Origin of the sequence: Bacillus sp. 005/A4HT-01/001 (genome assembly GCF_004634445.1) — a bacterium.
GTDB lineage: Bacteria > Bacillota > Bacilli > Bacillales > Bacillaceae > Bacillus > Bacillus altitudinis.
Map to the genome: position 1 here is coordinate 303786 of NZ_SEIZ01000004.1, position 97254 is coordinate 401039.

General features: G+C 42.4%; 97 protein-coding genes, 7 tRNA genes, 1 rRNA gene, 1 pseudogene and 1 riboswitch (1 of these 107 cut by a window edge). Of the genes and pseudogenes, 30 read left to right on the top strand and 76 right to left on the bottom strand.

What is annotated here, in order from left to right; genetic code table 11:
• The 4 genes from ES896_RS14145 to ES896_RS14160 form a co-directional block, all read right to left on the bottom strand.
• Nucleotides 1-155: the 5' portion of a zinc-dependent alcohol dehydrogenase gene (locus tag ES896_RS14145; RefSeq protein ID WP_048003134.1), read on the bottom strand. 979 nt of this gene lie to the left of the window's left edge; 155 of the gene's 1134 nt are visible here — the first part of the coding sequence; it begins with the start codon at nucleotides 153-155; the stop codon falls past the left edge of the window.
• 160 nt (nucleotides 156-315) lie between these two features.
• On the bottom strand, nucleotides 316-1338 hold the full coding sequence (locus ES896_RS14150) for a quercetin 2,3-dioxygenase (RefSeq protein WP_135226916.1): 1023 nt from the start codon (nucleotides 1336-1338) through the stop codon (nucleotides 316-318).
• Nucleotides 1339-1418: 80 nt separating this feature from the next.
• Nucleotides 1419-1982 carry a TetR/AcrR family transcriptional regulator gene (locus tag ES896_RS14155; protein ID WP_135226917.1) on the bottom strand — a complete coding sequence of 188 codons (564 nt, stop codon included), beginning with the start codon at nucleotides 1980-1982 and terminating at the stop codon, nucleotides 1419-1421.
• A 45-nt stretch (nucleotides 1983-2027) separates the two neighbouring features.
• Nucleotides 2028-3512 carry an amidase gene (locus ES896_RS14160; protein ID WP_135226918.1) on the bottom strand — a complete coding sequence of 495 codons (1485 nt, stop codon included), beginning with the start codon at nucleotides 3510-3512 and terminating at the stop codon, nucleotides 2028-2030.
• 170 nt (nucleotides 3513-3682) lie between these two features.
• On the opposite strand from ES896_RS14160, the gene ES896_RS14165 reads away from it, so the two are divergent.
• Nucleotides 3683-5314: a S8 family peptidase gene (locus ES896_RS14165; RefSeq protein ID WP_135226919.1), complete on the top strand. Its 1632-nt coding sequence runs from the start codon at nucleotides 3683-3685 to the stop codon at nucleotides 5312-5314.
• A 37-nt stretch (nucleotides 5315-5351) separates the two neighbouring features.
• Here the strand turns inward: ES896_RS14165 and ES896_RS14170 are convergent, their stop codons facing one another.
• The gene (locus ES896_RS14170) at nucleotides 5352-5888 is read right to left on the bottom strand and encodes a ribonuclease FAU-1 family protein (protein ID WP_135226920.1); all 537 of its coding nucleotides are present in this window, start codon (nucleotides 5886-5888) and stop codon (nucleotides 5352-5354) included.
• A 114-nt stretch (nucleotides 5889-6002) separates the two neighbouring features.
• Between ES896_RS14170 and ES896_RS14175 the strand changes: the two genes are divergently transcribed.
• Nucleotides 6003-6209, top strand: a complete 207-nt coding sequence (locus ES896_RS14175; RefSeq protein ID WP_008342164.1) for a hypothetical protein — start codon at nucleotides 6003-6005, stop codon at nucleotides 6207-6209.
• Between the two features lie 59 nt (nucleotides 6210-6268).
• On the opposite strand, the gene ES896_RS14180 is transcribed toward ES896_RS14175, so the two are convergent.
• A complete protein-coding gene (locus ES896_RS14180; RefSeq protein WP_008342165.1) occupies nucleotides 6269-6805 on the bottom strand; it encodes a GNAT family N-acetyltransferase in 537 nt (178 codons plus the stop codon).
• A 211-nt stretch (nucleotides 6806-7016) separates the two neighbouring features.
• Here ES896_RS14180 and ES896_RS14185 point away from each other — a divergent pair, with 211 nt between their 5' ends.
• Nucleotides 7017-8234, top strand: a complete 1218-nt coding sequence (locus ES896_RS14185) for a multidrug effflux MFS transporter (protein WP_135226921.1) — start codon at nucleotides 7017-7019, stop codon at nucleotides 8232-8234.
• 13 nt (nucleotides 8235-8247) lie between these two features.
• Here ES896_RS14185 and ES896_RS20155 read toward each other — a convergent pair whose 3' ends face one another.
• From ES896_RS20155 to ES896_RS14200, 4 genes are all read right to left on the bottom strand, one after another.
• Nucleotides 8248-8418 carry a hypothetical protein gene (locus ES896_RS20155; RefSeq protein WP_164071265.1) on the bottom strand — a complete coding sequence of 57 codons (171 nt, stop codon included), beginning with the start codon at nucleotides 8416-8418 and terminating at the stop codon, nucleotides 8248-8250.
• On the bottom strand, nucleotides 8415-9002 hold the full coding sequence (locus ES896_RS14190; RefSeq protein WP_135226922.1) for a DUF1700 domain-containing protein: 588 nt from the start codon (nucleotides 9000-9002) through the stop codon (nucleotides 8415-8417). The genes ES896_RS20155 and ES896_RS14190 overlap by 4 nt, the downstream gene beginning before the upstream one ends.
• The gene (locus tag ES896_RS14195) at nucleotides 8995-9312 is read right to left on the bottom strand and encodes a PadR family transcriptional regulator (protein WP_025206674.1); all 318 of its coding nucleotides are present in this window, start codon (nucleotides 9310-9312) and stop codon (nucleotides 8995-8997) included. Before ES896_RS14195 ends, ES896_RS14190 begins: the two co-directional genes overlap by 8 nt.
• Nucleotides 9313-9408: 96 nt before the next feature.
• Nucleotides 9409-10239 (bottom strand): YitT family protein, encoded by an 831-nt coding sequence (locus tag ES896_RS14200; protein ID WP_025206673.1) that lies wholly within the window; start codon nucleotides 10237-10239, stop codon nucleotides 9409-9411.
• A gap of 336 nt (nucleotides 10240-10575) precedes the next feature.
• On the opposite strand from ES896_RS14200, the gene mmuM reads away from it, so the two are divergent.
• The 3 genes from mmuM to ES896_RS14215 all read left to right on the top strand — a co-directional run bounded on the left by mmuM (nucleotide 10576) and on the right by ES896_RS14215 (nucleotide 13697).
• Nucleotides 10576-11514 (top strand): homocysteine S-methyltransferase, encoded by a 939-nt coding sequence (mmuM, locus tag ES896_RS14205; RefSeq protein WP_017366533.1) that lies wholly within the window; start codon nucleotides 10576-10578, stop codon nucleotides 11512-11514.
• Between the two features lie 46 nt (nucleotides 11515-11560).
• Nucleotides 11561-12964, top strand: coding sequence for an S-methylmethionine permease (gene mmuP, locus ES896_RS14210; RefSeq protein WP_073415794.1), 1404 nt, complete (start codon nucleotides 11561-11563; stop codon nucleotides 12962-12964).
• A 112-nt stretch (nucleotides 12965-13076) separates the two neighbouring features.
• Nucleotides 13077-13697, top strand: a complete 621-nt coding sequence (locus ES896_RS14215; RefSeq protein ID WP_017360397.1) for a hypothetical protein — start codon at nucleotides 13077-13079, stop codon at nucleotides 13695-13697.
• A 346-nt stretch (nucleotides 13698-14043) separates the two neighbouring features.
• Here the strand turns inward: ES896_RS14215 and ES896_RS14220 are convergent, their stop codons facing one another.
• On the bottom strand, nucleotides 14044-14526 hold the full coding sequence (locus ES896_RS14220; RefSeq protein ID WP_007498435.1) for a DUF2059 domain-containing protein: 483 nt from the start codon (nucleotides 14524-14526) through the stop codon (nucleotides 14044-14046).
• A gap of 107 nt (nucleotides 14527-14633) precedes the next feature.
• Entirely contained in the window at nucleotides 14634-17300 is a 2667-nt protein-coding gene (locus ES896_RS14225) for a S8 family peptidase (RefSeq protein ID WP_135226923.1), read from the bottom strand.
• 242 nt (nucleotides 17301-17542) lie between these two features.
• Between ES896_RS14225 and ES896_RS14230 the strand changes: the two genes are divergently transcribed.
• The 6 genes from ES896_RS14230 to ES896_RS14255 are packed head-to-tail and all read left to right on the top strand — an operon-like array spanning nucleotide 17543 to nucleotide 25032.
• On the top strand, nucleotides 17543-18001 hold the full coding sequence (locus ES896_RS14230) for a PTS sugar transporter subunit IIA (RefSeq protein ID WP_046526614.1): 459 nt from the start codon (nucleotides 17543-17545) through the stop codon (nucleotides 17999-18001).
• A complete protein-coding gene (locus ES896_RS14235) occupies nucleotides 17998-18327 on the top strand; it encodes a PTS fructose transporter subunit IIB (protein WP_007498438.1) in 330 nt (109 codons plus the stop codon). The genes ES896_RS14230 and ES896_RS14235 overlap by 4 nt, the downstream gene beginning before the upstream one ends.
• A gap of 36 nt (nucleotides 18328-18363) precedes the next feature.
• Nucleotides 18364-19482, top strand: coding sequence for a PTS fructose transporter subunit IIC (locus ES896_RS14240; protein ID WP_017358746.1), 1119 nt, complete (start codon nucleotides 18364-18366; stop codon nucleotides 19480-19482).
• A 28-nt stretch (nucleotides 19483-19510) separates the two neighbouring features.
• The gene (gene mngB / locus ES896_RS14245) at nucleotides 19511-22174 is read left to right on the top strand and encodes a mannosylglycerate hydrolase (protein WP_135226924.1); all 2664 of its coding nucleotides are present in this window, start codon (nucleotides 19511-19513) and stop codon (nucleotides 22172-22174) included.
• Between the two features lie 57 nt (nucleotides 22175-22231).
• Complete coding sequence (locus ES896_RS14250; protein ID WP_073415799.1) at nucleotides 22232-23116, top strand: ROK family protein; 885 nt, start codon at nucleotides 22232-22234, stop codon at nucleotides 23114-23116.
• Nucleotides 23113-25032 (top strand): BglG family transcription antiterminator, encoded by a 1920-nt coding sequence (locus ES896_RS14255; RefSeq protein ID WP_135226925.1) that lies wholly within the window; start codon nucleotides 23113-23115, stop codon nucleotides 25030-25032. The genes ES896_RS14250 and ES896_RS14255 overlap by 4 nt, the downstream gene beginning before the upstream one ends.
• A 61-nt stretch (nucleotides 25033-25093) precedes the next feature.
• Here ES896_RS14255 and arr read toward each other — a convergent pair whose 3' ends face one another.
• The 5 genes from arr to licT form a co-directional block, all read right to left on the bottom strand.
• Entirely contained in the window at nucleotides 25094-25510 is a 417-nt protein-coding gene (gene arr, locus ES896_RS14260) for an NAD(+)--rifampin ADP-ribosyltransferase (RefSeq protein ID WP_007498448.1), read from the bottom strand.
• 120 nt (nucleotides 25511-25630) lie between these two features.
• Nucleotides 25631-25816 carry a hypothetical protein gene (locus tag ES896_RS14265; RefSeq protein ID WP_008343855.1) on the bottom strand — a complete coding sequence of 62 codons (186 nt, stop codon included), beginning with the start codon at nucleotides 25814-25816 and terminating at the stop codon, nucleotides 25631-25633.
• 158 nt (nucleotides 25817-25974) lie between these two features.
• On the bottom strand, nucleotides 25975-27396 hold the full coding sequence (locus ES896_RS14270; RefSeq protein WP_008343856.1) for a glycoside hydrolase family 1 protein: 1422 nt from the start codon (nucleotides 27394-27396) through the stop codon (nucleotides 25975-25977).
• Between the two features lie 19 nt (nucleotides 27397-27415).
• A complete protein-coding gene (locus tag ES896_RS14275) occupies nucleotides 27416-29275 on the bottom strand; it encodes a beta-glucoside-specific PTS transporter subunit IIABC (RefSeq protein WP_008343857.1) in 1860 nt (619 codons plus the stop codon).
• A 236-nt stretch (nucleotides 29276-29511) separates the two neighbouring features.
• On the bottom strand, nucleotides 29512-30348 hold the full coding sequence (gene licT, locus ES896_RS14280; protein ID WP_017358738.1) for a BglG family transcription antiterminator LicT: 837 nt from the start codon (nucleotides 30346-30348) through the stop codon (nucleotides 29512-29514).
• A 185-nt stretch (nucleotides 30349-30533) separates the two neighbouring features.
• Here licT and ES896_RS14285 point away from each other — a divergent pair, with 185 nt between their 5' ends.
• The gene (locus ES896_RS14285) at nucleotides 30534-30734 is read left to right on the top strand and encodes a hypothetical protein (protein WP_008343859.1); all 201 of its coding nucleotides are present in this window, start codon (nucleotides 30534-30536) and stop codon (nucleotides 30732-30734) included.
• A gap of 34 nt (nucleotides 30735-30768) precedes the next feature.
• Here the strand turns inward: ES896_RS14285 and ES896_RS14290 are convergent, their stop codons facing one another.
• Together ES896_RS14290 and trhO are read right to left on the bottom strand one after the other, a co-directional pair.
• Nucleotides 30769-32388, bottom strand: coding sequence for an APC family permease (locus tag ES896_RS14290; RefSeq protein ID WP_008343861.1), 1620 nt, complete (start codon nucleotides 32386-32388; stop codon nucleotides 30769-30771).
• A 343-nt stretch (nucleotides 32389-32731) separates the two neighbouring features.
• Nucleotides 32732-33700, bottom strand: coding sequence for an oxygen-dependent tRNA uridine(34) hydroxylase TrhO (trhO, locus tag ES896_RS14295; protein ID WP_007498459.1), 969 nt, complete (start codon nucleotides 33698-33700; stop codon nucleotides 32732-32734).
• Between the two features lie 199 nt (nucleotides 33701-33899).
• Between trhO and ES896_RS14300 the strand changes: the two genes are divergently transcribed.
• Nucleotides 33900-34982 (top strand): iron-containing alcohol dehydrogenase family protein, encoded by a 1083-nt coding sequence (locus tag ES896_RS14300; RefSeq protein WP_007498461.1) that lies wholly within the window; start codon nucleotides 33900-33902, stop codon nucleotides 34980-34982.
• 48 nt (nucleotides 34983-35030) lie between these two features.
• Here ES896_RS14300 and ES896_RS14305 read toward each other — a convergent pair whose 3' ends face one another.
• The 4 genes from ES896_RS14305 to ES896_RS14330 form a co-directional block, all read right to left on the bottom strand.
• A complete protein-coding gene (locus ES896_RS14305; RefSeq protein WP_017358734.1) occupies nucleotides 35031-35858 on the bottom strand; it encodes an aldo/keto reductase in 828 nt (275 codons plus the stop codon).
• Between the two features lie 297 nt (nucleotides 35859-36155).
• Nucleotides 36156-36572 (bottom strand): DUF5301 domain-containing protein, encoded by a 417-nt coding sequence (locus tag ES896_RS14315; protein ID WP_007498466.1) that lies wholly within the window; start codon nucleotides 36570-36572, stop codon nucleotides 36156-36158.
• A gap of 29 nt (nucleotides 36573-36601) precedes the next feature.
• Complete coding sequence (locus tag ES896_RS14320) at nucleotides 36602-37063, bottom strand: 2-thiouracil desulfurase family protein (protein WP_076822575.1); 462 nt, start codon at nucleotides 37061-37063, stop codon at nucleotides 36602-36604.
• Nucleotides 37064-37411: 348 nt separating this feature from the next.
• On the bottom strand, nucleotides 37412-37870 hold the full coding sequence (locus ES896_RS14330; protein WP_125590869.1) for a MarR family transcriptional regulator: 459 nt from the start codon (nucleotides 37868-37870) through the stop codon (nucleotides 37412-37414).
• 207 nt (nucleotides 37871-38077) lie between these two features.
• Between ES896_RS14330 and ES896_RS14335 the strand changes: the two genes are divergently transcribed.
• Nucleotides 38078-38845 carry a GNAT family N-acetyltransferase gene (locus tag ES896_RS14335; protein WP_135226926.1) on the top strand — a complete coding sequence of 256 codons (768 nt, stop codon included), beginning with the start codon at nucleotides 38078-38080 and terminating at the stop codon, nucleotides 38843-38845.
• A 137-nt stretch (nucleotides 38846-38982) separates the two neighbouring features.
• Nucleotides 38983-39360, top strand: a complete 378-nt coding sequence (locus tag ES896_RS14340; RefSeq protein WP_017358728.1) for a hotdog domain-containing protein — start codon at nucleotides 38983-38985, stop codon at nucleotides 39358-39360.
• 53 nt (nucleotides 39361-39413) lie between these two features.
• Here the strand turns inward: ES896_RS14340 and ES896_RS14345 are convergent, their stop codons facing one another.
• On the bottom strand, nucleotides 39414-40586 hold the full coding sequence (locus ES896_RS14345) for an MFS transporter (RefSeq protein WP_072367560.1): 1173 nt from the start codon (nucleotides 40584-40586) through the stop codon (nucleotides 39414-39416).
• A gap of 77 nt (nucleotides 40587-40663) precedes the next feature.
• A riboswitch (purine riboswitch) is annotated at nucleotides 40664-40763 on the bottom strand.
• A gap of 399 nt (nucleotides 40764-41162) precedes the next feature.
• On the opposite strand from ES896_RS14345, the gene proS reads away from it, so the two are divergent.
• Nucleotides 41163-42596, top strand: a complete 1434-nt coding sequence (gene proS / locus ES896_RS14350; protein WP_035390611.1) for a proline--tRNA ligase — start codon at nucleotides 41163-41165, stop codon at nucleotides 42594-42596.
• A 175-nt stretch (nucleotides 42597-42771) separates the two neighbouring features.
• A complete protein-coding gene (locus tag ES896_RS20160; RefSeq protein WP_008343879.1) occupies nucleotides 42772-42948 on the top strand; it encodes a hypothetical protein in 177 nt (58 codons plus the stop codon).
• 52 nt (nucleotides 42949-43000) lie between these two features.
• Here ES896_RS20160 and ES896_RS14355 read toward each other — a convergent pair whose 3' ends face one another.
• From ES896_RS14355 to ES896_RS14400, 10 genes and pseudogenes are all read right to left on the bottom strand, one after another.
• Nucleotides 43001-43777 (bottom strand): sulfite exporter TauE/SafE family protein, encoded by a 777-nt coding sequence (locus ES896_RS14355; RefSeq protein WP_035390613.1) that lies wholly within the window; start codon nucleotides 43775-43777, stop codon nucleotides 43001-43003.
• A gap of 58 nt (nucleotides 43778-43835) precedes the next feature.
• Nucleotides 43836-44066 (bottom strand): sulfurtransferase TusA family protein, encoded by a 231-nt coding sequence (locus ES896_RS14360; protein WP_008343881.1) that lies wholly within the window; start codon nucleotides 44064-44066, stop codon nucleotides 43836-43838.
• A gap of 34 nt (nucleotides 44067-44100) precedes the next feature.
• The gene (locus tag ES896_RS14365) at nucleotides 44101-45228 is read right to left on the bottom strand and encodes an MBL fold metallo-hydrolase (RefSeq protein ID WP_035390615.1); all 1128 of its coding nucleotides are present in this window, start codon (nucleotides 45226-45228) and stop codon (nucleotides 44101-44103) included.
• A gap of 15 nt (nucleotides 45229-45243) precedes the next feature.
• On the bottom strand, nucleotides 45244-45804 hold the full coding sequence (locus ES896_RS14370) for a sulfurtransferase TusA family protein (protein ID WP_017358719.1): 561 nt from the start codon (nucleotides 45802-45804) through the stop codon (nucleotides 45244-45246).
• 53 nt (nucleotides 45805-45857) lie between these two features.
• Nucleotides 45858-46214 carry a rhodanese-like domain-containing protein gene (locus ES896_RS14375; protein WP_017358718.1) on the bottom strand — a complete coding sequence of 119 codons (357 nt, stop codon included), beginning with the start codon at nucleotides 46212-46214 and terminating at the stop codon, nucleotides 45858-45860.
• A 14-nt stretch (nucleotides 46215-46228) separates the two neighbouring features.
• Nucleotides 46229-46710 (bottom strand): annotated as a pseudogene (locus ES896_RS14380) (DsrE/DsrF/DrsH-like family protein).
• A gap of 125 nt (nucleotides 46711-46835) precedes the next feature.
• Nucleotides 46836-47096, bottom strand: coding sequence for a metal-sensitive transcriptional regulator (locus ES896_RS14385; RefSeq protein WP_003217059.1), 261 nt, complete (start codon nucleotides 47094-47096; stop codon nucleotides 46836-46838).
• 122 nt (nucleotides 47097-47218) lie between these two features.
• A complete protein-coding gene (locus ES896_RS14390) occupies nucleotides 47219-47683 on the bottom strand; it encodes a DMT family transporter (RefSeq protein ID WP_135226927.1) in 465 nt (154 codons plus the stop codon).
• 13 nt (nucleotides 47684-47696) lie between these two features.
• Nucleotides 47697-48125 (bottom strand): DMT family transporter, encoded by a 429-nt coding sequence (locus ES896_RS14395; protein ID WP_135226928.1) that lies wholly within the window; start codon nucleotides 48123-48125, stop codon nucleotides 47697-47699.
• Nucleotides 48126-48208: 83 nt separating this feature from the next.
• The gene (locus ES896_RS14400) at nucleotides 48209-48523 is read right to left on the bottom strand and encodes an ArsR/SmtB family transcription factor (RefSeq protein ID WP_008343888.1); all 315 of its coding nucleotides are present in this window, start codon (nucleotides 48521-48523) and stop codon (nucleotides 48209-48211) included.
• Nucleotides 48524-48641: 118 nt separating this feature from the next.
• Here ES896_RS14400 and ES896_RS14405 point away from each other — a divergent pair, with 118 nt between their 5' ends.
• Nucleotides 48642-49148, top strand: a complete 507-nt coding sequence (locus ES896_RS14405; RefSeq protein ID WP_135226929.1) for a hypothetical protein — start codon at nucleotides 48642-48644, stop codon at nucleotides 49146-49148.
• Between the two features lie 145 nt (nucleotides 49149-49293).
• On the opposite strand, the gene ES896_RS20305 is transcribed toward ES896_RS14405, so the two are convergent.
• Nucleotides 49294-49503, bottom strand: coding sequence for a hypothetical protein (locus tag ES896_RS20305; protein ID WP_116307348.1), 210 nt, complete (start codon nucleotides 49501-49503; stop codon nucleotides 49294-49296).
• Nucleotides 49504-49871: 368 nt separating this feature from the next.
• On the bottom strand, nucleotides 49872-50708 hold the full coding sequence (locus tag ES896_RS14415; RefSeq protein ID WP_008359338.1) for a helix-turn-helix transcriptional regulator: 837 nt from the start codon (nucleotides 50706-50708) through the stop codon (nucleotides 49872-49874).
• A 103-nt stretch (nucleotides 50709-50811) separates the two neighbouring features.
• Between ES896_RS14415 and fabF the strand changes: the two genes are divergently transcribed.
• From fabF to ES896_RS14440, 5 genes are all read left to right on the top strand, one after another.
• Complete coding sequence (fabF, locus tag ES896_RS14420) at nucleotides 50812-52044, top strand: beta-ketoacyl-ACP synthase II (protein WP_135226930.1); 1233 nt, start codon at nucleotides 50812-50814, stop codon at nucleotides 52042-52044.
• 161 nt (nucleotides 52045-52205) lie between these two features.
• The gene (locus ES896_RS20470) at nucleotides 52206-54269 is read left to right on the top strand and encodes a thioredoxin domain-containing protein (protein WP_135226931.1); all 2064 of its coding nucleotides are present in this window, start codon (nucleotides 52206-52208) and stop codon (nucleotides 54267-54269) included.
• A gap of 152 nt (nucleotides 54270-54421) precedes the next feature.
• Entirely contained in the window at nucleotides 54422-55192 is a 771-nt protein-coding gene (locus ES896_RS14430; RefSeq protein WP_135226932.1) for a SurA N-terminal domain-containing protein, read from the top strand.
• Between the two features lie 218 nt (nucleotides 55193-55410).
• The gene (glpT, locus tag ES896_RS14435; RefSeq protein WP_008343899.1) at nucleotides 55411-56745 is read left to right on the top strand and encodes a glycerol-3-phosphate transporter; all 1335 of its coding nucleotides are present in this window, start codon (nucleotides 55411-55413) and stop codon (nucleotides 56743-56745) included.
• Between the two features lie 92 nt (nucleotides 56746-56837).
• Nucleotides 56838-57719 (top strand): glycerophosphodiester phosphodiesterase, encoded by an 882-nt coding sequence (locus ES896_RS14440; protein WP_135226933.1) that lies wholly within the window; start codon nucleotides 56838-56840, stop codon nucleotides 57717-57719.
• Between the two features lie 38 nt (nucleotides 57720-57757).
• Here ES896_RS14440 and ES896_RS14445 read toward each other — a convergent pair whose 3' ends face one another.
• The 33 genes from ES896_RS14445 to ES896_RS14605 form a co-directional block, all read right to left on the bottom strand.
• A complete protein-coding gene (locus ES896_RS14445; protein WP_039169359.1) occupies nucleotides 57758-59146 on the bottom strand; it encodes an amino acid permease in 1389 nt (462 codons plus the stop codon).
• Nucleotides 59147-59365: 219 nt separating this feature from the next.
• Nucleotides 59366-60124 (bottom strand): DUF4097 family beta strand repeat-containing protein, encoded by a 759-nt coding sequence (locus ES896_RS14450; protein ID WP_048001359.1) that lies wholly within the window; start codon nucleotides 60122-60124, stop codon nucleotides 59366-59368.
• Between the two features lie 27 nt (nucleotides 60125-60151).
• A complete protein-coding gene (locus ES896_RS14455) occupies nucleotides 60152-60823 on the bottom strand; it encodes a hypothetical protein (protein ID WP_048001360.1) in 672 nt (223 codons plus the stop codon).
• Between the two features lie 28 nt (nucleotides 60824-60851).
• A complete protein-coding gene (locus ES896_RS14460; protein WP_008343904.1) occupies nucleotides 60852-61484 on the bottom strand; it encodes a TetR/AcrR family transcriptional regulator in 633 nt (210 codons plus the stop codon).
• Between the two features lie 129 nt (nucleotides 61485-61613).
• Nucleotides 61614-62504 carry a helix-turn-helix domain-containing protein gene (locus ES896_RS14465; RefSeq protein ID WP_057078675.1) on the bottom strand — a complete coding sequence of 297 codons (891 nt, stop codon included), beginning with the start codon at nucleotides 62502-62504 and terminating at the stop codon, nucleotides 61614-61616.
• Nucleotides 62505-62597: 93 nt separating this feature from the next.
• Nucleotides 62598-63542: an alpha/beta fold hydrolase gene (locus ES896_RS14470; protein ID WP_135226934.1), complete on the bottom strand. Its 945-nt coding sequence runs from the start codon at nucleotides 63540-63542 to the stop codon at nucleotides 62598-62600.
• Between the two features lie 55 nt (nucleotides 63543-63597).
• Entirely contained in the window at nucleotides 63598-63897 is a 300-nt protein-coding gene (locus ES896_RS14475) for a hypothetical protein (protein ID WP_048001363.1), read from the bottom strand.
• A complete protein-coding gene (locus tag ES896_RS14480) occupies nucleotides 63894-64112 on the bottom strand; it encodes a helix-turn-helix transcriptional regulator (RefSeq protein WP_048001364.1) in 219 nt (72 codons plus the stop codon). Before ES896_RS14480 ends, ES896_RS14475 begins: the two co-directional genes overlap by 4 nt.
• Nucleotides 64113-64296: 184 nt before the next feature.
• Nucleotides 64297-64902: an ABC-2 transporter permease gene (locus ES896_RS14485; RefSeq protein ID WP_035702971.1), complete on the bottom strand. Its 606-nt coding sequence runs from the start codon at nucleotides 64900-64902 to the stop codon at nucleotides 64297-64299.
• Nucleotides 64886-65761 (bottom strand): ABC transporter ATP-binding protein, encoded by an 876-nt coding sequence (locus ES896_RS14490; protein ID WP_048001365.1) that lies wholly within the window; start codon nucleotides 65759-65761, stop codon nucleotides 64886-64888. Before ES896_RS14490 ends, ES896_RS14485 begins: the two co-directional genes overlap by 17 nt.
• 5 nt (nucleotides 65762-65766) lie before the next feature.
• Entirely contained in the window at nucleotides 65767-66138 is a 372-nt protein-coding gene (locus ES896_RS14495; protein WP_008343911.1) for a GntR family transcriptional regulator, read from the bottom strand.
• A gap of 173 nt (nucleotides 66139-66311) precedes the next feature.
• Nucleotides 66312-67439, bottom strand: a complete 1128-nt coding sequence (locus ES896_RS14500) for a DUF418 domain-containing protein (RefSeq protein WP_135226935.1) — start codon at nucleotides 67437-67439, stop codon at nucleotides 66312-66314.
• A gap of 152 nt (nucleotides 67440-67591) precedes the next feature.
• On the bottom strand, nucleotides 67592-67783 hold the full coding sequence (locus ES896_RS14505) for a hypothetical protein (protein ID WP_135226936.1): 192 nt from the start codon (nucleotides 67781-67783) through the stop codon (nucleotides 67592-67594).
• Between the two features lie 71 nt (nucleotides 67784-67854).
• The gene (locus ES896_RS14510) at nucleotides 67855-68247 is read right to left on the bottom strand and encodes a RidA family protein (protein WP_017358886.1); all 393 of its coding nucleotides are present in this window, start codon (nucleotides 68245-68247) and stop codon (nucleotides 67855-67857) included.
• A 126-nt stretch (nucleotides 68248-68373) separates the two neighbouring features.
• Nucleotides 68374-68886, bottom strand: a complete 513-nt coding sequence (locus tag ES896_RS14515) for a PadR family transcriptional regulator (RefSeq protein WP_007498534.1) — start codon at nucleotides 68884-68886, stop codon at nucleotides 68374-68376.
• 5 nt (nucleotides 68887-68891) lie between these two features.
• Complete coding sequence (locus ES896_RS14520) at nucleotides 68892-71357, bottom strand: FtsX-like permease family protein (RefSeq protein ID WP_135226937.1); 2466 nt, start codon at nucleotides 71355-71357, stop codon at nucleotides 68892-68894.
• A complete protein-coding gene (locus ES896_RS14525) occupies nucleotides 71326-72045 on the bottom strand; it encodes an ABC transporter ATP-binding protein (RefSeq protein ID WP_046527279.1) in 720 nt (239 codons plus the stop codon). The genes ES896_RS14520 and ES896_RS14525 overlap by 32 nt, the downstream gene beginning before the upstream one ends.
• Nucleotides 72046-72199: 154 nt before the next feature.
• Nucleotides 72200-72964 (bottom strand): ABC transporter permease, encoded by a 765-nt coding sequence (locus tag ES896_RS14530; protein WP_135226938.1) that lies wholly within the window; start codon nucleotides 72962-72964, stop codon nucleotides 72200-72202.
• The gene (locus tag ES896_RS14535; protein WP_135226939.1) at nucleotides 72961-73878 is read right to left on the bottom strand and encodes an ABC transporter ATP-binding protein; all 918 of its coding nucleotides are present in this window, start codon (nucleotides 73876-73878) and stop codon (nucleotides 72961-72963) included. The genes ES896_RS14530 and ES896_RS14535 overlap by 4 nt, the downstream gene beginning before the upstream one ends.
• A 14-nt stretch (nucleotides 73879-73892) precedes the next feature.
• Nucleotides 73893-74084: a PLD nuclease N-terminal domain-containing protein gene (locus ES896_RS14540; protein ID WP_003217265.1), complete on the bottom strand. Its 192-nt coding sequence runs from the start codon at nucleotides 74082-74084 to the stop codon at nucleotides 73893-73895.
• A gap of 160 nt (nucleotides 74085-74244) precedes the next feature.
• Complete coding sequence (locus tag ES896_RS14545) at nucleotides 74245-74601, bottom strand: DUF2200 domain-containing protein (RefSeq protein ID WP_035390673.1); 357 nt, start codon at nucleotides 74599-74601, stop codon at nucleotides 74245-74247.
• A 482-nt stretch (nucleotides 74602-75083) separates the two neighbouring features.
• On the bottom strand, nucleotides 75084-76886 hold the full coding sequence (glmS, locus tag ES896_RS14550; protein ID WP_007498541.1) for a glutamine--fructose-6-phosphate transaminase (isomerizing): 1803 nt from the start codon (nucleotides 76884-76886) through the stop codon (nucleotides 75084-75086).
• A 578-nt stretch (nucleotides 76887-77464) separates the two neighbouring features.
• Entirely contained in the window at nucleotides 77465-78811 is a 1347-nt protein-coding gene (gene glmM / locus ES896_RS14555; protein ID WP_007498543.1) for a phosphoglucosamine mutase, read from the bottom strand.
• Nucleotides 78812-78836: 25 nt separating this feature from the next.
• Nucleotides 78837-80243, bottom strand: coding sequence for a CdaR family protein (locus ES896_RS14560; protein ID WP_058214086.1), 1407 nt, complete (start codon nucleotides 80241-80243; stop codon nucleotides 78837-78839).
• On the bottom strand, nucleotides 80236-81057 hold the full coding sequence (cdaA, locus tag ES896_RS14565; RefSeq protein ID WP_008344027.1) for a diadenylate cyclase CdaA: 822 nt from the start codon (nucleotides 81055-81057) through the stop codon (nucleotides 80236-80238). The genes ES896_RS14560 and cdaA overlap by 8 nt, the downstream gene beginning before the upstream one ends.
• A gap of 204 nt (nucleotides 81058-81261) precedes the next feature.
• A complete protein-coding gene (gene rsiW / locus ES896_RS14570; RefSeq protein WP_008344028.1) occupies nucleotides 81262-81888 on the bottom strand; it encodes an anti-sigma-W factor RsiW in 627 nt (208 codons plus the stop codon).
• Between the two features lie 14 nt (nucleotides 81889-81902).
• Nucleotides 81903-82466, bottom strand: coding sequence for an RNA polymerase sigma factor SigW (gene sigW / locus ES896_RS14575; RefSeq protein WP_007498553.1), 564 nt, complete (start codon nucleotides 82464-82466; stop codon nucleotides 81903-81905).
• 185 nt (nucleotides 82467-82651) lie between these two features.
• A complete protein-coding gene (gene rocF / locus ES896_RS14580) occupies nucleotides 82652-83563 on the bottom strand; it encodes an arginase (protein ID WP_039170230.1) in 912 nt (303 codons plus the stop codon).
• 137 nt (nucleotides 83564-83700) lie between these two features.
• Nucleotides 83701-83772: transfer RNA gene (locus tag ES896_RS14585), tRNA-Gln, on the bottom strand.
• A gap of 4 nt (nucleotides 83773-83776) precedes the next feature.
• A tRNA-Tyr gene (locus tag ES896_RS14590) sits at nucleotides 83777-83861 on the bottom strand.
• Between the two features lie 28 nt (nucleotides 83862-83889).
• Nucleotides 83890-83962, bottom strand: a tRNA-Thr gene (locus tag ES896_RS14595).
• A 3-nt stretch (nucleotides 83963-83965) separates the two neighbouring features.
• Nucleotides 83966-84041 (bottom strand) — tRNA-Val (locus tag ES896_RS14600).
• 6 nt (nucleotides 84042-84047) lie between these two features.
• Nucleotides 84048-84122 (bottom strand) — tRNA-Glu (locus ES896_RS14605).
• A 220-nt stretch (nucleotides 84123-84342) separates the two neighbouring features.
• Here ES896_RS14605 and murQ point away from each other — a divergent pair.
• The 6 genes from murQ to ES896_RS14635 are packed head-to-tail and all read left to right on the top strand — an operon-like array spanning nucleotide 84343 to nucleotide 92070.
• Nucleotides 84343-85254, top strand: coding sequence for an N-acetylmuramic acid 6-phosphate etherase (gene murQ / locus ES896_RS14610; protein WP_135226940.1), 912 nt, complete (start codon nucleotides 84343-84345; stop codon nucleotides 85252-85254).
• 11 nt (nucleotides 85255-85265) lie between these two features.
• Nucleotides 85266-86135: a MurR/RpiR family transcriptional regulator gene (locus ES896_RS14615; protein WP_007498558.1), complete on the top strand. Its 870-nt coding sequence runs from the start codon at nucleotides 85266-85268 to the stop codon at nucleotides 86133-86135.
• A complete protein-coding gene (locus ES896_RS14620) occupies nucleotides 86132-87526 on the top strand; it encodes a PTS transporter subunit EIIC (protein ID WP_135226941.1) in 1395 nt (464 codons plus the stop codon). The genes ES896_RS14615 and ES896_RS14620 overlap by 4 nt, the downstream gene beginning before the upstream one ends.
• Nucleotides 87523-88878: a penicillin binding protein PBP4B gene (gene pbp4b / locus ES896_RS14625; RefSeq protein WP_135226942.1), complete on the top strand. Its 1356-nt coding sequence runs from the start codon at nucleotides 87523-87525 to the stop codon at nucleotides 88876-88878. The genes ES896_RS14620 and pbp4b overlap by 4 nt, the downstream gene beginning before the upstream one ends.
• A gap of 13 nt (nucleotides 88879-88891) precedes the next feature.
• The gene (locus ES896_RS14630) at nucleotides 88892-90811 is read left to right on the top strand and encodes a glycoside hydrolase family 3 protein (protein ID WP_065459693.1); all 1920 of its coding nucleotides are present in this window, start codon (nucleotides 88892-88894) and stop codon (nucleotides 90809-90811) included.
• A 50-nt stretch (nucleotides 90812-90861) separates the two neighbouring features.
• Complete coding sequence (locus ES896_RS14635; RefSeq protein WP_427214959.1) at nucleotides 90862-92070, top strand: exo-beta-N-acetylmuramidase NamZ family protein; 1209 nt, start codon at nucleotides 90862-90864, stop codon at nucleotides 92068-92070.
• 38 nt (nucleotides 92071-92108) lie between these two features.
• Here ES896_RS14635 and ES896_RS14640 read toward each other — a convergent pair whose 3' ends face one another.
• The 7 genes from ES896_RS14640 to rrf all read right to left on the bottom strand — a co-directional run bounded on the left by ES896_RS14640 (nucleotide 92109) and on the right by rrf (nucleotide 97130).
• Complete coding sequence (locus ES896_RS14640; protein WP_056703690.1) at nucleotides 92109-93074, bottom strand: bile acid:sodium symporter family protein; 966 nt, start codon at nucleotides 93072-93074, stop codon at nucleotides 92109-92111.
• 61 nt (nucleotides 93075-93135) lie between these two features.
• Nucleotides 93136-94575, bottom strand: coding sequence for a SulP family inorganic anion transporter (locus ES896_RS14645; protein ID WP_056703684.1), 1440 nt, complete (start codon nucleotides 94573-94575; stop codon nucleotides 93136-93138).
• A 337-nt stretch (nucleotides 94576-94912) separates the two neighbouring features.
• A complete protein-coding gene (gene hag / locus ES896_RS14650) occupies nucleotides 94913-95878 on the bottom strand; it encodes a flagellin Hag (RefSeq protein ID WP_017358869.1) in 966 nt (321 codons plus the stop codon).
• Between the two features lie 49 nt (nucleotides 95879-95927).
• On the bottom strand, nucleotides 95928-96050 hold the full coding sequence (locus tag ES896_RS20425; RefSeq protein ID WP_017358868.1) for a hypothetical protein: 123 nt from the start codon (nucleotides 96048-96050) through the stop codon (nucleotides 95928-95930).
• 772 nt (nucleotides 96051-96822) lie between these two features.
• Nucleotides 96823-96895 (bottom strand) — tRNA-Thr (locus ES896_RS14655).
• Nucleotide 96896: 1 nt separating this feature from the next.
• Nucleotides 96897-96971: transfer RNA gene (locus ES896_RS14660), tRNA-Asn, on the bottom strand.
• Nucleotides 96972-97014: 43 nt separating this feature from the next.
• Nucleotides 97015-97130, bottom strand: a 5S ribosomal RNA gene (rrf, locus tag ES896_RS14665).
• Nucleotides 97131-97254 lie beyond the last annotated feature (124 nt).

Below are 97254 nucleotides of genomic sequence, written 5' to 3' on the forward strand. Positions count from 1 at the left end.
GGAAGCGGGAAATTCCCTTGATATAAATGTAAATCTGACCCACAAATTGCTGTAGATGTTATCCGAACGATGACATCTTCACGATCTTGTATAGATGGTGCAGCTATTTCCTTCACCGCAATGCGGCTTTTGCCTTGATAGGTGACAGCTCTCATGTGCATTTCCTCCTTTAGCTAAGGTCATCATGTCTATAGCTTCACCTTGAATGGATGGTTCATACATATGAATAGGGATGCTGTTCCATAAGGGAAATAAAATAACCCGCCGATTGATTCGGCAGGCTGTTTATTCAAATCTGTGTAACGCGTTACACAGCTATTTTTCTTCGACAAACACCAAATCATACTGAGCAGAGGTCTCCCCATCCTCCATCATGTCCCCTTCCTGTATAAAATAAGGGCACATACCTGGACTTTGTGCTTCTTCAAATTGTTCAAACACTTGCTCAATATAGCCAGGCAGCAGCAAAACCAACATTTTATTTGAATGAGACACGAATTCATACGAGTGAACGGTATTCGGAGGAATATAGGCAAAATCCCCTGGCATCAAGCAAATATTTTCTCCGCTTAACTGAAGATTGATTCTGCCTTCAACACAATAAAGTGCTTCTGTATGCATTTCATGATAATGCGAACGTAACCCTTTTCCCTTTGTCCCTTCAATCACAAAATAACTAAATCCGTCTCCTGTTGTTTCCGTTGTCGCAATCAGCTCATGAAGCTGACCTTCGACCATGTATTGCTTTCCTTCACCAGCCTCCAGCACATATGGCTGCACTGCGCGCGGGAGCTGACTATGAAACAAAACAGCTGGCTTGGTTGTATTTGATAGCTCCCTAATCCCGTGCATCAATATGATATCGCTTTCTTTTTCAGCCTGATGAAAGCTGTCTGCATCAAATGGGTGATCAGTCATCGGCCATTCATTCTGCAACAGCCTCTTTCCGATTTGCTGATAGACATCTGTCATTTGCCCGCCCAGTGTATAAGAAATAAACCTTGTTTTGTGACTATGCATTCTATAGCCATGAATTGTTTTGGGCGGAATATGAATATAATCGCAGGCCGTCACCATATACTTTTTACCGTCCAGTATCACTTCCAGCTTCCCTTCCAGCACAAAGATGGTTTCAAATAGCGTCTCATGACAATGCAGCGGAAAGTAAGCACCTTTCCCCCCTGTGATTAAGACAAGCTCAAACAGTTGATTTGTTTGATTTGCTTCTGCCAGCACATGTACAAGCTGATTTTCCAAACCATACAGCTCCCCCGAACCGGACACGGTATAAAAAGAGGTATCTTCGGATTGCTTGATCGATTGTGGTTGCTCCGACATCCCATCACTCCTCATGACTAATTGACTATCTTTATTATATAGACCAATTGATATAATAGATAGGCAATATGCGAGAGATTTTACTCTTCTCGCATAAATAAGTGTCTAAGGTAACATTTTACGTGCTCTAAAGGAGTCGTTTGCTTTAATGCAGTGGTCATTGATAATCCTCCGATGACCATTGAATGAAGGAGAGATGCCCGCTCATCCGCTTTTATTTCATCATATCCGCTATTCATCAGCTTTTCTTTGACAAGCTCTTGCCAGCGGATCATTTCTTGTTTGCATGCAGCATGAAGTTTTGTATGTTCAGGTTTTGACTCTGCCGCCAGTAAGACAATCGGTATCCCTCTTTCACTTTCTTGCTCCATAAAACCCCGAATGATATTTGTCATAAAATGATCGACGGCGACATATGGGTCATCAGAATCGGCAAAGCTTTCTTCAATTTGATCGATGACCCTTTGACTCATATATTCAACGGCTGCTATGGCTAGCTCTTCTTTTCCATTTGGAAAGTAATAATAAAGAGATCCTTTCGGCGTGCCGCTCTCTCTAATGATTTGATTCAACCCTGTCGCATGATACCCCTGTTTACGTAAAAGAAGTGCGGCCGTTTGAATGATTTTGTCCTTCGTACTCACGTGTGACACTCCTTTCCTCCATAGACCAACGTCGATGCCATTGTATTATTGATTCAGTAATGGATGCGTTCCTTTCCATAATGAGGATGATTCTATTTCTGACGCCAGTCTGAGCAGCCAGTCCTCTTTTCCTTTCGGTGCTGTCACCTGTACGCCTAAAGGCATGCCTGCTTCTGTGAGATGAACTGGCACACTCATAGATGGCTGGCCGGTTAGGTTAGCCATCTGTGTAAATGGTGTGTAGGTCAAACTCTTGAGGAACATTTCATAAATTAGATCCTGCTGTGCTTGCATTGAAAGGGATGACACACGTAACAATGCAGACATTTCTTGATCGTTATGCATCAGCTCGCCAACCTTTGGAGCCGAATAGGCAGTAGCTGGGGTCACATATAGATCGTAGGTTTGATGAAATGCGGCCATTTTTGCAGCGGCCATATCCCATGCATCAAGACTTTCTGTATAAGCAGCTGCCGTCACATTTTTTCCTGCTTCCGCCAGTACCCATGCCACAATATCTGTCTCCTCCGGCTTCACCGGACGCCCGAATGAACGAGCCAGAGAGGTAAATAAGGCAGACATTTCACCGCTGTTCATAACATAATATTGCTGCATCAGATGGACACCATCAATGTCCGGCTTCGCTTCCTCTATTTGATGCCCTTGTTCACTCAGCCATTTCACAGTGTTCAAGACTGCCTGCTTTGCTTCCTCACTCACCTTCGTGCCTACTGGAGAGTCTACACTGTAAGCAATTCGCATCGAAGAGGTTCGTTTCACCAAATCCTCCTGATAGCTGCCGTCATATAATGGCGTTTGGAACGCAGCCTCTGGCTGAATGACTTGAAGCAAATCAAGCAGGGCTGCACTGTCTCGAACTGTTTTTGTGAGCGTAAAGTCAATGGAAGCTCCTTGCCACTGCCTTCCTGCACCCGGGCCGACCGGTGTTCTCCCCCTTGTTGGCTTGAGTCCAAATAAACCAGTAAAGGATGCCGGAATCCGAATAGACCCTCCGCCATCACTCGCTCCACCCGCTGGTACGATGCCGCTTGCCACAGCTGCTGCCGTCCCGCCGCTTGAACCGCCCGGAGAATAGTCAGCATTCCAAGGGTTTCTCGTCGGACCATATAAAAAGGGTTCTGTCACATTTCTCAATCCGAATTCAGGTGTGTTCGTATGACCGATCATGAGGAGCCCAGCCTGCTTCAATCGACGGACAAAGTGGGAATCTGTTTGCGCCTTTACATCCTTTAACAGCAAAGCACCCGCCGTCAAAGGTTCATGCTCCAGCCCCTGCGATATATTTTTCAACACAAACGGAACACCAGCAAACGGCTGATCCGTATCTAGTGACTTCATGTCTTTGAACACTTGGTCTCGCCTTGTCTGAATCACCGCATTTAGTACTGGATTCACTTCTTCCAATCTAGTAAATGCAGCTTGTACAAGCTCTTCGGGCGTGACCTGCTTTTTCTGCACAAGTGACGCCAGTCCCGTCGCATCATACGTCATATACTCTTTTACATTCATCGGCATGTCCTTCTTTCTCATATTATGATCTCTCTATTGTCTACTAGAATTCTATGAAATTCAATTTCGGGATACGTGTGAAAAAAACTTTCTTTCCAGACTATGATTCTTCTAACCATCCATCTTATTTCTCCGATATAATAAAGAAAAAAAGACGGAGGTCACCTCATATGCAAGGAGCCATTGCCTTGAAAAAGAAAATCGTCGTGGTCATCGCGTTTCTTCTTGCTTTGACAACTGCTTTGCCCTTCCATTCGCAGGCAGCTGCACCACCAAAAGAAACAGATGTCATCATCGTCTATAAAAATCAAAAAGGAAAACAGACGGCTATTCAAGAAAGTGAAAAAGTGAACGCTCAATACATACATCTTCCAGCTGTAGCAGTGACAGCAGATGAGCAAGCTGTCACCTCACTTAAAAAAGACCCAAACATCGCTTATGTTTCAAAAAACGTTAGGGTCAAACTCGCTGCTGCTACCATGAAAAAAACGGCTGCTGCTACTGGCCAGGATGCTTTGGTACAAAAATCTTATAACTTGCAGAAGCTCAATGTAAAGCAAGCAATCAAAGAAGGTGTGACAGGGAAAAATGTGAAAGTAGCCGTTCTCGATACTGGTATTTTCCCACATGAAGATTTAAAGGTAGCCGGCGGTAAATCATTCGTCGATTACACGTCTTCTTACAAAGATGATGAAGGACATGGAACACATGTCGCCGGTACAATTGGGGCGCTCAATAATGATTACGGTACGGTCGGCGTCGCTTCTGGTGTGAAGCTGTATTCTGTAAAAGTATTAGATAAAAAAGGAGAGGGCGACTTATACAGTCTGCTCCGAGGCATTGATTGGGCGATTAGCAATAAGATGGACATCATCAACCTAAGTCTAGCTTTTGAAGATAACATTCCGATTTTACGTTCAGCAGTTGATGAAGCATACAAAAAAGGACTGCTGGTCGTTGCTGCAAGTGGAAATGATGGAAAGAAGAATGGGATTAGTTATCCTGCCGCATACAATAGCGTCATTGCTGTTTCCGCAACGACAGACAAAGACAAACTCGCCTCCATCTCTAATACGGGGAAAGGAATTGAATTTTCCGCTCCCGGCGAGAACGTCATCAGTACCTATTTGAAAAATGAATATTGGTATGCCACGGGTACATCACAAGCGGCACCGCATGTCACAGGGATGCTGGCGCTCTTAAAACAGCTACATCCTAAGAAAACAAATGTTCAGCTCCGCACTTTATTGCGCAGCTATACAGTGGATCTTGGCGCAAAAGGAAAAGATCCACAATTCGGCTATGGCCGCGTGCAATATGTGCCGCAGTCAACCTTTTTAAAGGCTGCGACAAGCGCAGTCAAGACAGCCGAAACATCTAAAAAACAGACAGATGTTGATCAAGCCAAAACGAAAATTGGCAGACTAACTGCCAGCAAGCAAAAAACCGCACTCACTGACCGAGTCAAAAAAGTCCAAACAGCCATTGATATTCGTGACGCACGAGCGAAGGTCAAATCAGCTGAAAAAAGTAAAACCCAAGGCTCGATTAAAAGTGCCCAAACGGCTATTAAAAAGCTATCCAAAGGCAAAGAAAAAACAAGCCTGCAAAACCGGCTCGACAAAGTCAAAAAACAAGTCGCCTATCAAAAGAAAGTGACAGATGCCAAACAAAAAGTAAAAAAAGCGGAAGCCAAACGAACAAAGAAAACAAAAGCAACCGCTCAAAGTGCGGTCAAACAACTAAAAGCATCTAAAACAAAAACTGATTTACAAAAACGAATCAACCGGATCAAGGTTTGATAAAAAAACGATTCCTTTCAGCAAGGAATCGTTTTTTCTATTTCAACATCTTCTGAAACAGGGTGTGATGATATTTCCCTTTCGCATCCAGCCTCACTTGATCGAGGATGTGCGCTAACGAATGGATGACATCACGGAGTGCTCGATGAACCGAGCCGTGTTCAAAGGAAGCTAAACTCTCCGGCAGTTCATCTTCATCCAAAACAAAGAAATCACCATTCGGAAGAACGAGTAGATCAATCAACAAATCTTCAAAAACAACCGCTCGTTCTTCAAACCATGTATGTCTGACGATATTCAAATAAGAGCCAAGTTCATTGCCTTGATCATCCCGCCAAAAATAGACATTGTAAGGTCGGTCCGTCCAATAATAGGCGGTCGTATAACTCCCTTTTGGAATCGTGACAGTGCCATCACCAGCAACCATTGTAAATGGTTCTTGAATTTTATGAAACAACACGACTTGCTGCTCCTGTGCGTCTAACAGCTGACACGTATGTTCCACAACCTGATCATCGTATTTGATTTTTCTCTCAATGACGTCATCCCAAGAATTTGCATATAGCGGAAACAATCGGTCACAACCCCTTCTGCATCTACTTCTTATTCTAGTATACACTGCTTTCTTTTGAAGAAATAAAGGTTCACTGCTGCTGCCTATGGAAGACATATGGTGAGGTGAAAACAAATGAACGGAATCACAATCATCGAAACCGTAGCAGAACTCGGACAAATCATCTTGGTTTTTTGTGGTTATGCCCTTTACTGGCGGCTTGTGAAAACGAAAAGAGATCGAAAGCTAACCCCTTATGAACATGTGTTGAAATTCTTTGTCATGTTCGGGTTAATCTCTTGGTGCTTTTCATATATGGCACTGAACGTATGGGTGTCATGAGAAAAAGGAAGAGTCCCGTCCATGCAGGACATACTCTTCCTCTTCTTATTCGATGTATATTATGAGCCAGCCGGCTGTTCTTTTTTGATCACATACTGATAGCTCTTCACATGCGTCCCATTTTGATTCACAAATTCTTTATCAAGTGCCCGTTCAAAGCCCATTCTTTCATATAAACGAATGGCGGCCTGCATTTTATCCGATGTATGAAGATACAGGACGTTCTCGCCCCACGATTGCGTCAGTTCTATACTTTTACGCAACAAGGACTCTGCAATACCTTTTCCTCTCACATCAGGATCTACCCCTAAAAACCGGACAATCGCTGAAGTAATGCCCATCTCCGGCTTGTCATATGCCTGTTCTGATGATCGGAACATTTGAAGGGTCCCCACGACCTTGCCCTCAAGCTCGGCCACAAGCATCAACTCCATGTTTGGGTTATCTACAGCCGCTCGCAGGGCTGCAGAATAATTTTGCCAGCCTTCCTCTGTAAATTGAGGCTCATACTGTGCGTATGATTTGATCAGCACATGTGTGATCGCCTCATGATCTTCACTCACCGCTTGACGAATGATCAACTCTTGCTGCTCCATGCCAGCACCTCCTGTTTGTCTATGAATGGATATACGTATCATGCAATCACTGCATGCCGATGATCTGATTCTTTTCTCTACTCATTCAATGTAAAGAGTCTCCTTTTAAAGATCAATTATTTTGCACGAAATTTTCTTTGAAAATTTTGATTGAAATGGAAAGCTTGATTCATTATGCTGATTTGAGGACATATACGAGGAGTGGCATCATATGAATTCTTTATCTTATCCCCAAGAATCGAAAAAAAATCGATTCCTCCTTGCCGCGCTTCTTGGCTCTTTAACAGCCCTTGCACCGCTGGCAATGGATATGTATTTACCTGCTTTACCTAATATCGCCCGTGACTTTGAAGCAAGCACGGCGCTGTCTCAGTTAAGTCTCATGGCTTGTTTAATTGGACTTGCGCTTGGACAGCTCATTGCAGGTCCAATCAGTGATACAGTTGGCAGAAGAAAGCCGCTGATGGTTGGATTAATCATTTTTATTGCGGCCTCTCTTTTATGTACAGTGGTCACATCAATTTTGACATTCATTCTTTTAAGGCTGATTCAAGGCCTTGCTGGATCAGCAGGCATTGTCATTGCACGAGCCATCGTGCGAGATCATTATGAAGGCTCAGAAATGACGAAATTCTTTGCTTTGCTCATGTTAGTCAACGGAGTGGCTCCAGCAGCGGCCCCGATCGTGGGCGGACAAATGTTACGGTTCACGACGTGGCAGGGTGTGTTTGTTCTGCTAGGAATCCTCGGGGCGCTCATGCTCCTAAGATCGATGTTTTCATTGAAAGAAAGCTTACCTGTGGAACGCAGACAGACTGGGGGCTTCAAACAAATCCTAGGTGCGATGAAAATTCTAGCGAGCGATCGACTCTTTGTCGGATATGCTCTCTCACAAGGACTTGTCTTCGCCGCCATGTTTGCGTATATCTCTGGATCACCGTTTGTATTGCAGGAGATTTTCAACCTTTCTCCGCAAGGCTTCAGTGCTGCCTTTGCGGTGAATAGTCTTGGCATCATCACAGCTGGACAAGTATTTGCCCGCGTTGCTGCGAAAATTGGTGAGGAGAAAGTCCTTCGCATTGGGCTGCTGACAGCTGCTTTAGGAGGCGTCACCTTGTGTGTGATGATCTCTATTGATGCAGGACTTTATGGCATCCTCATTCCGCTCTTTTTTGTGGTCTCAAGCGTTGGGATTGTCGGCACGTCTGCACCGTCTCTTGCGATGCAGCATCACGGCGCACATGCTGGAAGTGCCGCTGCCCTCATCGGTGTGGCACAGATGCTTCTTGGCGCATGCATGACACCCCTTGTCGGCTTAGCTGGAAGCCAGACTGCCTTTCCCATGGGGCTGATTATTATGCTCTGTGACCTTGGCGCACTTTGCTGTTATTTTTTCTTTGTTGCCAGAGCGAAAAAAAGACCCGCATAAGCGGGTCTTTCATTTATGGCTTGCTCCAATTGATCGTGCGGAACACATTGTACTGGTCAATATTTTGATATGCATCTAGGTCAAAGCCTGAAAGTCCAAAACCAATTGTCATGATAATTCCTCCGGCAACGGTGAAGATGATCCCCCATTTGATGCATTGCTTTTTTAAATCATTCACGTTCATACTCTCACGACCTTCTTTTTAAACATTCCCATGAATGCCTTAGTGGATTGAACAGTCCCTTGCACAAATAGCTTTGTCAAATACGCCGTGGCTATGCCGCTTAATAATCCGACACCTAATAGAAGAATCCCAACTCCGATCTGCGTCACCACCACATGCAAACCGTCTTGAAAAATAAACGGAGAACCAATGATGCTCCAAAAACCGCCGAGCAGACCAACTAGCGTCATTGTACCTGTCACGAGTGGAATGCACCAAATCACCATATACACAGAAAGAATCAACAGGAAGACTGTTGCTAGAATGCTGCCCCATAACGGAAAGCCTAAAATGAGGATGGAGAGTCTTGTGGCTTTTTCTCCAAACGTCGGCACCTGAATGGTTTTGATTCCTTGTTCCTTCAAAATCCCTTCAGCGATGATGGCTGGCTGACCGACTTGATGAACTGCTTCCTGTTCACTGTAGCCATCTTCCTGATAATCCTCGATCATTTCATCGTAATACTCGATGAACCGATCACTTTCTTTTTCGCCTAGACGATGCAGGTGCTTCTCCAAGCTGGCTAAAAATTCTTTTTTATTCATTGCTCTGTCCTCCAGAAATAAAGTCGTAAATCGCCATCACTTGATCCCATTCCGCTAAAAATTGCGCGATATGCTCCCGTCCGTTCTTTGTCATCCGGTAGTATTTTCTTAATCGACTGTTATGTTCCTGTGAATAGGTCTCCACATAATTGTTTTGCTCTAACCGCTTTAATATCGGATATAATGTCGATTCTGAAATCTCAATACAATGGGACATATCTTTAATCATTTGATAACCATAGGAATCGCCTTTCTTTAATACCGCCAATACACAGAATTCCAGTAATCCTTTTTTTAGTTGTGCATTCATGTTTACAACTCCTAACTTTTTATACTATACAATACATAGTATGATGTGACAAGAGGTATCAAATATAAAAAAAGACCCTTTTGGGTCTTTTCGTTTTTATATATTCACAAATCCTTCTCCAAACACATCACGCACGTCATGGACAACAACGAATGCGTCTCGATCAATTTTCTTAATGATTTTCTTTAAACGCATAAGCTCCTGTTTTTGAATGACCGCATAGAGAATTTCCTTCGATTCCTTTGAATAATGACCGCGACCGTTTAAAATGGTCACGCCTCGATCCAAGGTGTGATTGATTTCTTCTGCAATATCATCTTTGCATGAAGAAATGATCGTCACTGCTTTTTTCGTGTTAAGCCCTTCTATGACGAAGTCCATCACCTTAGTCGCCACATACAGCATCACAATCGTAAACATTAATTTTTCCGCACCAATAATAAAGTAAGAAGCAAAAACAACGATCAGATCAAAGAACAAGATGGCGTAGCTCACGTTCCAGTCTAGATACTTATTCGCAATTCGCCCAAGAATGGCAGATCCCGCTGTTGTACCGCCCGCTCTTAAAACAAGACCAATGCCAATCCCAATGATGATCCCAGCGAAAATAGAACCAATGATCAATTCATGGACATTCACCACCCATGTAGTGGTCAAATGTAAAAATAGAGAGTTACTTGCGACAGCTACTACTGTGTAGATCGTGGTCTTCTTGTCCAAGTATTTATACCCCACAAGTAATAAAATCGCATTCAACACAAGGTTTGTCAGCCACGGCGCAATCTCAAACATATAGTAGAAAATGATGGACAGCCCCGTTACGCCGCCTTCACCAAACTCAAGTGGAATGACAAACATGTTCACAGCTGCAGCAAATAAAAAAGAACCAACTAGAATCATTGCAATATCTTTTACACATTTTTTCAATTTCTTCTTTCCTCCTTTTTTAAGCATATAAAAAACCCTCTTTCTGCACGAAAGAAGACAGTCGTTGGACAAAATAAAAATCAAAAGACGGCGCCTTTTGATGAAGCTTTCTGAAATGAACCTTTCCATAATATATATCTCTTTTTAGAGGCTGTCAATGACTTGGTTTTCTATTATTTCAACTGTATGTTTATGCACTCAAACCCGCATGTTTTCAGGGTTTTTCCGTCATATGATGCTTATTCCTCTCCTTGACAAAAACACTTTAGTCATTTAAACTACTGCCTCATATCATATCCATTATTTCCGATCGACAAAGGAGGCTGTTTGATTTATATGAATCCTATTCAAAGCCGTTTACAGGCTCACACACCATTGATTTTAGATGGTGCACTTGCAACGGAGCTTGAACGAAAGGGCTGTGATTTAAACGACAGTTTATGGTCAGCCAAAATCCTCATTGAACAGCCAGAATTGATTCAGCAAGTACACTTGGACTACTTCCAAGCAGGTGCTGACTGTGCAACAACAGCCAGCTACCAAACGACAATTGATGGCTTTGCTGAAAAAGGCTATACAAAAGAAGAAGCCATCGAATTAATGAAACGATCTGTCATTTTAGCAAAAGAAGCATGTGAGCAGTTTTGGCAGGATGAGACACAACGTAAAGAGCGGACAAAACCATTTGTCGCTGGATCTGTGGGGCCTTTCGGCGCTTATTTGTCTGATGGTTCAGAATATAAGGGAAATTACGGTCTCACGGAGCAGGCACTCATTGATTTTCACAGACCAAGAATTCAAGCTTTAGTAGAGGCTGGTGCAGATATTCTCGCTTGTGAAACCATCCCTTGTCTCATTGAAGCAATCGCCATCGCTAAACTGCTGGAGGACGAATTCAGCGGTGTGTATGCGTGGATCACGTTTAGCGCAAAGGATGGCAAGCACATTAGTGAAGGGGATCTGCTGAGAGACTGTGTACAAGCGCTCGAGCCATATGAGCAGATCGCTGCTGTTGGCGTAAACTGTACACCGCCGCAATATATGTCTTCTCTTATTCAGGAGATGAAAAAAGGGACGAGCAAACCGATTGTCGTGTATCCGAACTCAGGGGAATTATATGATCCTGAAGAAAAAGTTTGGAGCGGAGATACGTCTCACCATACATTTGGTGAATGTGCGCAGCAATGGTATAAAGACGGTGCACAAATCATCGGCGGCTGCTGCCGGACGACACCAGAAGATATTACAGATATCTTAAAACAAGCAACATCGTAGCATCATGACTCAACACACATACTTATAAGCAAAAGGGCGGGAAGACATGGAACAAGAAAAAGATCAGTCACAACAATATCAACGAAAAATGACAAGCCGTCACCTGTTCATGCTTTCTTTAGGCGGTGTGATTGGCACAGGACTCTTTTTAAGCTCAGGATATACGATCAATCAGGCCGGACCTGCGGGAACGATTTTGGCTTATCTGGTTGGGGCATTAATTGTGTACCTCGTGATGCTCTGTTTAGGTGAACTGTCTGTCGCAATGCCGGTTACAGGCGCTTTTCACACATATGCAACAAAATACATTGGGCCCGGCACTGGCTATACAGTGGCTTGGCTTTATTGGCTGACATGGACCGTGGCACTTGGTTCAGAATTTACAGCGGCAGGTCTTTTAATGCAGCGCTGGTTCCCGGACACATCGGTTTGGATGTGGAGCGGTGTTTTTGCGCTTCTCATCTTTTTACTCAATGCTTTTACAGTTAAGTTTTTTGCAGAATCGGAATTTTGGTTTTCTAGCATTAAAGTCATGGCTATTATTCTCTTTATTATTCTTGGCGGAGCGGCGATGTTTGGATTGATTCCACTAAAAGGCGGTGAGGCCGCTCCGTTCTTCTCTAACTTCACTGGAGATGGGGGTCTCTTCCCAAACGGCTTTTTACCGATTTTAATGACCATGCTGGCTGTTAATTTTGCTTTTTCGGGTACTGAGCTGATCGGGATTGCTGCGGGCGAAAGCGTCAATCCAGATGAGACCATTCCCCGGGCGATTCGCACGACTGTGCTGCGCCTTGTCCTGTTTTTCGTCGGAACGATCGTGGTCTTAGCCGGCTTAATTCCAGTAGAAGAAGCCGGGGTGATCAAAAGTCCTTTCGTTGTGGTATTTGATCGCATCGGTATTCCGTATGCGGCAGATTTCATGAATTTTGTCATTCTGACAGCGATTTTATCTGCTGCAAACTCAGGGCTATACGCCTCATCTCGCATGCTATGGTCCCTTTCTGAAGAACGAACATTACCTAAAAAGCTGGCAAAATTGACGTCAAAGGGAATTCCTTTGAATGCACTCATTTTGAGTATGATTGGGGGCATTCTCTCTTTGCTGTCGAGTGTCATCGCACCTGAAACGGTGTATCTGGTTCTTGTTTCAATCTCTGGACTCGCCGTTGTTGTTGTATGGATGGGAATTGCAGCTTCACAGTTCATGTTTCGCAAAAAATTCTTACAGGATGGCGGACAGCTTCATGATTTATCTTTCCGAACCCCGCTCTATCCGGTGGTTCCGATTGCTGCCTTCCTCCTATGCCTTGCATCTGTGATCGGCATTGCTTTCGATCCAAATCAGCGTATTGCTCTTATCTGCGGTATCCCTTTTATCGCACTCTGCTATGCTGCCTATTACGTGACAACATGGATTCAGAAAAAACGAGAAAACCCTGGTGTATAGCACCAGGTTTTTTGTTTGTCCCAAAAAAGGATATCACTAGCAAAACAAAGACATTTTGGTATATGATAGGAATCTATGATTTTCAGGACGAATCAAGGGAGCTGTTTTTAATATGGAAATGACCATTACAAGAGCATTAAGTGAACTGAAAATGTTAGATAAAAGAATCAACCGAACGATTGATGAAGCTGTACTCGGTGGTTTGGTCATCGGGAAACATATACAGAACGGATTTCAAAATCAAGAAGAAGTAGAAAAAAAGGCAAAAGCAGATGACCAATCGATTCAAGCATTAATCAAACGCCGAAATGCCATTAAATCAGCCATCGTTGTGTCGAATGCTACGACAACGATTGAGGTGGCGGGTGTTAGCATGACCGTAGCAGAAGCCATTGAACGCAAGACATCCATAGATTACGATATTCGTTATTTACGAAAATTAAAAAAGGTCTACACAGAGCTGGTTGACCGGTCAGAACAAATCAATGAAGATGTGAAAAAGAGACTGGATCAGCATTTAGAAACACTATTTGGAAAAGACGGGAAAACACAAGCCGCTGCCAACCAAGAGATCGTCAAGTCATTCCTAGCTGAAAATGAGGCGGCGATCATTGACCCTCTTCGTCTCCGAGTGAAGATTGAACAGCTTTCGAAAGAGATTGAAGATTTCCAAATGGAAGTGGATTTCTCCTTGTCAGAAAGCAATACCTTGACAAAAATACAGATCGACTAGTCGATTTTGTTAGTGAGCCGAAAATCGATAGGACTAAACACCTCCGAGGGAAAGGTCATTCCCTCCTCATCTGATGATCATCTTAGGATGATCCATGATAAAAGCTCAAAGCTGAACGTTCAAAGCTGAAAGCTCAAGTATTCAAAGTTCTTATCCATCAAAGCTCAAGATGAAAAGCTCAATGCTCGATCGAATCTGGGAGAAACGGCTCATGAGTGTTTGTTTATCGACTCTTTCGGTTGCCGCCCAGCAGGTTTGCTAACAAAAAGAAAAGGATGTCACTAGCTGACATCCTTTTTTTCTATGAAAACGACAAGGCTTGCGCCAAGTCGCCTCTTCTAGCAGATTAGTAACGTGATGTATATGCCAAATGGTACACACTTGTCACATTTGAAGATAGCGTGATGTCGTTTGAAGTGAAAGTCACTGGAACGATATCGTAGTAATGTGTAGACCAGCCTGCATTATTGTATGTACGGTAGCCTGCACCTGCAGGAACTTGAATCGTTAGTGAAAATTGTCCATTCTCGTCTGTTGTGCCTGTCGCTGTTTGAGCATATGATTTGATTGCTGCTTCAAAATAAAGCTGAATTGGCTGATTCGCCATGAGTTGACCACTTGTGTCCTTTAATGTTCCTTTAAAAGTAGCTGGATAATATGAACCTACACGATATTTACTGCCAGAACCGTAATTGACCATACCACCGTCTGCTGCTGTGACGCCTGTTACTTGTACGGATGCTGGTACTGCTCCTGTTTCCTCTGCATGTGCAAAGCTTGGGAAAACGAGAAGCAATGATAGAAAGAAAGCAAACATGATTTTTTTCATCGATAAATCCTCCTTTTTTTTCCTACTATATTACTATCGACAGTTATTGTCATTTTTCCAGCAAAAAACATAAACTTCCCTTTTTATTCAAAAGGGAAGCTGCAAGACTATTTTTTCACAACAACTTTCACTGCTTTACTTTCTCTTTTTCTCACATCTGAAGCCGTCACATACAAGACGGTTTTGGCTTTTTGCGGCTTGATTTTAGCCGTAAATGCGCCTTTGCTATTGGTTTTGACCGTTTGAATGACTTTCTTTGATTTGTTCTTCACCTTGATTGTCAAGCCTGCACCCGCAGTTCCTTTGACCGTTTTACTTTTCACTGTTACTCGATTCACCTTTGGCTTAGCTGGTGCTTTGCCCTTTTTCACGACCGTTTTGAGCGAAGTCGCAGCCTTCCCTTTTGATATCTTGATGTGAAGCACTTTATTTTTGTTTTGATGCTTGATCTTCACACTAAAGGTTCCCTTTTTGCTTGCCGTGCCTTTTCCAAGCAGGGTTTTGCCTCTATACACAGAAATGGCAGCGCCGGCTTTCGCCTTTCCTGTCACCTTTTGATGCTGATCTTCTACTTTGTTAACTGATGCGTTTAATTCAACAGCACTTAACGCGGCAAAAGCATTGAGTCTGCCATGTCCTGTCATCCAATCGATACCCGGAATTTTCGGATCGACAACAGGCTCGTCATTTTCATCATAGAAAACGTCATCTGTTCCATCAACAGCTTTAAATGAAATATCATCCGCTGTATTTTGTAAAATATTTCTCACTTGATTTGGTTTCAGGGTTGGATTTTTGGAAAACAGTAATCCTGCTGCTGCTGCAACATACGGTGTAGCCATTGATGTCCCGCTTAGGTATGAAACATTCCCATCAGGCATTAAGCTTGGAATATCAGACCCTGGTGCAGACATGCTTAATCCTTTCCCATAGCTTGAGAATTCAGCGGCAATATCCATGCGATTGCTTGCACCAACTGCCATGGCGTACTTGGAAGTCGCAGGATAACCCATTTCTGGAATGCCATCGTTTCCGCTCGCCACTACCACTAATACATTTTTTTGTGCAGCATAGTTCATCGCATATTCAATGACCTTGCTGTAGTAGCCACCAAGGCTCATGTTGATGACCTTTGCACCTTTGTCCACTGCATGTTTAATGCCAAGAGCAATATGCTCTGTATCTCCATATCCATACGCATCCAGCACTTTGACTGGGATGATTCCTGTATGTTGATTCAGCCCTGCCATGGAGTAATGATTATCGGCTTTTGCTGCAATGATACCTGCCACATGGGTGCCGTGGCCATTGTCATCAATTGCATCTTTATTTCGGCCGATCAGATTGGCACCTAAGTCTGTGCGAACCGTTCCGCTTAAATCGGACAAACGGCTGTCGACACCTGTATCCACAACAGCGATTAACGTTTGCTTCATTTTGCTTGTGCCAATCAATGTATTCATTTGTTCAAACTTCACATCAGCGCCTTTTTTCCCACTGTTCTGCGCACTGTTTTTCAGCGGCCACTGGTAACCATACTGCGCGTCATTGCTGAGCGCACGATACGTTTGTACAGGCTCTGCAAATTCAACATTCGGCATACTAGAAAGCTTTCTCGCCGTGCTTTTGATCACAGCTTTGCCTGCTTTAAGCGTTTTGCCAGCTGATTCTTTCCCTGCCGGTACATCGTAAACATACATTCCTTTAAATAAAGGATTTACTGACTGAGATGTCACACGGTTTTCTTGAATTCCGTAGCCTTTCATCTTCTTTTTTGCGGATTGAAGCGTTTGTCCATCCTTTAATTTAAAGATGATTTTGTTTGTGTTGACCTTTTCTTCTGGAACAAGCTTTTGTTTCTCTAATACATAACCGATTGATTTTCCTTCAAGCTGATCGATTCCTACTTTTTGTCCCACTGTTTCTAATTCCTTTTTTAGATAGGCTGGACTTGCCTCTTTGAGCATATCAAAAAGGGAACGGATCGCCTGTTGCTCTTTATCTGTGACGATATGACCGCTGAATGCACCATTTTTCTCTACGTCATTCAGCAATGATTTTAATGTAAGCAAATGATTGTACACCGTTTGCTGCTTTTTTTGATTGTTGATGAGTTTAGATTTGAGAAACGGCTTTGTTTTTTGTAGCAGACGTGTAAGCTTCTGACCATCGGCTGTTTCATTGAATCGTTTGTCTTCGATCGTACGAATGGATTGAAGAATTTGACGTCCATGCTTTTTCTCAATAATGATGATCCCTGGCTCTTCTTCTTCAGGGAAAATCGGTTCAGATGGCGGAAGATTCGCGCCTTTATACCCGATTGTATATGCTGCATCCTCTTCCTCATCACGGCTGTCTTCCTCTGAACCTAAATACAGCACTTTGACATAGTAAGGACCTGACCATGCATGCGGGAAGTTGATTTCTGTCTCTCCACTTGCTGTGTCCACACGATATCTCGAATAAGTGTCATCCTTTATCGCTCTATCCTTACTTGGGTAGACCGATACAGATAACACTTGTTTGCTTTTGACAGCAATTTGCATATGTGTATGTTTTGCCACATCTTGTGCAGATGGCGTGATTTGGTACCATGACTCTTCTTTTTCATTCTGTAATGTACCTGAGATGACTTCACCATTTTTTAACCCAATGGCTTCATTGACACTTGTGCCCTTACTAACTGCTGATGCCTCGTACCCAGGTAATGCAGCCATACATAGAATGATAGCCATGAGTACAACCACAAAGGATTTGACCTGCTTTTTAAACATGAAAAGACCCCCTTATCTTTTACAATACCTTGGAAGAATATCACAGAATCCCTTTTAGTAGAATCTGTTTTTGACATAATTAAACTCGTTTTAAGCTAGGATTTGAGATATTCAGATGTCTAGTCTGATCGCTTCATAAACTTTTTGCCATTTCAAACGGAAAATGATGCTATTTAACCATGTCGAAAAGTACATTACAATCAAATTGTAAGCGCTTAACAAACAAGAGAGAAGGGATCAGCTTGTTCCAAAAAGATCATGTTTTTACACAAGTAAACGGTCGATCAAAGAATGAGATTTTACAATACATTTCCGAGAAAGCTGAAGACCTTCACATTACAAAAGATCAGTCAGGGTTATTAACAGATTTGTTGAAACGCGAAGACGAAGTCTCAACAGGACTTCAGCAAGGTTTTGCGATTCCTCATACAAAAAGCTCTGCTGTTCAAACGGCTTCACTTCTCTTTTTAGAACTTGAACAACCCATAGAATGGGGAAGCTTCGACGATTTGCCAACAAGCTATTTATTTACACTGCTCGTTCCACTAGAAGAGGCCAATGTCACACACCTCAAATTACTGTCTGGCATTGCCACAAGTTTAATGGAGCCTGCTTTCATCGAAAAGATTCAACCTGGTCAAACAGCAGACTATTATTACGAAGTCATTGAACAACAATTGAAAGAGGGGATTACACAATGAAAATTGTCGGTGTCACTTCATGCCCAGCAGGGTTAGCTCATACACCAATGGCAGCAAAAGCATTAGAGAATGCGGGTAAACAGCTTGGACACGAGATTAAAATCGAGCAACAAGGAATTATGGGACAGGTGAATGGCATTACAGCAGAGGAAGCCAAGCAGGCAGACCTTTGCATTATCGCCTCCAATCAGCATATTAACGACGCTGAACGCTTCTCAGGTATTCCTACTGTTCGTGTCGAAATCGGACGCGCCCTAAAAAATGCCGAGCAAATCATCACAAAAGCCGTTGCGCTGGTTGAAAAGAAAAAATCTGAATCCCAATAAACAAGAGCAATGCCATATAGAAAGGAGCAAAGCAGAATGAAAGCAAAATTAAAAGTCATTGAAGGCCACCTCATGACCGGTATTTCTTATATTCTTCCGGTGATCATCGGAGCTTCACTTATCGTTGGTTTAGCCAAACTAGTCGGGTTAGGTTTTGGTGTGTCAGATTTAAACGCCTATAAAGATGCAGGCGGCATTTTACATGGTGCCTATTTGATGGAACAGGTTGGCTGGACAGGCATTGGCTTAATGAACGTACTGCTCGCTGGCTTTATTGCCTATTCGATTGCGGATAAATCTGGTCTTGCGGCCGGCTTTATCGGCGGAGCTCTTGCCAGCTCAACAAATGCTGGTTTTATTGGCGCCGTCATTGCAGGTTTCTTTGCCGGATATGTCGCTCTCTTTGTGAAAAGAAAAATTCAAATTCAAGGCTCCGCAGCTGGACTCGTCCCTCTGCTCATCTTACCGCTCATTACTGTTGGCTTAACCGGACTTCTCATGTCCGTTCTGCTGGGCGGTCCATTAGGGGCTTTGAACACCGCATTAATTGAATGGATCAAAGGCATGGTCGCAGATGGAACAAGTACACTCGCACTTGCTCTCATTCTAGGCGCCATGATTGGCTTTGATCTTGGCGGCCCAGTGAATAAATCAGCTTGGATGGCTGGTAACGCGCTCTTCCTATCAGGTGTCTATCTTCCTGCCATTCTCGTCAATATCGCGATTGTCATTCCTCCGCTTGGATACGGGCTTGCGACATTGATTCGAAAACGCAACTTCTCTCCTACCTTTAGAGAAGCCGGACGAGGCGGTCTTGTGATGGGGATTATCGGGATTACAGAAGGAGCCATTCCCTTTACACTCGTCAATCCTTTGAAATTGATTCCGCTGAATGTCGTCGCTTGTGCTGCTGGAAGCGGAGTCGCTGCCTTATTAGGTGTCCATGATATCATGCCGCCAATTGGCGGACTATACGGATTCTTCTCAGTAGGAAACTGGTGGGCGTATTTAATCGGCGCGCTAACTGGCGCACTTGTTATTGGAATTGGCGCCAACTTGCTTGTGAACTTCTCTGAGAAAAAAGAACCCCAAAAGCCAGAACATGATCAGAAGCAGAAAGAAGAAGATGATTTTGACCTTGTGCTAGAAGGATAATTTGAACAAAGAAAGGTGTCGTTACACAATGACTGTCAATGTACATGTGATTCCACATACTCACTGGGACCGGGAATGGTATTTTACCACCTCCCGCTCCCGTATCTACTTAATGAAAAGCGTAATGGACATATTGGACACCCTCGAAACAGATGAACGATTCCATTACTTCATGCTCGATGCACAAGCATCCTTGCTAGATGATTACTTGAAATGGCGCCCAGAGGATGAGGATCGAATCAAACAGCTCGTCACAGCAAAACGCCTCATCATCGGTCCGTGGTATACACAAACGGATCAGCTCGTTATTTCTGGGGAATCGATTGTACGAAACCTGCAATATGGGATTGAGCGCTGTCAGCAGTTTGGACATGTCATGAAGGTCGGTTATGTCCCTGATTCCTTCGGTCAATCTGCACAAATGCCTCAAATTTATCAAGGCTTTGGTATTGTCGACACAGCCTTTTGGCGCGGCGTTTCTGATCATATGACGAATCACACAGAATTTAATTGGCGCGGGGCTGATGGCAGTGAAGTGTTTGCAGTGAATCTGCCATTTGGCTACTACTACGGAGGAAATATTCCTGAAAAGGATGAAGACCTGCAAGCCTTTCTTTCTGAAAAAATCGGGGCGCTTCAAGCAAAAGCCACGACAAAGAATGTCTATTTCCCAAATGGCTTTGACCAGGCACCTATTCGTAAAAACCTGCCTGACTTATTAGAAAAAGCCAATGAAATAGACGAGCACCACTATCAAATCAGCAGTTTAGAAGACTACATTGCAGCAGTGAAAAAAGAGCGGACTTCTTTTGAGACATTAGAAGGAGAGCTCATTCATGCCAAGCATATGCGAATTCATAAGTCCATTTTTTCAACAAGAGCAGATTTGAAAATCTTAAACAATCAAATTGAAAACTATCTTGTCAATGTGATGGAGCCGATCCTTACAATCAGCTATTCTCTCGGACACGATTATCCGCATGACACCGTACGTGATATTTGGTACCTCATGTTTGAAAATGCAGCGCATGATAGCATTGGCGGCTGTAATAGTGATACGACGAATCAAGATGTCTTCTTCCGCTATAAACAGGCAAAAGAAATTGCCGAAAATCTTGCGGACTTACACATGCGTCTGATCGCCATCCGGCTGCAAACCGAGCAAGAAATCACGTTCACTTTATTTAATACGTTGCCTTCAAAGCGCTCTGAAGTCATTGAAGTCGAAACCTTTATCACAGAACGTCCATTTACGCTAAAAGATGCTGATGGACGAACTCTTCACTACACAGTCAAAAGCAAAACCGATGTGACAGATTATGTCTTAGCACAGCAGATTTCACTTAACCCAAGCAAAAAGGTGTACATGCCAAAGCAAGTATGGAAAGCTGTTTTACTCATTGAAGCAGTCGACTTGCCATCCGTTGGTTATACACAAGTAAGCATGGTTTTCGATGAATCTAGTGAATCCATTTTTGAAAAAACAGAAGGTCGTGTCATTGAAAATACGTTTTACCGCATTGTAGCAAATGACAATGGGTCATTAGAAATTACGGATAAGCAGACCGGACGAACGTTCTCTGAGCAAATGATCTTTGAAGACAACGGAGATGATGGGGATTCTTATAACTATTCACCACCGCGTGAGGATCTTTATGTATCATCTAAAGATATCTCATCAGCCGACATCACCGTATCTAAAAGCAGTTTACAGGAAGAGCTCACCATCAAGCTTCAATTGACTGTCCCATATGATTTAGAGGAACGTTCGGAGCAAAAGGGGACGACTTCCCTCCCGATCACAGCGAAGGTGGCTTTAAATAAAGATGAAGCGGTCATCCGTTTTCATGTGAATGTGGACAACCATGCGCTAGACCACCGTCTACGGGTGCTCTTTGATACAGGTATTGCGTCAAACGTATCACTCAGCGATCAACAGTTTGGCACCATCGAACGTCCAACGGAGCTGACGCAAGAGCTAGAATGGTGGAACAATGAACATTGGGAAGAAAAACCGATTACCATTGAACCCATGCAATCATTTGTTGCACTTCGCGATGAAGCATATGGTGTCTCTCTTTTGACGGACTGCGTCAGAGAATACCAAATCACAGGCGAAGACTACACAACCATTGCTTACACACTCTTCCGCTGTTTCGGAAAAATGGGGAAAGAAAACCTTCTTTATCGTCCCGGCCGGGCTTCTGGAGAAAAAATCGTGGAAACACCTGATGCCCAGCTTCAAGGATCGCTATCATTCTCCTTTGGCATGCACTATAGCCAAGAAGCGGTGAGTGAAGGACACTTGGCTCAGCTTGCTAAACGTTACACCACCCCGGTTCAGTGCTACGAGCGGGCAGACTTTTTAAACGGTCGTTTAATTTTCTCTTTCCGAGATGAAAAAGAAGACTTACAATCTACTTATAGCCTGCTTGACATTGAGACAGACGGGGCCGTTCTAAGCGCTTTGAAAAAAGAAGAGCATGGGACAGGCATTGTCATTCGTCTCTTCAATCCATATTTAACACGTCAAACAGCCGCTTCAATCAATAGTTCATCTCTACAACATGGAGAAACAGCGAATTTAGGCGAAACACCTGAAGGACATATACTGAAAGCACAACATGGATCATTACACATTGAACCGCTCACACCTTGTCAGGTACAAACCTACATTGTAAAGAAAAAATGAACATGTAGGGGCGGGATCCATTTGGATTCCGCCTCTCTTTAATGGAGGGCATTGATCATGCGAATTGGAGGCATCGAAGCAGGCGGTACAAAATTTGTCTGCGGCTACGGAACAACAGACGGAACGATTGAACATATGACTTCCTTTGCAACAGGGAACCCAGAAGAAACATGCCGGCAAGTGATCGAATACTTTACAGAGCATCCAGTTGATGCGATTGGCATAGGCGCATTCGGACCTGTCGATGTAAAAGAACACAGCCCCAGCTATGGAACGATTCTCGAAACACCCAAAACAGCTTGGCGCCAATTTCCATTACTCTCAACCTTAAAACAAGCACTCGGTCTCCCTATGAAGCTTGATACGGATGTGAACTGTGCGGCGCTCGGTGAAGCTCGTTTTTCAACAGAAACAGACAGACCAAATTCCTTGATCTATATCACGGTTGGGACGGGAATCGGCGGCGGTGCCTATATTGAAAACCGCCTCATTCACGGACTGCTTCATCCAGAAATGGGACATATCACCGTTCAGCGCCACCCTCATGACACCTATGGGGGCTGCTGTCCGATCCACCATGATTGTTTAGAGGGACTAGCATCGGGACCTGCCATAGAAGGCCGCTATCATACATTGGCACAAATGCTGCCAGAGGAACACCCTGCCTGGTCACTTCAAGCTTATTATCTCGGGCAAATGACCGCAAATTTATTACTCACCCTGTCACCAGAACGCATTATTTTTGGTGGAGGTGTCATGAAACAGCCGGCCTTGCTGCCGCTCATCCTTGAAGAAACAGACGAGCGCCTTCATGGTTACTTACAATTACCAAAGCCATTAAATGAAATCGTCACAAAGCCTTCCTTTGACGGATTATCTGGTTTAATGGGAGCCATCGCCCTTGGAGCTGATGCCTTAAAAGAACAAGGAGCAGCGCAATGATGATGACGGCAGATACTCGAACCTACCAGCTCATTCAGCGGCTATTTGAAACGAAAGGGTTCGTGAAGTTGGAGGAGCTCACTGCCTCTTTTCGCTTATCTGACCGCTCCATCCGCAATTTAATCAAAGAAGCAAACGAACTGTTAACGCAAGCTGGAGCCATGATCAAGACCATCCGCGGGAAAGGGTATACACTCTTAACTAGTGACCAAGACGCTTTCCTGCTTTGGCTTCATCAGCAAAAGCTTCCTGCCCGTTCTCTCGTACCCGTCATGCCAGAAGAGCGCATACGATTTATGATGAGAAAATTATTGCTTCAATCAGACTACTTAAAAATTGATCAATTAGCAGAAGAATTGTTCATCAGCCGTATGACGGTCAGCAGTGATTTAAAAAAAGGACGGGAGCTGTTAGCCCGTTACGGTATGACCCTTGTCTCAAAGCCTGGATTTGGCTTAAAAGTAGACGGAGACGAATTGCAAAAAAGGACGTGCTACGCAGACTTACTGCTTGAAGAAGAACCCGCCCTATCTCATATAACTGAGCGGGAACAGCTTCATTTTCCTGACATTTCACTTGAAACCATTCGATCCATTGTGCTGACAAATCTATATCAAGAATCACTGCTCATTAAAGATATTGCCCTAAAGAATTTAGTGATTCACTTAGCGATTGCCATTCAGCAAACGCAAAAAAAACAGCGGATACCCGCCAGTACCACTCACACACAAAGACCGCCAGTGTTAACAAGAATCGCTCAAAAGATCACTCATCAAATAAGCGACACGTTTCACGTCACCTTATCAGAGGATGAAACAGATTACTTGGTGATGCATCTCTTAGCGAATCAAACGTGGAAAGAAATCGATGAGCACCAAACGACAGAAGAAGTGCGTCAGGCGGTGACACGATTTCTCCAGCACATTGAAAAAACAAGCGGTCATCGTTTTGTAGATGACGATATCCTGCGTCAAGATTTGATGCTGCATATGAAGCCATTATTAAATCGAATTCAATACGGCGTGTCTTTACAAAATCCGCTTTTGCATGAGATCAAAACTTCTTATCCTTATCCGTTTGATTTGGCCGTCAGCGGACTCAATGCCTTACAGCTGGTGCGGACGCCAAATGAAGATGAGGCGGCATATGTTGCCTTACATATTGCTGCTTCATTTGAAAGAAGTCATCTTGACACCTCGCAAAAAAAGAGGGCCATTATTGTATGCGGGTCTGGACTAGGAACGGCACGGCTGCTTGAAATTAAATTGAAGGCAGCCTTTCAGCATGAGCTTGAGATTGTTGAGCTTTATTCTTATCAGGATTACGCTTTTAGCACGACTTTGCCATGTGATGTGATTATTACAACCGTACCTCTCGCACCAAAGGGGAAACCAATCATTCAAGTGAATGCTTTTTTTGAACACCATGATGTCCAGCGTGTGAGTGAGGTCATTCACCTGTTAAACGGACATGGTTCCCCTTCGCAGGAGCTGATGGCTTTTTTCCAAGAACGATTGACCTTGTTGGATGTGAACCTTTCAAGCAAAGAAGAGGTATTAGATACGCTTTGCAGCCGGCTGGAGGCGCATCAGCTTGTTTCATCTTCTTTTCGTTCCTCCGTGCTGGAGCGGGAGCAAATGTCATCGACCTATCTTGGTAAGGGGATTGCAATGCCTCACCCGCTCATCACAAATGAAGGCACCTCCTGCGTGGCAATTGCACGATTGAAACAGCCGATTGATTGGCAGGGAGATCAAGTATCTCTGATTTTCTTATTAGCCATTCAGAAAGATGACGCTGCCTGCATGAATCAATTTTTTGAACAAGCTGTCGATTTGTTAGACAGTCCTGACCGCCTTCAATCCTTGACACATGCAAAGACATTTGATGAGCTGATGCATGTCCTGTTTCAATAGCACTAAAGGCCGCCCAATTGAGATCGGGCGGCCTTTTATTCATCTATTCCTCACATACGAATCAATCATATATGACATTTTTTCCTTCTTCCCTTAACTTTTTTAACGACGTCAGCATATGGTTGATTTCTTCATCGGAATGTCTTTCCCACGCACCTAGTTCTGCGACTATTTTCAAAGGAGATGTCGACCGATAAGAACGGGTCGGATTCCCTGGAAACTTTTGATCCGTCAAATTCGGATCATCTTCAAACTCGCCTGTCGGTTCTACAACATAAATTCTCTCTTTGGAATCAGACCGGGCTAATTCAGCTCCCCATTTGGCTGCATTTAATGTTCCGGTGAAATAGATGTGGTTCGATTGTTTATCCTGATAATTGGATAAATGCAACGGTTCAAGCAGGTCCCCAATCTTCAATTCTGCTTTCGTCCCATGAAAAAACGGCCCAGGATCTAAAACATCTTTCTTGTCATTCATACAGCCACATCCCTTATCGTTATTGACTTGCGTATAACAGTATACGGGCTGATGCGGGCGGAAAACAGTCTATAAATGAGATTAAATTCGGGGTATAATGATAGTAGAGAGTAAGATCGTTTAAAAAAAAGGAAATTTCTCATTGATTCCAACAAGAACAAAAACAAGAATACCTTCCACTGCTGACAGCGTCACAATCAATCCGTGGTTCATTGGGTGTTCCTTCGCAATTAATTTCTGACCAATATAGTTTAAAGCGTAAAAAAGAAAGAACAATAAGAAAAACAAATAAAGGATCGTCATCATCTACATAACCCTCTTTCTTATAATGGATAATCAACCAATTTTTACAATATATCATTAGACTAACATTTTAGAACAACTCGAACAATATGCTCTTGCCAATAAAGTGAACGAACAAAAAAGCCAGCCACCCGCTAATAAGGTGACTGGCTTTTTTCCTGTTACTTCCCGATGTTCTCTCCATTTTGCTCGATTAATGTTTCATACCAATAAGAGCTCTTTTTCCGAATTCTCTTCAGGTCTTTCAGGTCAAATTCATCACGATTGACGTAGATAAAACCGTAGCGTTTTGAGCAACCTTGGTGTGTACTGATTAAGTCGATGGCTGACCACGGGCAGTACCCGAATACCTCTACACCGTCAGTGATCGCCCATTTGATTTGTTCAATATGTTTTTCTAAATAATCAATTCGATAATCATCCTGAATCGATCCATCCGCTTCTAACTTGTCAAAAGCGCCTAACCCGTTTTCCGTAATAATAAGAGGCAACTGATAGCGATCGTAAATCTCACGCATCGTTGATCGGAAACCGGTAGGGTCAATCTCCCAGCCAAATGCATTTTTACTTAAAAACGGGTTGTTGCCGCCTTTGTAGACGCCATCTTCACCGGATTTTAAATGCTGATCTCCGCCACGGGCAAATTCATCATTGCCATCTCCTTTACTCGCTTCAACCGTTTGAGATGTGTAGTAGTTAAAGGCAATGAAGTCTGGTTTTGCACTTTTCAAAATATCCATATCTCCCTCTTCAATCACAGGAAGAATGTCTTTTTCCTTCATGTATGCCCATGCAAGGTTGTTATAACGACCGAATACCGCCATATCAAGATATAGCCAGTTGCGGATTGCATTGTAATTAGCCGCAGCAATGACATCCTCAGGTTTGGGAGATGCCGGGTAAATAAGGGCGATGTTTGGCGCTGGTCCGATTTTTGCCTCAGGCAGCAAACGATGACAAAGCGTCATGGCTTTCGCCTGTGCCACAAGCATATGGTGGTTCTGCTGATATAGTTCTTTTTTCGGATTTTCTAAATTTGGATCCAGTGTACCTAGAGCTGATCCATGTAAGATCATCATGTTTTGTTCATTAATCGTCAGCCAATATTTTACCTTCTCGCCATACTCCTGGAACAAAACCTCCGCATAACGTTCAAACGCATCGACTGTCGAACGATTTGACCAGCCGCCTTTCACTTGAAGCGCATGAGGTAAATCAAAGTGATACATCGTCACAATTGGTTCAATGTCATAGCGGCGTAATTCATCAATGAGAGAATGGTAGAAGTCAATTCCCTTTTGATTGATCTCCCCATCTCCATCTGGAATGATACGTGTCCATGCAATAGAGAAACGATAAGCCTTCAAGCCCATTTCTGCAAACATCTTCACGTCCTCTTTATATCGATGATAGTGATCGCTGGCTACCTTAAAATCAGTTGTTCCTTCAGGATAGCTTTCTCTCATATCAATGACTGAAGGTCCCTTGCCATCCTCGTTCCACGCACCTTCTACTTGATAGGCGGAAGTCGATCCGCCCCAGAAAAAGTCTTTTGGAAATGGTGCTAGTGTTGAATATCTCATGATTATGTCCTCCCTTTTCTTAAACTAAGTGTAAAAATGATTGTCCTGGTGTCACTTGTTTTTCTTCTGTCTCAATGATATCGCTAAATTCACCGGAATTGGTAATAATCACAGGTGTTGTGACAGAAAGACCTGCTGCTTGAATGGCCTCAATATCAAACTCCGCAAGCAGTTCACCTTCTGTAATCGTTTGGCCCTGCTCAACCTTCGGCGTAAAATGTCGGCCCCCAAGTTGTACAGTATCCAGTCCAATATGAATGAGTACTTCTGCTCCGCTTTCAGAGGTGAGACCGTATGCATGTCCTGTCGGGAATACCGTTGTTACGACCCCAGTTACTGGTGCAAACAGCTTGCCTTCTGATGGAATAATGGCTGCGCCCTTACCTAATGCGCCAGATGAGAAGGCTTTATCTTGCACCTCTTCTAGCTTGATGACTTCGCCAGATAAAGGACTTTTCACATGAGCTGCTTTGACACCATGTTCATTTTCAGATGCTGGTGCAGAACTAGCTGCAGGAGCATCTTCTTCATCCACAGGATCTTTGAATCCAATCAAATAGGTTAAGACGATTGAAAGGACAAATGAAACGGAAATTCCGATTAAGAATCCTGTAAATCCTTGACCATAGAAGATCGGAAGTGTCAGTAAACTCGGAAGACCTGACGCGATCGCAATACTTTGTGAATAACCGATAATGGCACCACCGACACCGGCAGAGATCACCGCTGCAATAAATGGTTTTTTCAAACGAAGTGTGACCCCGTATACAGCTGGCTCTGTGATCCCAAACACGGCAGAAACCGCTGTCGATCCAGCTAATGATTTCAGCTTTTTGTTCTTTGTTTTCAGCATAACACCGATTGAAGCACCGGCTTGTGAAAATACAGCTGGCGCAGTGGCCGGCTTAATATGATCTTTTCCATGAACCGCAATATTATTTAAAATGACTGGCACAAGCCCCCAATGGATACCGAAGATGACAAGAACCTGCCATGCCATCGCAATTAAAGCACCGGCAAGTGTAGGGCTAAAGGAGAATACTTTCAGCAGGACGGCTGCAATTCCGTTCCCTGCATACACACCAAATGGTCCAAATACGATCAGTGTCAGTGGAACGACCGTGACCAGTAAAATCAGTGGTGTAATAAAGTTTTTCACACTTTCATGAATGACTTTGTTAAAGAAACGTTCGATATATCCCATCACAAACACTGCCAAAATAATCGGGATAACCGTTGATGTATAAGACATTAAGACAACCGGAATGCCGAAGAACGACACATCTCCGCCGCCTTTTGTGAGCTCTTGAATAGTCGGATAGATCAGTGCACCTGCAATCGTCACAGCTACAAATGGATTCGCTTTAAACTTCCTAGCAGAAGTGAATGCGAGCAGCAGCGGCAGGAAGTAGAACAAGCTGTCTGATGCGGCAAATAAAATTTGATACGACGTATCTTCAGGAGATAACCATTTTGCATTGATACAGATGCCTAGAAGTCCTTTTAAAATACCGGCACCCGCCATGACACCTAGAAGCGGTGTGAAAATTCCAGAAACAATGTCGACGAATTTTCCAAAAAGACTTGTACTTTCTTCACTTGATCTTGCAGATGAAGAAGTGGAATCCTCTAATAGATTCGTAAACTCCCCAATCTCTCGATATACCTCTGGTACGGTGTTGCCAATGACCACCTGAAACTGGCCGCCGCTTTCCATGACAGTCACCACACCATTTAATTTTTCAATGGCCGCTTTATCTGCTTTTGATCTGTCATTTAATGTGAAGCGAAGTCTTGTGGCACAGTGAACCAACGAATGAACATTTTTCTCTGTCCCGATATGTTTGATAATGTCTTCTGCTAATTGACGATGACTCATACAAAAACCCCCTTTTTTTCAAAAAAATACGTTTTTAGGCAAAATAAAAACCTAAACGGGCACCAAAAATAGTCGCAACTTGCTATTGCGCTTTTTCAGTGAACGTTTAGGTTTTGCCTGCCGAACAGTCACAATCCTCTAAGACGATCATTGTGAAACCGTATTCTTTTATGTTTATGAGCAAATAGTACCACTCACTTTTTGTGATGTCAACGCTTTCTTTTAAAATTCTATCTTTATTTTTCTCGTTTGATGAGTCGATTCAAATGAATCGATAGATAGAGCATCTCCTCTGATGTCAGGTCGCGATGATACGTTTGATACACATATTCCGCGATTTTCTTTGCGCAATCGTACGCCTTCGGATATTTTACTTTAATCAGCTGATATAAATCTTGATCTTCACTGACGAGTAACGTTTCGTTGATGAGACGCTGTACGAAAAAGCGTAAATGTGTGAGAAAACGATAAAAGTTGAGCGAGTCTTCATCAAATTCCATGTTCAGATGATATTTCACAATGGTCAGTATGGCATTCACTTCTTTCGTGATATTGACCGTTGTATTCATGTCTTCATTGAGCTCTGCATTAATGATGTGCATGGCAATAAAGCCCGCTTCATCTTCAGGCAGTTCAATATGAAGACGATCTTCAATCATCTCAAGGCATTCCTTCGCCACGAGAAACTCATCTTTGTATAAACGTTTAATCTCCCAAATCAGCGAATTCTCAATCAAGTGGTTTTTCTTTAATCGTTCGATGGCGTAATGAATATGGTCTGCCAGCGATACATGCAGACTTTCGTTTAATCTTCGGTTCAGCTTTGTATGTGCGTATTGGATCATTTCCTCGGTCACCTTGACGACATCATACGGAACCTCTTGAAGCAGCATTTTCATCCGCTCATGTACGGAATGATCCTCTAAGCGGAACACTTTATCAATTAACGCCTCATCCACCGGATCGCCAGGACGTCTTTGAAAAGCGATGCCTCTGCCCATGACGACGATTTCTTTTCCTTGTTCATCTATCACACTAATGACATTATTGTTTAGAACCTTTTGAATCTGCATCTCCAAACACCTCCGTCTATAACCAGCCATCTACACTCAAAATATGCTCTCATCTTAACACAACTGTCAAATCACTTGGCGTTTTTATCTGACTTTTGAAATAGATTTCACGATATTTTTACTTCTTTCTTGCTGGTCTGATCCTCCCTCGGCCTGCATACAATACCTCGAGGAGGTGACCTTCGATGAAGGCTTTTTTCTGGTCAGCATCTTTTTTATTCATGTTCATTCTGACTCTCTTTATTCTAGGTATTGTTTTTTGGCTTAGTGGACAAGGCTTAGATCAGCTATGGAGATATGCGCTTATCTGTCTTGTGACAGCCACCGTTCTACACGGCGTTACCACTTGGCTAAAGCAGCATGTCATGGATCATCCATCCAAATAAAAAGGCTGCCCTCAGTATTCAGGCAGCCCTTCCGTTATTCCTTAGATGAGGCGGCTTCTTTCTGAGAAGCACGCAGTTCATCATTGATTTTTTTCGCATCTTCTAAAAACTCTGTTTCAAATCCACTTTTGAGTGCCCACATATAAAATAACAACGCCACAACTGCAATAAGTGCCATATCCCAACCATAATGAATGACGTTATACCCGCCAAATTTATCACTGCCGAGACAGGAAATCGTCATCATCACAAGCAAATACACAACCATCCAAGCACCTGCTTTAAAGTGACGGCCAAAGCCCTTCCACTTCGCTTTTGCTTGATAGTAAAAATAGATTGGCAGACCGATGAGAATAATAAACAGCACCTGACCCGTCAGCGGCCATCTCGCCCAGTACAGTGTCAATGATGCAAAGACAAAACCAAGCGGAGCAATGATGCTGAGTCCTTTAATTCGCAGTGGACGATATAAATCTGTGCCCGTCTTTCTCAGCGTCATCACTGTCACAGGTCCTGTCAAATAGGAAATCAGGGTCGCCACAGATATAATTTCAGCGAGAACCCCCCATCCTCTAAACAAAAACAGAAAGATAAACGATACGCCTAAGTTAAAAAACATCGCTGGACGAGGCACACCATAAATTGGGTGCAGACGACCAAGTACACTCGGCATGTACTTGTTTTTTTCCATCCCATAAATCATACGAGACGTCGTCGCCGTATACGTAATCCCTGTGCCAGAAGGAGAAACGAACGCATCTGCATATAAAATAAGGACAAGCCAGTTGATTCCTAGCGCAATGGCAAGGTCAGCAAATGGCGAGTTGAAATTCAAATGCCCCCAGCCATTCACAATCATTGATGGATCGACAGCGCCAATAAAAGCGATTTGCAGCAGCACATAAATGACCGTTGCAATCAAAATCGATCCAACAATGGCGATTGGAATCGAACGCCCTGGATTTTTCGCTTCTCCTGCCATGTTAATCGGGCTTTGGAAGCCATTAAAAGCAAACACAATCCCCGATGTTGCCACAGCTGTGAGCACACTCGCCCAGCCGTTCGGCGCAATACTTGTTCCAGAAGTAAAATTCTCACTATGAAAACCTACGAATAAGAGCGCACCAATTGTTAATCCTGGAATGACGATTTTAAAAATCGTAATGAATGTATTCGCCTTTGAAAACAACCCAACTGTCCAATAATTGAGCAGAAAATAAATCACCAGCAGCACACTTGCCACCATGAGCCCCTCGGTCGTCAAAACCCCTTTTGTGACCAAATGGCTTGTCCACTTTGCCCACTCCCAAGGCCATGAGCTCATGTATTGAACGGAGGCCACTGCCTCAACAGGAATCACTGAGACAATGGCGATCCAGTTTGCCCAAGCGGCGATAAATCCAATAAAAGAGCCGTGTGAATATTGCGTATATTTGACCATTCCGCCTGCCTCTGGAAACATCGATCCGAGTTCACTATAAGACAATGCGATAAATAAAATAACAACCATCCCGATCAACCATGACAAAATAGCAGCAGGGCCGGCGATTTGAGCAGCCCGCCACGCACCAAAGAGCCATCCTGAACCAATGATTGAGCCAAGACCTACCATCATTAAAGCGAAAGTTCCCATCCTACGATGCAAATGATTCATGTTCATAACACCTTTCGATTAAAATACAGAGCATGTGTCGAGCAAGCGCCTTTCTTTTATAGCAGCTCACCATTCATTCCATTGGCAAATACTTTCTGATCTGAACTTTTATCTTTGTTCATTTTTTTGCCTGTTATATTATCTCTCAATTCTCCATTTTCTGAAATAGTCGAACATGCTTATTTCAAAAGAAAGCGCTTTTTCAACTGTTCAATCTATTAGACTGATTAACTACCTTTACCCTTATTTTGAAAAAAACAAAACAAAAAAGAAAGAGGAAATGACTTCCTCTTCCCTCTGAACACGTATCATTCAAAGAAAAAAGGATAAAAGGGAAACCCTCTTATCCTTGTGAGATTGCTTGTTCTTTTTCAATGACAGCTAGTCTTTCTTGAACTTCTTCTTCAGACAAATTATGTTGTTTCACATAAAGGTTACGTTCGCTTGTGCGGCATTCATGGCTGCAGCTGCGCATATATTTATGCTCGCTTTCTTCTGTTGCAATCATTTTGCGGTTACACGCAGGGTTCGCGCAGTTCACATAACGCTCGCAAGGTTCGCCAGTGAAGAAATCTTTTCCTACCACAACGTGCTCTGTTTGATTGACTGGAACCGTTAGGCGGTTATCAAACACATAACATTGACCGTCCCATAGCTTTCCTTGAACTTCTGGGTCTTTTCCGTACGTGACAATTCCACCGTCAAGCTGGGATACATCTTCAAAGCCTTCACGCTTTAACCATCCTGAGAATTTCTCACAGCGTACGCCGCCTGTGCAATACGTCAGAATTTTTTTCCCTTCAAGAATCTCTTTATTGTCACGAATCCACTCAGGCAATTCACGGAATGTCTCAATGTCAGGGCGCACAGCACCTCTGAAGTGACCGACATCAAACTCATAATCATTACGTGCATCAATCACGACCGTATCAGGTGATTGCATTTGCTCATAAAATTCAACTGGACTGAGATGTTTCCCCGTTAATTCTAGCGGATTCACATCATCTTCAAGACTTAAATTCACCAATTCATTACGGTGGCGGACGTGCATTTTCTTAAACGCATGACCATCCGCTTCGTCAATTTTAATTGGCATTGACGCAAAGCGTGGATCTTCTTTCAATGCTTGCATGTACTTGTCCGTTTGCTCAATGGTACCAGAAACGGTTCCGTTTATGCCTTCAGATGAAACAAGAATACGACCTAACAAACCAAGTTCCTTACAGAATGCTAGATGCTCTGCTGTAAACGTTTCTGGATCCTCAATGGGGACATATTGATAGTAAAGTAATACACGATATTGTTTTTCCATATATATAAACACCTCTTAAATTTAATCAAAACATACCATTTTATATCATACAGGAAATACATACCTTAAGGCAACGTCAGCAGTTCAATTCCATAAAACGGAAGGGTCTATAGTCTCATATTGTTCGATTATTTGACAGAACTTTCTGTAAAATGAGATGATTTAAGAACTATATGATTTCGTAAAGGAGCATAAGTCCATGATCCAGCCAGAAGAGATCGTCAGAAGCGGTCCTAACCAGTTTATTTCTCAAAAGGGGATTTATCATGAAATCGAGTCACTTGTTACTCCCTTTCAGTCACCAGCTATAGTGACAGGATATGACTCATATCAAGCCTTTTCACAGTACACAAAGCTTCCATCCGAATGGCCTGTTGTTCAGCATAAAGGTTACAGTTCACCAAATGCGATTACACGAATTGCGGAAGAACTCAAGAGTTCAGACGTGATCATAGGGATCGGTGGCGGCACGATTTTAGATACAGCGAAGTCTGTTGCCGACGCTCTCCAAATTGAAGTGATTATGGTGCCGACGATTCCTGGGACATGTGCGGCTTCTACACCGCTCAGTGTCATTTATGATGACAAGGGAAATTTCATGAGGGTCGACTATCATCAGCGGTCCAGCTATCTCACGTTAATTGATCATACTTTTTTGCTTTCATCTCCTCTTTCCTATCTCCAAAGCGGAATTGGGGATACGCTGGCAAAATGGTATGAAGCGGAAGCCATTATTCGTAACACAAAAGGCACCTTGCCACTCATGGTACATGCTGCATTAAAGCAGGCAGTGTACGTTCGTGACATTCTTCTGACTCATAGTGAAGAAGCCGTTAGCAGCTTAAAAACAGGTCAGCTTTCTCAAGCCTTTGCAGATGTAACAGATACGATCATTACGTTAGCCGGAACAGTCGGCGGCTATGGAGGACGTTATGGAAGAATGGCAGGAGCCCATGCTGTTCATAATGGATTAACATTTATTGATGAAACACATCATGTGTTACATGGACAAAAAGTGGCCTATGGCATTCTCGTCCAGCTTGCCGCAGAAAACCGTATGACGGAAGTAGAAGAATTACTTGAGCTCTATCAAACACTCGGATTACCTAGAACGATGCGTGATCTTGGCATCACAGCTCAGCTAGAGGAAGCAGCACATACAGTGGCAAACCATGCTGCACGTAAAGATGAAACCTTTTGTTTGATTGGAGACTATACGAAAGAGCAAATTGTCGACGCCATTCAAATCATTGAGACCTATCAGCCTCAAAAAACGGTTTGAACATAGGTGCAAAAAAAGCACAGGCATCCCGCCCGTGCTTTCTTTCTATTAAAAATCGAAGTTATCTGGGTCTGGACCCGTGCGCTCATCTTCATTGAGCTGATCAATGACACTCATTTCATGGGCGGACAACTCGAAATCAAATACGTTTGTATTTTCGATGATTCGGCTCTTCGTCACAGATTTCGGAATGGTGATAATGCCATGCTGCAAGTCCCAGCGAAGAATGACTTGCGCCACTGACTTCTCATGTTTTTTCGCAATATCTTGAAGCACCGGATGGTTAAGAAGTTTTCCGCTGCCTAATGGCGACCATGCTTCTACATGAATGCCTTTTGCCTTGCAGTAGTCACGTAAAGGCTCCTGCGTCAGCTTCGGATGCAGCTCAATTTGATTGACCATTGGTACCACTTCTGCCTCTTCTAATAAATCTTCTAAATGGTGCTGATGGAAGTTACACACGCCAATGGCTTTCACACGGCCATCCTTATAAAGCTTTTCTAGCGCCTTCCACGTTTCTTTATATTTGCCTTCAACCGGCCAATGGATTAAATAAAGATCCAATACATCCAGACCTAGTTTGTTCATACTCGTTTCAAAGGCTTCAAGCGTTGACTCATATCCTTGATCACTATTCCACACTTTTGTCGTAATGAACAGCTCATCGCGAGAGATGCCTGATTGCTGAATGGCTTTGCCAACACCTTCTTCATTTTGATAGGCCGCTGCTGTATCTATACTGCGATAGCCAGCTTCAAGTGCGTCTTTGACTGCATTTACAGCCTCATCCCCATCTTTTACTTGCCATACACCAAAGCCAAGCTTCGGCATTTTCACTCCGTTTGCTAATGTGACTGTATCTGTTAATCCACTCATCAAACAAACCTCCGCTTCATTTTTGCTTACCATGCACTATACCCGAATGTGCGAAAGATCATGCATGAAGATAAACCATTCATAGACTGAATGATCTCAGATAGTTGACAAAGGGCTAAAATGAACTTTATTTTAGCCCTTTGTCTTCTTTTCAGCGTGATAGAAAACCTTTGCAGCCCTAGGAAGGACGAGTACTGGCGCGGAGCGAATTTCACATTCGTGAGCACCGGCACGCAGGACTGACAAAGAATGCGAGGGTTTGTCTACACGCTGAAACCATTCATAGACTGAATGATCTTATTTGATGTATTGTCCCATATCGACTTGATTTGCATCAACAATTTGGTATTCACTAATTCGATTTTTTGTTTTAGAACCATCATATGTCTCTAAAAAGCTTTGGTCATAAAAAGTCAGACCATACATTTGCTTTTCGTTCTCGTACACTCTGATCCAATACGATTCTTTTGAGGCTTTTTTAGCCTCGTTTATTTTCTTTAATTGAATACCCGAAAATTTCTTCAGCAACTTTTGAATATCCTCTTTCTTGTCCACCACAACGCGCTCATCATCATGCTCAATTTGAATGGAAGTCACTTTATCTTTATCAATCGAGACCACATCATCAAAAGCATATGTTTTGGCATTAATCATAAAATAAAGACCTATTCCGATGAAAATAACGACTACTAAACCAATGATCCACTTCTTCAACCTAACTCCTCCTTCAATTCACGCCTTCCCTATACAAACAGCGAGGTCCAATCATCCTCCTCAGAGAATACTTGAATCCCATGCTGTTTCAGCAAGGCAGACGTCACACCGTCCCCAGCCTTTGTCTTACCGTTAAATTCTCCCCGATAGATCATCCGGCTTCCGCAAGAAGGGCTGTACTCTTTTAACACGACGGATGTTGCGCCAAGAGTCTGAACCTGCTTAAGCGTGTCTTGTGCACCTTTTACATACATCTCTGTCACATCTGTTCCATCAACATCAACAACAGCAGCCTGCCCCCGTAAGACATCATGACCATCTCCACCAATAATTTCTGCGGGAGGTCTTGGTGTAGAGAAGCCGCCAAGCAGCTCAGGGCAAACTGTTACCGCCTTTCCTTCCTGCACAAGCTCCTCGATACGTTGATCTAATCGATGGCTGCCATTATAACGGACCTTTAATCCCGCAAGACAAGCGCTGACAACGATCATGTATGTTCCTCATTTCTATGTATTGAACGTTTTTTGCTGACTTTAAAATAAATCCATAAAGGCAAACAGAGTATCGTGTACATCAGAAAGGGCAGAGCACAATACAAAACAGCCGCCCAAATGGACCCTTCAACTCCTATGATCCCAAAAAAATAAACAAATAATAGCAAGCTGACAAACAATCCGACGAACGGCATGATAAATACATATTTTTTGAAATTTTCCATCATCTCTTCCACCAACACGGTTCCCTCCCTCAATCATCATCACGAATAACGTCAATATATGTTAATTTTACCATAAAAAAACCGAAAGCATCTAGTTTATAGAAAGCTTTCGGTTCGTTTTTTATATCTTTTCCTTCCAAGTCTTTAAGAAGCGCTCGATAACCTGTAGCTCGCCTTCATTAAATTCATGGAGGAATTCTAAATAGGAGGAGACTGCCTGTTCATGAAGCTCATCATGCAGTGCCGCCAGCTGTGTACCTTCCTCTGTCAGTGAATAATAGACGGATTTCTTGTCACCTTGCCGGTGGCAATAGTCGACCATGCCTTTTTCGATGAGCTTTTTTACAGCCTTTGTAATGGCGGGTTTTGATAGTTTTAGTTGTTGTGAAAGAAATGTATTATTGGATTCGTTAGGGTTTGCTTGAATCATAGATAAAATATGAAGCTGTGTAAGTGTCCAATCTTGCTTGAGTGTATCAGTCGTGGTAATCAGTGGATCTGTTGGATCGTTCCGTTTCTTTTCCCTATGCATAATCAAATCTTGAATCGCTTTTAAGACAATCTGCTCTTTTGTTTCCATCTGAACCTCCACTCTTAACTGGTTAATAAAATGGTACTAATAATCAATAAAGGAGTCAAAAGAAATGTGGAGATGAGGAAAAGAATGGGTCATCAGACCTGATAAATAAAAGAACTTTTTTACTAGATTACAAGAGACGGCACAATTTCCTTTTCTTTGCTATCATTTATGATAGGTAACCCTCAATCAAAAAAAGAAGGTGAGAGAATGAAAACAGAGCAGCAAATGGCCATTCGCCAGTTAGAAGAAAAAATAAATTTGTTTTCTTCTGTTGTAAACGGATCGTTCCTATCAACAGAAGATTTCGTTCTATCAAACACGCATATATCAACTGACACGTTCAATTTATTATTACCGATTTCAGCGCACATACAAGATCAACAAAAAGTGGAAGCTGCCATCGAACAAATGCAGCAACAGCAGCTAGCATTCAGCACATGGATCACTCAAAGCCTGCTCCATCCCGATTGGTCGAATATCATGCAGAAATATGGGCTTCAAGAAGTGGAACGCAATACAATCATGATGTTTGAACATACAAACGACATCGATCAAAGGACCTCTCAATCGCTTACGATCAAGGAAGTGACTGACGATCAAACTTTTCTCGATTATCAACATTTATTTATCGAACTTTTCGAAGGATCACCTGAGGCAATCTCTTTAAACAGCTATTTCCAGCGCTTTTCGATTGAACGATTACACCCGAGTACACGCATGTTCGTTGGATATGAACACAACAAACCGGTCACAACGGGCTTATTGATTGAAACAACAGACAGCTACGGTATTTATGATGTCATCACAAAGGCAGAACACCGCGGAAGAGGACTTGGCAGTGACATGTTTCATTACCTTCTGACCCAGACAGATAACAAACAAAAGTGTGTGATGTTACAAGCCTCAAATGACGGCAAACATATCTATCAGCGTGCCGGATTTCAACCAATTGGAGAAATGGTTATTTTTGAATAGAAGATGACATTTTTCCTGACGTATCAAGGGCAAAGAAAGGCATCCTGTCTCTTCTTTGCTTCCAACATCTCACCACAAAAATGAATGTACATTCATTTATTCCTTTGGTACATTTAAAAAAAGGAGCTGAAGAACAGATGGTTCGACCAGGCGATCAATTTCAAACAAGCAAAACCTATACGCATGAAGATGTGATCAAATTTGGCGAGATGACAGGTGATCTTGGCAAACATCATACCGAGCTAGATGATCAAGGCAGGCTCATGGTACACGGTTTTCTCACAGCAAGTCTAGCCACGAAGCTTGGCGGTCAGTTTCATTTTATCGGTCAAGAGATGACATGTACCTTCATACGCCCTGTTTATACAGGTGACACCATTACCTGTCAGATGGCCGTCACCAAGGTAGAACCCCTTGAAAAATACCATCGTGTCCACCTTTTTTCCCGTTATATCAATCAGCATGGAGAAGAAGTCATTACTGGTAAAAGCGAAGGTGTGGTTTTCAAAAAATAAAAAGCTGCCTATGATGAGGCAGCTAACTAACACGAAAACGTTCTTATTCTCTTCTATTCAGCGTGATGCTGACGATCCATATAAAGCGGCGGTCTCTTTAATGAAATCACTGCACAGCTAAAGGCAATCAGCACAAAAATAGCGCCGAATTTAGCCAAATCAACAGATGAACCGGTCATTGTAAACATGACACCGCCCACTGCTGATCCAATGGAAATCCCAATTTGCAAAGCGGATGTATTCAAACTCTGCTGAATATCAGACGTCACAGGGTCTGTTTGAATCAAATAGCTCTGCAAAGCAGGTGTCAGTGCCCAGCTAAGAGCACCCCATAGGACAACCATCACCATAAAGAGCATAAACACTCCCGCTGTATAAGGAAGGATAAACATCACAATGGCAAACGCCATGGTCACAAGTAAAATGGCTTTTCCTGATCCTAATTTGTCACTCAGCCAGCCGCCAAATCCATTCCCGCCAATCGACGCAAGCCCGAAGACCAAATAACAAATACTAATCCAAAACGGAGTCATATGCAGAACTTCCATCAGAAATGGCGTGAAATAAGAATACAGCATATAATGACCAGCAAGCATGAACAAACTAATCAAATGTGCACTGAAAATTTTCGGATGCCCTAAAGAACGAATTTGTTCTTTAAGCGGCGTAACTTTTTCAACAGGCATTTTCTCCAATAGAAAATAAATGAGTACCATGGATATGGCTGACAGAATACTGATTCCTAAAAACATCACTCTCCAGCCAAAGCTCTCTGTAATAAAAATACCGATCGGTACACCGAGAACAAGTGATGAGCTAATCCCAATAAAAATCAGACCTAATGCTTTCGCTCGATGCGCCGGTTCCACCAGCTTGGCGGTAATCGTCAATGATAACACCACAACAAGCGCTGTACTCATGGCAATCAAGACCCTAGAGATCATGACAAGGGCAAAGGTGGAACTAAAATATGTGAATACATTGCCTAATGTAAAGACCAATAATGCGATTAAATAAAGACGCTTTCGCTCGATTTTGGCTGTGACGGTCAGTAGCACCGGTGCTGAAATAGCATACACAATCGCAAATACCGTGATCAGCTGCCCAGCTGTCGCAAGAGACACATTGAGATCCTCTGCTAAACTTGGCAAAATGCCCCCGACCACAAGCTCAACTAATCCAACCGCAAAAGTAGAAACAGCTAATAAATAAACTCTCCAGTTCATGTCTAACATCCCTTCTCTATATCATGGCTTTCACTTTTGATACAGGGTGTAGACAAACAAAAAAACCCTGATTACAAAAAAGGAAAGCGCGCTTTTGTAATCAGGATTTATCGGATCCTGGTAGAAACCCTCAAACCATATTATTGAGGTTATACAAGTCTATTTTTTTCTTCAAATATATTAGCATAGCCTTCCATAACGTGCAAGCTGCAAAAATAGAAAATATCTGCCAATGGCTCAGCAACATAAACGACCTTAGAAAGGCATGAAATGAACTTGCGGACCAACTTGCTTTCTCCCCCATTTACAGGTAAACTGATGAAAAATCAACGAACAAGGATCAACGTAGATCTGGAATAGTAGCTTGAATCGATCTTTAACAGAGAGGGAACGGTGCTGAGAAGTTCCTACTGACATCTTCAAGTGAACCTGCCGATTTAGTTCTGTTTCATACAGCGGTTCATACCGTTATCATGATCGAGTGTAAAGCTGTGCTTTAAATTAGGGTGGTACCACCAGGAATGGTCCCTAACTTAAAGCACAGCTTTTTTGTTTTTTAAAAGGAGGAAAAAGACGATGTCAAAGAAACAATTTGTTGAGAAAATTACAAGCATGGAAGACGACTTTGCCCAGTGGTATACAGATGTTGTCACAAAGGCGCGTCTCGTCGATTATTCAAGCGTTAGAGGCAGTATGATCATTCAGCCATACGGTTTTAAAATTTGGGAGAATATTCGCGACGAACTTGATCGTCAAATCAAAGAAACGGGTCACGAGAATGTCTATATGCCGCTCTTTATCCCTGAAAGCCTTCTCCAGCAGGAAAAAGATCATATCGAAGGCTTTGCTCCTGAAGTGGCGTGGGTGACACATGGCGGTGATTCGGAATTACAAGAAAGACTCTGCGTCAGACCAACATCTGAGGTGCTGTTCGCTGAGCATTATAAAAACATCATTCACTCCTATCGTGATTTACCAAAGCTATATAACCAATGGGCCAATGTCGTCCGCTGGGAAAAGACAACACGTCCATTCCTTAGAACCCTTGAATTCCTCTGGCAGGAAGGGCACACTTGTCATGAGACAGAGCAAGAAGCGATTGAAGAAACAGAAAAAATGCTCCATGTCTATGCGTCTATTTGTGAAGAGCTTCTAGCGATCCCTGTCATTAAAGGAAGAAAAACAGAGAAAGAAAAATTCGCTGGCGCCCGCTTCACCTATACGGTTGAAAGCTTGATGCATGATGGAAAAGCCCTGCAAACCGCCACTTCTCACTTCTTCGGCAGCGGATTTGCCAAGGCGTTTGGCATTGAATTTTTAAATCGAGAAGGAAAATTAGAGCATGTCCAGCAAACATCATGGGGCTTCACCACAAGAATTATTGGCGCTATGATCATGGTGCATGGCGATGACAGAGGACTTGTCCTGCCGCCAAACATTGCGCCAACCCAAGTACGTGTTGTGCCAATTGCTTCCCATAAAGAAGGTGTCCTCGATCATGCCTATGAATTAAAGGATCGACTCGCCCGCATCGCACGCGCTGACATCGATGCAAGTGATAAACAGCCTGGCTGGAAATTCAACGAATGCGAAATGCAGGGCATCCCATTACGCGTAGAAGTAGGACCAAAGGATATGGAAAAAGGTCAGGTGATGCTCGCAAGACGAGACACTGGTGAAAAGCAAGCCGTCACATTAGATGCACTTGAACAAACCATCACGTCCACGCTTGAAGACATTCAGCAGACGATGTACGAAAAAGCAAAAGAACGATTACATGAAAAAACATCAAACGCCCACACAATCGAAGACATCGAGCAGCTTCTTGCCGAAGAAAACAGGTTGATCAAAGCCATGTGGTGCGGCGATGAAGACTGTGAAAACGACATCAAAGAGAGAACAGGGGCGACATCACGCTGTATCCCGTTTGAACAAGAATCCGTTTCTGACACATGTGTCTGCTGCGGGAAACCAGCTTCTGATATGGTGTTCTGGGCAAAAGCCTACTAATCATATTTCAAATTTTTTACAAATGATGCAGGGATTTGTCTACACGCTGAAGCATCTTATAAGATGCTTCTTTTTTGTTAAAAAGAGCCAAATATCCATTGACCTCCTTCACACAATCCCCTATAATTCATATTAATATAATCGGTTTTTAAGACTTTAACTGGAGTGGTGATCTATGAAGCGCTGGCTCTCAATTTTTAACGAACGCTGTCCAAAATGTAAAACAGCATTAGATGTCTCGAAGTCCAATGCCTTGCAAGGCAAAGTCGTGAAAACATGCCCAAATCTTCATTATCAAAAAGAGTACCACCCTGCACTTGAAACGTATATCGAGCACGATAACATGAAATAAAAAAGACCAACACATGGAAAAGAGCCCTTGCTCTCAGTTGTTGGTCTTTTTCTTATAATAAATCCACCCAGATTTTGATCGCTGTGGCTGTAATCATCACGGCAAGCGCCCATTGCAAATAAACGGCATTGATTTTCTGGCCAATTTTCGCCCCAATCGGCGCGGCCATCAAACTGGCTACCATTAAGACAAGCGCAGGCATGAACATGACTTGACCAGTCAGCACTTTCCCAGCCGATGCGCCGATCGCAGAGAGAAACGTAATCGCCAGAGACGAGGCAATCGTCATCCGCACAGGGATTTTGAGAATCGATAGCATCACCGGCACTAAAATAAAGGCACCGCCTGCACCTAATACACCGGATACACTTCCGATCACAAAGGCAATACCAGCCGCCAATCCTTTATGAAAGGTCACCTCTCCATCCGCTTCTGCCTGCTGACCTTTTTTCGGAACAAGCATTAAAATGACAGCGACAATGGCAAGCAGACCATAGACCACATTGATGCCTTTCTCTAGAAGGAAATGTGATAAATAGCTGCCTAATAAACTCCCTGCCAATATACTGCTCCCCATATATAAAATCAATGGTCGATGTAAAAATCCGCTTTTTCGATACGCCAGCACACCGCCGAGTGTCGAAAATAGTACTTGAATGGCACCAATCCCTGAAACCTCGTGTGCCGATAATGCCATCACTCCGACTAGAGGCGGGATATAAAGCAGCATAGGATAGTTGATCACCGATCCTCCTATTCCGACCATTCCTGATAAGAAGGAACCAATAAATCCGATGATAAATAAAGTAATGAAAAATGCAAAATCCACGCTGGTCTCCTCCTTTGCAAAAGGAAAAGGGGCTCCCTCATAGATACCCCTCTCCCCTTTAGGACCCTTTTCTCACCCAGAACTTCAGCACATGCCCTTCATCTGTCTGCGTGATCAATTCATGTCCGCTTGACTTAGCCCATGCAGCCAAATCAGCTTTGGCCCCTTTATCTGTTGCATGTATTTCTAATACTTGGCCTTCTGCCAAGTCGTTCATTTTTTTCTTCGTCCGAATAATCGGCATTGGGCATGCAAGCCCGGTTACGTCTAAAATGTGATCTGATGTCATCTGATCATCCCTCGCTTCTTTATTTTATTGAACATTATCGAATCGCACAACGGTTTGGACCAATTTCCATGTCTCGCTGCGCTTCCTCGTCTGGATGCAGCTTCCCCATATTGGTAGACCGAATGTCTTGATAAGCGTTTGGCTGTGCAGGTAGATGCTGCGTGACCATTTGTCTAAATACGTCTTCATCTTCAATGTTCAGCCCGTGATTTTCTTCAAACAAAGCGCCTAGTTCCTTCCAAACGCTCCCGTCTTCATTCAGCTCATCCACGATCATAAAATGTGCAGGCAGCACAATCAATTCTGCCGAAAGCGCCGTATATCGTGTATAAAGGGTTTCTCTCAAATCACCTACCCAGTCCTCCGCCATACCGGCTAGGTCAGGTCTTCCGATCGAATCAATGAACAAAATATCACCTGAAAGGAGATAACGGCCGTCTACGATAAAAGAGGTTGAACCAATCGTATGGCCCGGTGAATAAAGGGCATGAATATCAATCTCCGTCGCTCCAATCGTCACACGCTGTCCTTCTTCAAGGTGATTGTAATCAAATGTCACCTCTTCGGCGTCTTTTGGCGGTAGCCAATAGATAGCACCAGTCAGTTCAGACAGCTTTTTCCCGCCAGATATATGGTCCGCATGAAGGTGCGTATCAAACACATGCGTCACTGTGACTTGATGTTTTTTGGCAAATTGCGTATAGACCTCCGTCATTCTAGCCGCATCAATAATCGCAGCTTCCCTATTCGACATGATCATATAGGACAAGCACCCCTTGCCCATTCGCACAAATTGGTACAACTCTCCACCGCCAGTTAAATCACCGATCTTCACTGGCTCTAAATGCTCACTCCATGCCTTCATGCCGCCTTGCAAATAATGGACCGTTCTGCCTGCCTCTGACAGCATCTCTGCCACCATAATAGAAGAGCCCTCTTTCGCACAAACGACCAGTACATCTAGGTCATCCGGTATGTTCTCCACCATATCCTCTACGCCATCAAGAAGCTCAAAGTAAGGCACATTTAAATATTCAACGGCTTTCCCTTCAATTTTCCAGTCCTGCACATCTGTTTCGTTTCGTACATCCAACAAAAAGATCGGCTCTTTGTTGATGATCTTTTTTGTTAACTGTTCTGCTGTCATTGCTTTTACAGTCATTGGTTCATTCAGCTCCTATTTTTCAATCTCTCCTGTCCAGCTGTTCATGCCTGGCACTACATTGATCAATTGATGGAATCCTTTTTCTTTTAACTTTTGTGCGGCTAATTCACTTCTTCTGCCTGAATGACAGATGAGGTAAATGAGCGTCTCTCGGTTCAATTCTTCAGCACTTTGTTCCACCTCGCCAAGAGGGATGTGAACAGCTCCTGGAATATGACCCGCTTCATATTCATCCGGCTCTCGTACATCTAAAATAAACAATGACTGATCTTCTTTTACCTTCTGTTGAAACATGTTCAACGACATTTCCGAAATCATTGACTGCTCCTCCTCCTGTTTCGCTCCGCCTTTACGAATCAAATGATGAAGCACCTGTCCTTCTACTTTTGTTCCTAAAAATTCATGACCGGCGCTTTTTGACCAAGCTGCTAAATCCGCTGTAGACCCTTTATCGGTTGCTTGCACTTCAAGCACATCTCCTGGCAAGAGCTCATTCATTTGTTTTTTCGTTTTGACAATGGGCATTGGGCATGCCAATCCTTTTGCATCTAGAATTGCTGTTGGTTGCTGCATTGTTTTTCCTCCTTTTTATAGGGGTGGGGGTATATTTTAAAGCCTATTTATACCTATAATCGCCAAGCATTCATGCCACCCTTGATATTCGTAATGTGGGTAAATCCCTGTTTTTTTAACAATTTAGCCGCCTGCATACTTCTCATCCCGCTTTGGCAGATCACATAAATTTCTTTGTCTTTCTCAAGCTCATGCGCTCGATTCCTTAACTGTGGTAAGGGGATATTTTGAAATCCTTTTATATGATTTGTTTGAAACTCTAAAGGAGAACGTACGTCTATCAGCTGTTGATGCTGACTATGCAATTTAGGTTTCAGATGAGCTGCATCCATTTGTTTCACACCCCGTACAGGAAGAAAACGGCTCACAAGCAAAGCGATCACAATGATGAGCAAAAGCGTTTGAATCATGTATGAACACCTCCCTAGATAAATAAGTTCACATTCCCGATTTCTGCCTCTGCTAAATACGCTGCCACACCTGCATATTGAATGTCTGCTAGTAACTCGTTCTCCTGTAGCCCTAAAAGATCCATCGTCATCGTACATGCCACGAGGTTGATGTCTTGTTCCTTCGCCATATCAATGAGCTGCGGCAGGGTCATGGCATTGTGTTTGTTGATCACATGCTTAATCATCTTCGGTCCCATTCCTGCAAAATTCATCTTTGACAGCCCCATTCGATCAGCGCCACGCGGCATCATTTTGCCAAACATTTTTTCTAAAATCCCTTCTTCAGTGGCACCATCTCTTCCTTACGCAAGGCATTCAGCCCCCAAAAAGTATGAAAAATCGTCACCTCGTGATCATAAGCTGCTGCGCCATTTGCAATAATATAAGCGGCCATCGCTTTATCATAATCTCCACTAAATAAAACAATTGTTGTTCGTTTTTTCTGTTCCTCCATCATGATCCTCCTTATATAAATTACCCGTGGGGGTATATTGAAAACAAAAAATATATACACATACCGGTAAGGGTATATTATAACAAGTAAAAAAATTCGTCAACCTCCAAAGGCTGAGGAATTTCTTACCGGCTTTTCACCAAGAGCTCAACCGCTTCTTTGACAAGCCCCTCTGTATCCTTGCCTTGTTCAAGACTTTCACGGACACATTGTTCAAGGTTTGTACTCACAATCACACCCATTGCACGATCAATGGCATTGCGTGATGCAGATAGCTGTGTCACCACCTCGCGGCAATCCTTTCCCTGCTCCATCATCGCAAGAACCCCTTTAATCTGCCCTTCAATCCGGCGAAGACGATTCTTCATCTGCTGATTATACTCCACGTTTAACACTCCTTTCTCTTTTCCCTATGATCAGATAGTATACCCTGACAGGTATTTAGTCAAACATGATGAATCAGTATAAAAGAGCTGCTGAGAGCAAATGTCGCAGCAGCCCGTTCTCTTTAAGCATTCGCTTCCTCTCGAGAGCGCTTATTTCCTTTGTAAATAAAATAAAGAGCGATCAGCATAAAGAACAATGCCAATATGCGTTTGAGATCAAGTGAAATCATTAGGCTATGGAACCAGCCAAAATGATCAATGACCATTCCAATGACAAGCTGACCAGCAATCCCCGCAATATTCGCAGCAATGACACCGATTTTCGGAACAGCGATCACTGTCAGGATTAAATAAGCCGTTCCAAGAAAAGCCGCACTCAACTGCCACTTTGGTGCATGCAAGAGATTCAACAGATGGCCGCTCCCAAAGAATAAAATCAGAATGGTCAAAAACATCGTACCCGTTAAAAAGGTCAAAAAGGTCGTTTCAATCGTACCCGCTCTCCTGCTAAACGTACCGTTTATGGAAGATTGCGCACTTAACGTAATGCCTCCGATGAAAGTAAATAAAATTAACAATAATGCCATATCGACTTTCCTCCTAATGAATAAGAATAAGGGCAATGATCATCGAAATGACCGCAAATACCTTCTCTTTGTTTACTCTCGTTCTCTGACTCCCAAGCCAGCCAAAATGCTCAATCACCATACTCATCAGCAGCTGACCAATAATGACAGCAACCATCGTTACCCCCACACCAACGAATGGAACACTCACCACAATAGACGTTAAATACACAACCCCCATCGCTCCGCCAAATAGCGACCATTTTGGTGCCTTCAACGTATAGGAAAGGTCACCTTTGCCAACAAAGAGCCACAATAGCCCCATAATAATTGAACCGACAAAAAAGTTATAAAAACTCGTTTCTAACTGTCCGATCGACTTCCCAAGCTCCGCATAGATGGCTCCTTCAAAACTAAGTGCCGCACCGGCTAATAGTGCAAGCACATAAAAAATTAAACGCATCATCAAATCTCCTTTGATTCAAATATTTATATATCTAGATAAACAGATATATAGAATAGAAAAAAACAGAAATCACACATCCTTTAGATCTCTGTTTTCATATATTGTCCGATCTGTTGGATAAATTCTTCATTTCGTCTATAGTATGTCCATTGTCCATGCCGTACCGATTCAAGCAGACCAGCCTTTTGCATCAAATGTAAGTAGCTAGAGACCGTTGATTGAGAAATTTGCGCCTTTTCTTGAATATCCCCAACACAAACGCCCCCCTTATAACTAACCTCCTTCGGTAAATGAGCGCCTTGCTTAGGAAAATGCTTCTCAGGTTCCTTGAGCCACTTTAAAATATTCAACCTTGTTTCATTCGATAATGCCTTAAACACATCAATAGGTTCCATGGAAGACATTGTATATCTAGAAATACCGATATGTCAAGCCATTGCATATTCACCTCTAAATTGGTAAAAAGGAAATAATTAACGCTATAAGGAATATTTCAAGGAAAGAGGGCAACCCATGACTTTACAGCATTATATTGGATCAAACAAAGAACTGCCGCTTGGTACCATTGGTCAAAATCCTACCTATAAACCATTCTCTGAACTCAATATCAGCATGTTTGATAAAAAACAAAAAAAGCATAAAACCTATCAAAAGGAAGATCTTTTGATAGAAGTATTTGAAACAGAAGAGGATTTCGAAGGCATTCATATTGATTATCTAGATCCCGTCTATGAAGAGGTAAGAGACAAATTCACGCATCCTTTTGTTTATGAATTAGGCATCATTCATTCTCTTCGTGCACTTTTTAAATTCATTGAAAAAGAACTGTCAAAAGGAGAAACCATCGAAATCTATTCTTGTCTAGATGGACTCGAAATGAAAGAAAAGGACGATCAATTAGATGTAGAAATTGACCTAAGCAAAAAACGGTTTGGAAAACATATCGATTTTAAAGGGATCGATGAACTGATTGATATGTTTGAATTAGAAAACTTACAATATGTACTAGTGGAGAGGTAGAGGAGAATTGACAAGTTACATCAAAATGCTGTGTTATTAGAGATTGTAGAAGCGTAACCTTGGTTAAGCAAAGATCAATTGAAGTTATGAATAGAAAAGCGAATATAAATGTAACACGGAGGTAGTTGAAGGACCCAAAATCCCCTCAATTACCTCTTTGCAGATCGTCGTAAACTTTTTCAAAAATGTCTATTGGTATTGAATACTTCGTAGTCTTATCATTACGGTAATTAACCACTATATCAATATGATGTTGCTTTTTTTCAAATTCAATAATTGAGTTCTCCCATCTATCTCTAACGGAAATGACACAATTACCGTTTTTCTTTTCCTTTTTCTGATAAACATAATCCATTTTATCTCTGTCCGTTCTCATTATTTTGTATTAGATAAGCGAATAGACGGCATCGATACCCAAAGAAGCTAAATGTCATGATTAAGTTTTAAGAAGTAAAAAAATAATTTCTATCATAAATACCTAATTTATTTACTTTCTGAACATGGAAGGATACCTCTTTCTGATAAACATAATCCATTTTATCTCTGTCCGTTCTCATTATTTTGTATTAGATAAGCGAATAGACGGCATCGATACCCAAAGAAGCTAAATGTCATGATTAAGTTTTAAGAAGTAAAAAAATAATTTCTATCATAAATACCTAATTTATTTACTTTCTGAACATGGAAGGATACCTCAAATCTATTCTTCTCTCCAAACAATAGCTACCCTTCAATTAAACGTTTTAACTTAAGCTCCGTTTCAGTATCCTCAACTGGAGTATAGACACTGCATCTTAAATCAGTATCCCCATACACTTGTAATGAAGTGAGATTAAACAACATTTTCCCTACCTTAGCATGACGAAATTCAATTAATACTTCAGGTGCATAGCTGATCTCATTTTCATTCCATATTTTACGAAACTCAGGATATGCCTGCTCCATTTCTTCTATAAATTGCTCATACCAGTCATCCGCCACATACTGTCCATAATACGTTCTAAATATGGCGATATAGCCTCTTACAAAATGCTCCCAATTCACGGCTAAACTTTTAAATTCCTTTCTTGCGAATAGTAAGCGGATGATATTTCTTTCTGCCGGGATGATTTGTTCAAAGTCCAAAAATACATTAGCTGCTGCTTGATTCCACCCAACAATCTGACTTCTTCTATCAGATATAATCGTTGGACAATAACGAAGCTCCTGCAAAATTTTCACTAAAGCCGGACTGATTTCCTTCTCATTCTCAATGATATAGGATTGTTTCACACCTTCCTCTAACGCTAAAGCGTACAAATATCTCCTTTCATCGTTATTTAATTGTAACGCACTAGAAATCGCATCTAATACCGAAGTAGATACTTTTATATCTCTGCCTTGCTCTAACCATGTATACCAAGTAAGACTCACACCGGCTAGTTGAGCTACTTCTTCTCTTCTGAGCCCTGGTGTTCTTCGGCGGGTTCCTACAGGTAAACCAACCATTTGAGGCGTAATTTTTGAACGTTGGTTTTTTAGAAATTCTGATAATGCTTGAAGTCTTGTTTCAGGTTTCATTCAGATCTCCCTTTAAAATATTATTCATTATACTAGGATAAACAACAACTTGTAATAGGATAACACAATGGCTAAAGTTAATAAAAACAAGGAGGGAATGATCATGAAAAGAGTTGTTATTACTGGAATGGGAGTTATTTCTCCACTTGGAAATGATATAGATAGCTTTTGGAATCAACTCATTAAAGGACAATCGGGAATATCTCACATTGATTCTTTTGATACGACTGATTATAAAACAAAAATAGCTGGAATCGTTCGTGATTTCGATGCAGATGAAATATTAGGGAGAAAAGAAGCAAAACGATTAGATCGTTTTAGTCAGTTTGCCTTAGCAGCAGCCGAACAAGCATTAGAACAATCACAATTACAGTTAGATCAAGTAGATCTTGAACGTTTAGGCGTATATGTTGGTTCAGGAATCGGGGGCATACAATCGCTTGTTGATCAGGTGAATGTATTAGATAAACGAGGTCCCTCGAGAGTAAGCCCTAGCCTTGTCCCAATGATGATTTCAAATGCAGCTGCGGCCCAAATCAGCATCAAATTAGGCGCACAAGGGCCATCATTGTCACCAGTCACAGCTTGTTCTATCGGTAACACTTCTATTGGTGAAGCTTTCAATGCGATCCGAAACGATGAAGCAGATATTATATTTGCCGGTGGAGCAGAAGCTGCCGTCAATCAGATATCTTTGGCTAGCTTTGGAAACGCACATGCACTATCTACTAGAAACCAAGACCCAAGTCGAGCCAGCCGCCCATTCGATACAGATAGAGATGGCTTTGTGATGAGTGAAGGCGCAGGTATCTTAGTATTAGAATCATTAGAAAACGCAATTATTAGAGATGCGCCGATATTATGTGAAGTAGTGGGATACGGAGCTAGTTCAGATGCTCATCATATGGTCGCTTCACACCCAGAAGGTAGGGGTGCCTACTTAGCCATGAAGAAAGCATTGAGAAGTGCAAATATATCAACAAGTGAAATCGATGTTATTAGTGCTCATGCAACAAGTACACAAGTAGGTGATCGTTCAGAAGTTCTAGCGATTAAGAAATTATTTGGTGATCGTTCAGGTGAAATTCCAACAACGGCGAACAAGTCAATGACTGGGCACATGTTTGGTGCTGCTGGCGGAGTAGAAGCGATTGCTTTAGTGGAAAGTTTGAGACGAGGATTGATTCCGCCAACTATTAATGTAGAGAAGCAAGATCCAGATTGTAACTTAGATGTTGTATTGGAAGTGAGACAGCTTTCATTGAAATATGGACTATCCAATTCTTTTGGTTTTGGAGGACATAATTCAGCCATCTTGTTAAAACATTACGATTGATGTAGTTAAAAAGTGAAATAATGAATCGATCAAGGGTTTATAACCCTTGTTTTTTTCATTTTGGGAATACCTCACAGACAAATGATGACGGGCATCAACAATCTGATATATTAAATAGAGAAAAGAAAATACTAAAAACATTTAGAAAGGACGGTGATTCCATGCCAAACAACCAAACACCCAACCCACTCATCACGGAAAAATCACCCTACCTCCTTCAACACGCCCACAACCCAGTTCACTGGTACCCGTGGGGACAAGAAGCATTCGACAAAGCGAAACGTGAAAATAAACCGGTGCTTGTCAGCATCGGCTACGCCACTTGCCACTGGTGCCACGTCATGGCACACGAAAGCTTTGAAGATCAACAAGTCGCTGACATCCTAAACGAGCATTTCATTTCAATCAAAGTTGATCGTGAGGAGCGTCCAGATATTGACTCGATGTATATGTCCGTTTGTCAGATGATGACCGGGCAAGGCGGCTGGCCGCTCAACGTGTTTGTCACGCCTGATCAAAAGCCGTTTTATGCGGGGACATACTTTCCAAAAAGAAGTGCTTACGGCCATCCCGGCTTCATTGAAGCACTGACGCAATTGCTGGATGCGTATCACAACGATCGTGATCATATTGAATCATTGGCAGAAAAGGCAACAAATAATTTACGGATCAAGGCAGCAGGGCAGACAGAAAATACGCTCACTCAGGAGTCGATTCACAAAGCCTATTATCAGCTCATGAGCAGCTTTGATACGCTGTATGGCGGCTTCGGTTCTGCGCCTAAATTTCCCGCACCTCATATGCTCACGTTTCTCATGCGTTATTTTGAATGGACAGGGCAAGAAAATGCGTTATATGCCGTCACAAAAACATTAAATGGCATGGCAAACGGCGGTATTTATGATCATATTGGTTCTGGATTTACTCGATATTCAACGGATGAAAAATGGCTTGTGCCGCATTTTGAAAAGATGCTGTATGATAACGCCTTGCTGATAGATGCCTACACCGAAGCCTATCAAATCACTCAACACCTTGAGTACGAAAAGCTTGTCCAAGACCTCATTCAATTTATCAAACGAGACATGATGAATCGTGATGGCTCTTTTTATTCGGCAATCGATGCCGATTCGGAAGGAAAGGAAGGGCAATATTACGTTTGGACAAAAGAGGAGATCATGACTCATTTAGGTGATGACCTCGGCACTTTATTTTGTGCGGTCTACCACATCACAGAGGAAGGAAATTTTGAAGGACAGAACATCCCTCATACCATTTCCACCTCATTTGATGACATCAAGGCAGCATATTCAATCGACGACCCAACCCTTTATTCTAAACTGCAATTCGCTCGAAACATCTTACTCACTGTAAGACAGCAGCGACCTGCACCGCTGATCGATGACAAGGTACTCACATCGTGGAATGCGCTGATGATCTCCGCACTTGCCAAAGCAGGGAGTGTCTTTCATGAAAAAGAGGCTATCCGCATAGCAAAACAGGCAATGTCTTTTCTAGAAACACACCTCGTCCAGCAGGAACGGCTCATGGTCCGCTACAGGGAAGGGGACGTAAAGCATCTAGGCTTTATCGAGGATTATGCGCACATGCTCACAGCGTATATGTCTTTATACGAAGCGACCTTTGACCTAGATTGGCTGACAAAAGCCAGAGCCGTTGGTGAAAATATGTTTGAACTATTTTGGGATGAGCAAATCGGGGGCTTTTTCTTCTCAGGCTCAGATGCAGAAGCGCTTATCGTTCGTGAAAAAGAAGTATACGACGGGGCCATGCCGTCTGGTAACAGTACTGCACTCCAACACCTTCTGAAACTAAGCAGAATGATCGGACGTCAAGACTGGATCGAAACACTAGAGAAGATGTTCAGCGCCTTTTACGTCGATGTCTCTTCCTATCCAAGCGGACATACCGCCTTTTTACAAGGACTATTAAGCCAATATGCCGTAAAACGAGAAATCATTATTCTCGGGAAAAAGGGCGATCCGCAAAAAGAACAGCTTCTACAAGCATTGCAAAAACGATTCATGCCATTTGATCTCATTTTAACTGCCGAAACAGGGCAAGAACTAGCAAGGCTCGCACCTTTTGCAAAAGATTACAAAACGATCAACGACAGCACGACGGTCTATATTTGTGAAAACTACAGCTGCCGCCAGCCGATCACCAATCTCGACGAAGCGATGGAACAATTATTTCAAATTTAAGCTGTCATATGATGACTATGAGAAGACAAAATGAGGACAAACAGATAAAAAACATGTCAATCCGCTAACAATTCATCTGTACGGTTTTATTTTTCCTCTAAAACGGTTAGAATGCGCACTAGATGTTCTCATACCGAAGGGAGAGAAAATAATTGAAAAAAGTATCATATACACTCATTGCTTGTCTGTTATCAGTGGGGCTTGCAGCCTGCTCATCAAACGATGCGAAACAGGATAAGCAAAACGATTCAGCAAAAAGCAAGGAAACAACACAGGCTGACCAAAAAGAGCAGCAAAAGCAAATGGAAGAGATGCAAAAGAAATTAGACGCACAAAAAATTGATGATCAAAAGGTCGTTGCGACCGTCAACAAAGATAAAATCACAGGAAATGAATACAATAGCGCCCTATCAACCATTCAAGGTCAACTTCAGCAGTCAGGACAAGACCCAACATCTAAAGAAGGCGCAAAAGCAGTCAAGAAGCAAACCATTGATGCGCTAGTAGGTCAAGAGCTCATCCTGCAAGATGCTGAGAAGAAGGGCTATAAAGCCTCTAACAAGCAAGTCGATAAGCAGCTAAAAGAAGAAAAGAAACAATTTAAAGACAATGCTCAATTTGAAGAAGCACTCAAAAAGAGCGGACTGACAATGGATCAGCTGAAAAGTGATATTGCCGACAGCATCAAATACAGCCAATATGTCGACAAAGAAATTAAATCAGCCTCTGTGTCTGAAAAAGACGTCAAAGCGTACTATGACCAATACGCCGAACAAATGAAAAAGCAAAAACAAAAAGCACCTGATTTCAAAGACGTCAAATCACAAATCAAGAAGCAGTTAGAATCTCAAGAAAAGCAAAAAGAAGTACAAAAAGAAATTGATCAACTAAAGAAATCTGCAAAAATTGATGTATCAATTTAACCACTATTAAAAATCCGCCATTGTGCGGATTTTTTTCATCACTTCATGAACTGTTTTTCCAAAATAATGACAAAAGCCTCATCATAAACATCTTCTCCATCCGATATGATGGGAGTACAAAAGAAAGCGTTATCAATTCTTTTGTCTCTGAAAAAGTACAAGATCAAAGACAGACCTCGTACTTTTGTTTCAGTCATATCTACAAGAGGAGGATGTTTATGTTCAAATGGTTTAAACCAGCTCCGCATATCGACAGGCTCGATGATGCCAAAACAGACGAAACCTATAAACGGCTGCGGCTGCAAGTCTTTTTGGGGATCTTTATCGGATATGCGGGCTACTATTTGCTGCGCAAAAATTTCGCATTTGCCATCCCTTATTTACAGGAAGAGGGGTTCACAAAAAGTGAATTAGGCTTTGTACTAGCGGCCGTTTCAATCGCTTATGGCTTTAGTAAATTCATTATGGGGATGATCTCAGACCGGTGTAACCCAAGATACTTTTTAGCCGCTGGACTCTTTCTATCAGCTCTTATCAATATTCTATTTGTCTCATTTCCATGGGTGACATCCAGTGTATGGATCATGTTTTTATTCATGTTCTTAAACGGCTGGTTTCAAGGAATGGGGTGGCCGCCATGCGGACGAACGATGGCGCATTGGTTTTCAGTGAGTGAACGTGGAACGAAAATGTCGATTTGGAACGTCGCTCACAATATCGGCGGGGGGATTCTTGCACCGCTTATTACATTAGGAATTGTTTTGTTTGCGACGTGGAAAAGTATCTTTTTCTTCCCTGCCATCATCGCCATTATCGTCTCCTTCGTCATCATTCTTCTCGTACGGGACACCCCGCAATCCGCTGGTCTTCCGCCAATTGAAGAATACCGAAATGACTATCCGGCACAACAATATGAAGATCAAGAAAAAGAATTAACCGTAAAAGAGATTTTGTTTAAATATGTACTCAACAACAAATTCCTTTGGTATATCGCCATTGCCAACGTCTTTGTGTACTTTGTCCGTTACGGGGTCGTAGACTGGGCACCTACCTATTTAACAGAAGCAAAAGGATTCTCACCAGAGCATTCACGCTGGTCTTATTTCCTTTATGAATATGCAGGCATCCCTGGTACATTATTGTGCGGGTGGATTAGTGACCGCTTCTTTAGAAGCCGCCGCGCACCTGCTGGCGTCCTCTTTATGATTGGCGTGTTAATTGCGGTTCTTGTGTACTGGTTAAACCCTGCTGGCAATCCAATGGTTGATAATATTGCCCTCATCAGCATCGGGTTTTTAATTTACGGACCCGTCATGCTCATTGGACTGCAAGCCATTGATCTCGCTCCGAAAAAAGCCGCTGGCACTGCTGCCGGGCTGACAGGATTCTTTGGATATATTGGTGGCTCTGCTTTCGCTAATGCCATGATGGGTGTCGTCGTCGATCACTATGACTGGACAGGAGGTTTCATTTTACTAGTTGGTTCTTGTATCCTTGCGATTGTGTTCCTCGCCATGACATGGAATACAGGAAAGCGCGTAGAGCAAGCTTAATGAAAATCACATAAAAGATTCATCTCCGCCCAACATGCCCTTTACATCTATTTCTTATGATGGAGGCAGTTACCGTAAAAGGAGGATAAAATATGAAGAAAAGTAGATTACTTGCTTTCGTGTTACTCTCTTTTGCTTTACTGTCTTTTGGTTGGGTGCCGACCACCATATCGGCACATGAACATCTTTTATCTCCAGATCGCATTTTAACCGTTGCACACCGCGGAGCATCAGGGTATGCCCCAGAGCATACCCTGGCTTCCTACAAGCTCGCCACAAAGATGAATGCAGATTACCTCGAACTCGACCTTCAAATGACAAAGGATGGACACCTCATCGTCATGCACGATGAAACGGTTGACCGGACGACAAACGGAACAGGCTGGGTCAAAGACCTCACACTTGCCGAAATCAAACAGCTTGATGCCGGTACATGGTTCAACGAAGCCAACCCCGACAAACAAAATGCCCACTATATTGGACAGCAAGTCCTCACATTAGATGAGGTATTACGCTACTTCGGTAAACGAGAAAATTATTATATTGAAACCAAAAAACCAGACATCTATCCACAAATGGAAGAAAAGCTATTGGCCGTCTTAAAGAAACATCACCTTCTTGGAAAACATACGAGAAAAGGGCAGGTCATCATCCAATCTTTCAGCCAAGAAAGTCTATTAAAATTGCAGAAACTCGCCCCTCGGCTTCCAAAAGTACAGCTATTAGATAGAGCGCAAATGACGTCTATTACAGATGATCAGCTCGACTTCATCAAATCGTATGCAGTGGGGATCGGACCGAATTTTAGAGCTTTGACACTTGAAAATGTACAGCAGGTCAGAAGCCATGGACTCCTCCTTCACCCATATACAGTCAATAGCGAGGCAGATATGACACGGCTTTTGCAGTACGGCGTCACCGGTCTTTTCACCAACTTTCCAGATGTCTTTCAGCGTGTCAAAGCTTCTCTGTAAACGACAAAAGCCTCGCGGTTGTTCCGCAAGGCTTTTGATTATTCCACCGTTTGATCAGAAGAAGCTGTTTCAATCGGTTTTCGTTTACCAATTCCAAATACAAAAAAGCTAAGCGCCACTAAAATCAAGAACCCAATTGCTACAATAAGAGAAATTCGTGTATCCTGATTAATCAGCATAAACACAAGCACCATCAGCAAGAATCCGATTGTCAAATAGTTAGAAAATGGCGCAAGCGGCAGCTTAAACGGATGCTGATCAAGCGCTGCCCCCTTCGCCTTTCTGAAGCCAATGTGACTAATTAAAATCACAAACCAAGGCACCATACCAGGAAGGACACTCGCACTATACACATAAACGAAAATGTTTGGCGGAGAAACGTAATTTAAGACCACCCCAACCGCTAAACCAATCAGCACAGCAAATGTCCCGAAATACGGTACACCATTCTTCGAAATTTTTGTAAAGAAAGCAGGTGCCTGTCCATTCACACCTAATGTATAAAGCATACGTCCTGCACTGAAGATTCCACTATTACAGCCGGACATCGCTGCTGTAATGACAACAAAGTTAATAATACCTGCTGCTGCCGTAATTCCAATTTTCGCAAACGTCGCCACAAATGGACTGCCGAGCGTATTCAGCTGATCCCACGGATACACCGTTACGATGACAAAGATCGCACCGATATAGAAAATCAAAATACGCCAGATGATGCTTTTGATGGCATTTGTCAGCGTCTTTTGCGGATTTTGCGCCTCACCTGCAGTAATCCCAATGAGCTCTACCCCTTGATAGGCAGCAATCACTAGGGACAATGCAAACAAGAAACCGCTAAATCCACCTGTAAAGAATCCGCCGTGCGCCCAAAGGTTAGACAAACCAATCGCTGTTCCACCATTGCCAAACCCAAAGAAAATAATGCCTAAACCTGCAATGATCATTAAAATAATCGTCACAATCTTGATCATCGCAAACCAGAATTCAAACTCACCGAATGACTTAACCGAAATCAAGTTGGCCGCACCTAAAATGATCATGGCGATTAATCCCGGAATCCACGCTGGTAAATCAGGGAACCAATATTTCATATAAGCACCTACGGCGATAATTTCAGACATCCCAACAATGACCCACTGGAACCAGTTACTCCAAGCTGTCATATACCCCGCAAGCGGATGAATATATTGATGCCCAAATGTAGCAAACGATCCCGTACTCGGTTCAAGATACAACATTTCTCCCATCGCACGCATAATAAAAAAGATAAAAATACCACACACTGCGTACGCTAGAAGAACCGATGGACCTGTCCATTGAATGGCTTTAGCTGACCCCATGAATAAGCCAACACCAATTGTGCCGCCAAGCGCAATCATTTGAATATGACGAGCACTTAACCCTCTCTTTAATTCCTTTTGAGCCACTTCTATTCCCCCTCATCAACAAACAACATAAAAAATAAAAAATCAGAATTTTCATTCTGATTCAAAATCTTCAATCTTTCGATGTATATTATCATAATAAATCTACCCTTAAAAAACAATTGTTTTTTTGAGGAAAACAATATTAACAAAATATTCTGACATAAAAAGATATTCAAATTATTTTATATTGATATATCGAATCAGAGGATCATCATCGCTTCAATGACCATCACTTAATAGAAAAGAACCTCCCCTTATATCGACCTCAAAGCTTTTCCCTCCATTTTTATAAACCATTCTATCCTGATCATCAACACAAGGAAAGTCATTGTGAAAAGTACCTGATCTTTTCTTCACATAACAAATAAATCCATCATTTTCCGGAATTGCCACTTTGACAGATGATCCAGTTGACGTCGATTTGAGCGAATGCAACATGGCCTTTGAATGTATCTGTACCCTTCTGCCTATTAAATTCAGATCAATATCTGAAAAAGCACCTACCATCTCCACTTTTGACGAAGTAGTACGCAGGCTCAATGTCTGCGTGTTGAGCTGTTGACTAGAGATAAGTCCACCCACTGTCTGCAAGCGCAGATGCTTGATTTCTCCCGTAAACATGGACTTTCCAGAAATCAATTGGCAGTCAGCCTCCTTCACCTTCAGTCCATCCAAAAGTAGATTTGCTCCTTTACAATGAATAGACAAGGACTGTAACTGTGCCTGAGGGAGGTAAATCTCCAAATTCGTTTGATGAAGATGAAGCCCCAAGCTGATCGCTCGTTTTCTTTTATCTTGAATCACCAGCCTGTCTCCCCGCACCTGATGATGCAGTAAATACCGATGGGGGAATACATGATTGGTGGTCTGCTTTATCAATACATAAGGATGATCATGGTGATGAAGGCGAACATCTCCCACCAGCCAGTTTAAAGAAAGTTGCGCTATGACTTCTTCAATTCGAACCGTATGCTTCACATGTCTCCCTCCTTTTCCCATCATGAATTACCTCGTTTGCATCCGGCCGATGCGGCTCCACAATTCCAAGATCACAATGAGGACTGCTGCAATCATCACTCCTGACAGGATGAGGCTCATTTGATCATTGCCATAAATGGCGAGCGATACATTTCCTAAAACAGCACATAAAACAATTGCAGTCAGGACGGTCATCAAAACAGATTTCTTCCTCAACCCTATTCTCATCGCAATCATCCCAATCGCATGGACACACCCAATAAACACAAAGTACGTTTTCATCAATTGCAATAGAGCACCTGCCGTCAACGTATCGTGAACTATAGGGAAAAACATTTCAGTCACACTAAACACAACAAACGAAGGAATGATACTGCACATCATCGCAAACGTTGAAAGGCACACCATCCATATCATATGAGAAAGGAATCTCACTGAATTGGATGTGCGTTCCTGATAAACAGTCTTGCCTACACGCCAATACAGCATAGCTGTGATGATAGAAAAAAAGATCATCCATACTGTACTCGTTAACAAATAAATATTCGTATATTGCTGAAAACCCGGTTCGCGTTCAATTTTTGCAGCAAACGCAATAAAATAGATGAATACTAGCAGCACAATACTCGCGATGAAACTAGCTTGAATATACTGCTTCATGTGACCTTTTCTTAGCTCAACCTTCATAAAATGAATCATACGTCATCCTCCTATCAGTTGGCATTCTTTATCTTTCGGGCAGATCATACCCGCCAATTTCAGCATAGTGCGCTGTCACCTTTTGAATAAATAGATCACTCACAATATCCACGCCAAGCCCCTTCATCATCTGCTTTAAAAAACACAAACGCTGGACCGTTTCTTCATGATTGCGTACAAACAATGTGGGATTCAACCATATATTCACAAGAAGCAGAAATACTTCTGCCACTTCACCAGGAAACGCAGTTTCCATCGAACCATCTTCAATCCCTTCAATGATTAACTGTTTGATTCTCAAAGCATCCTGATTGACACCTGTCTTCATGCCTTCAATCACAAATTGCGGATTTTTCATCTGATCAACCAAGATCCCATCAATCGAATGAGACTGCGGGTCTGCCACAAGCTGCTCCAGGATAAGCTGCAGCTTCTCTTTCGCATGAGCTGCCTCCGTATGCTCAATTAACTCCTCAAGCTTCTCGGTTGCATAACGAAACTGCCGATCCATCACGCCGCGTAATATTTCATCCTTCGATTTAAAATGATGATAAATAGCCCCTTTAGACATATTCAATTCATGGATAATATCTTGCAAACTTGTCTTTTCAAATCCCTTTTCCTGAAACAACTTTGTCGACACGTCCAAAATTTGCTGCACCGTCTTTTCTGGATACTTATTTCGCGCCAGTTCAAACGCCTCCTTTTACATACCGACCGTCGGTATGTTTATTTATATTTTTCATTATAAACGGTTCATGCAGATTTGTATACAACAAAAAAAGACCGCTCACACGGTCTCCTCAAGCTCAAAATGCAAATTCATCGGCACATCTGGCAGAGCCGAGGCCTCCTCCATATTCGTCGTAGGTGTTTTCTCATCCACTTCCTCAAATCGAAAACCGTCAGCCCAGACTGTTCCATGACCGCTGAGTAACACTCCAAAATGAATGGATTCACTGCGCGTAGGAACATCTAATACGATGGCATATTGATTCCATTCCGTAGAATCTGTCACAGGTCGATTCTGCATATTATCAAACTGCACCGTATCACCCTTTCCGTCATCTACCCGCATCCAAATTCCTGCTGAAGATACATTCTCTGTTTTCAAGAAAGCAGAGAGCTTCAACCGCTTACCTGCATACTCTTTTGCTTGAAACCCCTGCATCATCGTCGCAAACTGTCCTTCTTGTACGCCTTCTTTAGATGATAAAACACCTGATTGCTTTCCCGTATGAAATTCTGCTGTATCAACACCCATCTCATACATATGCGGATGTGAACCACTCAAACCCCAGCCAGGTACTGCTTCATGTAATGTCATCGAATCTTCCTCCTTTTTCATTTGCATGTCTCTCATCATGGACCTGTACATTCCGGGAGGTAAGGAATACAGATGCTTAAAAGCACGCGTAAAGGCTTCCTGCGATTGGAATTGTAACGAAAAAGCGATGTCTAAAATCCCCTGATCCGTATACAAAAGAAGCTGTGCAGCCGTAGCTAATCTTCGTTTCCGCACATATTCCCCCATCGACAGCCCGGTTTCTCGTTTAAACACACGCAGCAAATGAAAATGTGAATATCCTACTTTCTCAGGCACCTGTCTCAGCGACAGTTCATCCATCAAATGCGACTCCAAATAAGAAATCACCTCTTGCGTCACCCGACTATACATCATCTCCCTCACCTCTTCTTGATCATAAAACAAATCAGTTCACTCGTTTTGATCAAAATTGCGATGTTTCATCTGTCCAGCTGAGGAGGAAAAACGCTAACGTGAGCGCTCGTTGTTCGATAGAAACTCCCTCACACCATCTGCGATTTCTTTTGATTTCGTATGATGCAAATAATGGCCGCCTTTGAAAGTAACGATTTTTCCGTGGTCTACATTTTTCAGCAGCTCTTCATGCATTGGTTTCCAGTTTGGTGTTTCTTTCTCCGTTTGATCCGCTAGATAGAAAGCAACAGGAAGCTTCTTAGGGAAATGTAGACGTTGAGCGTTTTTAAAATTGTTTCTAAAGTTTTCTGCCTCACTAGCTTGGCTTTCATCCAAAAAATTTCGGAAAGTCAGCATTTTAATCTGAGCTTTCGTTTGATCATCTACTTTAGGCATCACCAGTTGTTCTGGATTCATTTTCACTATCAATCTGTAAAAGCCGGATTGATGAAGCAACTGTAAGCTGGAGACTGGCAATTCATCCGTTTCCTGTTTAGGAACACTCGTATCAATGCCAACAAAGGCTTGGACTTCTTTTTCATATTGATTCACATATTCTAATCCATAGATGCCAGAAATCGAATGACCCATGAGCGTATATTTTTTAATGTTGAGTTTCTGCAAACATTCATGAATCTCATCCACAATGTTTTGACTTGTCCTTACTTTATCTGTGTCGTCACTTAAACCATAACCAAACGGTTCAATCACAACGACTCTATAATATGGCGATAACTCCTTGACTAACGGTTTAAAATCAAGCACGGGTGAAGCAGTTCCATACCCTGGTAGAAGGACAATCGTTTCTTTCCCATCGCCTTGAATGAGCACATTCATCTGCTTCCCATCCACCAAGACCTTTTGCCCATAAGCTTCTATTTTCCCCTGTTCTCTTTCATTACTAATTAGATTCACAACATAAACACTGGCTACAAATACAACCAAGACAGTCAGAATGGTACATAGAGCAATCAGCATTATTTTCAGTAATTTTTTCATTATTTTTTCTTCCCTTCATGATGAAGTACCCTAGCTTGCATCCGCAGATAAAAGATTAGTATTTTCTTTCACAATAGATAATGCCAATTGTATTTGCGCAAACACTTGATACATACATAAACGTAATCGCTATATAAAACCATTCCGTTGGAGATGATAATTCATGAACAAAAACTTGAATGACAGCCACCAATATATAGGCTAATGCCACACCTACAATTGAAAAACTTCCAGCTTTCGCTAAAATAAATTGACCCCGTTCATCCTGTTTATATTCACGGCTTTTCTTAAATTGAAAGACCGTACTTAAGATAGAAAGGATAATCAGAGAATAAAGTATGATCGTTGTCATCATCGCTGTTGTTCCTCCTTGTCGACCTCTTGAAAAACGTCATATAAATCTACTTCAAATGTTCTCGCAATTTGAAATGCTAGTTTTAAAGACAAAGAATATTTACCATTTTCAATCGCTGCCACAGTTTGACGAGTCACACCTAACTTCTCTGCCAAATCCTTTTGTGTCCAGTCTCTTTCTGCCCGTAATACTTTCATTCTATTTTTAATTTCCATTTCAGATTCCTTTCTTAAAGGATGTTTTATTTAACATAATGTTAAAAATAATTAACATTATGTTAAATAACAATAACCTGTTTTCTGCAGGATGTCAATTTCACCGGATGCAAAAAAGAATCATCCATTTTGAAAGGCCTACCTCAAAATGAATGATTCTCTATAAATGATGTGATCATCTGATTTAAAACACTTTCCTCTGGTAAATCGCAGTAGAAAATCCCCAAGATAGCAAGTAGATGAGCATAATCAGTACAGTTGACCCCGTATATACAATAGGGATCGATAAATTCATGATAAAATCAGTGATCCCACTGAATTGCTCTGCTAAATAGAGAACAACAGGCGGTCCCATAGCAGATAATACGATAAAGCCAATGATCACTGCCGTTGTGATATAACCAGGCTTTAAGATATAAAACAATGGAAACGTACATGCTGCGAACAATAAAAACAACCCGCTGCCAATCGCAATATCTGACAGCGAAAACAGCTTCCCAAACACAAATAATGCAGCACTTGTCAGCACGATCGCAATACTCATATAGAAAATGGCGCCAAGATAACGTGATGCGATAATTTCTTTACGTGTATAGGGCAAGGAATTTAATAGAATATTCGTTTCTGCCTTCTCATCATAAGCATATGTGTTAAATGGAATGAAGACACTAGCGACTAGAAACGTTAATACTGGATGGACATCCATGAAAATGAAAAATAAGATAAACGGAATAAAAATAAGTAACTGCTTCTTTTGCAAAATCACATCACGCTTAATTAAATGAAACATGCGCAACCCCGCCTTTCAAATAAAACATGATATCCTCAAGCGACGCCGGTTCAATCACAACAGCATCCCCAAAAATAAGTTTCACCTCATCAATCCGATCTGTTAATGCTTCAAATCCGGCTGCCGTACGCTGAATATGGATAAACGCCTTTTCTGTGTCTCGATCCAGCAAATCCAGGCTCCCCTTCACCAGCACATAATTCTCCGCCACCTCATGAATCGACTGTTGAAAGACCAATCTTCCATTTTGTATAAACGCAATATAATCCGCAATGCGATCTAAATCAGTCGTCATATGCGTTGAGAAAAAAATCGTTCGATTTCCATCAATCATCAATTCTTGTAACGTGCCGAGCAGCTCTCTTCTAAAGACCGGATCTAAACCAGCAGTTGGTTCATCCATGATAATCAGCTCTGCATGGTGCGACAGCGCAATCGCAAGCGATGCCTTCATCTGCATCCCTTTTGAAAATGTTTTAATCGCTTTATGAAGCGGCAAGCCAAACTGTTCAATATATTGATAAAATAGCCTATCATCCCAGCGTTTATAGGCAGGTGCCACAATACGTTTGATGTCTTTTAAACTCAATCCTGGGAAAAAAACGTTAGCATCGTAAACAAAGCCAATTCGTTCCTTAATCTCTTTTTCATGCGTACGATAATCTAATCCAAAAATTTTAATCTCACCAGAATCTGGTTTTAACAAATTCATGATCATTTTAATCGTGGTCGACTTACCGGCTCCATTTTCTCCAATAAACCCAGTAACAAAGCCCTTTTTGACCTGTAAATCAAGATTCTGCACAGAAAAGTCTTTGAACCGTTTTGATACTCCTTTGAATTCAATCACGTGCTCCACTCATCTCACTCCTCATACAAGAACTTTAATAACTGCTGCAATTCATCAAAAGATAAGCCTAATTCCTTGCCGTTTGTAACAACCGCTCCAAGCTGTTCCTCAATCACCTTCAATTTTTTCTCTCTCATGACCTCTAGGTTTTGCTCGGCAACAAATGATCCCTTACCGACAATCGAATAAATAAATCCTGCCTTCTCTAACTCTTCATATGCACGTTTTGTTGTGATGACGCTGATTTGTAAATCCTTCGCCAGCTTTCGGATAGACGGCAGTCCCGCACCTTCTGCAAGCTCACCCGTTAAGATCAACGATTTGATTTGCGTCGTAATTTGCTCATAGATAGGCTCCTTAGAATGGTTAGAAATCGTAATTTGCATATAAAAACCTCTTTTTTCTGTACTGGTATTCGCAATGAAATATTGTATATACACTATATATACATTATATACACACTGAAAAAATATTCAACTCCTTTTATGAACTTTTTTGAATGCGATCCAACTAAAAAACCGCACAGCTCTTCAGCCATGCGGTTCCTCAACAAATCAATTTATCTCCAATATACCCATTTTCCCATAAGCCATTCCACAGGCCCTCTTCTCCACTTTTTCAAATAGAGATAGCTGATGAACAGCTGTGCTGTGTAAAGTCCAACAGCAAGTAGCAGTCCAAACATTGAGCCCATTTGTCCGAATAACCCAAGTCCGTAAGAATAGAAAATCGTTGTACAAATAATAGATTGTGCTAAATAGTTTGATAAAGACAATCGGCCAAGTCCTGCAAGCAGACGTTTCAACCCTTGTGCAGCCTTTGAATAGTAAAAGACAATAAAAGCTTGAATATAACCGATCGTCAGGACATAGGCTCCTAACGTCAGCACCATTTCACTCCAAGGAGCATCACTGAACGTCGCACATTTTAAAGCGAGCCCGATGATAATCATCCAAACCCAGCCTTTACGATAAGCCATGCCTCGATCTTCTTCTGTCAGATGACCTTTTTTCCCGATCGCCATGCCAAGCAGTGCAAATGGACCGATCATGATAGGAGCATAGAGAAGACTTAAAATTGGTGTCAGAGTAAGTGTTACAATTGCCATAATGATGGAGACGATGACCATATCATCTTCAATTGTAATCCGGCTCAACACAATATCGCCATATGTACCAGTCCCATATACATTTGTTAATAATTCAGAATTTCCATAAATAAAATTCATTAGAGTTGGATAAATCACTAAAGATACGGCACCTAAAATACCCGACCATATAAACACTGTTTTGATTCGGCTGTGTATAAACATCATTAGGAAAAACGTACAAGCTCCATAATAGAGAAGAATGTCACCATTCCAAATAAAGATTAAATGCAGCATCCCAAGCACAATAAGACCAAAGCCGCGGCGAACGACGATGGCATTCGTATTCAGCCCCTTGGCCTTTGTAGATTCAATCAGTTTGATAAAAGAATACCCAAACAAAAAGGAGAAAATCGGATAAAATGACCCATGGAACAAGATTTCCGTCACATATACCCCAAACTCCTGTCCCCATATGCTCGGATCAAACATCTTCTCAAAATCATAATCATATTGAAAATTAAGCATATTCACTATCAAAATACCTAATAAACTAAAACCACGTAAACTATCAATAAACTCAACCCTAGATCCCTTCAACACGACAGCTCCTTCGGAAAATATAAAAATAAAGCATATTTATCCTACCACACTTTTAAAAAATTGGATCTCATACCCATGTGAAAAACCGTGTTTTAAGGTAAATTTAATAAAAAAACCTAGAATTTATATTCTAGGTAACCTACTTATGATTAATGACTCTTTTCATCCTTCCAAAGCACACGCTTCACATAAAACAAAATCCCCAATCCAAACAAAATCAACGGCAACTCCCAGTCTGCAGAAATCGGTAGCCATGTCAACAGCATGAGAATAAGCAAAACAGCTCCCACACCTGCATAAAAGACCACCGTTTTTTTCAATTCTTGGTTTGATTGAAACAAAAAACCACCTCTTTATTAACACTCTTTTATACCATTTTTAGCATATTCAACTGATATAAACAATCATTTCATTAATCCATATCACGACAAGCCCAAGCATCCACCTCGACCTTTAAAGCAGGTGAAGCCAAAGCCACCACATAAATCATCGTCATACAAGGCAGGTGATCCCCTAAAAACTGACCCATGATTCGTTTTCTACTCTCGGCATCAAACTCCCCTACTAAATAAAACACAAGCTTCGTTATATCTTCCACTTTCATATCTGCCGCTTCTACATTGCGTTTTACATTCTCTAACGCTAGCTCGAGCTGTTCCATCGGGCTCGCTGGGATGGTTCCATCGACTTCCATCCCCACTTGCCCTGATAAGGTTAACCACCGCTGCGGCCCTGTTGTCTCTATTTGATGGATGTACGGTGCAACTGGTGCGTGAATGGTCTCAGGATTACGTGATGTTTTCATTGATCAAACCCCTTTTCTGAAAATACAATCAATTTCCACCTATCATACCAAACTTTCTTCCCATCCTATCTGCATATGCTCCAAACGAAGCCAAAAAAAAGACCTTTCTTCAAAAGAAAGACCTCTCTAAAATGATGACCCGCTCCGATGCTCAATTTGATGAATCCAATTCAAATCCGCCTCTAAATGAAGCAGTGTGCCAGAAATCAATAAGTACCGACTCTCATCACCTTGCACAAGACATTCCGTTTTTAGCTTCGTGAGTTCCATCACATCTTTCATGATGACGGCTTTCTGCTGCTGAAGCATTTCTTTTTCTTGATGAAATCTGATTTTCCGTGCACAGCCCCATTTAAAGTGAAAATCATCCTTTGCAGCATGATATGGAACAGGTGCCAACAGCCATGATTCCAGCTCTTGTCTGCCTTCTTCCGTCACGTCGTACAGCTTTCGATCTTGGTCATCTATTCCCACTGCTGTCACCAATTGATCACGAATTAACCGATCAAGCGTCGTGTAGATTTGACCCGGGTTGATTTTCCCTTTTATTCCGAGCAATGACTCTAGCTCTAGCTTTAATTCATATCCATGATGTTGCTGCTGACAGAGCGATGTTAAAATTCCGTATTTCACTGACATATGATTTAACCTTCTTTGAGAGATGATATCATCTCTATTTTACTCGCTGTCGCACTAGAAATCCATGAAGCCGCTAAACTGAGTGCAATTCCTGCGATCACTGCCAGCATTAGATGCACAAACGGCAATTGGAATGAAACAAATCCACCGAGCCAATCAGATTGGCTTGAAATATATAGAAGAATCACACCAAATAAAATGCCGCCAATCACACCTGTTAACCCAATGAGCACACCTTCTCCGACGATCATTTTTCTCACCTGCTGCTTTGTCAGCCCCAGCGCCCGCATGGTGCCAATCTCAGATGTACGTTCAAGCGTATTCATCAGCAGTGTATTGGCTGTTCCAATGCTCGCGAGCCCCATAATGAAAATGAGCATCATAGAAATTAACTCGTTCATACCAGTGAAAGCCGATGTCGTTGATTTAATCTCATCCTCTACTGTTTTCACCTTTGAAAGCCGATGTCCAAAGTCTTCCCATAGCTGATCTCGTAAAGACTCACCGGCACCTTTGTCTTTTAACGTAAGCAGGATATCAAGGGGCTGCGCCCACCCTAAATCCTCTTGTAAAAATGTCTGATCGACAAATGCCACATAACCAGAATGATGAGAAGTTTTGACCACATCAATGACTTGTAACTGTTGCCGGCCAGAAGGTGCATTGAGATACACACTCTCTCCAATACGCCCACCCCATTCATCAAACGCACGCTCTCCTAACACGATAGAAGGCGTTTCTGATAATCGTTGATACAAATCGCCTTTATTGTCACCTTCTATAAAAGACGGTCCCTTTTCCTCTACGCCGATCAGAGAAAATTGTCTTTTCTCTCCATCAGCCGTTTCCCATGTCAAAGGAGCCGCTTCCATCATCGGTTCCACCCGTTCAACAGCCTCATAGGATGACAGCTTTTCTTGATCCGCTTTCGTCCATGACGCTTCAGAAGTAACCCTGAGATCACCGCCGTACGTTTGACGAATCTCTCTTTCGTAGCCGTCTGGAGCCGATTCAATGACCGCACTTAAAAGCAAGATCACAGCAATCCCAACAGCTAGAATCGCCGCCGTATTAGCGTTTCGATTCAGTTGCTGCGTGACATGCTGCGCTGATAGATGACCTGGATAGCCAAAAACCAGCTTCAAAAGAGGTGCCAACAACCGGTTCAAAAAGAGCAGGAAAAATGGGAATAACAGAACCATGCTGGCTAAAATGGCAAGATAAGCAGCCGGATGATCCACCCATATGAATGAAAGCAAGCCTATCCCTATCACCGCCCTAATGACCGATCGTTTTTTCGGTGCAGAAGTTTGGGTAGTGGATTTTAAAGTCAGCAGCACAGACGTTTTCCCTGCATGATAGATCGGAAATAACGAAAACAGCACAGGGAACACAATACCAATGATCACTGAAATTACAACAGGCACTTGCCAATTTAACGAATACACCATATCAAAAGCGAACACACCAAGCAGTGTTTGCATGAACACATCTCCAAGCCAAACGCCAATCGGCACCCCAATGGCTGTTCCAATACATGCCAAGATCAAAACCTCAATCAACATTAGTTTTGAAACAGAGCCCTGCGTGTAACCGAAGCTCTTCATAATCGCAAATTCCTTTTTCCGTTCCATCACACTCGTATAAATCATGTTAAACACGATAAAACCGCTCATAAACATCGACAGCCCTGCGATGAGATAAAAGAACGTGTACAACCCGCCAATGTCATTACTTTGTCGGTCATCCGCCACCACAGGCTGGACAAAAACATCGGCATCCTTGAACTCTTTCTGTAAAGATTGAAAGAGCTGCTCTCCGCCATCATTCGTCTGAAATCTCATATAAGAAAGCTGATGATCGAGTCCCGTCCAGTCTCTCAATAAATCAAGTGGCGCCATCACACGAAAACTCGATGATTCTGCACTCTTCCAGTCACTCGGACTTGAAAGCAGCTGTGTATATTCCACAATGGCAGATACCTTCGCTTCGCCCAAATCAGAAAAACGAATGGTATCTCCCACTTTTTTATTCAGCAGCTTCGCCACAACATCTGGTATGACCAACCCCTGATTATCCAAACGCCCTTCAATCACAGGCAGCTTCAGTAAAGAGCTCGTTTGATCTTGTACTCCGGTAATGCGCACTGCCCGTTGGTTAAGAGAGTGATCACCTTCTACCTCAAAAAACGTCTGTTTATCCAGCGCTAATAATGATCCTGTCACATCAGGATGGTTTAAAATGGAGGAGATCTGTTCCTCATCATACGTATGATCATCACTCAACACCCAATAATCTGCATCAGCGACATACATTTGCTCATAGTAATGAAACACATCATTTGTCGTTCGATCGGCAATGAGCATCGACGTGACAAAAGCAATTCCCACCATGATGCCTAATACAGAAATGGCGAACCGCTTTTTATGCTGAATCATGTTACGCCATGAAATTCGCCACATACTGAGCATAATCATCATCCTTTCTAGATATCACTTGATCAATAACACCGTCTTTAAAAAGGATGATTCGATCCGCAAATCCTGCTGCGAAAATATCATGCGTCACCATGATAATCGTCTGCTTGCTTTCTCGATTGAACTTGCACATTAACGCCAAAATATCCTCCGCTCTATGCCGGTCCAAGTTCCCCGTCGGCTCATCTGCTAACAGCACTGACGGCTGATTGACTAGAGCTCTTGCAATCGCTACACGCTGCTGCTGACCGCCGCTCAGCAAACTAGCCCGTTTCCGCCCAAGTCCATTCAAGCCAACAGCCTCTAACAGCTCTACAACCGTCTGTTGATTCTCCTTTGTTAAACGTCCATCTGCATGCAGCGGAAACGCCACATTCTCTTCGACAGTTAGCGTAGGCAGCAGCTGATAATTTTGAAACACAAACCCAATCTGTTTTCTGCGGAAAATCGTTCTCTCTTTCTCATTCATCTCACTTAACTGATGTTCATTTATCAAAATCTCTCCATCTGAAGGCAGATCAAGCCCGCCTAACAGCTGAAGTAATGTACTTTTTCCAGAACCACTCGGTCCCATCACCGCTACAAACTCCCCTTCTTCTACCGTCAAATCAACGCCCCTCAACACTTCAGTCCGCTCCTGGCCTTGAAAGAATTCCTTCTTCACATGCTTGATCTGAATCATCTGCAAACTCCTCCCATTCCTTTACGGAGTAATTATATACTAAGTATATATTATTTCAACATTTAAATCATGATAACATGTATTTATATCTTATTTATTACTTACTAAATACATAAAAACCCTTTAGATTTTCATATCCAAAGGGTACATCATGCTATAATTCTTGTTTTCTAAAAAGAAACCATCCGATGAGAAAAAAGAAACCAATCAATACCGATACACCTAGAAAGCTAGTAAGTGCCTGATCTGAATAAGTCCCTCTATGAATCATCTCCTCAGCCGCACTTGTGACGCCTTTAGGTGCAAACTTCCCTAATGTATCCTCATAAAACGAAGGAACGGTAAACAGGATGAGGTTGATCAAAAGGGAAACGCCGCCCGCAGTCACTGAACGCTTAAAGAACGCCGATGCACAAATGGTCGATACTACAATGAGCAGTAGGTTCGGATAATACAAAAGCGTTCCTTTTAACACATCGCCCCAATCCACATGCCCAAATTGGATGTCCACATAATAAACGGAAGCAAGCACCGCCACTATCAAACTAAACAACGTTAAACAGGCATAGGCACATATTTTTGAGGCATAATAACTCATTCGACTGATCGGTTTCACCATAATCATCGCCGTCACCCCAGAGCCACGCTCTCCAGCAATCGTCCCCATCACGATCATAATGAGGATAAACACGCCGAGTGAATCAAATTTACTCAATGCACTGGCTAAAGCCTCTCCAGCACTAGGCTCTGGTATATAAAATGTAGACCCTTCAGGTAAATTCGCTGATTTCGACAAAAGATCCGGCAGCATTTTGAGCGTAATAGGCTGTGTAATCATTAAAATCGTAAAAATGATCGGCACAAATAAGATTTTATAACTAGTGAATAACTCCCTAAATTCCTTTTTCAACATCATCATGGCGTCACAACCTTCATGAAAATATCTTCAAGCGTCAGCTTAGATAGTTGATATTGGAGAAGAACACCACCAGTTGCAGTGATGAGACCCGGCAGCTCCTTCAATGCCGTTTGTTGATTGTTGACTCGCACCTGATAAGCGCCTCCTGTCTCTATGCATTCCTCCACCCAATCCCGTTCTTTTAACAAAGCCATTAGTTTCGTATTCTGTTGTGCTAATTGAAATTCAATCACGGGCTGGATATAGTCTTCTTTGAGCTGTTTCATAGAAGAGGACATCTCAATTTTGCCGCTGTTGATCATGATAATATGATCGGCCACACGTTCAATGTCATCTAAAATATGGGTCGACATAAAGATCAGCATCTCATGCTTTAGACGCTCAATCAAAGTCAGGACGTCTTTTCTCCCCATGGGATCAAGTGCCGACACAGGCTCATCTAGGATCAGAACCTGTGGGCTATTGATCAGCGCCTGTGCAATGGCAAGCCTCTGCTTCATGCCTCCACTATAGCTACCAATAACGCGATCCTTCGCCTCATACACACGGCAAAGCTTCAACAGCTCCTCTGTTTTGGAACGAATGATGTTTTTCTCTAAATGAAATAACCCGCCAACCCAATGCATCCACTCCTGCCCCGTCATATCCTGATAAAATGCAGGATGCTGCGGACAGTACCCAATCACCTGACTGATTTGATCCATGTCCCTTGTGACATCCAAACCCGCCACCTTCACAACGCCAGACGTAGGACGAGCAAGCCCCGTCAAAATTCGGATCGTCGTTGTCTTCCCCGCTCCATTGGCTCCTAAAAAGCCAACACATCCAACCTCCCCAACAGAAAAAGAGACATCTTTTAACACTTCATGCCGTCCATACGATTTCGTCAGCCCGTAACACTCCAACATATTCAAGCGAATCCCCCCTACTAAGATTGTTTACGACCAAAAATGAAATACGCAATAGGACCGGCACTCGCCACAAACACAATCACCAAAGCCCAAACCCACTTCACCTCTCCCCTAATCCTCGATGGATCTCTTTTCAACAAATCAAACAAACCAATCACCATTAAAATCGCTTGTAGCAAAATAAGAGGTAAAATCATCTTCATATCCATACACGCCACTCCCTTTTCAAACGTCAATTTGTTTTGATATTACTTCTTTTGACGACATGAAGAGAGAATTCGTTCAAATGGATTTTATTTTTATTGGTCGAATGGTCTATAAATATAAAAAAGCCCAGTGAAGTTTATTCACTGGGCTCGCTTGTGATGTTCATGACGAATCTCGCAAAATCTTTTCCATTTTCTTTCCCTTCGCTAACTCATCAATCAGCTTATCTAGATAACGAATGTTCTGCATGGTCTCTTCCTCAATGTCCTCTACTCTAACACCACAGATGACTCCTTTAATTAAGCTGCGGGAAGGATGAAGCTCAGGAGCCTCGGCAAAAAAAGTTTCAATGTCTATCTGCTTGTCCAACTGTTCCTCAAGCTCTTCTGGACTGTAGCCTGTTAACCAACAAATAATCGTATCGACTTCAGCTTTCGTTTTTCCCTTTCTCTCTGCCTTTGCGATGTAGAGAGGATAGACTTTTGCAAAGCTCATTGTGTAAATTTTAGGTTTGGTCATGTATCTGCTCTCTTTCTTCGTTAAATATTTAAACTGTCACGCTTTCTCAAGGGGACGCTCTCTCATTATGCACTTAGTATAATGTGTTAAAAATATAACTTATAAACGATGATATATGCCTTTATTATTTCTTTCATCTTTTTTGAAAGCTCTATATTTAAGAAATTGAACAATACAAAATCCAAGGAATACACCTATTGGTCCTCCACTTGAGACAGGACCACCAATTAAACAATAAGAAATGATAAACAATGCAATATAACCAATGAAGAAAAAAACAATTCCCCATTTTTCTTTTTTTACGTATCGAATAAAAATAATATTTCCCCCTAAGAATATTTATCATAATAGCAACATGGAAATAGTATCTATCAATCAAAGTTCAGCTTAAATCTTTCAACTGCTAGTTCTATTGACACAAAAATACCCCTTTAGACAATTATATCTAAAAGGGGTATCAAAAAACCGATTTTATTTAAAACCTACTCCACCGTCACACTCTTCGCAAGGTTACGTGGTTTATCCACATCACACCCGCGGTGAAGGGCTGCGTAGTAAGCGATCAGCTGTAATGGCACAACAGATGCAAGTGGTGCAAGTGCTGGGTGTACAGCTGGAAGGACGAAACGGTCGCCTTCGTCTTCTAGGCCTTTTAGTGAGATGACACATGGGTTTGCGCCGCGTGCAACAACTTCTTTGACGTTACCACGAATGCTGAGGTTCACGTGCTCTTGCGTGGCAAGGGCAATGACCGGTGTGCCTTCTTCAATTAAAGCAATGGTGCCGTGTTTGAGTTCTCCGCCAGCAAATCCTTCTGCTTGGATGTAAGAGATCTCTTTTAGTTTGAGTGAACCTTCAAGGCACACATAATAGTCAAGTCCTCTTCCGATAAAGAATGCGTTACGTGTCACTGTGAAGAAGTCACGAGCGATTTGTTCCATTTCATCCTTTTGATCGACTAGGGCTTCCATTGCGTTTGCTACAATCCCAAGCTCTTTCACAAGATCAAAGTCAAGTGATTGACCATTTAATTCAGCTGCAACAGATGCAAGGATCGCAAGAACAGCGATTTGTGCTGTGTAGGCTTTTGTTGAAGCCACTGCGATTTCTGGTCCTGCATGAAGAAGCAATGTGAAGTCCGCTTCACGAGAAAGCGTAGATCCTGGTACGTTTGTGATCGTTAATGCTTTATGACCAAGCTCTTTGACTTGAACAAGTACAGCACGGCTGTCCGCAGTTTCCCCAGATTGAGAAAGGAAGATGAACAACGGCTTTTTCGATAGAAGCGGCATGTTGTAAGAGAATTCACTTGCTACATGAACTTCTACAGGTACTTTCGCCCAGTCTTCAATGTATTGTTTACCAACAAGTCCAGCATGGTAGCTCGTTCCGCAAGCCACAATATAAATGCGGTCTGCTTCTGCTACTGCGCTTGCGATATCGCCAGCGACTGACAGCTTGCCGTTTTCGTCTTGATATTCTTGGATGATTTTGCGCATCACTAGCGGCTGTTCATCCGTTTCTTTTAACATGTAGTGAGGATATGTGCCTTTCTCAATGTCGCTTGCATCTAGCTCAGCGATATAAGAAGGACGTGTCATGATATCACCGTCAAGGTTTTTAATAATAACCTCGTCTTTAGTAACAATGACCATTTCTTTATCCATTAATTCCGCATATTCGTTTGTTACTTGAAGCATCGCCATTGCGTCAGAAGCCACAACGTTGAAATCTTCGCCGAAACCAACCAATAATGGACTTTTGTTTTTCGCCACATAGATTGTTTCTTTGTTTTCGTTATCGAAAAGGGCAATTGCGTAAGAGCCTTTTAGTTGAAGAAGCGTTTGACGGAAAGCTTCCTCTGTATCAAGACCTCTATTCACAAATTGTTCGATGACTTGAACAACAACCTCTGTATCTGTGTCGCTTTTTAGTGTGACGTCTTGTAAATATTCGCGTGTCAATTGTACATAGTTCTCGATGACACCGTTATGAACAAGCGTAAAACGGCCAGAAGCACTTTGATGCGGATGCGCATTTAGATGGCTTGGTACACCGTGTGTTGCCCAACGTGTATGTCCAATTCCTGCTGAAGATGCCACGTTTGCATCAACGACTTCACGAAGCTCAGCGATACGTCCTTTTTCTTTGAACACATGCACGCCATCTTCGTTTGCCACAGCGATACCTGCTGAGTCATACCCACGGTACTCAAGCTTCTCTAAACCTTTTAATAAGATTTCCTTCGCATCATTCTGACCAATATAACCTACGATTCCACACATAAATATTCTTCCTCCCGATCATGTGAAAGGGACAAAGAAAGCCTACTAAAATAGAAGGGACATTTCTTCGTCCCTCTCTACATGTTTATTTTGGGAGATCATGTGTATTCCCTTTGTACAAAGAGTCACCTCTTTGCTTTAAAGAAACACTTACGGCTGTGATCTCTATATTTGATCAGCCGGGAGGCATCCGCCGAAAAATTCGATAACCTCCATCCTCGTCAACTAAGCATCTGTCTCGTTCGATCGCTTAGTTCGGGCGCTATAATTATAAGAGTGGCTGAACATCTACCCTGCCTTTCCTGCTAGAATAAAAATCCAGTAACACAAGGATGATTGTACTATAAGGTCTGACCTCCGTCAATCACAATTTAGCGGGTGATCCCTTTCATGTGAGAAAGTGAGACCTCCCTACACTATATGCGATGAGGCTTGTCACGTTCTACCTTTGATGTGCTCTCTTATGTATGAAAGCAAGCAGCAAATTGCCCTCGCTTATATCATTCGTATAGAACTTTCCTCTTATGACGTTTATTCGAAAAAAAGCAAACCGCTACTTTGCGATTTGCTTTAATCAATTACTCAATACCCATTTCTTCTTTGACAACAGCCGTAATGCGAGCCACGTATTCATCACACAGCTCTTTTGTTTTCGCCTCTGCCATGACACGTACAAGCGGTTCTGTTCCTGATGGACGAACCAGGATGCGTCCGTCACCGTTCATCTCTTTTTCAACCTCTTGGATCACAGCTTTTACTTTTTCATTTTCTTCCACTTTATACTTATCAGATACCTTCACATTCACTAGAAGTTGCGGGAATTTCTCCATTTCAGCTGCAAGCTCTGACAATGTTTTTCCTGTTGCTTTTAGTGTATTCACCAGCATGATTGCTGAAAGCATGCCATCACCTGTCGTATTATAATCAAGGAAGATCAAGTGGCCTGACTGCTCGCCTCCGACATTATAGCCATCCTTTTTCATCGCTTCGACCACATAGCGGTCACCAACAGCGGTTTGAATACTCTTAATGCCTTGCTTCTCAAGCGCTTTATAGAAACCAAGGTTACTCATGACCGTTGACACAACCGTGTCATCCTTCAATCGGCCCTCACCCTTTAGATAACGTGCACATATGTACATAATTTGATCGCCGTCTACAATATCACCTTTTTCATCGACTGCAATTAAGCGGTCGCCGTCGCCATCAAACGCAAGACCAATATCCGCTCCTTTTTCTTTCACAAAAGCAGAAAGTGCCTCTGGATGAGTAGAACCTACGCCATCGTTGATATTCAATCCGTTTGGTGATGTTCCCATTGTTGACACATCTGCATCTAAATCTGCAAATAAATGTGTTGCAAGAGAAGATGTTGCACCATGTGCACAATCAAGCGCTACGTGAATGCCTGTGAAATCCTCGTCCGCTGTCTGCTTCAAGAATTGCAAGTACTTCTGACCGCCTTCAAAGTAGTCATTCACGGTTCCAAGATCGGCTCCCACTGGACGTGGCAATTCATCAACTGGCTGATCCATTAGCTGCTCAATTTCATTTTCCTGTTCATCTGACAGTTTAAAACCATCACCGCCGAAAAATTTAATTCCGTTGTCTTGAACTGGGTTATGCGAAGCTGAAATCATGACACCTGCTTCTGCATCCATTGCCTTCGTTAAATAAGACACACCAGGTGTTGAGATCACACCTAAACGCATGACTTCAGCCCCAATTGAAAGTAAGCCTGCTACGAGTGCTCCTTCTAACATATGACCAGATACACGCGTGTCTCGTCCAACGAGTACCTTTGGACGTTCTTTATCCTTCGTGAGCACATAGCCGCCAAATCTCCCAATTTTAAATGCGAGCTCTGGCGTTAATTCGCTATTAGCCACACCCCTTACACCATCAGTTCCAAAGTACTTGCCCATGTTTCAATCGCTCCTTTTTTACCATTCAAGAGGACGCTGCGTCCTCTTTGTTATCTTCTTTGACCCGCTGTCTTTGATTTGATTCTTTTTTTGCTTTATCTTGTGTAGATTCCTTTTGACTCTTCTCTTCCTGATCATCATCGGATGATTGATCTTTCCGATCATTCGTAGAAGCCGGCTGATCTTCTGTATCAGTAGAAGTCAGTTTCACTTTGACCTTCGATCTAGATAAAGTCCATGTCACATTTTGAGGGCCATTCACTTGTACTTTGACCTCATGTGTTCCTTCGTTTAAGTCCCCGACATTGATATAGGCTTCAATATCTGAAGCCTTTATTTTATCGATTGCACTCTTTGAACCTTTTGCTGTTAGTGTGAGACGCCCTGAAGACGGACTCACAAATGCAGAGCTAAGATCCTTGCTCAGACCCACGACAGAAATTGGGACATTATCGATCTTTTTTTCTTCAGCTGTTGCAACCTTCACTTTGATCTTAACAGTTTCAGGCGATACCTTTTTCACACCATCTGGCAGTGGAATGTCGGCATCAATCTCTGTATCATCTTTAATCTTGCTTAGGTCGAGCTTAACGCCGTCAATAAAATCAAGTGCATCCAGCACCTTTTGAGAACCGAAGACTGTCACCTCACTTGGGCTTGTCTCGATGCTTGAGATACTGATCCCATCTGGCAAGCTGCCCGTCCGCTCAATCTTAAACGGAACTTTCTTGCTTGGACTCGTAATCGGGACCGTAATATCTACCACAGACGGACTCACTTCAACCGGCAGCTCATTCCCACTGCTATCATACACAGTGAGCTTCGCTTCTTTCTCAATTTGCTGATCGACATCCTCTAAGTTCACAAATGCTTTAATGACAGAAATTTTGTCGATCACGTCTTTTGAGCCAGTAACCGTGACATTTTTCGGATTCACAATAGGCTGCTCTGGTGAATAGCCGTCTTTGATTTTATTTTGATTATAAAATTCCGTTTCAACAGGGAATTCAGCTGTCGTTTTTTCTTGTATCGTCACAGTCGTCACAGACGGATTAATCGTTAACGTGATTCCTTTCGATACATCTCTTGCCTTCAATTCGACTTTATGTGTACCTGTCGTCAGGTTTTGCATATCTGCGTAAATTTCAAAATTTTTCGTTTGTCTTGCTGTTTTCACAGCACTAGTTGATCCTTTAATCGTGACATTGACTGTCTGCGGCACACCAGTGACTACATACTTTTCGTCGTCATAATATGCTTTAACAGGAATGTCCGTTAAGGTTGCTTCGTCTGTTGTCGATGTTGGGAAAAAGGATTCACCGATTTTTTTCGGCGTGGGCGCTTGCGCTGAATTGACTGCACCATACAGCAATAAAGCGAAGACCAATGCAAGAAACTTAACGGCCCAGCGATTATTCAAAATCTTATCCATTTTTCTTGCCCCTCCAATACCATTTGGTCGAGGAAGCATCTTTGCTGTTCTTACTAAACTCAGCAATCAGCATTTCTTCAAGCGCTTCTTCTGTCAATTCTCGATGGAGATCACCATTTCTTGCGACACTAATGCCGCCTGTCTCCTCGGAGACGATGACGGTTAAACTGTCCGTTACTTCACTAATACCAACTGCCGCGCGGTGACGTGTACCGAGCTCCTTAGAGATAAAAGGACTTTCAGACAGCGGTAAATAACACGCTGCAGCTGCAATCTCATCACGCTTCATAATCACAGCGCCGTCATGAAGCGGTGTATTCGGAATGAAGATATTAATCAGCAGCTCAGAACTCACCTTTGCATTTAAAGGAATTCCGGTCTCTATGTAATCATTCATCCCAGTATCGCGCTCAATCGTTAACAGCGCGCCTATTCTTCGTTTTGCCATATAGTTAATTGCTTTTGTAATTGCCTCGATCGTTTTCTGCTGCTGTTCCTCTACAGGTGTTCCGCTTCTAGAGAAGAAACGGCCGCGCCCAAGCTGTTCAAGCGCTCTCCTTAGCTCTGGCTGAAAAATAATAATGATCGCAAGGAACCCCCACGTAATCGCTTGATCCATCAGCCATTGAAGTGTGTTAAGACCGAGATACGCACTCCCCATCCTGACGAGAACAATGACGACAATTCCCTTTAAAAGCTGAACCGCTTTTGTTCCGCGGATGACCATCATTAATTTATATATCACATACCAAACAACGAGAATATCAACAGCATTACCGAGGTACTGCAAAAAAGGAATATCCCCTAAAGCCATTTCCTCGTCCTCCAGAATTTTCAGTTATTCTTCGTTCGATTCATTTTTTATAAAAAAAGAGCCTATGTGTAAGTACATAGCGTGGCTATTATACCACATTTTGTTTCAGCAAGGAAAATAGTTGCCATATCTGGCTGGCATTCAAGTCTGTCCATCAATAGAAAAAGAGCAGTCCCCTTAGAGACTGCTCTCAAACTGTTTGATTTACTTTTGCTCCTCTGGACCAATGACCCGCATCACATCTTGTGCTGTAGATTTCATTTTGTACCAAACCCAATCAAACACTTCATTAATTTCATTGATTTGACCAGTGACTTGTCCGGCAGAAGCAGTCAGCTGTTCTCCATTGACGACTGTTACGTTTCCATCAACCTTGCCTTCTACAATCAGCTTGCCATTTTTCACAGTGACATCACCTTTGACGGTTTCCCCTTTAGGTACCGTCACTGTATCATTTTCAACCACGAGATTCGGCTGCTTTGACACACTGAAATTATGATCCGTATTCCAGCTTGTAAACAGACTGCCTCCCATCAATATGACAAAGAGGGCAGCGGCGACCATTAGCGGATGAGCTTTGATCCATCTTTGAATCGACACACGCTTTTTCTCCTTTGGAAGACCTGCCATCACCTTTGCAGTGAAATCAGATGGTGCTTCTATATGAGATGTACTCTGCACGAGCGCGATGGATTTCTCAATTTGTTGAAAATGAGTACGGCATTCCTCACACGATTGCAGATGGCTCTTTAATTCTTTTTCATCTTCGGGCTCTATGTCCCCGTCTAAATACTGATGCATAAGCAGGACGATTTTTTCCTGACAGCTCATCAAAATCACCTCACTCAAAGGTCTCTCAACTGTTTCCGGAGAGCCTCTCTACCCCTGTGTATTCTCGTTTTCACCGTACCAACTGGTATATTCAGAATCTCACTAATTTCTTTTAACGAGAGTTCATCAATATACTTTAATACGATGACCGAGCGATATTTATCGGGTAATCTTAAAATTTTTTGCTGAATGGTGCTCGATAATTCAAGCGACACCACCTCGTCCTCTGGCAAAATGCCGTCAGCCGCAATTTGAGAATACATATTCAGTCCTTCTGTCCCTGCCACCTCTGCATCTAAATAATAATCCGGCTTTTTTTTACGAATACGGTCGATGGTCAGGTTGGTTGCAATGCGGTACAGCCACGTGGAAAACTTACGATTCACATCAAAGCTCTCAATATTCACATAGGCACGAATAAACGCCTCCTGCGCAATATCTTCTGCTTCATGTGCATTCCCAAGCATACGATAGCACAGCTGATAAATTTTGTCTTTATACAGGTCTACGATGTCTGCAAATGCGTTCTGGTCGCCTTTTTTCACTTGCTTAATTCTCTTTTTAATCATTGTTTCCATAGTATATTCAACCTCTGCCTTCACCGGTCTTTATGTATACGAACCTCGTTCCAAAAGGTTTCATTCTCCTCTAAAAAATAGTGTAACAAATTTTTGACAGCATGTTACGCTTATCAGCCGGTAAAAACCTTAACATATCCTTAAATTTCCCCAAAATTAAAAAAAGAACGGGAACAAGTCCCGCTCTATAATAGCTTTTCACCCATTAAAGAACCAATTAATGCAACTGCCGCTTCTGCTGTTTTATTTTTCTCATCTAATACCGGATTCACCTCAACAAACTCAGCAGAAGTCAAAATACCTGCTTCCTCTAAAAGCTCCATTGCTAGATGACTCTCCCTATAACTGATGCCGCCAGCAACCGGCGTTCCCACGCCAGGGCACTCCGCAGGATCTAGCCCATCTAAATCAAGCGACAAATGAACACCATCTGTTCTTTCTTTTAAATACGCAATGGCTTCCTCCATTACTCTCGTCATCCCTAATCGATCTATTTCATGCATCGTATACACTTTAATGCCTTTTTCTCTAATTAATGCCCGCTCTCCTTCATCTAAAGAACGAGCACCAATCAAGATCACATTCTCAGGCTTTACTTTAGGTGTATAACCGCCAATATTGATTAGATCAGCATGCCCAAATCCGAGACTGACAGCAAGCGGCATCCCATGAATATTTCCAGAAGGAGAGGTTTCCTCTGTATTTAAATCACCGTGTGCATCATACCAAATGACACCCAAATTTTCATAATGCTTGGCTACACCGGCTAGTGTACCAATTGCAATGCTATGATCCCCGCCTAAAATCAGCGGAAACGAACCTGACTGCACAATACTGCTAACCTTTTCAGCAAGAAGCTGGTTTGCGCCAGCATTCTCCGTTAAGTTTTTCAGTTTTTCACTTGTATAGAGACCTTTCTCATCATCCCTTTGCTCAACGGGAATGTCCCCTAGATCTTCGACATCAAATGAAAGCGATTCCAATTTTTCTTTTACACCAGCACAGCGAATGGCACTCGGCCCCATATCAACGCCCCTTCTCATTTGACCGAGATCCATCGGCACCCCAACAATCGTGACCTTCTTTTGATCTCCCATATGTACATCCCCTTTCCGTTCATGCTTATATTTTACTTTCTCGGTGCCTTCTGACTCAACTCAACAATATTTTGAATAGTTATACATTCCAATCGTCAAAATAAAAAAAAGACACCTTTTTAAAAAAGGTGTCTTAACTGGGCTAGCTGGATTCGAACCAACGCATGACGGAGTCAAAGTCCGTTGCCTTACCGCTTGGCTATAGCCCAAAAATGGTGGAGGGGGGCGGATTCGAACCGCCGAACCCGGAGGGAGCGGATTTACAGTCCGCCGCGTTTAGCCACTTCGCTACCCCTCCACATATGGAATTGATAAAAGAAAAACAGTGCCGGCAAGAGGACTTGAACCCCCAACCTACTGATTACAAGTCAGTTGCTCTACCAGTTGAGCTACACCGGCATATGGTGGAGGATGACGGGCTCGAACCGCCGACCCTCTGCTTGTAAGGCAGATGCTCTCCCAGCTGAGCTAATCCTCCACATCATGGTGACCCGTACGGGATTCGAACCCGTGTTACCGCCGTGAAAGGGCGGTGTCTTAACCGCTTGACCAACGGGCCAGTTTGTCAAGTTTACTGTTTCCGTGAAGCTGACAAAAGTTATTATATACAGGTTGTCCCCCTTTTGTAAAGGGGATTTTTATTTTTTTTATTTTCTAACTATTCAACCCTCATCAGCACAACATTTTGACTGAAATATAATTTCAGTATTTAAATATAATATTGAAATTTCATGTCATACTCAATATACTGAAAATGAAGAAATAAGGAGGTATGTCACATGCAGCCATCTCAACTGCGTTCTTTGACAACAGAATCAAGAAACCCTAACACCATGGGAATTTCACAAGCAAGCCCGCTAGAAATGCTCCAAATGATCAATGCGGAAGATATGAAGGTCGCTCAAGCCGTCAACCGTGTCCTTCCAGACGTAAAGACAGCAAGTGACTTTGCCTTTGCATCCATCTCGAATGGGGGCAGACTCATTTATCTAGGCGCTGGAACAAGCGGCAGAATTGGGGTAATGGATGCGGTCGAATGTCCACCTACCTATAGCATTTCACCTGATGTCATCGTAGGCATCATGGCCGGTGGAGACTCTGCCTTTTCACATGCAGCAGAAGATGTGGAAGACAGTGAAGAAGCTGGTCAAAAAGATTTAGAACACATTCACCTAACATCAAAAGATACGGTTGTCGGAATCGCGGCGAGCGGTAGAACACCCTATATCATTGGCGCTTTAAACTATGCTAGAACCATTGGAGCAAAAACAGTAGCCCTCAGCTGCAATGAACAAGCAGAGATTAGCGAACTAGCAGACTGCGCCATTGAAGTCGTCGTAGGACCAGAAGCCATCACTGGGTCAACACGAATGAAAGCCGCATCCGCTCATAAAATGATTTTAAATATGCTTTCCACATCTGTCATGATCAGACAAGGCAAAGTATATGAAAACCTGATGGTAGATGTAAAAGTAAGCAATCATAAACTAAAAGAACGCGCCATCACCATCATTCAGCATGTGACCAATGCTTCCTACGAACAAGCCGTAAAAGCCCTTGAAGCAGCCGATTTAGAAGTTAAAACAGCCATCGTCATGCTCCAAACCAAAACAGATAAAAAGACAGCCAAAGACCTGCTCAACAAAGCAGATGGTCACATCGACAAAGCCATCTTACGTCATCAATCTTAAAGGAGAAACTCATGTCAGCAGGCGGACTCACCCTACTACACACAATGAAATCCAAGCTTCCCCAATCTGAAAAAATCATTGCAGACTATATCCTTGCCCATCCTGACAAAGTCATTAAAAGCACAGTGCATGAAATCAGTCAGGCTGCCGGTGCAAGCAGCTCTGCCGTCATCCGTCTCTGTAAGTCTCTCGGGCTGGATGGCTATCACGATTTGAAAATGCGGATCGCTGGAGACTTAATGCACACTGATAAACAAGGCTACCGGGATATCGAACAAGATGAACCACTTCAATCCATTATTCAAAAGACAGCAGGAAACACCATTCAATCGATCAAAGATACAGCCTCTATATTAAATGTAGAAGCTTTAGAAAAGGCTGTTCAACTGCTGCTGAATGCAAACCAAATCCATTTTATCGGTGTGGGTGCATCTGGCATCGTCGCAGCTGATGCCCAGCAGAAATTTCTCAGAATCAATTATGCAGCCACAGCCTTCACTGACATGCACATCGCATCTACGGTCATCGCAAATGCTGGAAAGAATGACATTGTGTTCGGTATATCCTTTTCTGGAGAAACGTTAGACATCATCCAAGCCCTTCAGCTCGCCAAAGAAAATGAAGTAAAAACCATTGCTTTAACGCATCCAGGGCATACAAGCGTTTCTGCATTGTGTGATGTCCATCTATCAACGTCCGGTTCCAATGAAGCACCTTTTCGCAGTGCTGCCACTTCCTCTAGAATGGCACAGCTCTATTTAATCGATGTCTTGTTCCTCAGTTTAGCCTCCCGTCAATATGAACAGACAGCACAATATATTGACAAAACAAGGCATGCCATCCGCTCCATGAAACGAAAAACAAAGGGGGATTCAACATGAGTCATCAAAAAAAATATCAGCAGTTGGCGAAAGAAATCCTTTCACTCTGTGGTGGTTCTGAAAACATCTCTTCCCACACACATTGTATGACACGTCTCCGAATTACACCCATTGATCGTGAAAAAGTGCAAACCACCGCGATCAAAGAACTCGATGGCGTCATTGGCGTCGTCGAAGCGGAAACACTGCAAATCATTTTAGGCACAGGTGTTGTCAACCAAGTATCAAGTGCGTTTGAACAGCTGCTCAATGCCTCAGGTTCATATGACTTAAACAACGAAGCACAGAAAAACAAACAAGCCATTTCACAAAAGAACCGCACACCATTCAAGCTGTTCTTACGGCGGATCGCCAGCATTTTCATTCCCATTATTCCAGCACTCGTTGCATCGGGTCTTATTACGGGTATTACAAAAGCGATCGTGCAAGCAGGCTGGCTCGATGAAAAATCTCAAGCTGCGATTATCCTAACCGTTATAGGCTCAGGCTTGTTTGCTTATCTCGGTATATTAGTCGGAACAAACGCCGCAAAAGAATTTGGTGGCTCTCCTGCATTAGGCGCATTAGCAGGTATTCTCATCATTAACCCAGCTGCCGCTGATATTATGTTATTTGGCACTAATATTCTACCAGGCAGAGGCGGACTTATCGGTGTTCTTCTTGCAGCTATTTTTATGGCACTTGTTGAAACCCGGATCAGACGCTTCGTCCCGCAATCACTCGATATCATCGTCACACCAACCATCACACTACTCATTACAGGCATTTTCACGTACGTTATCTTCATGCCAGTCGGCGGATTTATATCTGATGCCATCACCTCTGGACTTACTTATCTATTAAACATTGGCGGTATTTTTGCCGGATTTGTTCTTGGTGCGACCTTCCTTCCTCTTGTTGTCACTGGACTTCACCAAGGCCTAACACCTATTCATATGGAACTGATTAATTCAATTGGAGATGACCCGCTTCTGCCAATCCTCGCTATGGGAGGCGCAGGACAGGTCGGTGCTGCCTTTGCCATTTATATGAAAACAAAAAAGAAAAAGCTGAAAAGAGCCATTGCAGGCGGACTTCCTTCAGGAATGCTTGGAATTGGAGAACCGCTCATTTTCGGTGTCACACTCCCGCTCGGAAGACCCTTCCTCACTGCTTGTCTCGGCGCTGGAATCGGCGGAGCATTTCAAGCCTATTTCCAAATCGCCACTAAAGCAATCGGGGTATCAGGTCTCCCATTAACCTTTATCGTTCACACACATCAAATGCTACTTTACTTAATAGGACTCTTTATTGCATATGTCGCTGGATTTATCTTCACATACTTATTTGGATTTCATGATGATATGGCTGTTGAATTCAAGAAAATTAGCAATAGGAGGTCTAGCTCTTGAAGAAATATTTTCTCATCATCACAAGTCTGTTCATGCTCCTTGGGTTACCAGTACAAACATTTGCAACTAGCTCCCATCCTGTATCGTCTTTGTCTAAAACAGCACCTGAAGAATATCCCGTCTTAAAAAAAGCAAAACGACCGGAACAAGTAGGTTTTTCTTCTAGGCAGCTTAGGAAGGTTGGTCACATGATTCAAAACGATATCAAAGCAGGATTTCCAGGGGCAGCACTCATCATTATCAAGGATGGTCAGATCGTCCATCAAAAAGCCTATGGCTACAGACAAAAATATAAAGGGACAACCGAACTCAAATTCTATAAGAAAATGAAAAAGAACACACTGTTCGATTTGGCATCCAATACAAAAATGTATGCCACCAACTATGCCCTGCAAAAGCTAGTATATGAACAAAAACTAGATGTAAATGAAAAAATACAAACCATCCTGCCTGACTTTCAAGATGAACCAGATGCAAAGGTAACCGGCAAAGATCAGCTTCGAGTCAAGGATCTTCTCACCCATTCTGCCGGACTGCCTTCAAGTGTTTTATTTTATAGCAAAGAGCAAGCGGGCTCTTTTTTCTCTCAAGATAGACAAACAACCATGAAATGGCTGCCAAAGGTGCCTCTGCAATACAAGCCAGGCACTCAGCATATTTATAGTGATATTGATTACATGCTGTTAGGCATGATCATTGAGAAAAAAACCGGTATGCCACTTGATCAATATGTAGAGTCGACGATTTATCGACCGCTTGGTCTAAAACATACCATGTTCAATCCGCTGAAAAAGGGATTCAAGCCAAAGCATTTTGCAGCAACCGAGCGTCTAGGCAATACACGCGACGGCGTCATTGATTTTGAAAACATTCGCAGGTATACCTTGCTAGGTGAAGTCCACGATGAGAAAGCCTATTACTCAATGGCAGGTGTCTCCGGACATGCTGGACTTTTCTCTAATACATCAGATATGGCCGTACTGCTTCAGCTGATGCTCAATAAAGGAGGCTATGGGAAAACAACCATCTTTGACCAAGCTTCTATCGATCTCTTTACGGAATCATCAGACACGAACCCAACTTACGGGCTAGGCTGGCGGAAAAACGGCAATACTGACATGGAATGGATGTTTGGAAAATACGCAAGTAAAGAAGCCTATGGACACACAGGCTGGACCGGAACGATGACATTGATTGATCCAAAACACAATCTAGGCGTCGTCTTGCTGACAAATAAAAAGCATTCACCCGTCGTTTCACCTGAAGTCAACCCAAATCAATTTGAAGGTGACCTTTTCCCAACTGGTACTTATGGAAGCATCATGACTGCAATCTACGAATCTTTTAAGTAAAAGGAGGAATTCGATGTTAAAAGCTCTGTTCCCCGCTGCACTCGTTTTGGCCCTGCTCACCTCTTCCATTCCAACGGAAAAGGTGAGCTCCGCCCCTCTCCCAACTGCCAAACAAATGGTTCAGGACATGTCCTTGGATGAAAAAATTGGCCAAATGCTCATGCCAGACTTTCGCAATTGGCAAGCAGAAGGTGAATCCGCTCCTACAGGCTTCACAAAAATGAATAAAGAAGTTTCTCACCTTGTAGAGAAATATCATTTAGGCGGTGTCATCTTATTTGCAGAAAATGTCGTTGATACGAAACAAACCGTCAAACTCACACATGAATTTCAACAAGCATCACCCAACATTCCTTTACTCATTTCCATTGATCAAGAAGGCGGAATCGTCACAAGACTACAAAAGGGAACACATTTCCCAGGAAATATGTCGATTGGTGCCTCTCGAAGTAAGAAAAATGCTTATGACACTGGAAAAATCATCGGCAAAGAATTAAACGCTCTAGGTATCAATACAAATTTCTCTCCTGTTCTTGATGTAAATAATAACCCGAATAACCCCGTCATCGGTGTCCGTTCCTTTAGCTCTGACCCTGAACTTGTCACGAGACTTGGTCTGCAAACCATGAAAGGACTTCAAAAGGAAAAGACCATTTCCACATTAAAGCATTTCCCGGGACATGGTGATACAGCTGTTGATAGTCACTACGGTCTTCCGCTTGTCGAACATGATCTAGATCGTCTTAAAAAGGTGGAGCTGTATCCATTTCAACAAGCAATCAACGCAGGGGCAGATATGGTCATGACTGCTCATGTTCAATTCCCAGCCATTGATGACACAACGTATAAAAGCAAAAAAGATGGCGAGGACATTATGGTTCCAGCGACCTTATCAAAAAAAGTCATCACAAATTTATTAAAAGAAGACATGGGCTTTCAAGGAGTGGTTGTAACAGACGCCCTCAATATGAAAGCGATTGCAGATAACTTCGGACAGGAAGAAGCTGTGGTAATGGCTATTAAAGCAGGCGTCGACATTGCCCTCATGCCAGCACCTGTCACGTCCTTAAAGACAGAAAAAAACCTAGAGAATGTGTTCAATGCTTTAAAAAGAGCAGTTCTCACAAAAGAAATCCCGATATCTCAGATCAATCAATCTGTCGAAAAAATCCTTCAATTAAAGATCAAACGCGGCATCATTTCCGCCAATAAATCAGTAAGCCTTGAGAAGAAAATCAAAAAAGCCACACAGCTCGTTGGTCAAAAGTCGCACCGAAAAGCAGAACAAAAAATGGCACGTGAAGGAATCACTCTCCTTAAAAACAACGACAAAACCTTGCCTTTTAAGTCTAAAAAGAATGACAAAATCGTACTCATGGCACCGTACGAAGATCAAACAAAAGCAATGTCCGTCACAATTGAATCACTAATCAAACAAAAAAAGATCAAACCTGTGCGTATCCAATCATACGCATTTGCAGATAAGAGCTTCTCCAAAGAAACAGCCAAACTCATTCAAGATGCTGACTATGTCATTACCGGCTCTTACGTTGTCCAAAATGACCCGGCTGTGAATGATGGCGTCATTGATGACGGTGTACAGGATCCGAAAAAATGGGCAACGGCCTTCCCTCGTGCTGTCATGAAAGAAGCAGCAGCACAAAACAAAAAATTGGTCATCATGAGTCTCCGAAACCCTTATGATGCGGCAAATTTTGAAGAAGCCGATGCCTTACTAGCTGTGTACGGTTTTAAAGGGTACTCAAACGGACAATTCAATCAACCGAATATTCCTGCGGGACTAGAAGTGATTTTTGGAGCGGCCTCACCTAAAGGGAAATTACCCGTCGCTATCCCATCAGTCACTCATCCTAATCAAACCCTTTACCCATTTGGCTATGGACTCAATTTAAAAGGAAAACAGATCAAATAGGAGGGATTCTCTTGAAAAAGACAGCAAGCTTGATACTCGCTAGCATTCTCATGATCAGCACATTGACCGCCGCCTCCCCCGCAGATTCAGAACGAACAGATACAAAAGGAAAAAAAGCAACAGTCAAAACAGGTATCGAAACATTACTCTCAAGTAACCTCTCTTGGCTTAAAGGGAAAAAAGTAGGGCTTATTACGAATCCTACAGGCATTGATGCAAACATGAAAAGCAGTGTCGATCTGCTATTTGAACACCCCAATATTAAACTGACTGCCTTGTATGGGCCTGAACATGGCGTGCGCGGTGATGCACAAGCAGGAGAAGGCGTCGAATCGTATACTGACGAAAAAACAGGCCTGCCTGTTTACTCTCTTTATGGAAAAACAAGAAAGCCAACTCCTGAAATGCTCAAAAATGTAGATGTCCTGCTATTTGATATTCAAGACGTTGGTGCTCGTTATTACACCTATATTTACACGATGGCGTATGCAATGGAAGCAGCTAAGGAAAACAACATTCCATTTGTTGTCTTAGATCGTCCAAACCCAATAGGCGGGCTAAAAGTAGAAGGACCCGTATTAGAGCCAGAACACGCCTCTTTTGTAGGTCTCTATCCCATCCCATTAAGACATGGGATGACAACTGGAGAACTTGCATACATGTTTAACAAAGAGTTTCATATCAACGCTGATGTAAAAGTGATCAAAATGAAACATTGGAAACGATCCATGACGTTCGATGACACGAAGCTGCCGTTCGTCCTCCCTTCACCTAACATGCCGACCGTTGACAGTACCTTTGTTTACCCAGCAACAGGATTAATCGAAGGCACAAACGTTTCTGAAGGCAGAGGAACGACAAAACCGTTCGAACTCATTGGCGCTCCATATATCAATAGCAATGAGCTAGCAGATCATTTAAATGGGTTAAAACTAAAAGGCGTTCAATTTAGACCTGTCTCATTTACCCCTACCTTTTCAAAACATGCCGGGACTTTGTCTCACGGGGTACAGCTTTATGTCACAGACCGAAAATCATTCGAAGCAGTCAAAACAGGTCTATCCATCATCAAAGCAATACATGACTTGTATCCTAATGACTTTCAATTCCTACAAACAGGCAGCTTTGATAAACTCATCGGGAATAGCTGGATCAAAGAAGAAATCAATAAAGGCACTTCCATCAAACACATCATGAAACAATACCACCATGATCTAAAGACATTCGAAAAGAAACGGAAGAAATACCTCATCTATTAATCGCAAAAAAGCCTCCACCTTAAAGGTTGGAGGTTTTTTCATGATAAAGACTTAGTCACAGCAGGTACTTTCAGCTCGAAACGATGAAGTAAAAAGCCAAACAAGGCTGCAAGCACTTGCTGAAACAGCATGCCAATCACGACAGGAACAGCAACAGCAGGCGGGAAAAAGCTAATGGCAAGCACAGCACCCGCGCTAATGTTCCGCATACCGCCCGTATACACAATCGCCACAATTTCTCCTTGGGTACATTTCATCGCCTTTCCAATCAACCACGCAAAAGCATACCCACTCATTGCAATGAAAAAGACAGTCGCTGCTTTGCTAAAAAATGCAGCATCCAGTTCACGCAAATATGGGGCGACAACAGAACTGTTAATCGATACGACAACAAACAAGCCTAATTTTGAAAAAGGAGCCAAGGTCTGACTCATTGCTTTTGTCACCGATGGCTTTGCATACTGACGAACGAGCATCCCTAAAATAGAGGGCAACACCACCATACCGAATAGTCCTTTCATGATCGCCACCATGTCCATATGGACCTGTGTACCAACGAAGATTGACAAGCTTACTGGCACAATCAATGGCGAAAGCAATGTATCAATTAATATGATAGATAACGTTAACCCCACATTCCCTTTATACATTGCCGCCCATATTAAACTAGACACACCTGTCGGAATCACCATCGCAAGCGTCAAACCGGTGATCGTCATAGCATCACCTGCAAATATCAAATGCCCCGCCGACCATGCATAAAGGGGCATCAGCACATGCAAAATCATAAACGATAAAATCAAAGGCAATGGATGCATCACCGTATGTTTTAAAGCTGAAAAAGTAGATGACAAGCTCCCTGAAAATGTCATCACAGCAAACACCCAAGGCACCAAAAAGGTGAAATCTTTTAAATACGCCGCCAATAATACACCAAGTAGCACGCTGACAGGCGTAATGAGCGGCATCATCCGGCCGAGCACCTGATTCAAACGGACAAGCATGCCGGCCACCTCCATCCTTCACTTTCTTCCTTGTTCTATTGTAACAAACAGAACAGTCTCTTTAAGATCCGATCACTTGTTTCATAAGTTTTTGACTAGACGTATCCATTCCAACTACGTCCACTTCTACACCAGCTGTACGATATTTTCCCTTCACACGTTCAATTGCGGCCACACCTGATTCGTCCCATATACGCGCTTCAGACAAATCAATCACAACCGTGTTCAGGTCGTTTCCATGATGGAAGGCTTGAATCAATTCAGTCACGGAAGCAAAGAAAATTTGACCCTTAATTCGGTAAACCCATGTACCAGCTTGGCTTTCTGTAGAGGTAATATGCAGTTTTGATATTTTAGCCACAAAGAATACGGCACTAAGCAGCACCCCTGCAAAAACACCCTTGGATAAATCATGAGTGAACACCACCGTCACGACCGTGACAAGCATCACAAGAGAATCTGTTTTTGGGTTCTTTTTCAGCTGCTGGAATGAACTCCAATCAAAGGTACCAATAGAAACCATGATCATGACAGCCACAAGAGCAGCCATTGGAATTTGAACAACCACATCACCAAGCACAAAAATCAATACCATTAAAAATGCACCAGCCACAAAGGTAGAAAGCCGGCCTCGTCCCCCTGCCTTTGTATTAATCACAGATTGACCAATCATCGCACAGCCAGCCATACCGCCAAAAAATCCTGCCACCACATTGGCAATTCCTTGGCCTCTCGCTTCCTTATTTTTACGACTAGACGTTTCCGTCATATCATCTACAATTTGTGCTGTTAATAAAGATTCAAGTAAACCAACCATCGCAAGTGCTAAGGAATAAGGAAAAATGATAGCAAGTGTTTCCCAGCTAAACGGTACATTGGGAATAAGAAAAGTTGGCAAAGAGCTAGGAAGCTCTCCCATGTCTCCAACCGTTCTGACATCAATATGCCCAAATACAGCAATCATCGTCATCACAATAATTGCAATAAGTGGAGAGGGAATAACTTTTGTGACCATCGGCAATACATAAATGATCAACAATGCTCCACCTGTCATGACATACATAGCCATGGATTCCCCAACGAAATGCGGCAGCTGTGCCATGAAGATCATAATTGCCAATGCATTAACAAAACCAACCATCACAGACCTCGGAATAAATTTCATCAGACGAGAAACACGACACATTCCAAACACAATTTGAATCAGGCCTGTTAAAATCGTAGCCGCAAACAAGTACTGCAATCCATGATCGGCTACCAAATTAACCATAACCAGAGCCATAGCCCCTGTAGCGGCCGAAATCATACCTGGCCGTCCACCAACAAACGAAATGACAATGGCAATACAAAACGAAGCATACAACCCAATCTTTGGATCAACGCCCGCAATAATCGAAAACGCAATCGCCTCAGGAATTAAAGCCAGAGCCACTAAAATACCCGCCAGCACATCCTGACGCACATATCCAAACCATTCTTGCTTTACAAATAAATCTTTCAAACCATCTACTCCTTTTTATATACATACCGTACAAGGAAAAAGAAGGCGAATAAAACCCGGAGATACAGAAAGGAACAAACAATAACCATTCAATTTCGGGGAAAAAGAGGAACGTACAGAGTCTTTTGTTAGAGAGGATTATCTTCACTTTAGTAAGAATATAAGAAAGGAACTAAGGAATCAAGCACAAAAAGAAGGAATGTATAGAAAATTGATACAAGGCTTACTTACCAATCGATTTATTCCATTCATGAGTCTATTGTCTATTTGTCACTGAGCATGTCCAACATTTAAAACAAACAACAAAAGCCCCTATATAAAAGGGGCTTTTGGTTGATTAACGTAATAATTGAAGTACATTTTGCGGCTGTTGATTCGCTTGTGCAAGCATAGCTTGAGACGCTTGAGAAAGAATGTTGTTCTTTGTGAACTCACTCATTTCTTTCGCCATGTCAACGTCACGAATACGAGACTCAGCAGCAGTTAAGTTTTCAGCAGATGCACCCAAGTTGTTAATCGTGTGCTCTAGACGGTTTTGTACTGCACCAAGTTTTCCACGTTGAGCAGATACTTGGTTAATAGCTGCATCAACAATACTTAGTTGAGTATCAAAACCAACATCAGTAGCATCTGCTGCATTATCAGCAAACTTTCTTACATCGATGTCTTTAATCGCTTGATTCGCTACAATTCCATTAGCACCTTTCACTCCCAATGCATCTGTACTCATTTTATCAATATGAACTGAGATTTGTTGAGTTGCATTAGCACCGATTTGGAACACTAAAGCATTACCACTTGCTGGAACTGCAGGTGTACCTGTATCTGGATCATCTGGATCTGTCGGCGGAATTGCTGGTGTTCCTGGGGTTCCTTTAAACGAACCATCTAATAATTTTTTACCGTTAAACTCTGTACGATTTGAAATTCCATCTACTTCTTCTTGTAAAGCTTTAATTTCATCTTGGATAGATTGAAGGTCAGACTCTTTATCCTGTGTACCAGTATTTCCAGCTTGAACGACTAGTTCACGAACACGTTGAAGGATTGAGTGAGTTTCAGTCAATGCCCCCTCAGCTGTTTGGATAAGAGAGATACCGTCCTGTGCGTTTTTTGAAGCCATTTCTAATCCGCGGATTTGTCCACGCATTTTTTCAGAGATTGCAAGACCTGCTGCGTCATCTCCTGCACGGTTGATTTTAAGACCAGAAGAAAGCTTCTCCATGTTCTTTTGGCTCGCACCGTTGTTAGCAGATAAACGGTTCAGTGTGTTAAGTGCCGCGATATTGTGGTTAATTCTCATTTCCTATTACCTCCATGTAATTTTTTTCGAGCTTGTCTACAAAGTCCATTTAGATGAGAAGCTCTTCCTTAGAATTTCCGATTTCTAAGGCATGTGTACAGTAATAATGCAGATCACCTTTTGGCTCTCTAACTTTACTACTATCTGCAACACCAGTTATGGCAATAATCATGAAAACTCCTTCTATTAATACTCACCATAACAATGAGTAGCGTGTTACCTACTATAGACAGACCTACCACATATTTTAGTTTGTGGAAATTGTTTATTTCACAAATTCGACACATTTAAAATGCATAAAAGGAAGATGAAATTCTATCAACTACATTTTCAGGAGGAGAAACATAATTAGTGTAAAATTGTGTGGAAACAATACTTTTTCATATACCTAGAATCACTCGATAAAGTAACAGAGAAAAGAAAAAGGATTTTGAGATAAGGATTCACTTCAAAAAAAGAACGTTGAAAAATAACATCAAAAAAGCCCCTGTTCTCTATGATCAGAGGCTTTACCTTTTTCACTTTTTCAATGCTTTTTGAAGAGCTGCTTTTATCTTCGAACCGTTCCATCTTTTATGTGGCACAACGTTGACCAATGGAATGCCTTGCTCTGTCATCAACTAGACGAATTAGCATTGTACGTTCTCAACTACCTTTTTATATTTAAATAAATAGTGGGAGCGATTCGCAAAAAAGCACGATATAAGAAAATTCATTTGCATGATATGCGTCACACTCATGCTACTATGCTAATAAATCAAATCGGCAAAATATCTGGGTTTAATATCAAATCTGTCTATCATCGTTTAGGTTATGCAGAAGCTATATCAAACTTATTGCAAATTCGATAATGCGTCCCCATTGCGTCCCCCAGCAATTAAAAAAGACATAAAAAAAAGCCTTCTCATCATCGAGAAACCTTGTCATATCAACATATAGAGGAAAGCTTCCAAGCGGGCTCGAACCGCTGACCTCTTCCTTACCATGGAAGTGCTCTACCTACTGAGCTATGGAAGCATGGCTCCGCAGGTAGGACTCGAACCTACGACCGATCGGTTAACAGCCGATAGCTCTACCACTGAGCTACTGCGGAATGGATAAAGTAACTTCTTCCATTGGAAGGATATAAACAAAAAGCTTGGCGGCGTCCTACTCTCACAGGGGGAAACCCCCAACTACCATCGGCGCTGAAGAGCTTAACTTCCGTGTTCGGTATGGGAACGGGTGTGACCTCTTCGCTATCGCCACCAAACCTGATGGAGAGAATGTTCTCTCAAAACTAGATAACAATGTTCATTTTTCACATTAGAATATAGGTTAAGTCCTCGATCTATTAGTATCTGTCAGCTCCACGTGTCACCACGCTTCCACCTCAG

Coding starts and splice junctions, on each gene's coding strand:
- ES896_RS14150 (WP_135226916.1), bottom strand. CDS start 1,338: ATGTCGGAGCAACCACAATCGATCAAGCAATCCGAAGATACCTCTTTT.
- ES896_RS14160 (WP_135226918.1), bottom strand. CDS start 3,512: ATGAATGTAAAAGAGTATATGACGTATGATGCGACGGGACTGGCGTCA.
- ES896_RS14165 (WP_135226919.1), top strand. CDS start 3,683: ATGCAAGGAGCCATTGCCTTGAAAAAGAAAATCGTCGTGGTCATCGCG.
- ES896_RS14175 (WP_008342164.1), top strand. CDS start 6,003: ATGAACGGAATCACAATCATCGAAACCGTAGCAGAACTCGGACAAATC.
- ES896_RS14180 (WP_008342165.1), bottom strand. CDS start 6,805: ATGGAGCAGCAAGAGTTGATCATTCGTCAAGCGGTGAGTGAAGATCAT.
- ES896_RS14185 (WP_135226921.1), top strand. CDS start 7,017: ATGAATTCTTTATCTTATCCCCAAGAATCGAAAAAAAATCGATTCCTC.
- ES896_RS20155 (WP_164071265.1), bottom strand. CDS start 8,418: ATGAACGTGAATGATTTAAAAAAGCAATGCATCAAATGGGGGATCATC.
- ES896_RS14190 (WP_135226922.1), bottom strand. CDS start 9,002: ATGAATAAAAAAGAATTTTTAGCCAGCTTGGAGAAGCACCTGCATCGT.
- ES896_RS14195 (WP_025206674.1), bottom strand. CDS start 9,312: ATGAATGCACAACTAAAAAAAGGATTACTGGAATTCTGTGTATTGGCG.
- mmuM (WP_017366533.1), top strand. CDS start 10,576: ATGAATCCTATTCAAAGCCGTTTACAGGCTCACACACCATTGATTTTA.
- mmuP (WP_073415794.1), top strand. CDS start 11,561: ATGGAACAAGAAAAAGATCAGTCACAACAATATCAACGAAAAATGACA.
- ES896_RS14215 (WP_017360397.1), top strand. CDS start 13,077: ATGGAAATGACCATTACAAGAGCATTAAGTGAACTGAAAATGTTAGAT.
- ES896_RS14220 (WP_007498435.1), bottom strand. CDS start 14,526: ATGAAAAAAATCATGTTTGCTTTCTTTCTATCATTGCTTCTCGTTTTC.
- ES896_RS14225 (WP_135226923.1), bottom strand. CDS start 17,300: ATGTTTAAAAAGCAGGTCAAATCCTTTGTGGTTGTACTCATGGCTATC.
- ES896_RS14235 (WP_007498438.1), top strand. CDS start 17,998: ATGAAAATTGTCGGTGTCACTTCATGCCCAGCAGGGTTAGCTCATACA.
- ES896_RS14240 (WP_017358746.1), top strand. CDS start 18,364: ATGAAAGCAAAATTAAAAGTCATTGAAGGCCACCTCATGACCGGTATT.
- mngB (WP_135226924.1), top strand. CDS start 19,511: ATGACTGTCAATGTACATGTGATTCCACATACTCACTGGGACCGGGAA.
- ES896_RS14250 (WP_073415799.1), top strand. CDS start 22,232: ATGCGAATTGGAGGCATCGAAGCAGGCGGTACAAAATTTGTCTGCGGC.
- ES896_RS14255 (WP_135226925.1), top strand. CDS start 23,113: ATGATGATGACGGCAGATACTCGAACCTACCAGCTCATTCAGCGGCTA.
- arr (WP_007498448.1), bottom strand. CDS start 25,510: ATGAATGACAAGAAAGATGTTTTAGATCCTGGGCCGTTTTTTCATGGG.
- ES896_RS14265 (WP_008343855.1), bottom strand. CDS start 25,816: ATGATGACGATCCTTTATTTGTTTTTCTTATTGTTCTTTCTTTTTTAC.
- ES896_RS14270 (WP_008343856.1), bottom strand. CDS start 27,396: ATGAGATATTCAACACTAGCACCATTTCCAAAAGACTTTTTCTGGGGC.
- ES896_RS14275 (WP_008343857.1), bottom strand. CDS start 29,275: ATGAGTCATCGTCAATTAGCAGAAGACATTATCAAACATATCGGGACA.
- licT (WP_017358738.1), bottom strand. CDS start 30,348: ATGCAGATTCAAAAGGTTCTAAACAATAATGTCATTAGTGTGATAGAT.
- ES896_RS14285 (WP_008343859.1), top strand. CDS start 30,534: ATGAAGGCTTTTTTCTGGTCAGCATCTTTTTTATTCATGTTCATTCTG.
- ES896_RS14290 (WP_008343861.1), bottom strand. CDS start 32,388: ATGAATCATTTGCATCGTAGGATGGGAACTTTCGCTTTAATGATGGTA.
- trhO (WP_007498459.1), bottom strand. CDS start 33,700: ATGGAAAAACAATATCGTGTATTACTTTACTATCAATATGTCCCCATT.
- ES896_RS14300 (WP_007498461.1), top strand. CDS start 33,900: ATGATCCAGCCAGAAGAGATCGTCAGAAGCGGTCCTAACCAGTTTATT.
- ES896_RS14305 (WP_017358734.1), bottom strand. CDS start 35,858: ATGAGTGGATTAACAGATACAGTCACATTAGCAAACGGAGTGAAAATG.
- ES896_RS14320 (WP_076822575.1), bottom strand. CDS start 37,063: ATGATCGTTGTCAGCGCTTGTCTTGCGGGATTAAAGGTCCGTTATAAT.
- ES896_RS14330 (WP_125590869.1), bottom strand. CDS start 37,870: ATGGAAACAAAAGAGCAGATTGTCTTAAAAGCGATTCAAGATTTGATT.
- ES896_RS14335 (WP_135226926.1), top strand. CDS start 38,078: ATGAAAACAGAGCAGCAAATGGCCATTCGCCAGTTAGAAGAAAAAATA.
- ES896_RS14340 (WP_017358728.1), top strand. CDS start 38,983: ATGGTTCGACCAGGCGATCAATTTCAAACAAGCAAAACCTATACGCAT.
- ES896_RS14345 (WP_072367560.1), bottom strand. CDS start 40,586: ATGAACTGGAGAGTTTATTTATTAGCTGTTTCTACTTTTGCGGTTGGA.
- proS (WP_035390611.1), top strand. CDS start 41,163: ATGTCAAAGAAACAATTTGTTGAGAAAATTACAAGCATGGAAGACGAC.
- ES896_RS20160 (WP_008343879.1), top strand. CDS start 42,772: ATGAAGCGCTGGCTCTCAATTTTTAACGAACGCTGTCCAAAATGTAAA.
- ES896_RS14360 (WP_008343881.1), bottom strand. CDS start 44,066: ATGACATCAGATCACATTTTAGACGTAACCGGGCTTGCATGCCCAATG.
- ES896_RS14365 (WP_035390615.1), bottom strand. CDS start 45,228: ATGACTGTAAAAGCAATGACAGCAGAACAGTTAACAAAAAAGATCATC.
- ES896_RS14370 (WP_017358719.1), bottom strand. CDS start 45,804: ATGCAGCAACCAACAGCAATTCTAGATGCAAAAGGATTGGCATGCCCA.
- ES896_RS14375 (WP_017358718.1), bottom strand. CDS start 46,214: ATGATTCAAACGCTTTTGCTCATCATTGTGATCGCTTTGCTTGTGAGC.
- ES896_RS14390 (WP_135226927.1), bottom strand. CDS start 47,683: ATGGCATTATTGTTAATTTTATTTACTTTCATCGGAGGCATTACGTTA.
- ES896_RS14395 (WP_135226928.1), bottom strand. CDS start 48,125: ATGCGTTTAATTTTTTATGTGCTTGCACTATTAGCCGGTGCGGCACTT.
- ES896_RS14400 (WP_008343888.1), bottom strand. CDS start 48,523: ATGGAACCTATTGATGTGTTTAAGGCATTATCGAATGAAACAAGGTTG.
- ES896_RS14405 (WP_135226929.1), top strand. CDS start 48,642: ATGACTTTACAGCATTATATTGGATCAAACAAAGAACTGCCGCTTGGT.
- ES896_RS20305 (WP_116307348.1), bottom strand. CDS start 49,503: ATGGATTATGTTTATCAGAAAAAGGAAAAGAAAAACGGTAATTGTGTC.
- ES896_RS14415 (WP_008359338.1), bottom strand. CDS start 50,708: ATGAAACCTGAAACAAGACTTCAAGCATTATCAGAATTTCTAAAAAAC.
- fabF (WP_135226930.1), top strand. CDS start 50,812: ATGAAAAGAGTTGTTATTACTGGAATGGGAGTTATTTCTCCACTTGGA.
- ES896_RS20470 (WP_135226931.1), top strand. CDS start 52,206: ATGCCAAACAACCAAACACCCAACCCACTCATCACGGAAAAATCACCC.
- glpT (WP_008343899.1), top strand. CDS start 55,411: ATGTTCAAATGGTTTAAACCAGCTCCGCATATCGACAGGCTCGATGAT.
- ES896_RS14440 (WP_135226933.1), top strand. CDS start 56,838: ATGAAGAAAAGTAGATTACTTGCTTTCGTGTTACTCTCTTTTGCTTTA.
- ES896_RS14455 (WP_048001360.1), bottom strand. CDS start 60,823: ATGATTCATTTTATGAAGGTTGAGCTAAGAAAAGGTCACATGAAGCAG.
- ES896_RS14465 (WP_057078675.1), bottom strand. CDS start 62,504: ATGATGTATAGTCGGGTGACGCAAGAGGTGATTTCTTATTTGGAGTCG.
- ES896_RS14470 (WP_135226934.1), bottom strand. CDS start 63,542: ATGAAAAAATTACTGAAAATAATGCTGATTGCTCTATGTACCATTCTG.
- ES896_RS14475 (WP_048001363.1), bottom strand. CDS start 63,897: ATGATGACAACGATCATACTTTATTCTCTGATTATCCTTTCTATCTTA.
- ES896_RS14480 (WP_048001364.1), bottom strand. CDS start 64,112: ATGGAAATTAAAAATAGAATGAAAGTATTACGGGCAGAAAGAGACTGG.
- ES896_RS14485 (WP_035702971.1), bottom strand. CDS start 64,902: ATGTTTCATTTAATTAAGCGTGATGTGATTTTGCAAAAGAAGCAGTTA.
- ES896_RS14495 (WP_008343911.1), bottom strand. CDS start 66,138: ATGCAAATTACGATTTCTAACCATTCTAAGGAGCCTATCTATGAGCAA.
- ES896_RS14510 (WP_017358886.1), bottom strand. CDS start 68,247: ATGAAAACATCACGTAATCCTGAGACCATTCACGCACCAGTTGCACCG.
- ES896_RS14515 (WP_007498534.1), bottom strand. CDS start 68,886: ATGTCAGTGAAATACGGAATTTTAACATCGCTCTGTCAGCAGCAACAT.
- ES896_RS14520 (WP_135226937.1), bottom strand. CDS start 71,357: ATGCTCAGTATGTGGCGAATTTCATGGCGTAACATGATTCAGCATAAA.
- ES896_RS14525 (WP_046527279.1), bottom strand. CDS start 72,045: ATGATTCAGATCAAGCATGTGAAGAAGGAATTCTTTCAAGGCCAGGAG.
- ES896_RS14530 (WP_135226938.1), bottom strand. CDS start 72,964: ATGATGATGTTGAAAAAGGAATTTAGGGAGTTATTCACTAGTTATAAA.
- ES896_RS14540 (WP_003217265.1), bottom strand. CDS start 74,084: ATGGATATGAAGATGATTTTACCTCTTATTTTGCTACAAGCGATTTTA.
- ES896_RS14545 (WP_035390673.1), bottom strand. CDS start 74,601: ATGACCAAACCTAAAATTTACACAATGAGCTTTGCAAAAGTCTATCCT.
- glmS (WP_007498541.1), bottom strand. CDS start 76,886: ATGTGTGGAATCGTAGGTTATATTGGTCAGAATGATGCGAAGGAAATC.
- glmM (WP_007498543.1), bottom strand. CDS start 78,811: ATGGGCAAGTACTTTGGAACTGATGGTGTAAGGGGTGTGGCTAATAGC.
- ES896_RS14560 (WP_058214086.1), bottom strand. CDS start 80,243: ATGGATAAGATTTTGAATAATCGCTGGGCCGTTAAGTTTCTTGCATTG.
- cdaA (WP_008344027.1), bottom strand. CDS start 81,057: ATGGCTTTAGGGGATATTCCTTTTTTGCAGTACCTCGGTAATGCTGTT.
- rsiW (WP_008344028.1), bottom strand. CDS start 81,888: ATGAGCTGTCAGGAAAAAATCGTCCTGCTTATGCATCAGTATTTAGAC.
- sigW (WP_007498553.1), bottom strand. CDS start 82,466: ATGGAAACAATGATTAAAAAGAGAATTAAGCAAGTGAAAAAAGGCGAC.
- rocF (WP_039170230.1), bottom strand. CDS start 83,563: ATGGGAGATCAAAAGAAGGTCACGATTGTTGGGGTGCCGATGGATCTC.
- murQ (WP_135226940.1), top strand. CDS start 84,343: ATGCAGCCATCTCAACTGCGTTCTTTGACAACAGAATCAAGAAACCCT.
- ES896_RS14615 (WP_007498558.1), top strand. CDS start 85,266: ATGTCAGCAGGCGGACTCACCCTACTACACACAATGAAATCCAAGCTT.
- ES896_RS14620 (WP_135226941.1), top strand. CDS start 86,132: ATGAGTCATCAAAAAAAATATCAGCAGTTGGCGAAAGAAATCCTTTCA.
- ES896_RS14630 (WP_065459693.1), top strand. CDS start 88,892: ATGTTAAAAGCTCTGTTCCCCGCTGCACTCGTTTTGGCCCTGCTCACC.
- ES896_RS14635 (WP_427214959.1), top strand. CDS start 90,862: ATGATCAGCACATTGACCGCCGCCTCCCCCGCAGATTCAGAACGAACA.
- ES896_RS14640 (WP_056703690.1), bottom strand. CDS start 93,074: ATGCTTGTCCGTTTGAATCAGGTGCTCGGCCGGATGATGCCGCTCATT.
- hag (WP_017358869.1), bottom strand. CDS start 95,878: ATGAGAATTAACCACAATATCGCGGCACTTAACACACTGAACCGTTTA.
- ES896_RS20425 (WP_017358868.1), bottom strand. CDS start 96,050: ATGATTATTGCCATAACTGGTGTTGCAGATAGTAGTAAAGTTAGAGAG.